The sequence below is a fragment of the Streptomyces sp. NBC_01465 genome, assembly GCF_036227325.1.
In the GTDB taxonomy this organism is placed as follows: Bacteria; Actinomycetota; Actinomycetes; order Streptomycetales; family Streptomycetaceae; genus Streptomyces.
In genome coordinates this window covers 7,827,854-7,942,006 of record NZ_CP109467.1, presented here as the reverse complement: position 1 = coordinate 7,942,006, position 114,153 = coordinate 7,827,854, and the positions used below count along the sequence as shown (strand labels likewise).

The window sequence follows — 114,153 nt, the reverse complement described above, 5'->3', positions numbered from 1 at the left end:
ATCGGCGACCACTGGTACCTCATGCTCGCCGAGGGCGGCACCGAACGCGGCCACAGCGTCTCCATCGCCCGCGGCCCCTCGCCCAGCGGCCCCTTCGAGCCGTGCCCGGCCAACCCGATCCTCACTCACCGCGGCACCAACAAGCCTGTCCAGAACACCGGCCACGCCGACCTGGTGCAGGCGCCCGACGGCAGCTGGTGGATGCTGCTGCTGGCCGTCCGGCCCCAGGGCGGCACCCCCGGCTGGCACGTACTCGGCCGCGAGACCTTCCTGGCCCCGGTCAGCTGGGAGGACGGCTGGCCCGTGATCGGCGAGGTCGGCGTGGAGCGCGCCGAGCTGCCCTGGCTGGTGGCGGCCCCCACCCCCGAGCCGGAGCGGGACGACTTCGAGCCCGGCGACCTGGCACACCACTGGATCTCCCTGCGCGACCGGCCCACCGAGCTGGTCAGCACCAAGGAGCGCGACAGCTGGCTGACCCTGCGCGCCCGCGGCGCCTCCCTGGACGAGCCCGACGTGGTCCTGCTGGGCCGCCGCCAGCAGCACCTCGCCTTCCGTGCCCGCACCCTGATCGATACGGCCGAGGGCAGCGGCGGGCTCGCCGTGCGCCTGGACGAGTTCCACCACTACAGCATCGAGGCGACCCCCGGGGGCCGACTCTCGGTCATCGCCAGGATCGGCTCGCTGCGCACCGTCACCGCCGAACACACCCTCCCGGCAGGCCCGGTGACCCTCTTCGTCCGCACCGGACCCGCCCCCGAGCCGCACGGCGCGCGCACCGGCCCCGACTCCCTGGTCTTCGGCTTCGAGTCCGCCGACGGAACGGCGACCGAGCTGGCCACCCTGGACGGCCGCTACCTCTCCACCGAGGTCGCCGGCGGCTTCACCGGACGCGTCATCAGCCTCTACGCCGCCACCGGGACAGCCCACTTCGACTGGTTCGACTACGCACCCCTGGTTCGCTAGTGCCTGCAGACACCTGTGGCGGTCCCGGTGCCTCCGGACCGCAGCCGTCGGCGCAGGGCCGCCGCGGCCGGACCGTGCGTCGGTTCACGCGGGGGTGAGGATGACGGCCTGGCCGCCTGCCGGGGCCATCGACACGTTGAGAACGGTTGCAGGGGTGACGTTTCGGGTGCTGACGGTGAGGGGGGTCGTACAGGGCCTGGTTCCCGGGGTTCCGTCGGCATAGATGGTCGCGGTGTAGGTGCCACGGGCCTCGTCGAGGAAGGACAGCGGGATGGCGAGGGTGCGGGGGTTCTCGTTGGTCATCGTGCCGAGGTACCAGGTGGCGCCCTTGCGCCGGGCGACGGCGATGTACTGGCCGATGGCGCCGGTGAGGGTTCGGCTCTCGTCCCAGCTGGTGGGGATGGCGTCGAACCAGGGCAGACCGGGCCAGTTCGCGGTGTTGGCGTACTTGGACGGTGAGTCGTACCAGTAAAGGAAGTTCAGCGGTTGGTAGTAGACCGCCGCCATCGCCATCTGGTGCGCGTTGGTGGTCTGGTCGCGGGACTGCCCGTAGCAGATGGTGTAGTCCATCGGGCCGCCGATGTTGCGGGTGTAGGGGAGGGGCAGGTTGTGGGTGGCCGTGGGGAAGTGCTCGTTGCCGCGTACCCCTTCCATGCTGATCCAGTTGGGGTAGGTGCGCTCGAAGCCGAACGGCCGGACGTCGTCGTGCGAGTCGACCAGGAGGTGGTTGGCCGCGGCGGTCCGCACCCAGGAGATGATCTGCTGGGTCATGGCCTGGGTTCCGTCGTTGATGAAGCCGAGTTTGACGCCGGCCACTCCCCAGCTCCGGTAGAGGGCGAAGAGGGCGTCGGAATCGCTCATCGCCAGGGGGTTGATGTAGAGGAGGACACCGATGTCCTTTTGCGCCGCGTGGGAGATCACCGCGGGCAGGTCGAGGGCGGGGATCGGTGCGGTGGCGTCGGTGCTGCTGTGCTCGGGCCCGTACCAGCCGGAGTCGAACTCGATGAACTGCATGCCGTGCGAGGCGGCGAAGTCCACGCCGGCCAGGCCCGCGCCGGTGGTCAGGGTGACGATGCGCAGCACCTTGCCAGTTCCCGGTCACGCTCGGATGCTCGTGCCAACTCGCCCCCCTGTTTGCGATGTTCGCACTCTCGCGCGGGCGTTCGTCCTTGATACCCATGGTGATCCTTCCCGACAGAGACGACGTCTCATTTCAGACGGGTCGCCCCGGGGCATACACGAAGTTCAGGACAGCCTCCGCTTATCAGTTAAGGGGGTTCCCGCCAGTCAAACGACCAACGGCCGGTTCGAGTAACCTCGAACCGGCCGTTGACCTGCATGTTTTACCGACTAAAACTGTCGAGACGACAGGATTTGAACCTGCGACCGCAGGACTACTTCCGGCGGCGCACGGCGGTGGTGAGGAGGGTGCCGGCAGTGAGGGCGAGGGCGGCGGCCAGGACCGTGTACCCGATGAGGGGGCCGTTGCCGGTGTCGGCCAGCGAGTCCGGGCCCGGTTTCGGGCTCGGGCTCGGTTTCGGGCTCGGGCTCGGGCTCGGGCTCGGTTTCGGGCTCGGGCCCGCGCTGGGGGGGACTCTCCCGTGGGTGGAGCAGCCGGGGTCGGTGGAGCCGGCGGCGCAGTTGGAGACGGTGGGGCCCACGATGGTGTTGTCGAGCCGGTGGTTGCCGGTGTCGGGGTTGTTGACGGTGACCGAGTAGGTGATCGTCACGGTTCCGCCCGCGGACACGTCGCCGGTCCAGGTGAGTACCGGGGCCGCGTAGGTGGCGGTGCCGGAGGTCGCGGTGGCGTCGTTGTTCCAGGTGGCGTCGTCAAGCACCTTCGTCAGGTCGTCGGTCAGCGTGGCCCCTGAGTAGGTATTTCCGTTGGGGTTCGTGACCTTGAAGGTGTAGGTGACCCGCTGGCCGGGGTCGGCCTTCGAGACATCGGCGGTCTTCGCCACGACCAGGCTTCGGACGGTGAGGTCGCTGGTGCAGCCGGCCTCGGTGCCCGTGCGGCAGTTCGAGTGGCGGTCGCCGGTGACGTGGTTGTCCAGCTTTCCGTCCCCGGTGTCCGTGGAGTTCACCGTCACCGCGTAGGTGATCGTCGCGCTGTGCCCGGGTTGCAGCGTCCCCGACCAGGACAGCTTCGGGGCCGCATAGGTGACGGTGCCGGAGGTGGCGTGGGCGTCGTCTTGATAGGCCGCGTCGTCGAGCACGCTGCTGAGGTCGTCGACCGCTGTGGCATCCACCGGCACCGTGCCGGTGTTCTGCACGACCACCGTGTAGGTGGCCTTGGTGCCCGGCGCGATGCTGCTGCCCCGGGCCGGGTCCGCGGTCTTGGTGATCTTGTACTGGGGGATGGCGAAGACCACGCTGGCGCAGGCCGGCGGCAGGACCCCGATCAGGTCCGAGGTGTTGGCGGCGCAGTTCTGGTAGGTCCCGGCCGTGCCGGAGGTCACGTCCACGCTCAGGGTGCAGGACGTCTGGCCGGCGTCGAGGTCGCCCGCCAAGCCGACCGAACCGCCCCCGGCGGTCGCGGTGACCTTGCCGTTTGTGCAGCTGGTGGCGGATTTCGACGGGTCGGCCACGGTCAGGCCCGGCGGCAGGTGGTCGGTGAACGACCAGCCCTGCTTCGTGAGCAGGTCCGAGGTGTTGGTCACGGTGAACGTCAGCGTTGAGGTCGCGCCCACCGCCACCGGCGACGGCGAGAATGCCTTCTCCACCTGGGGAGTCACATCGAGCACCTGGATGTCGTCGAACGCCCCGTCGTTGCCGCTCGACGTCGTCTCGGCGTTGCGCATGATCACGCCGACCGAGTTCCCCGGAAAGATCTTCGGCTTGTCGGCGGCCTTGTGCACCACGAAGACGGGACTCTGGATCCCCGGGTACTCCTTCCGGTCGGCGTCGGTGCAGGGGTTGATCGGATCGACGGTCACCGGGTACTCGGTGACACCGTTGACCAGGTCGAACTCCAGCTTGGGGCCGGCGAGGTCACAGTTTCCGGCGCCGGAGGTCACCGCTGCCGTGAGGAACCGGTTGGCGGAGCCCAGGGGGATCGGACTGACGGTCTGGAACTCCACAGCGCCCACCGGGACGAAAAGGTTCTTGGTGAACCCGGCCACGGCGTGGTTGGTGTCGGGGACCGGGCGCCCCTGGTAGGACCCGATCCCCGCGGTGATGTCACGCAGCTCGGTCCAGAAGAACGAGTTCTCGCACTCCCTCAGTCCCGGCGCGAAGGTCTCCGAGTCCGCCTTGTTCAGCACCCATCCGTTGCAGTCCTGGAGCCAGGCGGGGTCGGCGGTGTACTTCATGCCCGACGTGCCCTGGTAGGAGGTCAGCAGCACCGGTTCCGAGCCTGCGGCGACGTTCTCGAAGTCCTCGGCGTACACCGTGACCGGTGCCGACGGAACGTCGGCCCTGCGTGCAGCCCGCGAGCCTCCGGCCTTTCCGGCGGCGGCGGTGGTCACGGCAGACTTCGCCCTCGGTCCACGGTCGTTCGGCTTGAGCGCGGAAGCGGAGGGCACCACGCCCGCAGAGGCGACTGCGACGCCGAGTGCCAGCGCTACCGCTGACGCCCATCTGGGGATTCCGTATCGACGCCTGCTCGACGCTTTTTGGCGCATAACCTGCATTACCTCCGCATACCGGACAATAGGCGAAAGCTCTCATGTGTCCGTAATTAGGCGTGCGCGAACACGCTCGCTATTCCCGGAGCCGCCTGATTGCCCCATGCTCGGCACGCTGGACCCCACTCGAACGGCGGCCGGATGCTGCGCGAGCCTGCCGAGCTCGCCCTTCTTATGATCTTGGTGTTCGGTTAGCCGTTGGTCGCGTCGTCTCATCGGAGCTCGACTGCCGCAGTTGATCGAGCCGGTCGGCTCCCTGCCTTCCCCTCGCCTGGAAGAATTGCTCCACGGCCGAACGACTGGCGAAGCGGTCCCTGTACTACAGGGGAGTTTCGAGAGCTCGTTGTCGTCGCTGCCGGCAGTGGATGCGTTTTGCGATGGTTTGGTGGGTTCTGCGCCAAGCGACTGGGCGGCGATCACGGCGGGGTGCTGGTGGACGTGCCGTACGGTCTGGTGGAGCAGTCGGCGGATCTCCTCAGCCGTGTAGTCGATCAGGCGTTCAACGGGGGGTGCGGGGTCAGCGGCAGCCAGGCTATGGCCTCGAACACGCTCAGCACGGGATGCTGTGCCGCTCGAAAATGCGATTCAGTGGTGCGCGCTGCGGCGATGCCGTTCCATCAGGCGGCGTGGTGGTACTCGTTGATCAAGCCCCCCAGGACGGACCGTCGCCGGATCCCGTGGGTCTGGAGGTCGGTCACGGTGACCGGGGCGGGTGATTCGGGCCTGTCCGGGGGCAGTTGCTGCCGGGATTGGTGGGGGCGGTGCCGGTTGTAGTGCCGGATGTACTGGGTCATTACTGCCACGGCGTGGGCCTCGTTGTAGATCAGGATCCGGTCGAGTACCTCGCGGCGGAGGGTACCCACGACTCTCTCGCAGATCGCGTTGGCCCTCGGCGCCCGGGGCGGACTGAGCAGGATCTCCACGTCGTCGGCCTTGAAGACGGCGTCGAAGGTGCGGGTGTACTTCGTATCCCGATCCCGAAGCAGGAAGCGCAGCGAGTCCATGCGGCACCCCAACGTCATGGTGAGGTTCCTGGCCTGCTGGGCGGTCCACTGGGCGGTGGGGTGGGCGGTGACGCCGGCGAGGTGGGCGCGGCGGGTGCCGTGCTCGATGAAGACCAAGGCGTACAGGCGCTGGAGCGAGATGGTGTCGAGGTGCAGGAAGTCAGCGGCGAGGATGCCGTGGGCCTGGGCCTTCAGGAACTGGCGCCAGGTCGGGCCGGAGCGCTGCGGGGCCGGGTCAATGCCGGCGTCCTGCAGGATCTGCCAGACCGTGGACGGGGCGATCGGGTGGCCCAGGCGCGCGAGTTCGCCCTGGATCCGGCGGTGGCCCCAGCTGCTGTTCTCTTGGGCCAACCGCAGGATCAATTGCCTGATGGTGGGCGCCGTGCGGGGTCGGCCCGGACGGCGACGAGAGGTGAACGTCCACTTCCCGGCGACGAGTTGGCGGTGCCAGGCCAGCAACGTGGTCGGGGTGACCGCGAAGACCTGGCGCCAGCGCTCCCGCGGGACCAGCCCGGACAGGACCGCCAGCCAGATCCGGTCGGCGGGCTCGTAGCGGACCCGGGCGATCTGACGGCGCAGCACCGCGTTCTCGTGGCGCAATGCCAGCACTTCCGCGTCCTTGGCCATGTGGCTGCGCAGCACCGCAGCAGGCACCGTGATCAGATTCCGGACCAGCGCGGTGACAACCGACATCGACATCCGCAGATCGTCCCAGAGCAGTCGAGCCCGCTTCGCCGGGATCAGCAAACGTGCAGGCCACAGCCGCGAATCGTATTTTCGAGCGGGACAGGCCCCACGTAGACCGCTATCGCTCCATGCCCACGTCCGGCCCCGGCGCTTGGGTCACGCGTCCGTTGGCCCGCCTGATGGGCTGCCAATTCCCCTCAACCGCGCAGTATCTCCTGCAGCAGCCGGCGCCTAACGCCCAACCGCCCCCGCAATACCCCATCGTCGCCGCAGGTCGCCGAACCGCTCCCACCCGCGTTCAACCTCTCGATGCATCCCGCAATGGCCGACCCTGAAAACCGGCATACCGCCCAGACGAAATCAGAACTGGGGTCAAGGATTCGCATGGCCCCATAACTCGGATTCCAGCCATGGGGTCGTCGCTCCCGACCCCACTCCCACTGGGAGCGAGTGCGACCTGCCGGAAGAGCGGAAGCCCTTAACCAGAAAGCCACCCGGACGGGTGGGACCCTCGGTCACAAAACGGGCACGGATGTGAACGTCCGTGCAGGGAAACGAATATGGGTGCAGCGGGGTGAGTGGGAGTGAATCGGTATGGGGGCGGTGGGAGCGTGCTCCCAGTCCGTCCGCTCCCAGTGGGAGCGTGGGAGCAACAGGAAAAGGGCCGTTCGAAAACGGCCCTTCAGCTGCGACGTTCGATAGTTCGAACTAGTCGGGACGACAGGATTTGAACCTGCGACCCCTTGACCCCCAGTCAAGTGCGCTACCAAGCTGCGCCACGTCCCGGTGCCTGTCTGACCTGGGGTTTCCCCTGGCCTGACCTGCATGAGAACCATACATCAATCGAGGCGTGCGACGGACTTCGCGGGGGACACGCGACAATCGGTGGATGAACGACGAGCGCGACAGGGACGAAGAGGGGCGGGCGCGCAGCGCGCGTCCCCGGGACGGGCTCGGGCGGCCGTTGCCGTACGGGGCGGCCGGTGTCGAGCGGCAGCCCGAAGGGGGCGTGCGCGGGCCCGGCGAGACGGTGCGTGAGGCTCAGCGGTTGTTGGACGCCGGGATGCCGTTCCATGCGCACGAGGTGTTCGAGGACGCCTGGAAGTCGGGGCCCGAGGTGGAACGCGACCTGTGGCGTGGGCTGGCGCAGCTCGCCGTCGGGCTCACGCATGCCGCTCGGGGCAATTCCTCGGGCGGGGCGCGACTCCTGCGGAGAGGTGCGGCGTGGATCGACGGGTACGAGGATCGTCTGCCGTACGGGATCGGACTCGAAGAGCTCTCCGTGTGGGCACGGGAGCTCTCCGCGCGCCTCGACGCGCCGGACGGCGTGCGAGTCGATGCCGCGCAGGAGGCTCCTCGGCTGCTGGGCGGGTAATCTGCGGGCAGTACAGGGAGGGGGCCAGCTGGTGCTCAACTCACTGACATCTGGCGGGACTTCGGGACTTCCCGGGTTACGTGCTGCCTAGTTCGCGCATCTCGACGCCGAGCGGCACGTCTATCTCGATCACACGGGTGCCGGCATTGCACCGCGGTCCCTACTGCTGGGGCACACCGAGCGCCTGACCCGTGGCTGCTACGGCAATCCACACTCGGAGAATCCCTCGTCCCGCGCCTCCGGCGAGCTGGTCGCGCGGGCGCGTGCCGCCGTGCTGCAGCACTTCCGCGCCGATCCCGCCGAGTACGCGGTGATCTTCGCCCCCAATGCCACCGGGGCCATGAAGCTGGTCGGCGAGTCCTATCCCTTCGGGCGTGGCAGCCGGCTCGTGCTCCCGATCGACAACCACAACTCGGTGAACGGGCTGCGCGAGTACGCCCGGACGCGGCATGCGCGGACCGTGTACGTGCCGCTCGCCGGGCCCGATCTCCGCGTCGACGAAGCGGCTCTGCGCGGTGCACTTCCGCGCGGCGGCCGGGGTCTGTTCGCCTATCCGGCGCAGAGCAACTTCACCGGAGTGCAGCATCCGCTGGGGTGGATCGGCGCCGCACAGTCACGCGGGTACGACGTGCTGCTGGACGCTGCGGCATTCGTACCGGCCCATCCGCTCGATCTGAGCCGGGTGCACCCGGACTTCACCGCCGTCAGCTGGTACAAGGTCTTCGGGTATCCGACAGGGATCGGAACCCTGATCGCCCGGCGCGAGGCCCTCGCCCGGCTGCGGCGGCCGTGGTTCGCCGGTGGGACCATCCAGGCAGCCAGTGCACAGGTCGCGTGGCATGTCATGGCCGGCGGCGAGGCCGCATTCGAGGACGGCACCGTCAATTTCCTCTCGATCCCGGATGTGACCGCCGGGCTGGAGTGGATCGGCTCTGTTGGCATCGAGGCCGTTCGCGGCCATGTCACTTCGCTCACCGGGCAACTCCTTGCGGGGCCGGGCGCGTTGCGGCATTCGGGCGGGCAGCCGATGGTGCGGCTGTACGGGCCGAGGACCACGCAGGGGCGCGGGGCCACCGTCGCCCTCAATCTGCTGCGGCCCGACGGCGGGATCATCGACGAGCGAATCGTGACGCGCGACAGCGGGCGGCGCGGGATTTCGCTGCGTACGGGCTGCTTCTCAATCCCGGGGCCGGCGAGGCCGCGTTCGCCCTGACGGGGCGGCGGATGCGCGCTGCCATACGGCGCGGGCCCCGGTCGATCGACGGCTATCTGGAACAGCTGGGGTTGCCTACGGCAGGGGCGATCCGGGTGTCCCTGGGCGTCTCGTCCAACGCTGCCGACGTCGCCGCTTTCCTTGCCTCCGCCGACGAGACCTACCGCGACAGGAACCCGGATCCTGCCGGACTCAGTCCCCGGACCGGCTGCTGAGGAGGATGACTTCGAGGGTGCGGGGGCCGTGGACGCCTTCGACGCGGTCGAGTTCGATGTCGCTGGTGGCGGAGGGGCCTGAGATCCAGGTGAGGGGGCGGGTGGGGTCGAGGCGGGGCATGGCCTGGGGGAGGGAGGCGACGATCTGGTCGGGGGCGCGGACGATGCAGATGTGGTGGTCGGGGATGAGGGTGATGCGGCGTCTTCCTTGGTCGGGGCTTGCGTCCAGGACGAGGGTGCCGGTCTCGGCGATCGCCAGCGCGCAGCCCGTCACCACACTGTCGACCGTATCCAGGTCGTGGGGGGTGTGCGTTGAACTGTCCTCGATTTGTTGGGCGTTGGATGCCTGCAGCCAGTGTTCCGGGAGCCCGGGCGGGACCAACACCGACTGTGTTCCGTGGGCGGACAGGAGTTGGTTGAGGAGGTCCGGGAGGGTGTCTTCGTAGGTGTGGTGGACGATCGCCCGGTAGTCGGTGAGGTTCTCCGCCAACAGGTTCACGAGGGTTTGCGGGTCGTTGGGGGTGTGGCTGGGCAGGTAGTCGCGGGCCGGTTCGGGCACCTCCGGTGCCTGGGCTACCGCTTCACGGATGCGGGTGAGGATGGTCTCGCGGGTGTTCATGTGCGGTTCTTCTTCCACCAGTCGCGGAACGGTTGCTCGGGCAGGGCGGGCAGGTCACGGCTGTCCGTCCACGCGGAGGCACCCGGAACGGTTTTGGGGTGCAGGGCCCGGGTCTTGGAGGCAATGCGTTCGCCCGCGGTGAGGGCGGCGGGGTGGTTGAGGATCCACCCGGCTGCTTTCATTGCGGTCTTCTCCAGGCGGTGGCCCTTGCCGCCCTTCTCCGCGACCTGTTCCCGCAAGTGGACCAGGACCTCGGGAATGTCGATCGCGACCGGGCACACCTCGTAACACGCCCCGCACAACGACGACGCATACGGCAGGGAGGCATCGATGTCGCTCTGGGTGCCGCGCAGTTGAGGGGAGAGGATCGCGCCGATCGGGCCCGGATAGACCGAGCCGTAGGCGTGTCCGCCGGCCCGCTCGTAGACCGGGCACACATTCAGACACGCCGAGCAGCGGATGCACCGCAATGCCTGGCGCCCCACCTCGTCCGCCAGCGTCGCCGTGCGCCCGTTGTCCAGGAGCACCAGGTGGAAGGCCTTGGGGCCGTCGGAGTCGGTGGTGCCGGTCCAGGTGCTGGTGTAGGGGTTCATCCGCTCGGCTGTGGAGGAGCGGGGCAGGGTCTGCAGGAACACCTCCAGATCCCGCCAGCTGGGGATGACCTTCTCGATCCCCACCACCGAGATCAGGGTCTCCGGCAGGGTCAGGCACATCCGTCCGTTGCCCTCCGATTCCAGGACCACCAGCGTCCCGGTCTCGGCGACCATGAAGTTCGCCCCCGAGATGCCGACCTTCGCGCGCAGGAACTTCTCCCGCAGATGCAACCGCGCCGCCTCCGCCAACGCAGCGGGGCTGTCGGTGAGATCGTCGGGGGCCGGGCGCCCCCACTCGCCCATCGTGGTCGCGAAGATGTCGCGGATCTCGCCCCGGTTGCGGTGGATCGCGGGCACCAGGATGTGCGAAGGGCGGTCCTCGCCCAGTTGCACGATCAGCTCCGCCAGATCCGTCTCGTAGGCGGCGATCCCGGCAGCTTCCAGGGCTTCGTTGAGGCCGATCTCCTGGGTCGCCATCGACTTGACCTTCACCACCTCCCGCTCCCCGGTCTCCACCACCAGCTCGGTGACGATCCGATTCGCCTCCTCCGCATCCGCCGCCCAATGCACCACCCCACCCGCCGCGGTGACCTTCTCCTCCAGCTCCACCAGCAGCGTGTCCAGATGCCGCAGGGTGCGGTCCTTGATCTGCTTCCCGGCCTCCCGCAACAACGCCCAGTCCGCGAGCTCCGCCACCGCCACCGCCCGCTTCGCGCGGATCGTGTGCGTGGCATGGCGCAGATTCGCCCGCAGCGTCGGGTTGTTCACCGCCTCACGCGCCGCCACCGGAAACGACGGCATCCCCAGATACGTCCCACTCATCCCAGCGGCTCCTCTTCCGTACTCGCCAAAATCTCCGCCAGATGCAGTGCGCGCTGGGGTGCACCCTGGCGGTGCAGCAGGCCATCGAGGTGCATCAGGCAGGAGTTGTCCGCTCCGCACAGCACTTCGGCTCCCGTCGAAGCCGCGTTGCGCACTTTGTCCTCGCCCATCGCCGCCGAAACATCGGAGTTCTTCATCGCGAAGGTCCCTCCGAAACCGCAGCACTCCTCCGCCCCCGGCAGATCCCTCAGCTCCAGCCCCTTGACCGCTTCGAGCAGTTTGCGCGGCCGCTCCCCCAGGCCCAGCATCCGCAGCCCGTGGCAGGAGGGGTGGTAGGTGACGGTGTGCGGGAAGTACGCACCGACGTCCGTCACCCCCAGCACGTCCACCAGGAACTCCGTCAGCTCGTACATCCGTGGCACCAGCGTGTCCGCGACCTGCTGAAGCTGCGGGTCAGAGCCCTTGTGGGCGATCCGCGGGTAGTTGTCGCGCACCATGGCCGCGCATGACCCCGAGGGCGTCACCACGTGGTCGTAACCCTCGAAGACGCGGCCCATGCGCCGCACCAGCGGTTCGGTCTCCCGCCGGTAGCCGGTGTTGAACTGGGGCTGTCCGCAACAGGTCTGGCCGGGTGGGAAGTCCACCTCCACGCCGAGCCGTTCCAGGAGTTTGACGACGGCGATGCCCGTGGACGGGTACACCGCGTCATTGACGCAGGTGACGAAGAGTGCGACACGCATAGGTCGGAGGATATGCCGATGGCAGCGGCCTCCGTAAGAGGTCAGATGACCATGGTGCAGACTCGGTGCGGTGAGAAAGATCTATGTCATCGGCATCGGGGCGGGCGACCCCGACCATCTGACCATCCAGGCGGTCAAGGCACTGAACCGCACGGATGTCTTCTTCCTGCTCGACAAGGGGGAGGAGAAGTCCGATCTGATCCGGTTGCGCCACGACATCCTGGAACAACACATCCAGGACCGTGAGTACCGTCTCGTCGAGGCCCGCGACCCGGACCGCGACCGCAAGGCCGGTGGTACGGGGTACTCCCCCGCCGTCGACGACTGGCGGCGTGCCCGTGCCGACATCTACGAGCGGATGATCACCGATGAGCTCGGCGACGCGGAGTGCGGCGCCTTCCTCGTCTGGGGCGATCCCGCGCTGTACGACTCCACGCTCGGCATCCTCGAGGAGATCCTGGAGCGCGGTGGCGTCGCCTTCGACTACGAGGTGATTCCCGGGATCAGCAGCGTCTCCGCTCTCGTCGCCAAGCACCGCACCGGCCTCAACCGGGTCGCCCGCCCCGTCCAGATCACCACCGGCCGGCGGCTGGCGGAGGGCTGGCCCGAGGGGGTGGACGACGTGGTCGTCATGCTCGACGCCCATCAGTCCTTCCGGCACCACATCGAGCAGGACCCGGTCATCTACTGGGGCGCCTATGTGGGGACCGCGGACGAGATCCTGGTCTCCGGGCGGCTGTCGGAGGTCGCCGAGCGGATCGAGGAGGTGCGGGCCGAGGCGCGGGCCCGCAAGGGGTGGATCATGGACACGTATCTGCTGCGCCGGGACTGAGATGGCGCAGTACCTCTGACACGTCCTGCGCTACCAACACCCCTTGAGGCGCGGGCGGGCGGCGTACGACCACGACGGGCAGGCCGAGTTGACGGGCCGCCGTGAGCTTGGCGGAGGTCGCCGGGCCGCCGCTGTCCTTGGTGACCAGGACATCGACAGTGCGGGCAAGGAGCAGGTCCCGCTCCCCCTCTACCGTGTACGGGCCTCGGTCCAGCAGGATCTCGGAGTCGCGCGGCAGCGGCGGGTCCGGGGGCTCCACCGACCGTACGAGGAAGTGGAGTTGGTCCAGCTCCGCGAAGGCGGCCAGGCCCAGGCGGCCCGTGGTGAGGAAGATCCGGCGGCCCAGCGCGGGCAGGAGCGACGCCGCGTCCGCGAGGTCCGCCGCCGGGTGCCAGCGGTCGCCGGGGGTCGCCTCCCAGCCAGCGCGGCGCAGGGCGATCAGCGGAATGCCCGTGGAGCGTGCCGCCGTGGCCGCGTTGGCGCTGATGATGGTGGCGAAGGGGTGCGTGGCATCCACCAGGGCGTCCGCCCCGTGCTCGTACAGCCAGGCCGCGAGGCCTTCTGCGCCGCCGAAGCCGCCGATCCGCACCTCGCCCGCGGGGAGTCGGGGCTGTGCGACCCGGCCGGCGAGTGAGGTGGTCACGCGCAGGCCGGGGCGGCGGTCGAGCTCGGCTGCCAGCTGCCGGGCCTCCGCCGTTCCGCCGAGGATCAGGACGTGCATGGGGCGAGGTTACGTCCAGGTGAGGTGCAGGGCTGTCGGCGCCCGGTGGATCAGCGTCGGGCGGAACTCCGCGGGGGGCTCGTCCGCGAGCCGCAGGCCGGGCAGGCGGCGGGTGAACAGGCCTACGGTGATGCGGAGTTGCTCGCGGGCGAGCTGTGCGCCGGGGCAGCCGTGGACGCCGTGACCGAAGGCGAGGTGGCGGGAGCCGCGGCGCGTGATGTCGAACACGTCGGGACGGTCGTAGCGCAGGGCGTCGCGGTTGGCGGAACCGTACGCGACGAACACGGATGTGCCGGGCGGCAGCTCGGTGCCGGCGAGGGTGACCGCGCGCGTGGTGATGCGGCGGAAGCCCTGCAGGGCCGTGTCGTAGCGCGCCGCCTCCTCGACTGCTTGCGGGATCAACTCCGGCTCTGCGCAGAGGCGTTCCCACTGCTCGCGGTGGGAGAGCAGATGCAGGAGGGTCGTTCCGGTGAGGGCGGTGGTGGTGAGGTGGCCCGCCAGGAGGAAGTTCTGCAGGTGCGCGACCATCGCGTGGCGCTCTTCGAGGGTGAGGTCGCCGGATCCGGGGGCGAGGGCTTCGAGCAGGCCGGAGGCGAGGTCGTCGCGGGGGTGGGCGCGGCGGTCGCGGAGGTGGCCGTCGAGGAGTTGCTGCATGGCGACGACGTCGCGGGCGGCGGCGATCTGCTCGTCGGGGTCGAGCGGGCGGAAGAGGAGCTCCTCCGCCCGGAGTCCGCCGTGCACGGCCACGGGGACGTCTGCGGGGTCGAGGCCGATCAGTCGGCCGATGACCCGGCCCGGGAGCTTTGTCGCGTATGTCCTCATTAGCTCGACGGTCGCGCCGTCCTGTTGGATCAGTTCGTCGATGAGGAGTTCTGCCTGTTCCGTCGCGTACGGGACGATCCCGGCGACCCTCGCGGGCGAGAGACCCTGGACGACGGGAGCCCGTAATCGCTGGTGCGCGCTCCCGTCGGAGGTGACGACGACCGGCCGGCCGCCGAAGCCCTTGCCGAACTCCGCCAGTGCGGCGGGTGTGGGGAGCACGTCGGGCCGCAGTGCGTTGGCCGAGGAGAACTCGTCCTGTCTGCGCAGCACTTCCCGTACGTCGGCGTCCCTGGCGATCAGCCAGGCGTCGAGTTCGGGCACGAAGACCAGGCCTTCGGTGGTGCGGGCGCGTGCGTAGAGCGGGTAGGGGTCGCGCATCAGCGCGTCGAGCCTGTCGTGCTCATGCCTCTCCACCAAACCATCGTGGCACGGCTGTCAATGTGCCCGGTCTCATGTGTTTTTCACGCAGCGCGTCTACCGTGACGCCGTGACCCAGACAAGCCCGCCCGGCTGGCACGCAGACCCCGGGCACACAGGTGCAGGACCCCTCCAGGAGCGCTGGTGGGACGGCGAGCAGTGGACCGACGCGCTCCGCCCGATGGAACTCTCCCCCTCCCAGCTGACCCGCCGGCGGGTGCGCGCGGGAATCGCCGTCGTCGCGGGAGTCGCGGTGGTCGCCGCCATCGCAGGCGGTGTCTTCCTGCTGACGAAGGACTCCGGGAACGACAACACCGCGTCGGACAGGGCGGGCTCCGCGCCCTCGACCGCCCCGACGCAACCCGGCGGCCCCGGCGGACAAGAGGGGCAGGGCGGACAGGGCGGTTCGAGCGGCGGTGACAACCAGGCACCCGAGCAGCAGCAGCCTCAGACCGAGGACGGTTACGCCACCGACCTCGCCAGCGGGATCAGCATCCCGGTGCCCGACGGGTGGACGGGCGAGTCCGGCCAGGTCGGCGCCGGAGTGTCCACGGGGACGTACAAGTGCCCCGGGGACACCACCGCGAAGTGCTCGCGCGGCGGGGTCTTCTCGGCCCCGGCGCTCGCCTGGAAGATCCAGGCCACCACGGCCAAGGCGGCCGCGGAGAAGGACATCTCCCCCAACGCCACGGCTTCGTACGGCGGGAAGAGCTACGGCGCGATCACCTCGCACCAGCAGCTCAAGTCCGAGGCCGTCACGGTCGCCGGACAGCAGGGCTATCTGGTCCGCTGGAAGGTGGTGACGAAGACCGGCGAGGACGGGTACGTCCAGTCGCTGGCCTTCCCCTCCCCCGGCAACTCGGGAACGCTCGTCGTCGTACGTTCCGGATTCGACGTCAGCAGCAAGGCGCCCTCGCTGTCCGTCATGGACACCATCACCAAGGGCATCAAGGCCGCGTCCGTGGACGGATCCGGTTCGGGCGAGACGACCTGAGTCAGGGCAGTACGAGCCAGTCGGCGGCCACCGCAGCGACCAGCCCGGCACCGAGCAGCCAGCTCGCGAGCCGGGTGCGGCCGCTGCGGCTGAGCTCGATCACGAATCCGCAGAGGATCAGGGCGAGTCCGTAGTCGGCGACGACCAGCAGCGAGGCACGGCTGGCGAGGCGCACCCACAGCACCACGGCCATCGCGACCATCAGCACGGACGCCACGGCGATCCGCACCCGCCGCGCCTGACGCGGTGTCAGCCCCTGACGCTCGGGCTCCGCCTCTGCCTCTGCCTTGAATTCGGGCTCGGGCTCGACCTCGGGCTCAACCTCGTTCTCCGGCTCCCGGTCGGATATGGCTGCGTCCACGGCCTGGCTCTGGTCAGATGCGCTCATGGGGCGGAATCGTACCGGCGTTCCAGTGATCGCTCAGCCCCGTCCCCGGTTTGCGTACGTCCCTGTCGACTCGGGCGGCCGCGAGGTTGCCGAGGACGGCAGAAACGGTCTCGTCCGGCGTCTGCTCCGTGGAGTCGAGCCAGAGTCCGATGCGGGGAGTCTCGGCGCGCAGGTCGCGATCGAGCGATTCCACCGTCCACGCGCCGTACCCGTTCTTCTGGCGGCCCGACTCCCTGGTGTGCACCGCGGCGGCGGACGGGGCCAGGACGACGACGTACAGCGGGCGGGTGCGCAGCCGGGCGACGTACGAGGAGAGGTCGGGCCCCAGGATGATGTCCTGCACGATCGCGGTCCAGCCGTGCGACGCGTACTCGTCCGCGACCAGTGCGGACATGCGGTAGCGCAGGTCCAACTGGGCGCGGGCTTCTGCCGTTTGCTCGGGCAGCAGCTGCTCCTGGCCGGAGACCATCATCCTGCGGAAGGCGTCGCCGCGGACATGGGCGGCTCGGGGCAGCCGTCTGGCGAGCAGGTCGGCCACGGTCGACTTTCCTGCCGCCATCACCCCCGTGACCAGGACGACCGCGGAATCCAGTTCCTTCATCACCTTGTCCTCTCGCTCACGGCGGCGCCGCGAAACGGCATGCGCTGGACGGCGCGGCTGACGATCGCCGTTTCGACCTGGGTGATCCCCAGACCGATCAGGTCGCGGGAGAGGAAACCGTACAGGGCGGCCAAGTCGGGGAAGTACGCGGCCGCGTGGAGGTTCGAGGGGCCCGAGGTCGCGAAAGCGCCGTGGACCGAGGGGTGGTCGGCCATGGCCTGCCCGGCAGTGGCCAGGTGGTCCGGGGCCACGTGCAGCATGAGTTTGGCCTCGATGGGGAGGCCGAGGCGGTGCGGGTCGACCAGGACCTGGGTGATCAGACGGCTCTGGGCGGCCAGTTGGGCGATGCGGCGTCGCACGGTGGTCTCCGCGTGTCCGGTGCTCGCGGCCAGGGCGGCGGCGGGCAGGCGCGCGTCGGGGGTGAGGGCGTCGATGAGCGACTGTTCCAGGGGATCGGTGTCGATGCCGTACGGGCCCGGGGAGCCAGGCGCTCCGGCAGAAGGGTCCGGCGGGCTCAGGGCCTCGCGTTCCGGTGCGGTCAGTACGTCGTGTCGCCACTCGGAGGTCAGCCGGAAGACGTGCAGGACGGTGGCGCTCTCCAGCGATGTGACCGCCTGCGTGGACGGCAGTTGACGGAAGACCAGCGGGTCGCGCGAACCCGGCTCGGTGCGGGCGACCGCGAAGATCTCGTCTCCTGCAGTGGAGACGTCGATGAACGGGATGTCCTCGCGCGCCGCGAGTGCGGCCACGATCGTGTCGAGCTTCCCCCGCAGGACGCGGATGCGCAGGAACAGGGCCCCGGCGGAGCCCCCGTTGCGCGGGCGGGCGACCGGTGAGATCACCACGCGCACGGTCCCGTCGGCGCCGAGCGCGTGCAGACGGCGGCGCACGGTGGCGGCGCTGAGGCCCAGGATCCGGGCCGCCCTCTCCGCGGTGACGCGGCCGTCGCACTGCAGCGCGGCGACCAGCCGCTGGTCCTGGAGGCTCAGTACGGAATCCGCCGATGCGCGTGCCATGGGCGCAAGTTTCGCCCATTTCGGGGCCGCGCGATGCCTGTTCCGGTGGACGCGCGCCAAGGATGGAAGTCGTCCGCCCGTCCCGTCCCTGACGTTCGTCAGCGGACCCGAGGCACGAAAGGAGCAGCCATGATCCTCGACCCGCGCATCTGGTTCCCCACCCTGGTCGGGTGACCGCCACCGCATCCGGCAACGGGGGCTTGCGGGACGCCACGAGCCCCCCTCACCGCCCCGCACGCTCGACTACGGAGGCCCTCGTGCCCGTCATCAAGGAACGCGAAAAAGTACGCTTCGCCAGCGGAGACACCTCGTGCGTCGCCTGGCACTATCCGGGGTCCAACGGCGGCTGCGTGATCATGGCCGGCGGGACCTCGGTGACGAAGGAACCGGCCTCGGACCTCTTCGCCGCACGCTTCAACGCCGCCGGCTTCGCCGTCCTGGCCTTCGACCACCGGCGGTTCGGGGAGAGCGGCGGCACACCGCGCCAGGTCGTGCGCTTCGGTGAGCAACTCGCGGACTGGCAGGCCGCGATCGGCTTCGCGGCCGGTCTGCCCGACGTCGACCCGGACTCCCTCTCCGTCTGGGGCTTCTCGCTGGCGGGCGGCCACGTCTTCCCCGTCGCCGCCGGGAATCCGCGGCTGGCCTGCGCGATCGCGCAGACGCCGCTCGTCGACGGCCGCGCGGTCGCTCCGCACGCGCTGCGCGCCATGACGCCCGCTGCCCTGTTGCGGCTCTTCGGCCGGGGCGTCGCGGACGCGCTCGGGAGTCTCGTCGGACGGCCGCCGTTGCTGGTCCCGACCTCCGGAGCACGCGGCGACGTCGCCTCGCTCACCACGCCCGACGCCATGGACGCCCAGCGGGCCCTGGATCCCGGACACCGCTTTCCGGGCTGGGACCAGACGGTCGCCGCGCGGATCGTGCTCAAGCTCGGCGGCTACCGGCCCGGCCGCCATGCGTCGCGGATCCGGTGCCCGCTGCTGGTGGTCGTGTGCGACCAGGATCAGAGCGTGCTCCCCGGCCCCGCCGTGCAGGCGGCGCACAACGCACCGGATGCCGAGGTGCTCCACCTGACGGGACGTCACTACGCGCCCTTCCTCGAGTCGCACGAAGAGGCCGTCGCGGCGGAGATCTCCTTCCTGGAGAAACATCTCGCGCACCGGTGAGCAGACACCTTGTGGGAGCGCTCCCAACTCCCGCAAGGTGTACGGCATGACCACGTCCCCCTTCATCAGGCCCTACCGCCCCGACGACCGCCCCGAGCTGTACGACATCTGTGTGCGCACGGGCCACGAGGGCGGCGACGCCCGCCCCCTGTACGACGACCACGACCTGCTGCCCAGCCTCTTCGCGGCGCCCTACGCCGAGTTGGAGCCCGGCCTCGCCTTCGTCGCCGACGACGGCGGGGGCCGGGCCGTCGGGTACATCGTCGGGACCGCCGACACCGCCGCCTTCGTCGAGCGCTTCCGTACGCAGTGGCTGCCCCCGCTCGCCGGACGCTATCCCGACCCCGCCAGCCCCCTCCTGACCCCAGACGACCAGATGGCCGCCCTGCTGCACCGGCCGGAGCACATGCTGGTCCCCGCGCTCGACGGCCACCCCGCCCATCTCCACATCGACCTCCTCCCCGGCCACCAACGCAGGGGCCTGGGGCGGGCGTTGATGACCAGGTTCCTCGCCGCACTCGCCGCGCAGGGCGTGCCCGCGGTCCACCTCGGGATGGTCACGGCCAACACCAAGGCACGTGCCTTCTACGACCGGGTCGGCTTCCGCGTAATCCCGGTGCCCGATGCGGGTGAGCTGACCTATCTTGGCCGCACCACAGGAGGTGTCGTGTGAAGGTGCTCACCGTCAATGTCGGCAGGCCCCGGCCCAATCCCTGGAAGGGAATCTCCGCCACAGGAATCGACAAACAGCCCGTCGAAGGGCCCGTCGCCGTCACGGCCCCCGGCCCGAAGGGCGACGGCGCGGTCGGGCTCGCCGGGGACCGGGTCTACGACGTCAAGCACCACGGCGGCACCGACCAGGCCGTCTATGCGTACGCACGGGAGGATCTCGACGGCTGGGAGGCCGAGCTCGGCCGGGAGCTGCCGAACGGGTCCTTCGGGGAGAACCTCACCACCCTCGGCATGGACCTCAACTCCGCGCTGATCGGCGAGCGTTGGCGCATCGGAAGCGATGTCGTGCTGGAGGTGGCGGTCCCCCGGATTCCGTGTGTGACCTTCCAGGGGTGGCTGGAGCAGGAGGGCTGGCTGAAGCGGTTCACGCAGGCTGCCGTTCCCGGGCCGTATCTGCGGGTGATCGAGCCCGGTGAGATCAGCGCCGGTGATCCGGTCGAGATCGTCCACCGGCCCGACCACGACGTGACCGTTGCCCTCACCTTCCGCGCGTTCACCCTCGAACCGGAGCTGCTGCCCAGGCTGCTCGTCGCGGACGCGCTGCCCGAGGAGGACAGGGAGATGGTCCGTCGCCGTACCGCGGACCGATCTCAGGGCTGACCCTGATGACCTGCGGTCCCGCCCCGCCTAGCGTGGGGCGGACCGGCACCGTTCCGTGGACGCCGTACGGGGGACACTCGGGGGAGGTCGCTGTTCACGGAGCGGTGCGTCGGCATGCCAGGGGTGCGCCGTTCAGGCCCGCAGGTACGCCAGGACCGCCATCACGCGTCGGTGGTCGAGCAGGTCCGCCGCAAGACCCAGCTTGGTGAAGATGTTCCGTACGTGCGTCTCCACCGTCTTGCCGCCGATGACCAGCCGCTGGGCGATGGCCTCGTTGGAGCGGCCCTCCGCCATCAGGGCCAGCACTTCCCTCTCGCGCGCGGTGAGTTCGTCGAGCGGTCCCGCGGTGCGCGGAGCCCGCAACAGCCTCTCGACCACCAGCGGGTCCACGACCGTCTCCCCCGCCGCGACCCGCTTCAGCGCACCGGCCAGTTCGCCGATGTCGGCGACGCGCTCCTTGAGGAGATAGCCGAAGCCTCGCGCGTCCTCGGCCAGTGCTCGTACGGTGTCGGTCGTCTCGACGTACTGCGACAGCAGCAGGACGCCCGTCCCCAGGTGCGCGGCGCGGATCGCGGCCGCCGCGACCAGTCCCTCGTCGGTGTGGGTCGGAGGCATACGGATGTCCAGCAGGACGGCGTCGGGACGGTGTGCGGCCACCAGACCGAGCAGCGGCGCACCCGCCTCGCCGCACTCGGCCGGCACCTCGAACCCCTCGTCCAGGAGGAGCCGTACGATGCCCTGCCGCAGCAGCGCCGAGTCCTCGGCCACGATCACCCGCACGGCAGCTCCGCCCTGATCCTTGTCCCGCCACCGGCGGGCGAGTGCACCTGCAGCACACCGTCGACGGCGGCGAGCCGGTCGGCGATGCCGCGCAGTCCGCTGCCGCGCCCGGTGTCGGCCCCGCCTATGCCGTCGTCGACCGTCTCCACGACCAGCGTTCCGCCGCTGTGGTGCGCGGAGACGCTGACGGCCCTGGCCCGGGCGTGCTTGGCGGCGTTCGCGAGCGCCTCGCAGACGGTGAAGTACGCGGTGGACTCGACGACGGGGTCGTAGCGTCTGGGGTCGGCCGCCACCACGACGGGCAGTGCGGCCTGCTGGGCGAGCGCGGCCAGTGCGGGGCCGAGTCCCTCGCGGGTGAGGACCGCCGGGTGGATGCCGTGGGCGATGCCGCGCAGTTCCTCCAGGGCGAGCTTCAGGCTGGTCTCGACCTCGGCGACCGACCGGCGCAGCGACGGGTCGGGGTGGTCGGCGAGCCCCTTGTCGACGCGGCGCAGCGCCATCAGCGCGAAGACCAGGCGCGCCTGCGCGCCGTCGTGCAAGTCCCTTTCCAGGCGGCCGCGTTCGGCCTCGGCGGCCTGCACGATCCGGCTGGTGACCTCCTTGGCGCGGTTGCGCAGCCAGAGGTTCTCCAGCGCCAGCCGCAGCGCCGCCCCGACCGCGTCGAGGAGCTCGGGGTCCTGGGCGAGTACGGGGTCGTGGACCAGCAGGGCGAGGGGTGTGCCGCGCGAGGAGTCGACGCGGGTGGCGCCGCCGTGGTCTTCGCGTACGGGGCGGTCGTCCGCATCGGTGTAGCGGCTCCGCTCCTCCTGCCACAGGCCGAGCCGCAGCCCGGGGTCGCCGAGCACCCGCGCCAGGGCCTGGCGCAGCCGGGCCGGGTCGGGGTCCGCGCCCACCTCGATGACGAGGCCGCCGACTTCGGCCCGCTGCAACTGCATGCGCAGCAGTCCGGCGAGGAACGCGAGCGGGACGGCGGCCTGGGAAAGGTCGGAGAGGAGGAGGACGGCGGACTCGGCCGTACCGTTCAGCGCAGGCAGCGCGTAGTGGATCAGGTCCCAGAGGAGGAACGTGGTGGTGATCGCGACGGCGATCCAGGCCGGCAGGAGCGCCCTGCGGCGTGCGACGGAGGCGTGCTGCCAGCGTCGTACGAGCGCCACCAGCATCACCACCGTGATCGCCCAGCCGATGGCACGGTAGCCGCCGTCGACCGCGTCGAAGAGGTGCGTGGCGCCGGGCACGAGCAGCGGGTTGGGGCCGCAGCCGTGGCAGGCCAGATAGGTGGCGTCGGTGGCGACGCGGGGGTCGAAGGCCAGCGTCCGCAGCAGACCGCCGACGGCGACGAGTCCGTACGAGAAGCCGACGAGGCGCCGTGCGGCCGTGCTCCCCAGGCGCCCCTCGGGGAAGGCCAGCACCAGGTGGACGAGGACCGCCATGTTGAGCGCCTCCCACCAGGCGCCGACGGCGAACAGCGCGGGGACGGACGTGCCCTGGAGGTTGCCGAGGAACCAGGTGACGCCCTCGGCGACCATGAGGAGTCCGGTGCGGTTGCCGGGCCTGCGCCACCAGGCGACCAGACCTGCACCCGCGTACGCCCAGCCCACGGCGAGGTCGCGTGCGATGTCCGTACCGGATCCGCCCGCCTGTGCGTACGCCCAACTGCCCGCCGCCCCCGAGACGACGGCCGCCGCGGCGGCCGCGCTCCACTGGATGCGTAGGGACCGCTTCCCCTGCCTGTTCACGCGCCACACCGTAAGCCATGGCGGCGAGGGGCGGCAGCGGCCCTCTATCGGCAGGCGACGAGCTCGGTGGTGCCCGGCCACCGTTCGATGCCGTCAGGTGTACGGACATAGGCGCTGGTGCCGTCGGCGGCGAGCCAGAGTGCGCGGTCGCCTTGGCGGTACCCGGTGTCGGTGGCACCGGAAGGCATGGTCACGTCACCCGCGTAGGCGGAGCGAAGCAGTTCGCGTGGGATCGCGCCCGCTGCGTCCCGTACGTACTGCCGCTTGCCGAGCGACAGGAACTCGACGTCCTGCCAGTCGCAGTGCTCGGGACCCAAGTTGCTCTGCACCTTGGTGACCGGCACCGGGCCGCCCGCCCTGTCCTCCCAGATCCGGATGGGCAGCTTGTCGCGTACGGGCTTCGGGAGCTCGGAGGGGTCGCATTGCGCGTACGTCTCCCAGCCCCATCCGGGACGGTGCGGCAGATCCTTGGCGACGATCACCGCGACCCGTGTGCGGCCGCCGGTGTCGAAGGAGTACAGCACGCGCGTCGCGTCGTGGTGCTCGACGCGGTAGCCGGACTCCGGGAGCGTTCCGAAGTCGTCGCGGAGGAACAATTGCAGTGCCTGGGCTGCTGTTTCGCCCCCGTCTCCCTCGCCCCACTCGCCCTCGCCGGGGCCTCCGAGGTAGGGCTTGCCCGTGCACTCCAGCGCCTGCAGGGCGGCGCCCGCTCCCCCGAACGGGTCGTCGTCGCGCTGCGCCGTGGCCTTCAGCCGCAGCGGACCGGCGTACGGGGACGGCGGCGCGCTGCCCTTCACCACCAGACCGTCGGTCACCGGGAGGGAGTTCCCGCCGCCGCATCCCGCTGTGGCGGCAACGCCTGCCATCAGCACGCCCCATATCCGTCTCTGCACGTCCCCACCCCTGTCACTCGCGCGGTGTCGGCGCTCCGACGTGCGACGTCGGTCTGTGGTTCCACGGGCGGACGGCTCCGGTTACGCGGTCCAGTCGGGGCGGCGGCCCAGGTAGCGCAGCAGTTGGGCCGTGGCGTCGTCGCCCTCCTGCGGCTCCAGCGCGGGCGCGAAGGCGAACGCCCGCAGCGGCTCGACGAGTTGGCGGGCAGCACCGAGGAGCTCCGCGGCGAGTTCCGGTGCCAGCGGGGAGGGCTGTCCGGCGGCGCGGGCGATGTCCCAGGCGTGCACGGCGGCATCCAGGGCGCAGGCGCGGACGCCGAGTGCGGCCGTCACCTTGCCGGGCGGGATCGGGACCGACACCTCGCCGGTGTCGGGGGCGACCGACGCCCAGGCCAGCGTGGTGGCGGTCAGGGCCACCTCGGTCAGCGCCTCGGGGTCGTCGCTCAGTTTCCCCGACGGTTCGAACGGGTTCTCCGACGGGCCCGGGCCTCCCGTGAGGGCCGCGGCGTAGGCGAGCTGGTCGCCCGTGGCGTGCTGGAGCACCTGGGTGACGTTCCACTCCGCACAGGGGGTCGGCGCTCCCCAGCTGTCTGCGGGAACCCCACGTACGGCGGTGCGCAGCGCCTCATGCGCCTCGGTCAGTACGGCCCATTCGGTTGCGCCTGTGCCCGTCATCGCTTCCCCGTCCCTGGTTAACTCGCCGTCGTTCACGCCTGCTTGGCGCCGATCCTAGGCACGGGTGCCTGCCGTGCGCGGGCGATCCCGTGTTCCCAGAGCGCCAAAGCACCCACCATTGCGGCGAGTCCCCGGACGGCCAGGCGCTCGCACTGTTCGGGGGCTCGCAGGCGTGGACGCCGACCGCGAGGAGTGCGTCAGTGGCGTCGCGTACGCTGCCGATGTGAGCGCTGAACTGCAGGAACGCCAACCGGACATACGCCCCTACGCGGCCATCGACCTGCCCGGAATGTACCGGGTGTGCCTGCGGACCGGGGCCTCCGGCCAGGATGCGACCGACCAGTACCGCGATCCGGATCTGCTGGGCCACATCTACGCGGGCCCCTATCCGGCGGCCGACCCGGGCCTGAGTTTTGTAGCGGCCGACGAGCAGGGCGTGCTCGGCTACGTCGTCGCGACGGCCGACAGTCACGGCTTCGACGCCTGGCTGGAGAAGAACTGGTGGCCCCCGCTGCGCCACCGCTATCCGCACTCCTTCGCTGCAGATCCGGGTGACGGGACCCTGGACTGGCAGCGAGTGGATCAGATCCACACCGTCAAGGAGCCGGGACCCGACCCGCTCTACGACCGCTACCCGGCCCATCTGCACATCGACATCCTCCCGCGCGGCCAGGGCACGGGCCTCGGCCGCAGGCTGATGGGCGCACTGCTCGACGCCCTGCGCGAGCGCGGGGTCCGCGGTCTGCACCTGAGTGTCGGCGCGGGCAATCCGGGGGCGCGCGCTTTCTACCTGCGGCTCGGGTTCACCGAGGAGGAGCGGCAGGACTGGGGTTCGGTCATGGTGATGGACCTCTAGCGCAGCAGGAGCTGGACGCCGCCCAGTACGGTCGCGCCGATCACGAGCCGCTCGAAGAGCTTCTGGTTGATCCGGTCCACGCAGTAGCGGCCGATGAGCGCTCCGGGCACGACGAAGGCGACCAGGATCGCGTCGAGGAGCAGGGACTTCGCGTCAATGAGACCGAGGCCCACGCTGAAGGGGACCTTGGCGGTGTTGACGATGAGGAAGAACCACGCCGAGGTACCCAGGAAGCCGAGCTTCCGGAAGCCGGCGGAGAGCAGATAGAGCGACATGACCGGGCCACCGGCGTTCGCGACCATGGTGGTGAAGCCGCCGAGGATCCCGTACGAACGTGCCTTGACGCGTCCCGCGCGGGTCGCCCCGTCGTCCTCCGCCTCCTCCCCCGCCCCGCGCCGCCGCCACAGCGTGACGCCGGCCATCAGCAGCAGGATCGCCCCGATCGAGGTCCGTACGGCACCGTCGTCGGCCCAGAAGAGGAAGACCGTGCCGATCACGACGCCCACGGCGACGGCGGGGAACAGCCGCCACAGGGTGGGCCAGTGGGCGTGTCTGCGGTAGGTGAGGACGGCCAGCACGTCGCCTGCGATCAGGATCGGCAGCAGTACCCCGGTCGATTCACGGGCGGGCAGTACGGCGGCGAAGACCGCGAGGCTGACGGTGTTGGCGCCGCTGACGGCGGTCTTCGAGAAACCGACGAGTGCGGCTGCCGCGGCGAGTGCGATCAGTCCCCAGATGCTGGGTGAGCCTATGAGCGTGTCCATGTCGGTTGCACATACTAGGGGGCCGCCCGGAGGCGGCCCCCCGCTGAGGTGCTGTTATCGGAGTTCGACGGAGAGGGCGTGGCCCGTGGAGAGGGACCGCGTCTTGATGTGCGTCACTCCGGTCGCGTCCGTGTACCAGCCGGATCCGGCCGACGCGAACGCCGTCGCGTCGGCGAGGTGCACCAGCTTGCCGCCCGCCGCGACGACCTGGTGCGGCGCGGTCGCCCCGTGCACGGTGAAGCCGTACGACCGGGAGGCCGCCTTGCCGTCGTAACTCCCCACGCTCGCCCCGACCTTGATGGAGGTCGGCCGGCCGTGGCCCGGTGCGCGCACCTCAACCTGCTGGGTGGCGGAGGAGCCCTTGGTGTACTTCCGGGTCACGCCGTCGTCCTCGTACAGCGTGTACTTGGTCGTGCCCTGCGGGTAGATGTCGTAGTCCAGCTCGCCCTTGTCGCGGGTCTGCCAGGACGTCGTGCCCTTGGGCCACATCGGCACGATCGCACCGCTCCTGACGAACAGCGGGAGGGTGTCGAGGGGCGCCGCGTAGTTGTTGACCGTGGTCGGGCCCTGGTACGTCTTGCCCGTCCAGTAGTCGGTCCAGGTGCCCTTGGGCAGGTAGATGCCGTTGCGGACCGAGGTGTCGCTGTAGACGGGCGCGACCAGGAAGTCCGGGCCCGACATGAACTCGTACTTGGCGTCGGGGCCGAGCGTCGCCGGGTCGTCCGGGAACTCCAGGGAGAGCGGGCGGACCGCGCCGACGCCGGTCTTCGTGGCGTCCTTGGAGAGCGTGTACATGTACGGCAGCAGCCGCTCCTTGAGCTGCAGGTACTTGCGGTTGATCGAGGTGTACGGCTCCCCGTCCAGCCAGGGCTGCTGGTCGATGGGCTTCTTGGTGGTGATGTCGCTCGACCAGCCGTCCATCGTCATGATGGCCGGGAGGAAGGCCTTCCACTGCAGGTCACGGGCGTACATCTTGGCATCGTGGCGGTAGATGGAGCCGACGTCACCGGTGTTGTACGCGATGCCCGACAGGGTCGCCCCCGCGTAGGTCGGGATCTGCCAGCGGATGTAGTCCCACGACAGGGACTGGTCGCCGCTCCACAGGACGCTGCAGCGCTGGGCGCCCGCCCAGGAGACGGGCATCCAGACGAATCCGCGGGCATCGCTGTTGTCCTCGATTCCGGCCTTGGCCTGGTCGCAGGCGTCGAGCGCCATGCCGTAGCCGCTGCCGACCCAGGCGACGTCGAGCTTGCGTACGCGGACGCCCGCCTTGGCCTCCTCGGCCTGGTTGGGCAGGCCGTTCTGGGTCCAGAGGCCGAGCTGGGCGTTGTTCTTGTTGAGGCCCGTGCCGGTCTCGGGGAGGTTCTCGTAGCCGCAGCCGTAGCCGTCGTTGACGAGCATCCAGCCGAGCGGCATCTGGTTCGCCACGTAGCCGTCGGAGACCTTCAGGGCGTCCAGGGTGTGGCGCTCGCCGCGGTTGGCGTTGTGGAGGTAGCAGTCGGAGTCGCCGGGCTCGAGGCCGTAGACCGGGGGCATGAAGGGCTTGCCGACGAGGGAGGTGTACTTGCCGATGACCTTCTTGGTGTCACCGGTGAAGTAGTACGCGTCCAGGCGGCGTTCCTGCTGGCCGGTGCGGACGTGCGGTCCGAAGTCGTAGACGCCGGGGGTCATGGTGTTGCGGAAGACGCCGTAGCCGGCGGTGGAGATGTAGAACGGCTGCGAGTTGTTGTAGCCGCCCTCGTTCCAGTTGGTGTTGTTGCCGACGTTCATGACCTGGTCGCGGTGGGAGAACGACCCGTTCTGCTCGCCGCCGCCGAAGAACTGCTCGCTCGCGCCGCGGTCCAGGCTCTGGCGCATGCCGCCCGACGTCCAGCGCAGAGGTGCGTCCTCCTGCCAGATCGGGGTGCGGTTGTCGGCCTTGTAGAGGCCGAAGCGCAGGGGCTTCTTGTAGACGCGCAGCACGCTGCTCTTGGAGCGGATGCCGTAGTAGGTGCCCGCGTCGAAGGAGGTGGTGTGCCGCTGGGCAGCGGGCTGCTTCTGGATCATGTGGCTGCCGGCCGGGTCGGCGAAGACGCCGTCCGGGGAGGCCTGGAGGCGCAGGGTGTCGTCGGCGAGGAAGTCGGCGCGCGCCTTGAGGGCACCGGCCGCGATCTCGTACGTACCGTGCGAGCCGCCGAAGCTCGTGAGGTTGCCGGCGTCGGTGGCCTCGGGGAGATAGGCCTTGCCGGTGAAGGAGTTGTTGTGGACGTCGTAGGGGACGACGACCACGTGGTACGTGCCCGATGCCTTGGGGATGACCGTGGCTTCGGGGTCGGCGGTGCCCGCGCTGGAGGCGACTTCCTTGCCCGCCGCGTCGTAGATGTACATGTCGAAGTCGTCGGTGGGCGTCTCCCACTGGATCGAGACCGGGACGCCGCCCTCCGGGTTGTCGTCCCACTGTCCGGCCGGCGGGTTCACCGTCAGGTCGAAGCGGTCGCAGACGGCGTTGTCCGGGTCGTCCGCTGCGGCGGGGCACTTGTCCGGGGAGCCGACGGTGCCCTTGGGGTAGACCGGGCTCTGCCAGCTGACGCTCTTGCTCGCGCTGTCCAGGGTGCCGGACGGCGGGGTCGCGGCCTGGGCCGAGGAGACAGGGACGGTCAGGAGGGTGAGGGCGAGAACGGTCGCGGCCGCAGCCGCGGTCGCCGCTCGTCTGGGCCGGTTTCGGAAGATCCGCAAGGAGTGTTCTCCGTTCGTACCGCACAGCAGAGTGGACGAGATGTGCTCAAAGGTGCTTGGAACGCTGGGATTTCGAGCATCACGATTCACCTCGCGGTCAGTACATGTCAAGGGAACTTCGCTTCGCAGGACTGCCACACAGCCTTAACTCGCCGCCGTTGACCACCCGTTGTCCGGATTGCCAGCATCACCCCATGCCGCCCGCCTTCGACATCGCCTCGCATCCGCCTCCCCTCCTCCGCGCCCTGCCCACCCCACTGGAAGGTCCTGGCCGGACCGACGGCACCGGGCCGTCCGCCGTGCTGCGTACGGTGCTGCGCGAGGGCCCTCTCGCCCGTACGTCGCTCTCACGGACCACCGGCCTCAGCCCGGCCGCCGTCTCCCGGCACACCGCGGACCTGATCGGACTCGGCCTCCTCCGTGAACTCGACCCGCCCGCAGGGCCACCACGCGCGGGCCGTCCACAGATCCCCGTCGGCATCGACACGGCCCACCACGCGGTCTGCGGGGTGCACATCGCGCTCACCCACACCACGTTCGCGGTCCTGGACCTGCTCGGCCGGGTCACCGCCTTTCAGCGGATCCCGCACAGCGGCGACGCCCCCGGAGTGCTCGACCAGATCCTGCACCACCTGCCCGCCTTCCTCGCACGCCGGGCCGCCGGCCGCTCCGTCCTGGGCATCGGGGTGGTGACGGGAGGCTGGGTGGACAGCGCCCAGGGTGTCGTCGTCGAGCACGATCCACTGGGCTGGCGGAACATTCCCGTACGGGAAACCCTCGTGGCAGGCACCCGGCTCCCCGTCCATGTCGACGGCCACGCACGCGCCCTGGCCCAGGCCGAGCTGCTGTTCGGAGCGGCGACCCGCCACACCGAGACGGTGCAGCTCTTCGTCGCCAACGTGGTGGACGCGGCGATCGCCACCGGCGGGTCCGTACTGCGCGGCCGCAGGTCGGGGGCGGGCGATGTGGCCCATCTGCCGCTCGGCGACCCGGAGTTGAGGTGCGGCTGCGGGCGGCGCGGATGTCTGCAGGCCGCGGTCTCCGACCGTGCCGTCGCCGGGCGGGCGTTCGAGGCCGGGATCATCCCGGCCCCCCTGTTCCCGCTGCTGCTGGAGCGGGCCGGGGACGGCGACCCGGCGGCGCTGCACATCCTGCGCGAGCGGCTCCGCACCACCGGCCGCGCCTGCGCGCTCCTGCTCGACGTCATCAACCCCGAGGTGCTGGTGCTCACCGACACGACCGCCATCCACCTGCCGCAGCTGCTTCCCGCCCTGTACGAGGAGATAGCCGCGCACTCCCATCTGTGCACCGACCCGGAACGGGCCGTCGTCCCGACCCCGTTCGGCACCCAGGTGCTCGGGATCGCCGCCGGGGCGGTGGTCCTGGACGCGGTCTACCGCCGGCCGATGGAGCTGCGCACCGCTCGCTCCGCCTGAGACCCCTCAGGGGTTTCTTCCACGGCGTCGCCAATCATTGCCGACCGCCTTCCCGAGAGCCGAGAATCAGGACATGGACGCAACAGTGAGGGCCGCGGCGCGAGACGCCGCAGGGCGGGAGACGGTCAACGCCTTCCGCGCCCATCACTTCGCCGGTCTCGGCTGTCGTCGCAGCGCCGTGCGCTGATCACTGACCGCTGACGCGCGCACACTCCTCGGTATCCCCCAACAGCCCCTTTCCCTGGGCCTGTTCACCCCTGCCTTCTTCCCCTGGAGCTGAGCTCTGCCATGCCCCGATCCGTCATGCGCCACCGTCTGCTCGCCACCGCACTCGCCCTCGCGCTCCTGCCGCTGGCCGCCGCCTGCGGGGGTGATTCCAGCGCCGCCGAATCCACGGGCCACGGGAAGGTGACCTTGCGCATCGGCGACCAGGGACAGAACATCCTCACCACGCTCAAGGTCTCGGGACAGCTCAAGAACCTCCCCTACGACCTCAAGATCAACCAGTTCGACAGCGGCCCGCTGGTGAACCAGGGACTGCAGGCGGGCGCCATCGACTTCGGGGTCCTGGGCGACACCCCCACGGTGCTCGCGAAGGCGAGCGGCATCCCCGCCAAGGTCGTTGCGGTCGCCCGGACCGTCGGCCCCGGCTACACGCTGGTCGCCCGCCCCGGCAGCGGCATCACCTCGATCGCCGACCTCAAGGGCAAGAAGATCGCCTTCTCCAAGAACACCGCCAACCACGGGTTCCTGCTGCGGGTGCTCGACAAGGCCGGGCTGAAGCAGAAGGACATCACGCCCGTCGACGTACCGCTGCAGAACGTGGGCAACGTACTGGAATCGGGGACCGTCGACGCCGCGACGGTCAGCGAGGAGACCCGCGCCAAGTACCTCCAGGAGCACCCGGACGCCGTCCAGGTCATCAACGGCCGCACCGTGACGCCCGGTTACTCCTTCCGGATCGCCACCGAGAAGGCCCTCGCCGACCCGGCCAAGCGCAAGGCGCTCCTCGACTTCGCCCAGCGGCTGGTGGCCGCCAACACATGGATCGCCGGCCATCCCGACGCCTGGGTCCAGGCGTACTACGTCAAGATCCGCAAGCAGACTCCCGCCCTCGGCCGACAGGTCTTCGAGGCCGTCGGCCGCACCTCCTACGTGCCCATCGACGACGCGGTGATCCAGGCCCAGCAGAAGCAGGCCGATCTCTTCACCGCCAATGACCAGCTGCCCGGAAAGGTCGACATGTCCGGTCAGTTCGATCCATCCGTATCCAGGGATTTCAACTCCCGCACCGTACAGAAGGGTTCCTCCTCATGACCGCCTCCGCACGCCCCGCATCCGGCCGCACCGGCGCCGACATCTCCGGCGTCGACCTCTCCAAGCCGCTCTCCGCGGACGACTTCACCACCATTCAGCAGGCGCTGGACCGCTGGAAGGTCGTCTTCTTCCGGGAGCAGGACCTCGACCACGCCTCCCAGATCGACTTCGCCCGGCAGTTCGGCGAGCTCACCTACGCCCACCCGCACGACGACGCCCCGCCGGCCGACCACCCGGAGATCTTCACGATCGACCCGCGGCGCTACGAGGAGCGGTACGGCAAGGGCTTCCGCGACGCCGTCAAGAAGCGCCAGTACAGCTACTTCTCCGGCTGGCACACCGATGTGACGGCCGCCGTGAACCCGCCCGCCGGGTCCATCCTGCGGGCCGAGACGGTCCCGGAGTTCGGCGGGGACACACAGTGGACCAACCTGGTCGCGGCGTACGAAGGCCTCTCCGAGCCGGTCCGCGCCTTCGTCGACACCCTGCGCGCCGAGCACCGCTACGGCGGCTCGGAGAAGACCGACGGCAACAGCGAGTACGCCAAGCGCATCAACGACAACCTGCTGGTCGCCGTCCACCCGGTCGTCCGCGTCCACCCGCGCACCGGCGAACGCGCCCTGTTCGTCAACCCGGGCTTCACGAGCCACATCGTGGGCGTCTCGGCGCGCGAGAGCAAGGCCGTACTGGACCTGCTGTACGGGGAGATCACGCGCCCCGAGTACACGGTCCGCTTCCGCTGGGAGCCGGGCAGCGTCGCGTTCTGGGACAACCGCGCCACCGCGCACCTGGCCCCGCGCGACATCGAGCACCTGGACGTGCAGCGCACGCTGCACCGCGTCACGCTGATCGGCGAGGTGCCGGTCGGCCCCGACGGAACGGAGTCGGAGCTGGTGTCCGGCAAGCCCTTCACCGCCGATCACAAGGTGGTCGTCGGTGCCTGACGCACTGACCGTCCCCGCGGCGCCGTCGTCCCTCACCGGGGACGGCGGCGCCGCGGGCCCTCCCGGCCCCGGTCCCGGGAACGCACTGGTCGACGCCACGTCCCTCAACACCCCGCGCCGCACCCGCATCCCGCTCCCCCGGCCGGTGCGCCGGCTGGCGGGCCCGCTGCTGCTGGTCCTGGTCTGGCAGCTGCTCGGTACGTTCGGCGTGGTCGGCGAGCGGGTCCTCGCCACACCCAGCTCGGTGTTCTCCGCGGGCTGGGAGCTGACGAAGACCGGCGAACTCACCGACCATCTGCTGGCCTCGCTCACCCGGGTCGCCTCCGGTCTGGCGCTCGGTGTGACCGCCGGGCTGGTCATCGCCGTGGTGGCCGGACTGTTCCGGCTGGGCGACGAACTCCTCGACTCGACGATGCAGGTACTTCGCGCGCTGCCCGTCCTGGGTCTGCTGCCGCTGGTCATCATCTGGTTCGGGGTCGGCGAGACCCCGAAGATCGCACTGGTCGCCTTCGGCACGGCCTTCCCGGTGTACGTGAACACCTATGCGGCGATCCGCGGTGTCGACCACCGGCTTGTCGAGTCGGGGCACACGGTGGGGCTCGGCCGGCTCGGTCTCGTACGCCATGTGATCCTGCCCGGCGCGGTCCCCGGCTTCCTCGTCGGGCTGCGCTTCGCCCTCACCGGCGCCTGGCTCATCATGATCATCGCTGAGCAGCTCAACGCCACCAACGGCATCGGCTACCTCATGAACCAGGCCCAGAGCTGGTACCGGACCGACATCATCGTCCTCGGTCTGCTGATCTACGGGCTGCTCGGGCTCGGGGCGGACGGCCTCGTCCGGCTGTTGGAGCGGCGGCTGCTGTCGTGGCGGCGCGGATTCGACGGGGGTGCGTGATGGCGACGGCCACAGCTGAACTGGCAGTGTCCGCGCAGAAGGTGACCCGCACCTTCGCGGGCCGCGAAGTCCTCTCCGGCATCGAACTCGACATCTTCCGGGGCGAGTTCGTCGCACTCCTCGGACGCAGCGGCTCCGGCAAGTCGACGCTGCTGCGCGCGATGGCGGGACTCGACCCGGAGACCGGCGGGCGGCTGCTCGTACCGCGGCGCAGGGCCGTCGTCTTCCAGGACCACCGGCTGCAGCCCTGGAAGCGGGTCCTGGAGAACGTCATCCTCGGGCTGCCCCGCCAAGGGGCGCGCGAACGCGGCCGGTCCGCTCTCGCCGAGGTCGGTCTCACGGACCACGAGCGCGCCTGGCCGGGGACGCTCTCGGGCGGCGAGGCACAGCGGGCCGCGCTGGCGCGGGCGCTGGTGCGCGAACCCGAACTGCTCCTGCTCGACGAGCCGTTCGGGGCGCTGGACGCGCTCACCCGGCTGCGGATGCACACCCTGCTCCGCGAGCTGTGCGCGGTGCACCGCCCCGCCGTGCTGCTGGTCACCCATGACGTGGACGAGGCGATCCTGCTGGCCGACCGGGTCCTCGTACTGACCGACGGCAGGCTCGGAACACCGAGGACGGTGGACCTCCCGGAGGGCCGGCGGCGTACGGATCCGGACTTCGCGCGGCTGCGCGGTGATCTCCTCGCAGAGCTGGGGGTGGCCGACGACTGACAACAACGCGGTGGTGGGCCGGGGTCTCCAGGGCGGCAACACCTGCGCCCCGGTCGGCACTTGACCGTGGCCTTGCCACCTATTTTGCGCCTGTTCATCAACAGCCCCTTTCACCCCTCCCGCCTTCCCGGAAGAGTCTCGACGGGTCCACGACAACGGACTCGTTCACGGCTCTCGAAGGGATGTTCATGGCTGAGTTGACACGACGCAGACTCCTCGGTTCCGCGGCCGGGGCAGTCGGCGGCGCAGCAGCGCTCAACCTCCTGCCGCCCAGCGTGCAGAAGGCCGTGGCTGCCGGACCGCCCCGTCACGGTTCGATGCGCGACATCGAGCACGTCGTCATGCTGATGCAGGAGAACCGGTCCTTCGACCACTACTTCGGCACTCTCTCCGGGGTGCGCGGCTTCCGTGACCCCGACGCGCTGCGACTCGCGGACGGCCGGTCTGTGTTCTACCAGCCCGACACCGTCAACCCGGACGGCTATCTGCTGCCGTTCCACCTGGACACCCACAGCTCCAGCGCCCAGGCCATCCCGTCGACGAGCCATGCCTGGTCGGTGCAGCACCAGGCGTGGAACAACGGCAAGATGGATCAGTGGCTACCCGCGCACCGCAAGGCGGACGGCGTCAACGGCCCCTATGTGATGGGGTATTACACCCGCAAGGACATACCCTTCCAGTTCGCCCTCGCGGAGACCTTCACCATCTGCGACAACTACTTCTGCTCCGTCTTCGGGCCCACCTGGCCGAACCGGCTGTACTGGATGACCGGCACCATCGACCCGGGCGGCACGCAGGGCGGACCCATCCTCAACAACACCGCGCCCAAGCCGTACCGGTGGACGACGTACGCCGAGCGACTGCAGGCCGCAGGCGTCAGCTGGAAGGTCTACCAGCAGGACGACGACTACGGCTGCAACCTCCTGGAGCAGTTCCAGACGTTCAAGGACGCCAAGCCGGGCGACGAGCTCTACGAGCGCGGGGTGCGCCCCCAGCCCGAGGGCACCTTCGAGGACGACGCCCGCAACGACCGGCTGCCGGCCGTCTCCTGGATCATGCCGACGAGCTACCAGTCCGAGCACCCGGACTATCTCCCGGCGGCCGGCGCGGACTTCGTGGCGCAGAAGATCGAGGCGATCGCGTCCAACCCGAAGGTCTGGGCGAAGACGGCCTTCATCCTCAACTACGACGAGAACGACGGCCTGTTCGACCACGTGCCCCCGCCCACCCCGAAGGCCGGCACGGTGGACGAGTTCGTCCAGGGGCTGCCCATCGGCGGCGGGTTCCGGGTCCCTGCCATCATCATCTCGCCCTGGACCGTGGGCGGTTGGGTGGCGGGCGAGGCCTTCGACCACACGTCGGCGCTGCAGTTCCTGGAGCGGTTCACCGGCGTCGAGGAACCCAACATCACCGAGTGGCGCCGCCGTACCTTCGGTGATCTGACGTCCGCGTTCCGCTTCTCCCACAGCAGGCCGCGCCCGCCGCGTCTGCCGCACAACACGGCGGAGCAGCTGGCGCAGGCCAAGGAGGACGTGGCGACCCTGCCGAAGCCGACCCTGCCGGGCGCCGACCAGACGTTCCCGAAGCAGGAGAAGGGCCACAGGCCGCACACGTAACAGCGGCACCGCCCGACCGGCTCCGTCCCGGCGTCAGCCGAAGAGACGGAGCCGGTGGGCGAGGGCGGCGGCTTCCGTACGGGAGGTCACGTCCAGTTTGGCGAGGATGTTGGAGACATGGACGCCCGCCGTCTTGGCGGAGATGAACAGCTCCTGTGCGATACGGCGGTTGCTGTGCCCCTCGGCGACGAGGCGCAGCACTTCCGTCTCGCGGGGTGTGAGGCCCAGGCCGTCGGGCCGTCCCTCGGCCGGTACGTCGAGGGCGAGGCGGCCGCGGGCGGCGAGGAGTCCGATTTCGCGAGCGAGCGGGGCGGCGCCGAGAGCGGCCGCGAGCGTCTCGGCCTCGCGGAGGCGGTCGGCGGCCGTGGCGCGGTCGCCCGCGGCGAGCGCCGACTCCGCCGCCCCGAGCAGAACGAAGGCGAGCTGACCCCGGTGGCCCAGGGTGCGCCAGGCCTCGGCCGCGGAGTCCCAGGCCGCCTGTTCATTGCCGTACCAGGCTTCGAAGGTGGTCCGGTGGGCGGCCTCGACGGGTCTGTCCGACGGGAACGCCTTTGCGTGCACGGCCAGTTGGGCGCGGAGTGCGTCCGCGCGTACTCGGTCGTGCGCGCCGAGCAGGTCGCAGATCTGACGTCCGGTACGGAGCAGCGGCCAGGCGAGCGCCGCATGGGCGGGCAGTTCCGGGTCGGCGAGAACCGTGCCGAAGACGCGGTTCGCCTCTTCGTGAAGTCCGTCGGCGAGCGCCACTTGGCACTGCAGATCGTGCAGCGGAAGGAGGAACTCCCGCCCGCTGTACTCGCCCCCGATGAGCCGGGCCGCCTCGGTCGCCGCCGTCCGTGCCGCACCGGTCTCGCCCTGTGCGACGTCGACCGTTCCGAGGTTGGTCAGCAGCACCGCGCGGTAGAGCGGCGGCGGATCCTGGGCCAGTGCGTCGCGTACCGTCGCGCGCGCCTCGGTCCAGTCGCCCAGGGCTATCAGGGCGTCCGCGTAGACGGCGGACAGGACCGCGCCCCGGTTGCCCGCGATGCCGGTGCGGCGCGCGCGTCCGAGTTCGCTCCTGGCGACGGCTGCCGCATCCGCGTACGCCCCCGCCGCCTTGAACGCGATGGACTCCATGACGGCGGCGAGCACCACCGTCTCGTGCCGCCCCGCGAGCAGGGCGAGCCGCGAGCCTTCGCGGCAGAGGTCCACGGCGCCCGCCGGGTCTCCGTTGCGGGCCGCGTGCGCGCCCAGCGTGACCAGCGCGAGGCCCTGGGTTCCCGGGTCCCCGACGGCACGCCCCAGCCGCAGCGCCTCGGTCGCGTGCTCGGCGGCCTCGTCGGTGCGCGACAGTCCGGCGAGCCTGCTGGCGAGTGTGGCGTGCAGTCGGCCGCGTACGGTCTCCGCGTGCTGCGGCAGCAGGGCGAGCGCCGCCCGGAGGTCGTCGAGACCGTCCCGGCCGCGGAGATGGCCGAGCAGGCTGCGGGTCTCCAGGAGCAGGGCCGAGGTCTCGGGGTCCCCGCTCTCGTCGAGTGCGGCGGTGGCCAGTGCGGTGCCGCGTTCCGCCTCGCCCGCGCAGAGGGCGGCTTCGGCCGCCGCGCCCAGCACGTCGCCGAGCTCCGGCAGTTTCGGGGTGAACTCGCCCAGTTCCAGGACGCGTTCGAGGAGTCGGAGCGCCTCGGCGTACGCATAGCGGTGGCGGGCGCTCTCGGCCGCGTACCAGGCGGCCTCCGCGGCCCGGACGCGGTCGCCCGCCGCGTACCAGTGGGCGGCCAGTGCGGCCGGGGCCCGGCCCGGCGGCAACAGGCCGGGGTCCGCCTCCAGGGTTCTGGCATATCGCGTGTGCAGACGGATCCGTTCGCCGGGGAGCAGGTCTTCGTAGACGGCGGACCGGATCAGCGCGTGCCGGAACGTGTAGCCGTCGTCGGCCGGTACGAGCAGCCGCCGCTCCACCGCGGGCCGCAGCGCGTCCTCCAGCTCTCTGTCCGGCAGCCCGGTGACGGCCACGAGCAGCTCCTGGCCGACAACGTCGTCGACGGCGGAGGCGGCACGGACGCAGCGACGTCCGGCGTCGGACAGCTCGTGGAGCCCGGCGAGCAGCAGGTCCCGGAGCGGCGCCGGGGTCGCCTCCCCGGCTCCGGTGTCGGCCAGCGCCTCGACGAAGAGCGGATTTCCCTCGCTGCGCCGGTACACTCTCTCGGCCAACTCGACATCCACAGATGTCTTCTGACGTACGGTCAAGAGCTGCTCGACGTCCGCCCTGCCCAGCGGCGCCGGGTCGACGCGCCGGACGGGGCCGAGCCGTCCGAGTGCGCCGAGCAGGGACCGTACGGGATGCGTCGCGTCGAGCCCGGTCGACCGGTGGGTCACCAGGAGCAGCACTCCGGGGTGCGTGAGATTGCGGACCAGGTAGAGCAGCAGCTCCTGGCTCGACGCGTCGGCCCAGTGCAGGTCCTCGACGACCAGCACCAGCGGCCCCTCTCCCGCCGCCGACTCGACGAGCGTGAGCACCTCGCCGAAGAGACGGGCCCGGCCGTACGAGGGATCGGGGACGCCGTCCGCTTCACCCAACTCCGGCAGCCAGTGCGCCAGTCCACGCCGTCCGCCGCCCGGCAGCAGCTGCGCGGCGACGGACACGCCCAGGCCCCGTACGAGCCCGCGCATGAGGGCGACGAAGGGTGCGTACGGCAGCCCGTCCGCACCCAGCGGCAGACAGCCGCCCGTCACCACCCGCGCGGTGAGTGACGCGGTGAACTCGTTCACGAGCCGGGTCTTCCCGATGCCCGCCTCGCCGCCGATGAGCACCGTCACGGGACCGTCCGACCGCGCACGTTCGTACGCGTCGGTGAGCCGGGCCATCTCCTCCGCCCTCGCGACGAAGACGGCCGACGGTATCGCGCTGGTCACGGCCCCGATCCTACGCAGCCCAGGAATCTGAAGAGGCAGCTAGGGATTCTGCCCCATGTGCGGTACCGGGGCGCGAGGCGAACCTCTCCGTACACACCCCGCACGAGAGGCCGCCCACATGAGCGCCGTGTCCACGCACCCCTCCGACCGCCGCCGCTGGCTGACGCTTCCGGTGATCCTGCTCGCCACCTTCATGGCCTCCTTCGACTACATGGTGGTCAATGTGGCCGCCCCGTCCCTCTCGCACGATCTGCACGCCGGGCCCTCCGCCCTCGAACTCGTCGTCGGGGGCTACGGGTTCACGTACGCCGCCGCGATGGTCACCGGCGGCAAGCTCGGTGATCTCTACGGCCACCGGCGGCTGTTCACGCTCGGCATGACCGGCTTCGCGCTGGCCTCGCTGCTCTGCGGTCTCGCCCAGTCCCCCGCGCAGCTCGTCGGCGCCCGCCTGCTGCAGGGGCTGACCGCGGCCGCGATGGCGCCGCAGGTGCTGGCCCTGATCACCGCGCTGTTCCCGGTGCAGAGCCGGCCGCGCGCGATGTCCTGGTTCGGGGTCGCCATCGGCACCGGCGGCATCGCGGGGCAGGTGCTCGGCGGGCTGCTGCTGCAGGCGGATCTGCTCGGGCTCGGCTGGCGGGTGATCTTCCTGGTCAACGTCCCGGTGGGCACCGTGGCCGTGGCCGCTGCCCTGCGGCTGCTCCCGGCCGGCGAACCCGGGCGTCGCTCGCGCCTCGACCCGCTCGGCGCCCTCGGCGTCTGCGGGTCCCTGGCGCTGGCCCTGGCACCGCTGGTGCTCGGCCGGGACCGGGGCTGGCCGCTGTGGTGCTGGGTCTCCCTGGCCGCGGCCGTCCCGGCGCTGTACGCAACGCTGCGGTGGGAGCGGGGTCTTGCGCGTCGCGGCGGTGAACCTCTGCTGGACCCGGCCCTGTTCCGCTCGCGTTCCTTCTCGGCGGGGCTGACGGTCAATGTGGCGCTGATGGCGAGTTTCGGCGGCCTGATGTTCGTACAGACCCTGTTGCTCCAGTCGGGGCTCGGGCTCGGTGCGCGATCGGCGGGGCTGGTGTTCCTGCCGATGGGCGCGGCGTCGATGGCCGCCTCGCTGCTCGGGCGGGGACTGGTCGCGCGGTTCGGCACGCGGGTGCTGTACGCGGGGACGGGGATCTGCGCCCTCGGCATGGCGGTCCTCGCCGTCTCGCTCCACCTCACCGGCGGCGGGCTCCACGCCTCCCTGCTGATTGCCCCGCTCGGGCTGTTCGGCCTGGGGAGCGGCCTGGCCGTGCCCTCCCTGATGGGGACCGTCCTCTCGGGGGTCCGCCCCGCGCAGGCGGGCTCCGCGGCCGGCGTGCTGACCACCGCCCAGCAGTTCGCGAGCGCGACCGGGGTCGCCGCCCTCGGCGCGGTCTTCTTCGCCTCGCTGGGCGCGCATCCGGGCCGGAATGCGTACGCTTCGGCCGCCGAACTCACCACCTGGATCGGTGTGTTCCTGCTCGTCGTCGCCACCGCGCTGATCGCCCTGCTCCCCCGCCCGTCCGCCACGACCGCACCCGCCCGTCCCGCGCCGGCGAAGTCCCCGGCCTCCGCCTGATTCGCCCGAACCTCTCTTTTCGTCGTCTTGACGATATTGAAGCGAACCAATATCGTCTTACTGACGAGAAGAGAGGTCTTCCCATGGCAGACATCACCCGGCGCCTCGGCTGGCGCCACCTCCGCTCCGCACCCACCTCCCACATCCGCCACCACAAGCAGGGCAAGGTCGCCCACGACGGCACCGGGCTGAGCTTCTGGTTCCGCCCACTGTCCGCCGCACTCTCCGAAGTACCGGTCAACGACCGCGAGTTGGCGATGGCCTTCCACGCCCGCACCTCCGACTTCCAGGACGTCACCCTCCAGGCCACGGTGACCTACCGGATCAGCGAACCGGCCACCGCCGCCGCCCGGCTCGACTTCTCCGTCGACCCGGACACCGGCGCCTGGCGCGGCGCCCCTCTGGAGCAGCTCGCCACCCTCCTCACCGAGACCGCGCAGCAGCACGCGCTGGACGTACTGGCGCGAACCACCCTGGCCGCAGCCCTGGTTGACGGAGTGTCAGCCGTACGCGACCGGATCACGACCGGGCTCACGGACGAGCCCAGACTCCCCGCCACCGGCATCGAGGTCGTCGCCGTCCGGGTGGTCGCCGTGCGGCCCGAGGCCGAGGTGGAGCGCGCGCTCCGTACCCCCGCACGGGAGCAGATCCAGCAGGAGGCCGACCGGGCCACGTACGAACGCCGCGCCGTGGCGGTCCAGCGCGAGCGCGCCATCGCCGAGAACGAGCTCGCCAGCAAGATCGAACTGGCCCGCCAGGAAGAGCAGTTGGTCGACCAGAACGGCATCAACGCCCGCCGCAAGGCCGAGGAGAACGCGGCCGCCGACGCGGTTCGGGCCACGGCCGAGGCAGCACGTACCGTACGGCTCGCCAAGGCCGAGGCCGAGGCCGCCCGCGAGGTCGGCGAGGCGCGCGCCCAGGCGCAGGCGGCCTGGCTGCGCGTCCACACCGAGGTGGATGCGGCGACCCTGAACGCACTGACCGCGGGCCGTCTCGCCGAGAACCTCCCGCGCATCGACAGCCTCACCCTCTCCCCCGACGTCCTGACCGGGCTCCTCGCCAAGCTGGGCCGTCCCGCCGCCGACGCGTCATGAGCCTGGCCCCGCGCGCGGTGCTGGTCCACCGCACCACCGAGTACGAGGAGTTGCTCGCCCGGCACGGTACGCACGGGCAGGCCGCGTTCTTCCTCAGCGGGCGCGGCCGGTCGATCGACGAGGTCGCCGAACGCCACCACCGCACGCAGCGAGCCCTGGTCAATGTGGCGGCGGCCGTACCACTGCAGTGGCGGCAGACGACCGTGGAACGGGCCGACCTCGACCGGTTCCTCTTCGGCCCGGAGGACGTGGTGGTCGTCGTCGGCCAGGACGGGCTCGTCGCCAACGCGGCCAAGTACCTCTCGGGTCAGCCGGTCGTGGGCATCGACACCGACCCCGGGCGCAATCCCGGAGTGCTCGTACGGCACAGCCCCGTCGACACCGCGAAGCTCCTCGCCCACGCCGTCACCCCCGGAGCCGCCGCCGACGAACTCACCATGGTGGAGGCCGTCGCCGACGACACCCAGCGGCTCCTCGCACTCAACGAGATCTACCTCGGCCCGCCCGGACACCAGACCGCCCGCTACCGCCTGGGCCCTGACGACGGCACGACCCCCGCCGAACCCCAGGCCTCCTCAGGGGTCCTGGTGGGCACCGGGACCGGCGCCACGGGCTGGCTCCGCTCCCTGTGGCTCCAGCGCGCGAGCGCCCTCGCCGTGCCCGGCCCCACCGACCGCCGGCTGCTGTGGTTCGTACGGGAGGCGTGGCCCTCCCCCGTGACCGGGACGACGTACGTGGAAGGGCTGCTCACGCGGACGGACCGGCTGCGGCTGACCGTCGAGTCCGACCGGCTGATCGCCTTCGGCGACGGGATCGAGACCGACGCGCTGCAGCTCACCTGGGGCCAGACCGTCCGCGTGGGCGTGTGCGCCGACGCGCTCAGACTGCTGTGAGCTTCTCGAAGAAGAACTCGTGCTTGAGGAAGGACGTGTCGTACTCGTGGCCCGCCTGCGGCGGGAGCAGCTGCGAGGCCTGGAAGAGCCGCCAGCCGTCCTCCAGCGCGGCCACTCCCGTCGGATACGGCGGCTCGTCGCTGTCGCCGGTCGTCGGGCGGGTGCGGCCGGTGCCGTCGTAGTTCGCCCAGCCCACCACCTCCGCGTCCAGGGCCGACGTGGCCAGGTACAGCACCAGGACCTGCTGACGTGTGCTCATGCGTTGCTCCCGAGAGCCGGGCGGTTGGCCACCCGGGTGGTCCACTGGTCGAGGTCGAAGGAAGGGTCGCCGGTGAGAGCGCGCCAGAGATGGATGCGGTTGTAGATCTCCAGGCGCCCCGTGGCGTGCTCGTACCACGGGAACTGGGTGCGCAGTTCGGCCGCCACCGCCGGATCGTCGAGATCGGCGGTGTCCCAGAGGCGCACCTGCGGCACGGTCGGATTGAAGCGGATCTTGAACATGTAGCGGCGTACGGCGCTGTCGTTGCGGCGCCCGCCGTGCCACAGCCCGTGGTGCAGAAGCACCACGGTGCCGGCCGGGCAGACGAGCCGTGTCTGGCCGCGCAGATTCTGGTAGCGGCCGGTGTCGCTCTCGTTGGTACGGCGCAGATGGCTGCCCGGGACGCTCAGGGTGCCGCCCATGTCGGCGGTCACCTCGTGCGGGTAGTACATGAGCTGCACGTCGAAGGCGTCGGGCCGTACGTCGATGATCGCGTCCCCGTGCAGCGGCTGGGCGGTGCCGTTGAGGGGCTCGCGGATGTGCACGGCGTGGTGGTCCACGGTCGGGTCGGGACCGACGAGGCTGGTCAACGCCCCGGAGACGGCGGGGAGTTCGAGCAGTTCGCGGACGAAGGAGCCCTCGGGGAACGCTGTGTCGACCGGTGTCCGGTGGGGTACCGCCGGGATCCCCGCATCGAGGATCGGGATCGCACGGTCGTTCATCTCCCGGGGTACGACCGCATCCAGGCGCAGGGAGCCGTGCGCGACGAAGCGCGCCATCTGGACCGAGGACAGTGGCTCGGTGCTGGTTGTCATGGACCGACCGTAGAAAATCAACTGGCGTGCTGTCGTGGGCTGCAATCCTCCACTGCTGGTCAATTTTCACCCCGCCCTGCACACGGACGGAGTCCGTCACGCACGCCCCATGGACAACTCCCCTTCCTCATCGCTACGTTCACTGGCTGTTGACAACGATGTCACGCCTTCCCAGAGGAGCAGTGATCGTTGATGGTGTCCCGACGAAGCTTCCTGATGGCCCCTGGCGCGACCCTGGCCGCCGCCGGTCTGGGGATCTCCCTGCCCGCGTCGTCCGCAGCGGCGGAATCCCGGTCCGCCGCCCGGCTGCTGCCGTCCTTCGGCAGCCCCGTCCACCTCGATGTCGCCGACGCCGGCGCACTGGGCGGCGACGACCAACTGCTCCTCACCACCCTGCAGGGGGTCGTCAACCGCAAGAGGCCACGCCTGTACTTCACGTACGACACCTCGGGCCTCGATCAGCGCTGGCTCGCCTCCACCGGCGTCCCGGTCACCCACCACGATCACGCCGTCGACCTCATCGACCGCTACCGCGGCGAGATACGCGGCGCCGTACTGCACGACCCCGCGGTCCCGGACTCGGTGAACGTGGCCACGACTCTGGCCGGCCTGGAGAACGCGGTGGCCGCCACGGCCGAGCAGGCCCGCACGTACGGGCTGAGAACCGTCGCCGACCTGCGCGGCCGCTTCGACGACGACCCCGCAGCCGTCTACCGGTGGCAGCTGGACAACCTCTTCCCGCGCTGCTCGCACACCTTCCTGACCGGGCTGCCGCCGACCAGGACCGTGAAGGCCGACGGGGTGCAGTGGCGTGAGGTCGCGCGGGAGAGCGTGCGGGTCCGCGACTCCTCCAACCGTGCGGTCCGCACCTTCGACCTCAGCGCCGAACTCCCGGGCGCGGACGGCGTGTTCCTCCGGTTCCAGGACTCCTTCGGGGACGACGGCTGGGGTGCGTCGGTCCACCAGGTCACGGTGAAGGCCGACGGCCAGGTCATCGCGTCCTTCACCGCGGGCACGGACGGCGAGGCCCCGTACCTCTTCGACGGCCTCAACTCCGCCCTCGGCGGGGACGCCAACCGCTTCGGCGACGGCGGCGGCTACTTCATCTACCGCTTCGCCCCGCCGGCCGGCACCGGGCAGCTCGTCGCCGAGGTCGACGTGTGGAACCAGTACCTGGTCACCGCGACCACCACCCCACCCACCCGCGTCGAGCCCTTCCCGTACTTCCGCGACTACGCGGTGGCCGGACGGGCGATGGTCCTGTGGCTGCCACCGGCGGGCGCGACCGGGGAACTGCTCGACGAGGTCTTCTCCCGGGTCACGCCGACGACCCCGTACTGCGGCTGGTTCTCCAACGACGTGGCGGGCGAATGGGGCGGCGTCGACCGGGCCTCGCGGCACGGCATCGAGGTGATCGCCACGGACTTCTACATGAACGGCACCGTGCACGCGGGAGTCCCGGCGAAGATCTCCTCCACGGTCCGCCCCCGGCCCAAGGCCTCCCTCCGCAACCGCGTCTACCTCACCCTCACCGTCGGCGAGGGCGACAACGCGCAGTACTGCCAGCGCCGTATGCGCGACCTGTGGGACAACCCGGCGCGCGGCCGCGTCCCCGTCAACTGGACGGTCAGCCCGCTCCTGGCCGACCTGGGGCCGGCTCTCCTCGCGTACTACCAGCAGACCGCGACGGCCAACGACCTGCTGATCGCGGGCCCTTCCGGGGCGGGCTACACCTACCCCGGTTCCTGGCCGGCGGAGGCCCTGGACTCCTACACGGAGCTCTCGGGCCGGTTCCTCCGCCGTACCGGAATGGACCTCGTCTACGCGTACAACCAGCGCAGGCCGGACGGCGAAGGGTGGGTGCCCCTCGACGAGCGGGTGGTCTCCTCGTACCGCAGGAACACCCCGCTGCGCGGCATCGTGCAGTCCTGGGAGACGGGCGACCTGCAGACGCGTCCCGCGGGTCTGCAGGTGATCGGCAACTTCTCGCCGCAGGGTGATGCCGCCGAGTACCACGCCGCGCTGGTGCGGCACATCGAGGGCTGGGACGGCGCCGGTCCGCTGTTCGTCGCCGGGGCCGTCAACGCCTGGAACTGGACGCCGGACGACATCGCCGAGCTGGGTGAACTGCTCGGCGACCCCTTCGAGCTCGTACGGGGGGACACCTTCTTCGAGTTGCTCGGCCGGACCGTCTGACGGCGCATCTCTACCAGTTGGTGAAGGCACCGTCCGCCGTGCGCAGATGGGGGCGCTCGGCGGCGGTGGCCTGGTACTTGCGGGCCTCGTCGCGGTCGATGACGACGCCGATGCCCGGCAGGTCGCTGTACTCGACGCGTCCGGGCACGACCGTGGGCCGCTGCGTGAAGAGGGCGGCGATCGCCGGCTCGGGGTCGGTCTGGTGCTCCTGGATCGCCACGTTGGGGCAGGCCAGGTTGAGCTGCAGGGACGAGGCCGCGGTGACGGGGCCCAGCGGATTGTGGGTGGCGAGCTTGATGTGGTGGGTCTCCGCCATCGCCGCGATCTTCTTCGCCTCGGTGAGGCCGGCGGCGACGCCGATGTCCACGCGGGCGTAGTCGATGAGGTCGCCCTCGATCAGGGACCTGAACTCCCATTTGGATCCGTACTGTTCGCCCGCGGCCAGCGGTACGCCGGTGCGCGTCCGCAGCATCCGGTAGCTCTCCGGGTTCTCGCAGCGCAGCGGATCCTCGACGAAGTACGGGCGTGCCGCCTCGATTTCACGGCAGAGCGTCAGCGCCTCCGGCGGGTCGAGCCGCGTGTGCACGTCGAGGATCAGCTCCACCTCGTCCCCGACGGTCTCGCGCACCTGGTGGAAGAGGGCGACGGAGTCACGCAGACAACGCCGGGCGTCCAGTACGTCGTTGGCGTCGTGGGGCGCCGCGAAGCGCAGATGCCCCCAGCCCTCGGCGACGAGGTCGCGGCAGCGGGCGAGGAACCCCTCGCGGTCGTGGTAGCCGTCGCCGACGTGCACATAGGCGGGCACGTGGTCGCGCACCCGGCCGCCGAGCAGTTCGTGCACCGGCACACCCAGAGCCTTGCCGCGGATGTCCCAAAGTGCCACGTCCACCGCGGCGATGGCGGCTCCGAGGATGCGGTCCGCAGGGAAGAAGCCGCGCCGGAACATGACCTGCCAGAGGTGCTCGATGCGCGTCGGGTCCTCCCCGACGATCAGCTCCGCAAGGTGCTCGATCCCGCCCGCCACCGCCTTCTGACGGGACCTGATACCGACCTCCCCCAGTCCGTGGATGCCCTCGTCCGTGTCCACGGCGACCAGCATCATGCTGTCGCCGTGGTCGGGGAGAGTCAGCACTTCCAGGCCGGTGATCTTCATGCCACTCCTCTATGAAAACGTTCCCGCAATTTCAGAGATGTTGCCGAGAAGGAATCATTGGCGGGGACACGCGTCTCGCGCAAGTCCCCTGTACCCAGAGGATTTTCCTTGTGGAAACACTCTTGACACGTCCGGGAACGTTCGCAAGGATCCACCGCATCCAGCAGGTGTACGACGACGAGGAGGCCGTCCGTGGCAGTCACGATCCGGGAGGTGGCGAGCGCAGCAGGCGTCTCGGTCTCGACGGTGTCCCGCGCCTTCACCGCCCCCGACCAGGTGCAGCCGAGGACGAGGCAGCGCATTCTGGACGCGGCGGCCAAGCTCGGCTACGCCCCCAACCCGGCGGCCCGCAGCCTGCGCGGCGGCTCCACCGGCACCCTGGGGATGATCATCCCGGACATCGCCAACCCCTTCTTCCCGCCGATCGTCAAGGCGATCCAGGCCCGCGCCCGGCGCCAGGGCTTCACGGTCCTGGTCGCCGACAGCGACGAGCACGAGACGGACGAACTGGCCACCATCGCGGCCGTGTCCAAGCGGGTCGACGGTCTGGTCCTCTGGGCCTCCACGCTCAGCGAGGACCGGCTGCTCGAACTGGCGGGCCAGATGCCCCTGGTGATCGTCAACCGCCACGTGCCCGGCATCCCCGAGGTCCGCATCGACCTGTCCGCCGGGATCACCCAGGCGGTCGAGCACCTGCGGGCGTACGGGCACCGGCGCTGCGTCTTCATCAACGCCTCGCGCGACGAGCTCACCCGCGGCAAGTCCATCCACGAGTCGTTCGAGGCCCTGGACCTTTCCGTCGTCGAACTCGGCCCCTACGAACCGCGGTTCGAGACCGGCGTGCACGCCGCCACCCTCGTCGCCGCACACGGGGCGACGGCCGTGATCGCCCACAACGACCTGGTCGCCCTCGGCGTACTGCACCAGATGAACTCACTCGGAGTGAGCGTGCCCGGCGACGTCAGCGTCATCGGCATCGACGACACGCTGCTCGCCTCCGTCTCCACCCCCAGCCTCACCACCATCAGGATCGATCCGGAGGAGATCGCCGCCAAGGCCGGAGACCTCCTCATCGAGACGATCGCCGGCCGGGCGAACGGCGCCGGCGGGACCCCGGTCGTGGAGATCGGCTCCCGGCTCGTCCCGCGCGCCTCCACGGGCCCCGCGCCCACCCGCTGACCCCTCGTACGACCTTCAGGCACGCCCTCCCTAGGTACCCCCTGCTCTTCTTGGAGTCGAGATGTCCCCAATATCCCGTCGTGCAGCCGTACTCGGCTGCGTGGCCGTCACCGTCGCCCTCTCGGGCTGTGCCGCCGTCACGCCCAGCAAGTCCGGTTCCAACGGCGATGTCGTGCTCCGCGTCCAGGGCATGCCGCCGGCCACCGACAAGCCGGGTCTGGCCCTGTTCAAGAAGCAGGTCTCCGACTTCGAGAAGGCCAACCCGGGCATCAAGGTGCAGGGTTCGACCACCGTCTTCGACCCGCTGACCTTCTCCGCCAAGCTCGCGGGCGGCAGCGTCGAGGACGTCATCAAGGTCCCGCTCACCGAGCCGCAGCGCCTCATCCAGCAGAAGCAGGTCCAGCCCATCACCGGCCAGCTCAAGGCCTGGGACCACTTCAAGGAGTTCAACCCGCAGATCCTCAAGCCCCTGAGCGACACCGCGGGCGACGTCTACGGCGTACCGCAGAACCCGTACGCACAGGGCCTGGTCTACAACCGTGACCTCTTCAAGAAGGCCGGCCTCGACCCCGACAAGCCGCCGGCCACCTGGGACGAGGTCCGCGCCGCCGCCAAGGCGATCAGCGAGAAGACCGGCAAGGCGGGCTACGTCCAGGAGTCCAAGGAGAACCAGGGCGGCTGGCAGCTGACGATGCTCAGCTACGCGTTCGGGGGCGACCTGGAGACGCAGCAGGGCGGCAAGTACAGCGCCACGTTCACCGGTGAGGCCACCCAGAAGGCGCTCGGTCTGCTCAAGGACATGCGCTGGAAGGACGACTCGCTCGGCAAGAACCTGCTCAACAACCAGACCGACGTCATCAAGAACTTCGCGGCCGGCCAGATCGGCATGTACATGGGCAGCCCCGGCACCTACCGGCTCGCCAAGATGCAGTTCTCCATGGAGAACACCGACGCGTTCGGGGTCGCCCCGCTGCCCCAGGCGGGCGGCAACGCCACCCTCACCGGCGGCGACATCTACATGGTCCCCAAGTCCGCCGACACCAAGCACGCCGCAGCCGCCGTCAAGTGGCTGACCTTCGCCTACGCCGAACCGCAGTACAGCACCGACGCGGCCGCCACCCAGGCCAAGGCCCTCTCCGCCGACCCCAAGTCCGCGGTGGGCGTGCCGACCCTGCCGGTCTTCGACGCCGCCCGGCAGACCGCGATCAACGCCGCGATCAAGCCGTACGTCAATGTGAAGCTGGACCACTTCAAGCCGTACATCGACGGCCTGTCGAAGCTGGAGCTCAAGCCGGAGCCCTCCTACCAGGCGCAGCAGCTCTACACCGCGCTCGACACGGTCGTCCAGGCAGTGCTCACCAAGCGCGACGCCGACATCCCCTCGCTGCTCGCCGCAGCGGAGAAGGACGTCAACGCCAAGCTCGCCGCGGCCCAGAAGTAGCCGGTCATGACCCTGCTCACCCACCCCCGGCGCGCCGAAGCCGTGTCCAAGGAGCCCGCGGAGCGGGCCGTGGACCGCAGGCGCACAGGCGGACTGCGCAAGCAGCTGACGGCCTGGCTCTTCCTCGTGCCCACGCTCATCGTCTTCGGGCTCTTCGCCTGGTGGCCGATCGTGCGCAGCCTGCTGATGAGCTTCCAGAAGACCAACCTCGTCGAGCCCGCCACCTGGGTCGGCCTGGACAACTTCCGGGCGCTCTTCGACGATCCGCTGCTCTCCACCGCCGTCGGCAACACCCTGTTCTTCGTCGGCCTCGGCCTGCTCATCGGCTTCCCCGCCCCGCTGATCCTGGCCGCCGTCATGTCGACGGTGAGGCGCGGCGCCGGGGTGTACCGCTTCCTGGTCTATCTGCCGGTCGTCATCCCGCCGGTGGTCGCGATCCTGCTGTGGAAGTGGTTCTACGATCCGGGCACCGGCCTCTTCAACAGCGCGCTCGGCACGATCGGCCTCGGCCCGTACCCCTGGCTGGAGTCCTCGGACTCCGCGATGCTCTCGCTGGTCCTGGAGTCCACCTGGGCCGGCATGGGCGGCGCCGTACTGATCTACCTCGCCGCGATGGTCTCCATCCCGGGCGAGCTGTACGAGGCGGCCGAGGTCGACGGCGCCGGGATCTGGCGGCGCATCTGGCACATCATGCTGCCCCAACTGCGGTCGGTCATCGGCCTGTTGCTCCTGGTGCAGCTCCTCTCCACCGTGCAGGTCTTCACCGAGCCGTACGTCTTCACCGGCGGCGGCCCGGAGAACTCGACCCTCACCGTGCTGCTGCTGATCTTCCGTTACGCCTTCCAGGACGGCCAGTACGGCCAGGCCGCCGCCCTCTCCTTCCTGATGGTGCTCACCCTCGCCCTGCTCTCCGCGGTCTATCTGCGGGCCACCCGCAGCTGGAGCAAGTCATGACCTCGCTGACCACCTTCGTCTCCACCAACGACCGCCAGCGGCCCGGCGTACGGGCAGCCGTGCGCTCCATCCAGGGGCTCACCCTGGTCCTGCTGCTGCTCATCGGCATCGGACCGCTGTACTGGATGGTCAAGGGCGCGGTCACCCCGCCCACCGAGCTGAGCAACCACCCCCTGGCCCTGTGGCCGGACCGCCCGCTCCTGGGCAACTTCTCGACGGCGTACACCGATCTGAGCATCGGCCACTACCTCATGAACACCTTCCTGGTGGTCGGCGGATCGTGGTTCGTGCAGCTCTTCATCTCCGCGACGGCGGGCTTCGCCCTGTCCGTGCTGCGGCCGAAGTTCGGGAAGGTGATCTACGGGGCGATCCTGGCCACGATGTTCGTGCCGTACTCGGTGAACATGGTCAGCCTCTTCATGACCGTCATCGACGTGCCCTTCCTGCACCTCAACCTCGGCGACACCTACTGGGCGATCTGGCTGCCGGCCGGAACCAACGCCTTCACCGTGCTGCTCGCCAAGCAGTTCTTCGACGCACTGCCCAAGGAGCTCTTCGACGCGGCCAGGGTCGACGGCGCCAACACCTGGCAGCTGCTCACCAAGATCGTGCTGCCGATGAGCCGTCCGGTGCTCGCCGTGATCAGCCTGCTGGCCGTCATGCACAGCTGGAAGGACTTCATCTGGCCGCTGGTCGCGATCACCGATCCGGAGAAACAGCCGATCAGTGTCGCCCTCGCCCAGCTCGCCACCCAGGCGCCGCAGGACCAGCTCATCGCCGCGATGGTGCTCGCCGTCGCGCCGCCGGTCCTCGTGTTCGTCGTCTGCCAGAAGTACATCGTCGCCGGACTCGGCTTCACCGGCGTCAAGGGCTGACGCCCGCACCACAGCGCAACTCCCCCATCGCAGCTTCCTCTTCGGGACAAGAGAAAGGCACTGCCATGTCTGTCGCACGCCGCAGATTCCTCCAGGGCACCGTCGTCGCCACGGGCGCCGCCCTCCTTCCGGCGGGTGTCGCGCACGCCGCGGACCCCGTCACGCTCACCGCCGAGGGCATCACGCTCGTCGGCGGAACCGACGGGAGTGTGCTGCTCAAGGACGCCGCCGGCACCAGCCGTCTGCTGCTCACCCACTTCATGATCAAGGACAGTGTGCTGGGCCAGCAGCGCACCTTCGGCGGCACTCCGTCGCAGATCACGCTGGACGACGGCCGCCCCGCGCTGAAGATCACGTACATCCTGGGCGGCGGCGCCCCCGGCATCACGGTGACCGGCACGTTCGACGTCACCGCGCACAAGGCGCACCTGAAGTGGGAGGTCGCAGGCTCCACCACGCTGACGCCCACCGGGTTCCTGTTCGCCCGCGCCGCGCAGGGCACCGGCGCGACCGAGTCGTACGAGGCGCTGACGGTCTGGGAGAAGGACGCCCGAGGCGGCATTCCGTACGAGGTCAACGCGGGCGCCGTCTACACCGACACCTGGCCGGACGCCACCACCTTCACCTGCCTGTCCGCCACCACCCCCTCGTACACCAACGCCACCTGGGTCCACGCCCCCGGTACGTCGACGGGCACGACCTCCGCCGTCACCGAGGCCGACATCGTGCTCGGCACCATGCGGCCGCGCGGCGCGGGCGCCCTCGCGAAGGGCCGGCCGCTGGGCGTGGAGGTGTGGACCGACCAGCCGTTCAACCTGTACAAGGCCGCCGGGCAGACCATGACGCTCAAGGCGCAGGTGGTCAACGGGGCGGCCGCGGACCGGCCGGTGACCCTGAACTGGTGGGCGCGCGACTTCGCCGGCACGCAGATCGGCGGCGGCACGGTCTCCCGTACGGTGGCCGCCGGTACGGCGTGGGACGCCGCCTTCACGGTCACCTCGCCGTCCCAGGGCATTGTCTTCACCGAGGTGGAGGCAGTCGCGGGCAGCGACACCGCGTTCGCCCGGACCAACCTCACGGTCCTGCCGGACTTCGCGTACCAGGCGGGCGACGAGTCGATGTTCGGCATCGCCAACTACCCGTGGCTGCTGAAGCCGAACCAGGACGCGGTCCTCGGGCTGATGAAGACGCTGGGCATCAAGCGTGTCCGTAACGCCTACGCCGGAGCACCCGGCATCGACATCGCGACCCTCGACGCCCACGGCATCGGGCACAACGTCGAGCTCAGCTCCATCCCGCTGGGCGGCACGGCCGAGCAGATCGCCGCCTGGGCCGACACGAACGTCGCCAAGGCGATCGACTCGAAGGCCCCGTACTTCGAGGTCGCCAACGAGGTCAACACCCCCTGGATGTCCGGCCGGGGCGCCGATGTGTACGTCAGGGACGGACTGCGCCAGGTCACCGACCGGCTGGCCGCCGCGGGCTCGACGATGAAGGTCATGAACGCGGGCCTCGGCGGCATGGACTACGTCTGGACGGAGAACTTCCACGCCGCGGGCGGCTGGGACCTCATCGACGCCTTCGCCATCCACCCGGGCCGCGGCAACTTCACCGCCGACTACGCCCCGCCCGTGGAGGAGTGGAGCCAGGGGACGAACGGTTCGTACTGGAACTTCCTCGGGGCGGTGCGCAAGGCCAGGGAGACCGTCGACACGTACGGCGGCAACAAGGAGCTCTGGCTCAGCGAGGCGTACGCCCCCACCAAGCCCAACTCCTGGTGGCACGACACCTACCGGCACGCCGCCGAGAACGTCCTGCTCTCCCTCGCGCTGGCCAAGTCCGAGGGGGTGCGCGGCGTCAACTGGTACCAGCTGCACGATTCGGTCATCAGCCACCCGCAGTCGGCCGACCCGACCAACGTCGAGTACCACACGGGCCTGATGAACCGCGACACGAGTGCCAAGCCCTCGCTGCTCGCGTACGCGACGGCCGCCCGCGTCCTCGACCGGGCCACCTACGTCCGCCCGCTCGTCTTCGCAGACCCCGACGTCAAGGGCCTCCTCTTCACGACGCCGGACCGCGGCCCGGTGTCGATCCTGTGGAGCCGCAAGGACGGCTACGTCCTCAACGCCGACCACGGCGACGACGCCTGGTACGCGTCCCCCGAGCCCTGGACCGACACCTGGGCGACGAAGACGGCCGTCGTCGCCCACTCCGGCGCGGTCGCGGGCACGGTCACCGTACTCAACTGCATCGGCCAGGAGAGCACGCTCACCGCCGCCGGCGGCAAGGTCACCCTCACCCTCGACGGCGCACCGCGCATCTTCTACGGTCTCGCCGCCAACCCCGACTGGAAGTAAGCCATGAGGAACGAAACCGCACGACACGACATCACCGTCGTCGGCGGCGGCCTGGCCGGGGTCTGTGCCGCCATCGCGGCCGCCCGGCTGGGCCGGACGGTCGCGCTCATCAACAACAGGCCGGTGCTCGGCGGCAATTCGAGCAGCGAGGTACGGGTCTGGGTGTGCGGCGCGACCGGGCACGGCAAGAACCACCACGCCCGCGAGGGCGGCATCATGGGCGAGCTGCTGGTGGAGAACCAGTTCCGCAACCCCGACGGCAACCCGTACTACTGGGACACCGTGGTCCTTGACGCCGTACGCGCCGAGCCGAACCTCACCCTCTACCTCAACACCGATGTGCGCGAGGTCGACGCCGAAGGCCCCGACGACGCACGGCGGATCACCGCCGTCACCGGCTGGACCATGGGGTCCGAGCGCCGTATCCGCTTCGAGAGCGAGGTGTTCCTCGACTGCACGGGCGACGGCCTGATCGGGCATCTCGCGGGGGCGCACCACCGCATCGGCCGCGAGGCGTTCGCCGAGTACGGCGAGGCGTGGGCGCCCGAGACCGCCGACGACATCACGCTCGGCTCGACGCTCCTCTTCTACACGAAGGACGCAGGGCGGCCGGTGAAGTACGTACCGCCGAACTTCGCCAAGGACATCACGAAGACGTCCATCCCGCAGCGCCGCATCATCAAGGCGGGCGACAACGGCTGCGCGTACTGGTGGATCGAGTTCGGCGGCGAGCTCGACACGGTGCACGACAACGAGAAGATCCGCGACGAGCTGTGGGCGGTCATCTACGGCATCTGGGACCACATCAAGAATTCGGGCGAGTTCGACGCGGAGACGATGACCCTGGAGTGGGTCGGCTCGGTGCCCGGCAAGCGCGAGTACCGCCGCTTCCTCGGCGACTACGTCCTCCACCAGGGCGACATCCTCGGCCAGAGCGAGTTCGCCGACCGCGTCGCTTTCGGCGGCTGGTCGATCGATCTGCATCCGCCGCAGGGCGTGTACGCGGCCGAGGACGGCGCCAAGCAGCGCTACGCGGACGGGATTTACCACATCCCGTACCGCAGCCTTTACTCGGTGAACACCACGAATCTCCTCTTCGCGGGCCGCAACATCTCCGCGAGCCATGTCGCCTTCGGCTCGACCCGGGTGATGGCGACCTGCGCCACGATCGGGCAGGCGGCGGGGACGGCGGCCGCGCTCTGCGCCGAGCAGGGCCTGACCCCGCGTGCACTCGACGTCCCCGCTCTGCAGCGGACGCTGCTGCGCGAGGACGCGTCGGTGATCGGCCTGGCCTGCGCGGACACCGCGGACCTGGCGCGGCACGCCACGGTGACGGCGTCCTCGACCCTCACGGGTATCGCGGCCGAAACACCCGACGAGCAGTGGCAGTTGACCGCCGACGCGGGCATCGTGCTGCCCGTGGACCCGCAACTCACCGGCGTGGAACTCCTCCTGGACGCGGAGCGCGACACCGACTTGGTCGTCGAGCTGTACGACCCGGAGCTCGGCCAGAACTACGTCCCGCGCCGCCTGATCTCCACCGCCACCGTGCCCGTGTCCGCCGGCGCACAGCAATGGGTCAAGACGGGTCTGGAGTGGTCCCCCGACACTCCGCGCAACGCCTTCCTCCTCGTACGCGCCAACGAAGCACTCACCCTGCGCCTCGCGGACCGCCCGACCCCCGGCGTCCTGTGCTTCACCCGCATCCCCCTCCGCCCCCAGGACGAGACGCCGCAGCCGCTGCGCGAGTGGACCGACGCCGGACTGCTGCGCCGCACGTTCTGTCTCCGTACGGGAGAGACGTCCGCCTTCGCCCCGGCCAAGGCTGTCGACGGATATCTGCGCCCGTACGCAGGACCGCACCAGTGGGTATCGGAGCCGCAGGACACCGGCGCCTGGCTGGAGTTGGCCTGGCCGGAGCCCGTCACCCTGGGCAGGATCGACGTCATCGCCGACGACGACGTCAACGAGGACCTGATCAATCTGCACCACCACAGGACCCCGTTCGACGTACTGCCCACCCTGCTGCGCGACTTCCGCATCGAGGCGCGCGATCCGGACGGCTCCTGGCGGACGCTCTCCCGTACGCAGGACAACCGTCGCCGCCGCACATCCCTCACCCTGGAGGAGTCGGTGACGACGGACGCGCTGCGGGTCGTCGTCGAGGCCACCAACGGTTCCGCGTCGGCGCACATCGTCGCCGTACGCGCCTACGCACAGGAGTAGTCGGAATGGTCAGCAGAGTCATGGTCACCGGGGCGGCGGGCAGGATCGGCCGCGCCGTGCTCGCCCTGCTGGCCGAGCACGGCATCGAGGCGAACGCCCTGGTCCTGGACGACCCGGGCGACCTCGCCGCACGGCTGGTGGTGACGGGGGACGCCGCCGAGGAGAAGAGCGTCCGGGCCGCGCTGGAGGGCGCGGACGCGGTGATTCATCTGGCGGCGATCCCGACTCCGGAGCGCAACACTCCGCTCGAGGTCTTCGGCGGCAACACCAAGGCCACTTTCGTGGTCCTCGAGGAGGCGGGCCTGGCGGGGGTCCGGCAGGTGGCGCTGGCCAGTTCATGGGGTGTGACGGGCCTGCCCTGGACGTCGGTCGAGGACCCGCACCCCGCGTACGTACCCGTCGACGAGGCCATGGAGTCGCAGGTCGAGGACGCGTACGGCCTCTCCAAGCAGGCCGACGAGCTGACCGCGCGGATGATGGCGCGGCGGCACGGGATGAGTGTGGTCGCCCTGCGCTACCCGTTCGTCGGCGGCTTCGACGAACGCCTGCGCGCGCACGCGGCCCGCGTCACGGCCGAACCGGCGCTCGGGGCGCGGGACTTGTGGACGTACCTGGAGGTCAGGGACGCGGCCCGCGCCGCCCTCCTGGCACTGGACGTCACCGAGCCCGGCGCCCACACCGTGCACCTCTGCGCCCCCGAGACCCTCGTCCCGTACGACACAGAGGACCTCCTCCGCCGCTACCACCCCACCACCAGACGGCTGCGCCCGCTTCCCGGGCGTACCGCCCCGGTGGATCTCACGGCTGCCGAACGGCTGCTCGGCTTCCGTGCGCAGCACCTGCTCGACTGAGACGGGTTGTAGGTGGACTTGCCGTCGATGTGCTCCGACCAGTTGGCGATGGCACTGCTGGTGGACGGCTGGCGCGAGGGCGCCGTGGCGTTCGGGGAGTCGCGGTCCGGGAGATCTGTGCGGAGCCAGCCGGCGGTCGACTTGCGGTTGATGTCGATCAGCCGGCGATCACCGGCCGCAGTGTCGATGGTGCGACGGGTCGCCACGGCTGCGGCATTGAGCCGACAACACCGCCGCCCGCCACGACCACCTCCTGGCCCACCTGCGCGCCGCCGGCCTCGGAGCCCTGCCGGACCTGGGCTTCCGCGGCCTGGACAACGACGTACTCGACCTCAAGAAGGCAGTCGCCCACGGCGAATTGGAGTGTCCCGGTAACCGTGCGTACTGGCCCATCGCCTGTGACCCATTGAGCCGGCCCCGTCCGGTCCCCTGGAACCGGCGTGCGTCAGGGCTGAATGTTTTCCAGGTCCTCGAGGAGGCTGGAGTGGGTCGGCTGCCACCCGAGGGCGTTGCGGGTGTGGGCGCTGGACGCCAGCTGGTCCATGGCGAAGATCGGGCCGAACGGGCCGAAGGTCTCCTCCGACACCGCCTCGACCGGCAGACCCAGTCGCCGGCCGATGACTGTGGCGATGTCCCGCACCGCGTCGCCCTCGTCGCCGACGGCGTGCCAGGCTGTCCCGGCCGGTGCGGACTCAAGGGCCAGACGGAACAGGACGGCTGCGTCGAGTGCGTGTACGGCCGGCCAGCGCTGGGTGCCGTCGCCCGGGTAGCCGGCCACCCCGGTGCGGCGCGCTTGATCGGACAACAGGCCGGCAAAACCGCCCTTGCCCTCGTTGTGGACCGTGCGCGGCATGCGGACAGCCGTGCTGCGCACACGACTTGAGGCGAGGTCCAGCAGTGCATTGACCGAACGGCCCCGACCGCCCACCGGTCCGTCGGTCGGCAGCGGATCGGCCTCGGTGGAGGCGCGTCCCGGCACCCAGGGCGTCCCGGAGACCGTGACAATCGGGCGGTCGCTTCCGATGAGTTCCTGCCCCAGCGTGGCGAGAGCAGCGCTCTCCTCGGCGATGGCCTGCGCGAGAGCGTCCGGACTGCTGTAGTCGCGTCCGAACGCCAGACTGATCACGCCGTCGCACTGCGCTGCGCCGGACCGCAGGACGTCGAGGTCCGCCAGGTCTCCTCGCAGCACCTTGGCACCAGCACTTTCAAGGGTCTGCGCGGAGCCGTCCGAGCGGGCCAGTGCGAGAACGGTGTGGCCGTTGCCGAGGAGTTCGGCGACGACGGCGGAGCCGATGGTGCCGGTACCGCCGGTGACGAAGACATGCATGAGCTCTCCCTGAAAGTGATGGGACTGTTGTCCCATCACTGACCCTACATGGTGACGGGACAGGTGTCCCATCACCTATCCTGGTCGCATGACCAGATGGCAACCGGGGGCGACCCAGCGACTCGTCGTTGCGGCCGTCGACCTCTTCACCGAGCAGGGTTACGACGCCACCACGGTGACGCAGATCGCCGAGCGCGCCGGTGTCACCAAGAGCACCTTCTTCCGGCACTTCTCCGACAAGCGCGAGCTACTGGTCGCCGGCCAGGAGACGCTCAGCAGGCTGCTCGCCGATGGCATTACCGAGGCCCCTACGAGCGCCAGCCCGCTCCAGGCGGTAGCAGCCGGTCTCGAGCGCGCATCGAGCGCCATGGGGCCGGCGAACCGCGAACTCGGCCCCCGCCTCAAAGCAGCCGTGGCAGCCAGCACCGAACTACAAGAGCGCGACGCCCTCAAGAGCGTCGGTCTCGCGGCCGCCATGACAGCCGCGCTCATCGCCCGTGGCGTCGCCGACCCGACCGCGCACCTCGCGGGCGAGCTGGGGGTCCTCGCGTTCAAGCGGGGATACGCCCAGTGGTCCGAAAGCGATCGCGATGACACAGAAGGGCTCGCGCCACATGCACTGGCAGCCCTGGAAGACCTGCGTGCGGCAACGGCATCGCTGGGCTGATCCATGCCGCCCGGCTGCCGGCGCCATGGGCGCTGCGGCGCCCGTCGACTGCCTCCGAGACACCGAGCTCTTCCTGACAGACCTCCAAGCCAATTGCTGACAGATGACCTACTGCGCAGACAGCCCCCCAGGACCAGCGTGAGCACAGCTTCTGGGGCTGGACCAAGCTGAGCACGGTCACATGGGCGGAGGGGCGGCCGTCACCGCGGACGGCGCTCGGCCGGGGACGCCGGCCGAGCGGGTTCTCAGACCGTGAACTCCCTGATCACCGTGTTCCTGAAGACCGCGCCGCCGTCGACGCTGAACAGTGCGAGCCCCGTGTCGACGAGGTAGGGGAACGCCTCCATCGAGTGCACATAGCGGCCGTCGTCGAAGAACACCTCGACCGTGGTGCGGTCGACCAGTATGCGCATCGTGACCTTCCGAAGCGACGGGTCGAAGGGCGTGTGGCTCTCCTGCCAGTTGCCCGAGGTGTCGGGGTTGGCGGCGCCGCGCCGGTTGACGAAGGCGTAGTCGTTGTAGACGCCCGCGTCGATGTGGCGGCTTCCGTCGCCGGATCTGCGCAACTGGACTCCTGCGCCCCTCCGGCCTGGATCGGCACGTCTCGCGCACCGTGGACCTCGGCGACCTCGCCGTCGACGGCCAGCTGCTGCTCGACTAACCCGACCAGATGTCACCGTTCGCGCGTGTCTCCTGGCCCTCAACTCGACCCTGGTGGCCGCACTGACCGCCACCGGCCAGATGATCACAGCCGGTCTTGCCGGCTAAGCCTTCGCCCGCCTCGAATTCTGCTTCAAGAAGCCGCTGTTCGGCCTGGTCCTGGCGACCATGACGGTGCCGCTGCAGGTCACGATCGCGCCGGTCTTCCTCGTTCTCAAGTCGATGGGCCTCACCGACACCCTGCTCGGACTGATCGTCCCGGCGTTCCCGACCGCTTTCGGCACGTTCCAGATGTGCCAGTACTTCCTCGGCATGCCCAAGGACCTCGGGGAGGTCGCGATGATCGACGGCGCGGGTCCTTGGCTGGTCTTCCGCTCGGTGTACGCACCGCTCGCCGCCCCGGCCTGTCCAGCATCGGCGTACTCGCCTTCAACTACCACTGGAACGAGTTCTTCCGGCCGTTGGTCTTGGAGACCTCGCCCCAGAACTTCACGCTGCCGCTCGGCCTGGTCTCCCTCCAGGGCAATCTCGGCACGTGTTCCATCTCCGTGGTCCTTGCCGGAGTCGTGCTCTCCATGATCCCCGCCATCGCCGTCTTCGCCATCGGCCAGCGCCCTCTCCGTGAGGGCATCACTTCCGCAGGAGTCAACAGGTCACCTTCTTGGCCGTGAACGGACCGGGCTTGGGATCTCGGTGGTTCACGCCTTGTCGCGCTCCCGACTGCCCGCTACGAGGGGGCGGTCACGGGTCGCATCTCCCCGACCTTGCGTGGCTACGCTGTGCTGGGGACGGGCATGGTGACGAATGCCCACGCCGAGCGTGCGCGGTTGCGCACGTTGACCCCGGCGACGACGTCGGCTGGTCCAGCGAGACCGCACCGACGACAACGGAACTCATCCCGGGTCGGCCGGTTGGCCTTCTCGGTATGTCCGCAGCGCGGACAGCGCTGCGAGGTGTAGGCCGGATCCACTTCCACAAACGCGACCCCGGCCTGGCGTGCCTTGTAGGCGAGGTGTTGTTCAAGCTGGTGGAAGGGCCAGGAGGAGAGCGTGCCGCGCTGGTCACGTCGAAGCCGTACCCGGTCCCGGAAGCCGTCCAACTGCTCGACGGCAATCCCGCGACCGGTGCGTTGGGCGACCGACACGATCTCCTTGGCTATTTTGTGGTTCAGGTGGGTGGCATGGCGCTGCTCCTTCTTCGCCCGCCGGGCGAGGCGGCGTTTGGCCGAGCGGGTCTGCTTCTTCTGCAGCTCGGCCCGCTTGCGAGCGCACCAGTTGCGGTAGCGGCGCAGGCCTCGGCCCTGGTAATTGGTGCCGTCGGAGGTGGTGGCCAGGTTCACGATCCCGCGATCCACTCCGATGAAGTCCACCGGCTCAGACACCTCGGGGTCGGAGACATCGCAGGTCGCGATCAGGAACCACTTCCCGCCCTCGTACACCAGGTCAGACTCGCCCTTACGGTACTGGTCCAGCACCTTCAACTGGTCGGCGGAGCCGGTGTAGGCGACGCCTCTCATCCGGCCGTGCACGGTCCAGATCGAGACCGTCCGCGCGTCGTGCTGCCACGACAAACACCGATCATCAAACGGTTGCGCCGCCTCCGGACGGAAGGCAATCGGGTGGGACATGGCCGCCCTGTACCGCTGGGAGGTGGGCTTGCCCAGCAGACCATTCCTGGCCTGCGCGGTCAGGGTGGTGTAGGCGTCGGCGACCTTCTTGATCGCCCGTACCGTGGGCTGCGCGGACAACCCGAAGGTGCTCTTCACGTCCGTGTACAGGAGTCTCTGCAGACCGTTGCGGTCCTTGATACCCCGCTCGAACGCCACCCTGGAGACATGGTTCGCGGCCCGGTTGCAGGCGTGCAGGGTCGCCTCAAGTGCCGTGGCCTGTACGGGCGACGGCAGCAGCTTCACCCGCACCACCAGCTTCATCACGGCCGACGCTACGACCAACACCCCCGCGCACCACAATCTTTCCGACCTCTATACATAAACCCGAGACAACAGGGATGTAGGTCCGTATCCTCCCTCCGCAGGGAGCTGCCGCTTCGCCTCGCTCTTCTCCACCACCGCCAACGGCAACCGGATGTTCAGCGACCTCAACTCCGTCCAGCTCTTCCTGGAGGCGGGCGGCATGGCGCTCGCGCCCTTCCTGGTCAACCGGCTCGGCGCGAAGAAGTCCCTGCTCGTCTCCGGCTGCATCATGGCGACCCGGATCCTCCTCTCCGGGCTGGTCACCGACCCGGCCGCGATATCCGCGGTCAAGCTGCTGCACGCGGCAGAGCTGCCGATCATGCTGATCGCCGTCTTCAAGTACATCAACGGCCACTTCGAGTCCCGGCTGTCGTCCTCCATCTATCTGGTCGGCTTCCAGCTGGCGACGCAGATCGGCGCGGCGGTCATCTCCCCGCTGGCGGGCGTCGGTTACGACCGGATCGGCTACCCCCACACCTATGTGATCATGTCGCTTTTCGTGGCCCTCTTCACCTTCGTCTCGGTCTTCACCCTCCGCTCCGACACCAAGGTCCTGACCGGCACACTGCCCGTTCCGGACCCGCAGCCCGCCCGGGTGCCCCTGAACGTCTGACCGCGCTGGTCCACCGCGGCCGGAGCTCGTAGGCTCCGGCCGTGCCGCCGTACCTCCGAAAGGAAAACCCTGTGATCGTCGTCGCCGGTGAGGCTCTGATCGACCTGGTGCCGCAGGCCCGTGGTGACGTGCTGGCACCGCTGCTGCCCGCGCGCGGCGGCGGCCCGTACAACACCGCCGTCGCACTCGGGCGGCTCGGGGCGGACGTCTCCTTCTGTTCGCGCGTCTCCACCGATGCCTTCGGCGGGTCTCTGGTCGCACGGCTGGCGGAGGAGAAGGTCGACACGGAGCTCGTGCAGCGCGGGCCCGAGCCGACCACGCTCGCCGTCGCGTCGCTCGACGCGGGCGGCTCGGCCTCGTACGGCTTCTACGTCGAAGGCAGCGCGGACCGGCTCTTCGAGGTGCCCGGTCAACTGCCCGACCGGACAAGGGCGCTGTCGCTCGGCACCTGCTCGCTGGTGCTCGAGCCGGGGGCGAGCGCGTACGAGGAGCTGATGCGGCGGGAGGCCGCGCGCGGGGTGTTCATCGCGCTCGACCCCAACATCCGGGCCGGGCTGATCCCGGACGCGGACGCCTACCGGGCCCGGTTCCGCAGCTGGCTCCGTCACGTCTCCCTCCTCAAGCTCAGCGAGGAGGACGCCGAGTGGCTCGGGGCCGACGTCCCGGGGTGGCTGGCCGCCGGGCCCGCCGCGGTCGTGGTCACCCGGGGCGGGGACGGGCTCACCGTCTTCACCCAGGGCGGCGCCGAGATCTCCGTACCCGGCGAGAAGGTCGAGGTCGTCGACACGATCGGCGCCGGAGACACCGTCAACGCGGCCCTGCTGCACGCGCTCGACCGGCGCGGTCTGCTGGCGCCCGGCGCCCTGGCAGCCCTGGACGACGACGGCTGGTCCGAGGTGCTCGGCTTCGCCGCCCGCGCCGCCGCCGTCACCTGCTCGCGTGCCGGCGCCGAGCCGCCGTACGCGGACGAACTGCCGCCGCCGCTCGCCACGAAGGGGTAACCGTGGGGCCATATGCCCCGCCACGCCACCGCCTACCGCCGCGACCGGCCCGCCTCCAGTGAATGATCAAGGGCCGAGGGCGCGGGACGTCCGCGTCCCGCAGCCCTCTGGAGGTGACGTGCGGCATGGCCCGCCAACAGACCGTCAGTCCACGTCTTCGGTACTGGTTCGACAACACGATGTCCCGCGGCACACCGGCCCTGATCGGCTGGCTCTCGGCGATCAGTCTGGCCATCGTGATCCCCACGAGCGCCCTGCTGGTGTGGGCCGACGTCCACACACCGACCACGGTGCACAACCAGCTCCTCCAGATCTGGCGCACCGTCGGATCGACCTTCAAGCTGGGCGGCGCGGTCGGCACACCGGCCTTCGTCCTGCTGTCGGTTCTGCTGGCCCTGGTCGGGCTGTTCTTCGCCTCCACCCTGGTCGGGCTGATCGCCGCGGGCGTCAACCGCAAGATCATGGACCTGCGCCGCGGCAGATCGGTGGTCCTCGAAGAGGAGCACACCGTGCTCCTCGGCTGGTCGGAGCAGATCTTCCCGATCGTCTCCGAACTGATCGAGGCCAACTCCAACCAGCGCCGTTCGACCGTCGCGATCCTCGCCGAGAAGGACAAGATCGCCATGGAGGACGAGATCCACGCCCGGGTGGGCAGGACCGGTTCCACCCGGGTCATCTGCCGCACCGGCACCCCGACCGACCCGTCGGACATCGACCGGGTCAGCCCGCACAGCGCCCGGTCGGTGATCGTCCTGACGCCGGGCGGCGAGGACGGTGACGCGGAGATCGTCAAGACGCTGCTCGCGCTGACCAGGAGCCCCCGCACCAGGACCCGCGAGCGTCCGCACCACTTCGTCGCCGCCGTACAGGACGGGCGCAACCGGGAAGCGGCCCGGCTCGCCGCCGGATCGGGGGCCTGTGTCCTGAGCGTCGACGACACCGCGGCACGCCTGATCGTGCAGACCTGCCGTCAGCCGGGCCTCTCGCTCGTCTACATGGACCTGCTCAACTACGCGGGCGACGAGTTCTACATGCTCACCGAGCCCGCGCTGGTCGGCAGGACCTTCGGCGACGCGCTCCTCGCGTACGACACGTCGTCGGTGATCGGGCTGCTCCGCGCCGACGGCTCGCTCGCCCTCAACCCGCCCTCGGCCGCCCCCGTGCGCGAGGGCGACCGGATCATCGCCATCTCCCGCGACGACGACACCGTCGTCGTCTCCGGCCGGGACCACCCGGTCGACGAGGCCGCCATCGTCGAGCCGAAGGCGCGCGAGCAGCAGCCCGAGCGGATCCTGATGCTCGGCTGGAACCGGCGGGCGACCGCGGTCATCACCCAGTTGTACGACTACGTGGCCGACGGCTCGGTCCTGGTCGTCGTCGCCGGGGACTCGGCGATGTACGAACAGGCCGAGGCCCCGGGCACCTCGGCGGAGCGCCTCAAGGTGTCCTTCCAGGAAGGCGACGTCACCGAGCGGGAGTTGCTGCGCAGCCTGGACATCGGCGCGTACGACCACATCGTCGTGCTGAGCGAGGACGACGAGGAGTCGGGCCGCAAGGCGGACAGCCGCACGCTCGTCACCCTGCTGCACCTGCGCGACATGGAGACCGCCGTGGGACGCGACCTGCCGGTGGTCGCCGAGCTCACCGACGACCGCAATCGTGCCCTCGCCCCGGTCAGCGAGGACAACGACTTCATCGTGAGCGGCAAACTGATCAGTCTGCTGATGACGCAGGTCGCCGAGAACCGGGAACTGGCCCGGGTCTTCGACGACCTGTTCCGCGCCGACGGCAGCGAAATCCATCTCAAGCCGGCGGAGGACTATGTCGTCCTCGACCGGGAGATCGCCTTCTACACGGTCGTGGAGTCGGCCAGGCGCCAAGGCCACGCGGCGATCGGCTTCCGGCGCCAGTCCGGAGAATCCGGTACGCGCCTCAACCCCGACAAGCAGCAGCGGCTCACCCTCAGCGCGGGCGACAGCGTCATCGTCCTGGCCGCGAGCTGAACCCGCCGCGTCAGGCGTTGACGTCCACCACCGTGCGGCCGCGCACCTGCCCGGCGAGGATGCGGTCCGCGACAGCCGGCACCTCGTCGAGACCGACGACCGTCGTCATCGATTCCAGCTTCTCCAGGTCCAGGTCGCGCGCGAGACGGTCGTACGCCCTGATGCGGCGCTCCATCGGCGCGTGGACGGAGTCGATGCCCGCCAGCGTGACACCGCGCAGGATGAACGGCAGTACGGTGCCGGGCAGTTCGACCCCCTGGGCGAGACCGCAGGTGGTGACCGTGCCGCCGTAGCGGGTGGCGGCCAGCGCGTTGACCAGGGTGTGGCTGCCGACCGTGTCGACGGCCCCCGCCCAGCGCTCGGAGGCGAGCGGGCGGCGGCTCGGCTCGGAGAGGGTCGTACGGTCGATGATCTCGGCCGCGCCCAGGGCCCGCAGATAGTCGGCGGTCTCGGGGCGGCCGGTGGAGGCGAGCACCCGGTGACCGAGCTGGGCCAGGAGCGCGACGGCGACCGAGCCGACGCCGCCCGCCGCGCCGGTGACCAGGATGCCTCCGCTCTCCGGGGTCACCCCGGCGTCCTCCAGGGCGAGGACGCTGAGCATGGCGGTGTATCCGGCGGTGCCGATGGCCGCCGCCTGCCGGGTGGTGAGCCCGGCGGGCAGCGGGACCAGCCAGTCGCCGCTGACCCTGGCCTTCTGGGCGAGGCCGCCGTCGTGGCTCTCCCCGACTCCGTAGCCGTTGAGGACGACCTTGTCGCCGGGGGCGAACCGGGCGTGCGTGGAAGACTCGACGGTGCCGGCGAAGTCGATGCCGGGGACCAGCGGGTAGCTGCGCACGATGCCCTTGTCGGCGAGCGCGAGACCGTCCTTGTAGTTGACGGTGGAGTAGTCCACCGCGACGGTCACATCGCCCTCGTGCAGATCGTTCTCGTCGAGGGTCACCGTCCCGGCGCGGCGGCCGGCCTCGTCACTGACGATGCGGATGGCACGGAATGACATGGTTCGCTCTCCTCGATTCGACGTGCGGTCTCAGCCGTTGGGAAGGATCACGGCCCGGCCGTTGATCTTCCCCGCGTGCAGTCTCTCGTACGCGAGAGGCGCCTCGTCCAGCGTGTACGTCTCGACGTGGACGTCGATCGCCCCGGCCCGCGCCAGGTCGAGCACCTCGGTCAGCTCCGCCCTGGATCCCCAGTAGGGAGCGGTGACGGACACTTCGTACGGCAGGACACCGAAGCCGACGGGCAGCGTGCCTCCGCCGATGCCGACGATGGTGACATCGCCCTCGACGGCGGCGCAGGCGCCCGCGATCGCGGTGGTGGGCGGGGCTCCGACGAAGTCGAAGACCGCCTCGGCGCCGCGTCCGCCGGTCAGTTCGCGTACCTTCGCCGCGGCGTCGGCGTCGGAGATCACGGTCTCGTGCGCGCCGACCTTCCGGGCGAGGGCCAGCTTCTCCTCGGTGACGTCGAGCGCGACGACGCGCGCGGAGGTCATGGCGCGCAGCAGCTGGACGGCGACGTGGCCGAGTCCGCCGGTGCCGATGACGACGGCGGTGGAGCCGGGCACCAGCTTGGGCAGTGAGCGCTTGATCGCGTGGTACGGGGTGAGCCCGGCGTCGGTGAGCGGGACGCTCTTGACCGGGTCGAGGCCGTTCAGCGGGACGAGGTGGCGCGGGTCGTCGACGATCATGTACTCGGCGATGGCGCCGGGCGCACCGAGTCCGGGCGGGCGGATGCCCAGCTCGTCGGCGCGCAGGCAGTAGTTCTCCTTGCCCTCCGCGCACTTGGCGCAGCTGCCGCAGCCCCAGGGGCCGTAGACGGCGACCGGGTCGCCGATCTCGAAGCCCGTGACACCTGCGCCCAGGGCGGCGACGGTGCCGGCGCCCTCGTGGCCGAGGGTGAGGGGCAGCGGGAAGGGGAGCGCCTCGGCCGGCCAGGACATCACGGCGATGTCGGAGTGGCAGACGCCTGCGGCGGTGACCTTCAACAGGACCTGTCCGGGGCCCGGTTCGGGGTCGGGGACGGTGACGACCTCGGGGGCGGCGCCCACCTGACGGTATTGCAGAGCCTTCATGGTGCTTCGTACCTCCTTGTACGGGTGCGGGGCGGGGCGGCGGCCGGTCAGCGGGCCGAGTAGCCGCCGTCGACGAGGTGGTAGCTGCCCTGGATGAACGAGGCCTTCTCGGAGAGCAGGAACAGGGTCAGCTCGGCGACCTCGTCCGGGAGGCCGAGGCGGCCCTGGGGGTGGAGGGAGACGAGGTGGTCGTGGGCCACTCCGTCGGAGCCCGCGAGGAGCGGGGTCTCGATGAAGCCCGGGCCGACGGCGTTGATGCGTACGCCCTGGGCGGCGTACTCCAGCGCGGCGGTCTTCGTGAGGCCGACGACGCCGTGCTTGGCGGCGACGTAAGCGGGCGATCCCGCGAAGCCGTTGGTGCCGAGGATGGAGGCCATGTTGACGACCGAGCCGCCGCCGGAGGCGACGATCGCGGGCAGTTCGTGGCGCAGCGAGTAGAAGACGCCGCTGAGGTTGGTGGCGACGACGCGGTCCCAGTCGGCGATGTCGTACTCGCCGGTCGGCCGCGAAGGGCCGCCGATCCCGGCGTTGTTGACGGCGAGGTGGAGGGCGCCGAAGGTCTCGACGGTGAAGCGGACGGCGGCCTCGACGGAGGCGGCGTCGGTGACGTCGAGGGCGACGGCGGCGGTACGGGCGCCGGAGGCCGCGAGACGGTCGGCGGTGTCCTTCGCGCCGGTCTCGTTGTAGTCGGCGATGACGACGGCGGCTCCGCGCGCGGCGAGCTTCTCCGCGATGGAAAGACCGATGCCGGAAGCGGCGCCGGTGACGAGGGCGACCTTGCCGTCGAATTCGGGGGTGGTGCTCATGTTCTTCACGACCTTCTGGAATTACTGGTGTTACTCGTGTTGCGAGTGGTGCTGATCGGCGCTCCCGACGGGCAGCAGCCCGGCGAGCGCTCCGAAGTACTGCTCCGCCAGGGCGGAGAGGGCATCGGGGTCGGTCCCGCGCGACCAGGCGCGCAGCACGGCGGTGAGGGTGCCGGCCCCGGTGCCCACGGTCACCGCGGGACGGGGGTCGGTGGCCGGGTCGACGCCGAGGCGGTCGGCGATGATCCGTACGGACTCGGCCTCCGCGTCGATGCGCAGGTGCTGGAAGGCGGCGAAGAGCGCGGGCTCCCTGTCGATCCTGCGGAACAGCTCGAGACGGTCAGGCAGAGCGGCCGCACCCTCACCGCCGAAGTCGTCCGCGAGCCAGGTGCAGACCGCCTGCCAGTACGCCATGAGCGGCGACTCGTCGGCCGGCCGGCCGCGGAGCGCGTCGTTGATGCGGTGTCCGGTCTCGGCCACCTCGCCGAGGATCGCCTCCTCCTTGCCGGGGAAGTGCCGGCTGAAGGTGCGTCGGGTGACTCCGGCGCGCTCCGCGATCCCCTCGACGGTCACACCGTCGAGGCCGCGTTCGAGCAGCAGGTCGGTGGCCGCGGCCACCATGGCCTCACGGCTGCGCTGCGTGCGCTGCCTCCGGCCGTCCGGGCCGGTCTTTTCGATGCCCATGCCATGGACTGTAACACTAATGTCCCAGTGGGACATAACTGTGCCGATCGCGTACGGCAGGATGACTGATCGTTTCGCCCCCGAGAATCGAGCAGGTAAAAGGTGACGACACATCACATACCGTCCGCCCAGGCGTCGTCGTCGGCGGGAGGAGGCCGGTGAACCGGGCTCTGACGCTGCACGATCTGATCGTCGCCGGGATCGCCGTGGCAGCCGGGCTCGTGGCGGGGCTGCTGCTCCGGGCCGCCATGCGCTGGCTGGGCGAACGGGCGCGCAGGACCCGGTGGAGCGGTGACGACGTCATCGTCGACGCGGTACGGACCCTGGCGCCGTGGGCGGCCTTCGCCGCCGGAGTGGCCGTGGCCGCCGCCGCACTGCCGCTGACCTCGCGGGTCAGCCACAACGTCAGCCGGACCCTGACCGTGCTGCTCATCCTGGTGGCGACGCTCACCGCGGCCCGGGTGATCACCGGCCTGGTGAAGTCCCTGGCCCAGTCCAGATCGGGGGTGGCCGGATCGGCGACCATCTTCGTCAACATCACCCGCGTCGTGGTCCTGGCGATGGGTTTCCTCGTCGTACTGCAGACCCTCGGGATCTCCGTCGCCCCGCTCCTGACCGCCCTCGGCGTGGGCGGCCTCGCGGTCGCGCTGGCCCTTCAGGACACCCTCGCCAACCTCTTCGCCGGGGTGCACATCCTGGCCTCCAAGACGGTGCAGCCCGGTGACTACATCAAGCTCAGCAGCGGGGAGGAGGGCTATGTCGTCGACATCAACTGGCGCAACACCGTGGTGGAGCAGCTGTCGAACAACCTCGTGATCATCCCCAACAACCGGCTCGCGGGCACCAACATGACCAACTTCAACCGGCCCGAGCAGCAGATGTCGGTGCTCGTCCAGGTCGGTGTCGGCTACGACAGCGACCTGGAGCACGTCGAGCGGGTGACCTCCGAGGTCGTGGAGAGCGTGATGCGCGACATCGACGGCGGCGTCCCCGACCACGAACCGGCCGTCCGCTTCCACACGTTCGGGGACTCCCGGATCAACTTCACGGTGATCCTGCGGGCCGGCGAGTTCAGCGACCAGTACCGGATCAAGCACGAGTTCATCAAGCGCCTCCACCAGCGGTACCGCGCCGAGGGGATCAAGATCCCCGCCCCGACGCGCACCGTGGCGGTGCAGCAGGCCGAGACCGAGGCCGTGCTGCCGATCCCGCATCAGCGCACCGTCACACCCAGCCGTCCAGCGACGCCATGAACCCGTCGAAGTCATCGCGGTGCACCGTGTGTCCGGCGCCCTTGACCGTACGGACCTCGAACCCGCGGCCCGCCAGGTCCTCCTTGAGGTCCTCGGAGATCAGGAAGCTGGGGTCGGCGGCCTGTACGAGCGAGGGCACGACGGGCCGCTCCGGGATCCGGTCGATCGCGTTCTCCCCCGCGAGGGAGAGCGCGGTCTGCGGGTCCCAGGCCGCCAGCGTGGCGAGTTCGACGTCGATGTCGGCCTCCTCCCAGCGGGGGTTGAGGCCCGCGATCATCTCGCGCGTCGCATGGCGGAACTCGACGAAGACGGCCGGATCCACCGACATCCCCTGACCGAGCGCCCAGGCCGGGTCGGAGTAGACGGCACGCACCGGGGCGAGCCGCTCGACTGCGAGGGAGAGCGCCATACCGCCCAGCGAGTGCCCGATCGCGAGCTCCGCACCGGCCGGCAGCGTCTCGACGAGGTCGTCCGCGAAGATCTCCGCGCTGTACGCGCCCCGGCCGCTCTCCCCGTGACCGCGCAGGTCGACGCCGATCACCCGGTATCCCAGGTCCGCGAGAGCGGGTCCCACCCGGCGCCAGGTGCGGTGGTCGGACATGATCCCGTGGACCAGCAGGGCGGTCCGGTCGCCGGAGCCCCATACGTGGGTGTTCAGCTTCATGGTCGTGCCTTTCTCATTGCGTACGGCTGTGGGCGGATGCGTGCGCCGGTCAGCGCACGCCACGAATGGGCCGCACCGACAGTGCGCCGGACACGGCGAGCACCGCGCCGGCGACGAACAGGGTGGTGTAGCCGTCGGAGACCGAGACGATCACCGAGGCGACGAAGGGAGCAAGGATCTGCGGGCCCGCGCTGGCCATGTTGAGTACGCCCAGATCGCGGGCGGCGTCCTCGGTGCTCGGCAGGATCATCGAGACGAGCGCGTTGTCGACGGCCATGTAGCAGCCGAAGCCGAAGCCGTTGAGCACGGCGAAGGCGATCATCGCGGGCCAGGTCGGCGAGAGCGCGGGCAGCAGCAGAGAGACCGCGGAGATCAGCGCGGAGGCTCCGACGAAGACCTTGCGCCGGTCCATCCGGTCGGAGAGCAGACCTCCGACGACCGTCGACACGGCCATCGCGACCGACGAGAGCGGCGTGAGGACGGCGACGGCCCCGGTGGGCGAGAGACCGGACGGCAGATCGATGTGGTCCTGAAGGATGTAGAGCTGGTACCCGAAGACGCAGAAGTAGCCGAGGACGAGCAGCGCCCGGCCGATGAACGCCCAGCGGAAGTCGTGGTGGCGCAGCGCCCCGAGGAACGCCGCGAACTGCGCCCGGAACGGCACGGCGGGACGCGCCGGGCGCCTCTCCTCGCGGGTGCAGGCGGTGAAGAGCACGGCGGCGACGGCGACGATGAGTCCGAAGACCAGATATCCGGTGGCGATCCGGTCCTCGAAGGCCGATCCGAGAACGGCGCCCAGCGTGGAGCCGAGCGGGATGCCGAGGCCGACCGCTGCCGAGGCCTTGCCACGCGCTCCGAGCGGGACCCGGTCGGGGACGACCGAGGTGAGCGCGGCCTGGAAGACGTTCATCACGGCCTGCCCGATGCACCAGGCGATGCCCACGAGCAGCGCCGTCTTCACCCCTCCCAGCAGCGCCATCGCCCCGACGGCGGCGATGCCGCCGCCCAGGATCCAGGGGTTGCGGCGGCCGGTGCGGTCCGAGAGGGCGCCGGCGACCGGGTTGAACAGCGTGGCGAAGACCGCGCTGGCGCCGCTGACGATGCCGAGCAGGGCGACCTTGTGGGCCTTGTCGATGTGCTCGATCTGCAGCGGCAGCAGTACGCCGCCGACACCGATGTAGAGCGAGTACATCGCGGTGTTGCCGACGGCGAGCAGCGGCAGCAGGCCGCGCGGAGTGCGCTGCTGCTTCTGGTGGTCCTGATGGTCCGGCTGCTGGACCTGCGGGGCGGAAAGGGCCACGGTGCCCTCCTCCTCGGACGGTCGGTCGACGGTGACCGAGAGCGAGTGGTTACACGTGTCAGTTGACACGTGTAACGGATGTTTAGCACCCACCCCTCCCCCTCCACCAGACCTCCGGGAGAAAAGATCGCTGTGAAAGAATGCACAGCACGATGAACGACAGCAGCGGCGCAGGCCCGGCCCCCCACCCGGGCACCGCAACCGCCCCCACCAGCGCGGCAGTCGCACAGCTCGCCGGCGTGTCCAGGGCGACGGTCAGCTACGTGCTCAACGGCCAGGCCGCAGGACGCGTCAGCGAGGCGACCCAGGCCAGGGTTCACGCCGCCGCCCAGGCGCTCGGTTACGTACCGCATGCGGCGGCCCGCTCCCTGCGCTCCGGGAGCAGCAATCTGGTCCTGATCACGGCGCCCGCCGACACGGTGCCCGCCTTCGGGCCGCTGTTCGCGGCGTTCGTCGCCGACTTCCAGACCGCACTGCAGGGGTACGGGTACACCGGCGTCCTGCACGGCGCGAGCATCGGCCAGGCCCCCGAGGAGGCCGCGCGCGCCTGGGCCGCGCTGCGCCCGGCCGCGGTCATCGCCACCCTCGGCACCCCGCTCACCGAGCGCTCGGTCGAGATCCTCAAGCGCTCCGGCACGTCGGCGGTCGTCTCGCACGGCCCGCCGCCCGTGCCCGGCTCGCACGGCATCCCGCTGGACCAGGAGTCGGTGGGCGCGGCCGCGGCCGAGCACCTCCTGGCCGGCGGGCGGCGGAGCATCGGCGTCGTCGTGCCCCAGGAACACGGGCTGCAGATGTTCAGCGCGCCGCGTCTCGCCGGTGCCGAGGCCGCCGCCGCAGGGGTTCCCGGCGCCCGGGTCGTACCGCTGGAGCTCTCCTGCACCGAGGAGTCGGCGGCCGAACTCGTCGCGCGCTGGCCGCAGTTGGGGCTGGACGCTGTCTTCGCGTACAACGACGAGTACGCGATGCTGCTGATGCGCGCGCTCCAGGACGCCGGGGTCGACATCCCCGGCGCGACCGCGGTGGTGGGCGCGGACGATCTGCTGCTGGCCCGGCTGCTGCGGCCGCGGCTGACGAGCGTACGGATCGAGCTGCCGGGCGCTCAGGAGATCGCCGCCCTGGTGGACCGGCTGATCCGCGAGCCGCAGACGCCGCCCGGCGTCCACTTCAAGTCGTCCGTGCACGTCGAGGCGAGGGACTCCAGCCGCACCGCGTGAGGACCGACGGCCCGGTCAGCACTGCCTCCTTCTACCCAAAAGATCACAGATCGATAACAACACCTACCATTCACTCGGCATTCGGGAGCAGGATGGAGGAGCCCGCACGCACCGACCAGCGCACCACCAGGAGCTCCTCATGACCACCCCCAGCACCAGCGCCGCCTGTGAGGCCGCTGTCGAGACCGCGCTCGGCGCGCTCGGCCTGGACGACAAGGCCCGCCTCCTCGCCGGGCAGGACATGTGGTCGCTGCCCGCGCTCCCCTCGATCGGGCTGAAGTCGCTCGTCATGTCCGACGGCCCGATCGGGGTGCGCGGGGTGCGCTGGACCGCGGACGACCCGTCGGTCGCCCTGCCGTCCCCGACGGCTCTCGCCGCGACCTGGGACCCCGAACTGGCCCGCCGCGCAGGGGTGTTGCTCGCGCAGGAAGCGCGCCGCAAGGGGGTCCACGTACTGCTCGCGCCGACCGTGAATCTGCACCGGTCGCCGCTGGGCGGCCGCCACTTCGAGGCGTACAGCGAAGACCCGTACCTGACGGGCGAGATCGCGACCGGCTATGTCACGGGCGTCCAGTCCGGGGGCGTGGGCACCACCGTCAAGCACTTCGTCGCCAACGACGCGGAGACCGACCGCTTCACGGTGAACAACCTCGTGGGCGCGCGGGCGCTGCGCGAGCTCTACCTCGCGCCGTTCGAAGCGATCGTCAGGAACGCCCACCCCTGGGGCATCATGTGCGCCTACAACTCGGTCAACGGAACCACCATGTCCGAGCACCGCTACCTGCAGAACGAGGTGCTGCGCGGCGAGTGGGGCTTCGACGGGTACATCGTCTCGGACTGGATGGCCGCCCGGTCGACGAACGGCACCATCACCGGCGGCCTCGACGTCGCCATGCCGGGACCGCGGACCGTCTACGGCCCGGCGCTCGCCGCCGCCGTCCGGGCAGGCGAGGTCGAGGAGTCCGTCGTCGACGGTGCCGTACGCAATGTGCTGCACCTCGCCGCCCGCGTCGGCGTCCTCGACGGCGCCGAGCCCGCCGTCACCGAGCTGCCCGCCCCCGTCGACGGCGAGGCGCTGGCCCGCGAGATCGCCCGCCGCTCCTTCGTTCTCGTACGCAATGAGCGCCGCACCCTCCCGCTGGACGCGTCCTCGGTCCGCCGCGTCGCCGTCGTCGGCGCCGCCGCCCGTGACGCGCGGGTGCTGGGCGGCGGCTCCGCCCAGGTCTTCCCCGACCATGTCGTCTCCCCGCTCGACGGGCTGACGGCCGCCCTCCCCGAGAACGCCGTGCACTACGTCGTCGGCGCCGACCCCAACGACGAACTGACCGTCGCAGGGCAGGGGTTCACACTGCGCGCCGTCTGCCGAGACGCGGCCGGCGAGGTGATCGGCTCCTCCAGTGCCCCGAACGGGCAGATCCAGTGGATCGGCAACGATCTCCCCGAAGGGGTCACCCACGAGACGCTGCACAGCGTGGAGCTGACCGGCACCTTCACCCCGCGCGAGTCCGGCACGCACCACTTCGGCACCCGGGGCCTGGGCGGATTCGCCCAGCGCGTCGACGGCCGGGTGCTCTTCGACGGGGAGAACCTCCCCAAGGCGGGCATCGACCCCTTCGAGGCGTTCTTCGGGGCGCCCGTCGAGCGCGGCCGGGTCGCACTGGAGGCGGGGAAGCCGGTCGAGGTCAGCCTGCGGTACACCGTCCTCAAGGACGCCGGGTCGCCCATCCAGGCCGTCGGATTCGCCCTCGCCCACCTCGGCCCGCAGCGCGACGCCGACGAGCTGATCGCCGAGGCGGCCGAGGCCGCGCGCGGGGCGGACGCGGCGGTCGTCGTGGTCGCCACCACCGAGCGCGTCGAGTCGGAGGGCTTCGACCGCAAGGATCTGCGGCTCCCGGGCCGCCAGGACGATCTGGTGCGCGCGGTGGCGGCGGCCAACCCGAACACGGTGGTCGTCGTGAACGCGGGCTCCCCGGTGGAGCTGCCGTGGCGCGAGGAGGTCGCGGCGGTGCTGCTGAGCTGGTTCCCCGGCCAGGAGGGCGGGGCCGCGCTCGCGGACGTGCTGCTGGGCGCCGAGGAGCCGGGCGGGCGGCTGCCCACGACCTGGCCCGCGGCGTTCGAGGACGTCCCGGTGACCCAGGTGACCCCGGCGGACGGTGAACTCCCGTACACGGAGGGCGTGTTCATCGGCTACCGCGCCTGGGAGAAGAGCGGCAGGACGCCTGCGTACGCCTTCGGTCACGGACTCGGATACACCGACTGGGCATACGAGTCGATCACCCTCGAAGGGACCACGGCCGTAGTCCGCGTCCGCAACACCGGAGAGCGCACCGGCCGCGAGACCGTCCAGGTCTATCTGGCCCCGGCCGAGCCCGACACCGAGCGCCCCGCCCGCTGGCTCGCCGGTTACGCGGGCGCCGAGGCGGCCCCCGGCGAGAGCGTCGAGGTCCGGATCGCGCTGCCCCGGCGCGCCTTCGAGATCTGGGACGAGGCGTCCGGCTCCTGGGCGTACATCAAGGGTGCGTACGAGGTCCAGGCCGGCCGGTCCGTCGCCGACCGCAGGCTGACGGCGGTCCTGGAGGCCTGACTTTCAGGAGAATCTCACCTGGCCCACCGGCCTCTCACAGAACGCCCACATCTGCGCGGAGCACGCTGAACCGGCAGCAGTCGGACGTACGAAAGGCGCGATGTGGGCACGAATGAGACCGCTGGTTCCTCGCGGACGGCGGCCCCGGACCGGAACTGGAGCCGGCGCGGCGTCCTTGCGGCGCTCGGCGTCGTCCCGCTCGCCTCACTGGCGGGATGCGCCGGGTCCGCCGGAGCGGCCGGCCAGGACGGGGCCGCGGCGTCGAAGTCCGCGGCAGCGGCGGCGACCGTCACCGTCACCCCGGCCGACGGGTCGGGCAAGGCCGACTTCGGCGTGCCGGTGACGGTCGCGGTGGCGGGCGGCACCCTCGCATCCGTGAAGGTCGCCGACGCGAGCGGCACCGCCCTGGCCGGGAAGCTGAACGCGGCGCGGACCCTGTGGACGTCCTCCGCGCACCCGTACTCCGGTACGAAGTACACGGTGACGGCGCAGGTCGACGGTGCGGGCGCGCACACGTCGACCTTCACCACCCGCTCCCCCGGCTCCACCTTCGTCGGCTACTTCACACCCGAGGCGGACTCGACCTCGGGCGTCGGCATGCCGGTGTCGCTCAACTTCACGCACGCCGTCACCGACCGCGCCGCCGTCGAGAAAGCGATCACCGTCACCGCCGACCCCCCGGTCGAGGTGGTCGGGCACTGGTTCAGCGACACCCGGCTCGACTTCCGGCCCGAGGAGTACTGGGCCGCGGGCACGAAGGTCACCCTGGGGCTGCGGCTCAAGGACGTCGAGGGTGCGGACGGGGTGTACGGCAAGCAGTCGAAGGACGTCGTCTTCCACATCGGCCGCAACCAGGTGAGCACGGTCGACCTCAAGGCGAAGACCATGACGGTCAAGCGCGAGGGAAAGACCACCGCCACCTACAAGGTCAGCGGCGGCGACTCCGAGCACGCCACCTGGTCGGGCAAGATGGTGATCAGCGAGCGGTTCAAGCAGACGAAGATGGACTCCTCGACCGTCGGCCTGGGCGACGAGTACTCGATATCCGACGTCCCGCACGCACAGCGCCTGACCACCTCGGGCACCTTCGTCCACGGCAACTACTGGGCCTCGACCTCGGTCTTCGGCTCCAGCAACACCAGCCACGGCTGTGTGGGCCTGCACGATGCGAAGGGTGCGAACGACAAGTCGGTACCGGGCGCCGAGTTCTACAACAGCTCGATGCTCGGCGACGTGGTGGAGGTCGTCAACTCGACCGAGGACACGGTGGATCCGGCCAACGGCCTCAATGGCTGGAACCTCTCCTGGGACAAGTGGAAGGCGGGCAGCGCCCTTTAGCATGACGGGGTGGCCCTACGCGTCCGCTGGTTCCTCGCCGTTGTCGTCGCCGCGCTGGTGCTGACCGGCTGCGGCGGCAGCGCCGCGTCCGGTTCCGCATCCTCGGCGCCGTCCTCCGCTGCCTCTGCCTCTGCCGCTGACGCGGGCGTCGTGAGCCTCAACGTCAGCGGCGGTTTCGCCGGCGTGCGGCGCGGCATCGAGATCCGTCCCGGTGGGAAGGTCCTCGTCACCGACCGCAAGGGCGGCCACACGTCCCGCGACCTGTCGGACGCCGAACGGACCCGGCTCGGATCGCTCCTGGACGCCGTCGACTTCGCCGCCCTGCCCGCCCGCAGCATCGACGAGCGGTCCCGGGACCGCTTCGAGTACCGACTGGTGCACAACGGCCGCACCCTGGTCACCGACGGCAGCCGGGACCTGGGTGCGGCCGACGATCTCATCGCCCAACTGGAGCGCTGGATCAGCGCGCGGACCTGACCGTGGTTCAGGGGCGCAGGGTCACCTTCTTGCCCGGCCTCAGACGGACCGTCCGGTTCCATGCGCCTGTCCGTACCTCGGTGGTCGCCCCACCGACGCTGTGCAGCGTCGCCTCGGTGACCTTCCCGTCCCGCCAGGCGAGGTCGACGGTGATGCCGCCGCGGGCGCCGATGCCGGTGACACGCCCTGACGCCGCCCAGGCCGCGGGCAGGGCGGGGAGCAGTTCGACGACGCCCGGGCGGGAGTAGACCAGCATCTCCAGCATCGCGGTCGGGGTGCCGAAGTTGGCGTCGATCTGCAGGGTGGCGCGGGACCCGAGGTCGTACATGTCGAAGAGGTTGGGCGAGGTGCCGTTGCTCGTGTTGACCGACGGCTTCAGGTTGGTGCGGATCAGCTGGTACGCCTTCTCGCCGTCCTTGAGCCGCGCCCAGCAGGCGGCCCGCCAGGCGCAGGCCCAGCCGTAACTCTCCATGCCGCGCGCGGTGAGCAAGTTCCTTACGCCCGTGACCAGTTCGGCGGGGCTGTCCGCGGGGGTGATCCTGTCCCCGGGGAACAGGCCGACGAGCGGCGAGAGGTGGCGGTGCGTGGTCTCGCCCAGGTTGTCGGGGCTCATCCACTCCTCCAGCCAGCCGGTCGTGGGGCTGACCTGCGGGAGGTAGAGGCGGGACTGGAGTCCGGCGATCGTCTTCGCGTAGGCGGAGTCGCGGGAGAGTGCGGCGGCGGCCGCGCGGTAGCTCACGAAGAGGTCGCGGACCAGTTCCTGCGCGTACGTGATGCCCTTGGCGTCGGTGGGGCCCTGCTCGGGCGACCAGTCGCTGTCGTCGATCAGGACCTCGCGGCTCGCGCCGGTGCCCGGGTCGGTGACGGTGGTGGTGATGAGCCGGGCCTCCCAGAACTCGCAGGCGCCCTTCAGCAGCGGGTAGATCTTCTTCAGGACGGCGCGGTCCTGGGTGAACTCGTAGTGCTGCCAGAGCGAGTTGCACAGCCAGGCGTTCCCGGCCGGGTGCCACCACCAGCCCATGCCGCCGTAGATGTTGGTGGAGATCGCCGTCGTCCAGCCGGCCACCTTGCCGCTGGAGTTGCGGAAGCCGTTGCGGGGGTCGTTGAACACCTTCTGTGTGGTGCGGGTCCAGGAGGGTATCTGGGCGACGCAGTAGTCGAGGAAGGCGTCGAAGCAGTCGGGCAGACCGGCGCGTTCGGCGAGCCAGTAGTTCATCTGGACGTTGATGTCCGTGTGGTAGTCGCCCATCCAGTCCGGGTCGGTGCGGTCGATCCACAGGCCCTGGAGGTTCAGGGGGACGCTGTCGCGCGAGCCGCTGATCATGAGATAGCGGCCGAACTGGAGGTAGGCGGCCTCGAATTCGGGGTCGGCCGGGGCGCCCGCCGCGCCGAGTGCGGTGAGGCGCGCGGCGGTGTCGAGGGCTCGCTGTGCGTCGCTGGAGGTGCCGAGGTCGACCGTCATCCGGCCGAAGAGGGCCTGGTAGTCGGCGAGATGCGCGCTCAGGAGGCCGGCCGCGCCTGCTGCTGCGGCGGCCCGGATGCGGCCGGTGGCGACGGTACGCGGGTCGAGCGCCGCGTCCTTGAAGGCGGTGGTGTCGTCGGGGGTGTAGTTGGTGCCGCCGGTGAGGAGGAGCGTGACGTCCTCGCAGTCGGTGAAGGTGACCTTGTTGCCGGCCGCCGTGATGCTTCCGGTGGTGCTGACGGCGGTGACCGCGGCCGCGTACTTCAGCTGGTTGGGGAGCGCGGCGGCGAACGAGACCGTGGCGCCGTCGGCCGCGGCCGTCTCGCCGTGCCATCCGGCGAGGGTGAGGGAGCCGGTGTACCGGCCGCCGCCGCTCTGCGTGAGGCGGACGACGACGACTTCGTCGGGGTGGCTCGCGTACGTCTCGCGGTGGTGGGTCACGCCCTCGTGTTCGTACGAGACCGTGCTGAGGCCGTTGCTCAGGTCGAGGCCCCGGGTGTAGCCGGTGACGGCCGCGGGGGTGTGGCCGGGGAGGTCAAGGGTGGCCTTCGCGAGCAGGGTGAAGGAGCCGAACTGTGTGGTGTCGTAGGGGAATTGACCGTCGCTCTGCAGGGCGTCGTTCAGCCCGCCGGTCCACAGGGTGGCGTCGGTGAGGTAGAGGACGTCGCTCGCGGGGCCGCCGGTCGTCAGCGCTCCGATGCGGCCGTTGCCGACCGGCAGCCCCTGCTCGATGATCTTCGCCTCGTCGGCGGGGGCGGGGTAGCGCAGCGCCACGGCGCCCGCTGCGGACACCTTGTGCGCCTTGGCCGCCTCCGGGCGGCGGGTGGCGGCGGCCGCCGTGAAGGGCCGCATCCCCCCGCCGAACGCGAGCCCCGCTCCCAGGGCTCCTCCTGCCGCACGCAGAACGGTGCGGCGCGAGGTCGAGGACTGCTCGGCGGGGCTCGTCATCTTCCGGTCCCTTCGACATGGGGTGCCGCAGCGCTGCGGCGGGCGTCGGAAACGTACGAGCTCTGTGGGGCCACGTCAACGTTCTGCACCGAATAAGCCGCCGTGAGGCGGCAATTGAGCAAGATAGCTCCGATGTCTTGACGTGCTATCCGTGCTGCCGCTCATACACGGCGGCCGCCACCGCCAGGTCCTCCCACGCCATTCCGGCGGACTTGAAGAACCGCGGACGGTCCTCGGGGACAGCCGTTTCGCCGCGTACGAGAGCGTCCAGCGTGTGCAGCCGTGCGGGATCGAAGGCGCCCGCCGCCACGGCCAGGACGATGTCCCCGCACTCGCGCAGCGCCACCGAGCGCGACTCCACCACCACGGTGGCCCGCGCGACCAGTTGCTCGTCCACCTCGCGCGCATCGGGTTCGTGCGACCCGACCGCGGCGACCGCGGTGTGCGGGGCGAGCAGAGCGCTGTCGAACAGCGGCTCGCGTGCGGTGGTGCAGCAGCAGACGATGTCCGCGCGCGCCACGTCCTGCGGGCCGGCCGCATCCGCCGAGAGCCCGGCTTCGCGGCAGCGCGCCACGAAGGCCGCGACCCGGACCGGGTCGCGGCCGACCACGTCCACGTGCTCCAGCATCGGCCGGACCGCCCGTACCGCCTCGACATGCCCCCACGCCTGCGGCCCGGTCCCGAACACCAGCATCCGCCGGGCGTCCGCCACGGCGAGCCGGCGCAGCGCCGCCGCGGACACCGCGGGGGTCCGCAGCGAAGTCAGGGCGATGCCGTCGAGGAGCGCGACCGGGGTGTGCGTCACCCCGTCCAGGAGGAGATAGAGCCCCTGGACGCGCGGCACGCCACGCCCGGGGTTCTCCGGAGTGACTGTGGCGATCTTCACTCCGGTGTACGCGACGGTGGACGACGGCATCAGCAGCAACTGCCCACCGGGTACGCCGAGAACGGATCGGTCCGGTTCGCCTTCGGGGTCGAGGCCTGCCGCCAGTACGGCCTCGACAGCCTCCACGGCGGCGGACATCGGGACATCGGTCAGCGGCAACGACTGCGGCTGGTGCACGGGACTTACCTCACTCAACTGGCGAACGGGACAGTACGTCCCTCATGTATCCGACTGCTTGCCGATGTTCACGCCCGCCACACAGGTACATCGTCCATAATGCGCACCGTGGAACAGCGTATAAGCCCCGACAGTCCGACCGTTCACGCCGCCGCGATCGACCCGGCGTTCGTCCCCGGTCTCATGCCCGCGCGCGCCGCCGCGCCCGACGATGCCGAGGCCGTCGCGCCCGAACCGGAGGAAGCGGCGACCGAGTCCGTGGTCACCGAGCCGGAGAAGGCCGAACCGCAGGACGTGGCTCCCGCCGAGGATGCTGCCGACAGCGACGCCTCAGACAGCGACGCCTCCGACGACGAAGGCCCCTCCTGCGACGCCTCCGACCGCCGGGCCTCGGCCGTCGCGGACCGCACCGGTGTCCGCCTGCGCCAGGACGATCTGGAGGTCGACTTCGACTGGAAGGAGATCGGCGCGGTCGAGTACAACACGTCCCGCAACGGCCGCCGCCTCACGGTCACCGTGCACATGCCGAACCGGCACCAGTACTGGGTCGAGATCACGGCGAGCGGCAAGGACGTCGTCCAGGAGTGGACGGCACAGCTCGACGCGGTCCTGGACGCCTACTTCGAGGAGTGACCCCGCCGGGGGGGCTACGGCTTCCCCGGCGGAGTGAGGTCCTGCGCCAGTACGAAGTCCACGCGGTCGCGCAGGGTCGCCAGGCCGTGCCCGGTGAGCTCCTCGATCCGCTGGACGCGGTAGCGCAGGGTGTTGACGTGGATGTGCAGCCGCTCGGCGCACGCCTGCCAGGATCCCGAGGCGTCCAGGAAGGCGGCCAGGGTCCCGACGAGGTCGCTGCGGTGCCCGGCGTCGTACTCCTCCAGCACGCCGATCAGCCGCTGCCGGAAGAGAGTGCGCACCTCGTCGGGCACGGAGGCGAGCAGCAGATGGTACGAGGAGAGGTCGGTGCTGCCCGCGCTGCGCACGGTGCCGGTGCGGGCGGCGGCGACCCCGTGGGCGAGCCGGGCCTCCTCCAGTGACCGGCGTACCCCCGCGGCGGGTGCGCCGTGGCCGATCGCGGCCCGGCCCTGGCCGAGCAGCGGGGTGAGCAGTGTGGCGGCCTCCTCCGCGCGGGCCGCGGCCGAGGCCGCTTCCGGGCCCGGGACCAGGATCAGGTACGTACCGTCGGCAGCGATCGGCACGGAGCAGCCGGGCAGTTGGCCGGCGACCTCTTCGAGGACGACGCCCGCCAGTTCGGCCCCGTAGGCGCTGCCCGTCGTGGAGACGACGAGGGCCGACAGCGGGAGCTGGAGGCCCAGGCTGCGCAGTCTGCCCTCGGCCGCCGCGTCCTGGCCCGCCGTGAGCAGGTCGAGGGCCTCGCGCAGGAAGCGCTCCTCGACCCGGCGGCGCTCCGCTCCGGCGATCCGGTCGAGGGCGAGGAGGGCGCAGACCTCGTCGGCGCCGTCGGCGGTGCCGGGGGTCCAGTCGCGGTAGTCGCCGCGGGCGACGAGGTAGGCGGCGGGCGGGCGCCGGGCGACGGGTGACTGGACGGGGAAGAAGGTGAGGCTGCCGCCGCCGGGAACCGGGCGTACGGCGGGGAAGGCGCCGGCAGCGAGCGCTTCGCGGTGCACCAGGGCGAGTTGATGGTCCGTCACATCGGGCAGGTGCCCTGCGGTGGGCCTGCCGGTCGCGGAGAGCACCGCACACCACACCCCCGAGGCGCGGGCGAACACCTCCACCAGGCCTTCGGGCCCCTCCCCCGCCGCCATGCTGGCGACCAGCGAACGGTGCAGCCCGGCGCCCGGGGAGCGGCGGTGCGGGCCTGCGAGCGCGGCCAGGACGGTCTCGGTGACGGTGGCGAAGGACACCTCGTCGCCGACTGTGAAGAGGGCGAGCCCGTGCCGCGTACAGGCCTCGACGACCGGCTCCGGCAGCTCCCCCACGCCCGCCGTCCCCGCCACCAGGGCGGTCGCGCCCGCGCCCTTGAGCGCGGCGACGAACACTTCGGCGTCGTGGGCGCCGCGGTACCAGGTGGTGGAGGTGAGGACGAGTTCGCCACCGCCCAGATAGCGCCCGGGGTCGGGCAGATCGGTGGTGTAGACGCCGCGCACCACTCCGTCGCCGTGCCCGTCCACGAGACGGACGAGACCGATCCGGGGATTGTCGAGCAGTTCGGCGAGCAGCACCGGGCGTCCTCCTTGTGTTACAGGCATGCACGCCGGTGTGCACTTCGTTCGGAGGATAGTACGGGTCCGGAGCCCGCCGCACGGCGCGGTGTCCGGAGGTTCGTGCGGGTCCCGGGGCCGGGCCCGCGGAGGTTCAATCTGCGTACCCCGCAAGAGCCGCACGCCCCACGTCCTCGGACGCCCCCGCAACACACCGCCCCGCGAGGAGACCGCCATGCGTGCCGAACCGCCCCGTCCCCAGCCGCCGTCCGCCGTACACGCCCTGCGCATCGAGCAGGCGGGGGCGGAGCCCGTCCCCGCCTCCGAGCGGCACGGCCGCCCCTGGTCGCTCTTCACCCTCTGGTTCGGAGCGAACGTACAGTTCGCCACCCTGTCGGTGGGTGCGCTCTCCACCGCCGTCTTCGGCCTGGACCTGCTGCCCGCCGCGCTGGCGATCACCCTGGGCGCGCTGCTGGGCTCGGCACTCATCGGCCTGCTGTCCACGCGCGGCCCTGGCACCGGCGTGCTTCAACTCATCCAGTCGCGCGGCCCGTTCGGGCGCCTCGGCAATCTGCCGTCGGCCGCTTTCACCGTGGTCAACGGTGTCGGCTGGTGCGTGGTCGACACCGTCCTGGGCGTGTTCATCCTGCGCCGTCTCTTCTCGCTGGACTTCACCCCTGCGCTGCTGGTGATGGTCGTCGTACAGATGGCGATCGCCGTCGTGGGCCACCGGATGATCCATTACGTGGAGCGGGTGCTGGCCGCCGTCCTCGTCGTGGTCTTCGCGGTCGTCTCCGTCTACGGCTTCGGCGACGCGGCCTCCTCCCCCGCCGCGACTCCCTTCGCGGGCGCGGCCGGTGCGTTCGTCCTGACCGTCTCGGTGACCTCGGCCCGCTGTCTGGGCTGGGCGTCGTACGCCTCCGACTACAGCCGCTACTTCCCCGAAGCAACCTCCAAGAAGCGGGTCTTCGGCGCCGCGTTCGGCGGGGCCGCACTCGCAGGGGTGTGGATCGGGGTGCTGGGTGCGGCGCTCGGCACGCTCTCCGTGGTCTCCGACCCGTCGGCCATGGTCAGCGGGGTCCTCCCGGCCTCGCTGGGCAACATCACCCTGTTCTGTCTGCTGCTCTCCACCCTCGCCTCCACCGTCATCGACCTCTACTCCGGCTCCATGGCGGCCCTGGTCGCCGGGGTACGGGTGGAGCGCTGGGTGTCCGTGGTCTGCGTGGGATCACTCGGTGCGGTGCTCGCCTGGTTCGCCGGCCGCCACGACTGGGCGGGCCAGTTCCAGGACTTCCTGCTCCTCACCGGCTACTGGCTCGCCCCCTGGGCGGCCGTGATCATCGTGGCGTACTGGTGGCGCGAGCGCTCCACGCCCGTCGCCCGGCTGTACGACCCGGCGCACCGCTACGGCTGGGGGCTGCCCGCCGTCCTCGTCGGCGTGCTGACCTCGCTGCCCTTCATGAGCCAGTCCCTCTACACCGGCCCCATTGCCGCCGCCCATCCAGGACTTGGCGACATCGGCCACTTCGTCGGCTTCGCCGTCGCGGGCCTCGTCTTCGCCGCGCTCACCGCCTGGAAGCCCGCCCCGGTGTCCGCTCAGGCCACCGCCCCGCTCATCAACGTATAAGGAGAACCCCCTGATGCCGTCGCCGTACGCACCCACTCCCGAGGACAAGAAGCACCTCGTCGCTGCCGTCGAACTCGCGGCCCTGGCAAGGAAGGGCGGCAACCACCCCTTCGGCGCGCTGCTGGTCCTCGACGGCGAGGCGGTCCTGACCGCCGGGAACACCGTGGTCACCGAGCAGGACGCCACCGGGCACGCCGAGACCAATCTGGTCCGCCTCGCCACCCGTGCGTACACCCGTGAGCAGCTCGCCGGCGCGACGCTCTACACCTCCACCGAACCCTGTGCGATGTGCGCCGGGGCCGTGTACTGGAGCGGCATCGGCCGGGTCGTGTACGCGCTCGGTGAGGACGAACTCCTCGCCCTCACCGGAGCCAGCGAGGAGAACCCGACCATGGCGCTGCCCTGCCGCGAGGTCTTCGCGGCAGGCCAGCGGGCTGTCCGGGTCTCGGGCCCCTGTCTGTACGAGGAGGCCGTCGCCGTCCACGAGGGCTTCTGGAACTGAACACCCGTACCGCACAAGGAGAGCCGCACCATGACCCACTCCCCCCGCACCCTCGTCCGCAACGGCATCGTTATCCCCTGCGAGGGCAGGCAGACGGTGTACGACCCGGGCTCGGTCCTCATCGAGAACGGCCGGATCACCGCCGTGGGCACCGTCGCCGAACTGGACGCTGCGGCCGCCGACGCGGTCGTCGTGGACGCGACCGGGCACGCGGTCCTGCCCGGTCTGCACAACACCCATCTGCACTCGGGGCTGCTGCGCGGCACCGCGGAGTCCAAGTCGCTCTGGGACTGGCTGCGCGACTACGTCGACCCGGCACACAAGGCGCTCACCCCCGAGATCGCCGAGACCGCCTCGCTGCTCTGCTACACCGAGTCCCTGGCCGCGGGCACCACTTCGGTCATGGACATGTGGCGCCACATGGAGGGGTCCGCGCACGCCGCCGAGCAGGTCGGCATACGGGCCACGCTCGTCCCGTACGTCGCGGACCTGCCGGGGTACGACTACTTCGAGACCCTGGAGACCAACCGCCGCCTCCTGGAGAAGTACCGCACCTTCGCGGACGGCAGGGTGCGCTCCTGGGTGGGGCTCGAGCACCTCTTCTACTGCAGCGCCGAGGCGTTCAGGGCAGCGGCCGCTCTCGCCGACGAGTTCGACACCGGTCTGCACACCCACTCCTCCGAGACCACCTGGGAAGTGGAGGAGTCCCTGCGGCAGTTCGGCCGCCGTCCGATCGAGGAGTTCCACCACCGGGGCATCCTCGGGCCCCGTACGGTCGTCGCCCACTGCGTCTGGCTGGACGACCACGAGATCGATCTCCTCGCGCAGACAGGGACGTCAGTCGCGCACTGCCCCTGCTCCAACATGAAGCTCTCCTCGGGGCCCGCCCGGGTCATCGACATGCGGGCCAAGGGCATCGCGGTGGGTCTGGGCAGCGACGGCGAGAAGGAGAACAACAACCTCGACCTGCTGGAGGAGATGAAGTTCGCCTCGCTCCTCCAGAAGGTCTCCACGCTCGACCCGACCACCGGCGACCCCTGGGACATCCTCACCATGGCGACCCTGGAGGGCGCCCGCGCGCTGGGTCTGGACGGCGAGACGGGGTCGCTGGAGGCGGGCAAGAAGGCCGACCTGGTGACCGTGGACCTCCGTAAGCTCCACACCACCCCGCTGCTGCACGGGGCGGACTTCAACGCCGTGGCCCACCTGGTGTTCTCGTCCGCGGCGGCCGACGTCGACCAGGTCTATGTGGACGGCCGGCTGCTGGTCGACGGCGGCCGCGTGCTGTCCGTTGACACCGAGCGTGTACGCGTCCGGGCCCAGTCCGCGGCGGAGGAACTCTTCGCACGGCGTGCCGCGCTCACGGCGGCCCGTTAGAGGGCGATGCGGAAGCCGATGTTCCCAGCCGAGCTGTCGGGAGTGTTGGAGCTGCGGGCCGCGACCCGGTAGCGGTTGCAGTACGAGTCGTGGCACATGTGGGAGCCGCCCCGCATCACGCGGGTCTCGCCCGATCCCGGTCCCCTGGGGTCGGTGCGTTCCCCCGTCACGTGGTGGTCGCGGCTGAACCAGTCCGCGGTCCATTCCCAGACGTTGCCGACCGTGTTGTGGAGCCCGAAGCCGTTGGGCCTGAAGGAGTTGGCGGGTGCCGTCGCGCGGAAGCCGTCCGCCGCGGTGTTGACCGTGGGGAAGGTTCCGCGCCAGATGTTGCACTGGTGGCGGCCCCCGGGGGCGAGTTCGTCGCCCCACGGGTAGCGCTTCTGGACCAGTCCGCCACGGGCCGCGTACTCCCACTCGGCCTCGGTGGGCAGCCGGGTGCCCGACCAGTCGCAGTAGGCGAGCGCGTCGTGGTGGCTGATGTGGGTGGCCGGGTGGTTCTGGCGTGCGTCGACGGAGGAGCCCGGGCCCTCGGGCCGCCGCCAGGTCGCGCCCTGTACGCCGCGCCACCACGGGGTGGCGGGGACGCGGGGTGCGCGGGCGGCCAGTTCGCGGCTGAGGAAGCCCTCGAAGACGTAGCTGAAGTCGAACTTCTCGGCGTCCGTCACATGCCCGGTGGCCTTCACGAAGGTGGCGAACTGTGCGGTGGTCACCGTGGTCGGCGCGATCCGGAAGGGGCTCAGGGTGATCTCCCTGACCGGGCCTTCGCCGTCCGCGCGATAGCCGATCTCGTCGTCCGTGCCCATCAGGAAGCTCCCGCCGGGCAGTTCGACCAGACGCCTGGCGATCCGGGCCGCCGCCTGGGACGGCGCGGACACCCCGGCGGGAGGCATGGCGAGCTGCACCGTGGCGGGGCCTCGGCCCGGGGCGCAGCAGGCCTTCTGCTCGTGGCTCATGCACGGACCGTACATCGGCGTCCCGGAACGCCCGCACGAGGGACCGGGACCGCGTAAATCCCGTGGAACGGGGGCGGGCGCCTGTGCCAGGCTTGCGTTCACGAGGGGGTGTAGCTCAGCCCGGCCAGAGCAGCGGACTCCAAACCCGCACGCCGCAGGTTCAAATCCTGCCGCCCCTGCCACGACCTGGCGTCCGCCGTGTCACCAGGTGTTGTTCGGATTGACCTTCATACAGGCCGTCTCGTCCGATGCGTTGACCGCGGCGGCCTCGGTGAGCGTCTGTTTCGTGTCGCTGCTGCTGGTCTTCGGGTACGTGGTGCCGGTGGTCCAGTCGGCGCCGACGACCAGCGTGATCCCCTGGGCGGACGACGACTTCTTCACCGCGCTCGCGGGCAGCCCGAGCGAGCCGGCGACGGCCTGGGCGTTGCCCTTCTGGTCGTCCGACGGGTAGCTGACCGTCGTACCCGACCGGGAGACCAGGGAGTCGTCGACCTCGGTCTTCGCGTAGCCGAGCGAGGTCAGTTTGCCTGCGACCTGGGCTGCCCGTCCGCTGACCGGACTCTGGGTGTCGGTGGAGGTGCCGTTCTGCACGGTGACGGCGATGTCGGCCTTCGGTGCAGCACTCGCGGACGGCGCGGGGGTCGCCGTGCCGCTCTTCTTTCCGTCCACCGACTGGTCGTTGCGCAACATGGTGAACAGCTGCGTCGCCGCCGCGGTCGGCACCACATGGGCCGTCGGGTTCTCGGGATCGGCGCCCCACGGCATGGTCGTCATCGTGATGCCGGAGGTCGGCACCTTCTTCAGGTCCGCCGCCAGGTCGTACAGCTTCTTGACCGAGCCGAGCCCGTTGTCGACGGTGAGCGCCTTGGTCGCCGCCTCGGCGAGGTCCATGAGCTTTCCGGGGTCGGTGAGGCTGGTGCCCGCCTTGAGGCGGCGCACCATCGAGTTCATGTAGAGGTGCTGGGCGTGGGTGCGGCCGATGTCGCTGCCGTCCTCGAAGCCGTGGCGGGTACGGAGCCACTGCAGCGCCTGCTCGCCCTTGATGGTGTGCGTGCCCTTGGTGAGCTTCAGGCCCGACAGCTTGTCGGAGACGTTGCTCTTCACACAGACCGGTACGCCGCCGACGGCATCGGCCATCGACACCACTCCCGAGAAGTCGATCATCATGAAGTGGTCGACGGATATCCCGGTGAGCTTCTCCCAGGTGGCCACGGTGCAGCCGGGACCGCCGTGCTGGAGGCTGGTGTTGATGGTCTGGGTGCTGGTCGCGGGGTAGACCGTGCCGTCGGTGCCGGTGCACTTCGGGATGGTCACGCGGGTGTCGCGCGGCACGCTCACCACGGTCATGTTCTTCCGGTCGGCCGAGACGTGCAGCAGCATCTGTACGTCGGCGAGCGGCTTGCGGGTCGCGTCGCCCTTCGCCCCGCCCAGCTTCTGGTTCTCCTTCGAGGCGCGGCTGTCGGAGCCGAGGAGGAGGATGTTGAGCGGGGTCTGTCCTGCCGCGTTGGCCTTGGTCTTCTCGGCCTTGGTGGCGGAGAGGTTGAGGGTGTCCTTCTTCAGGTTGCTGTTCAGGTGCGCGTAGTACGCCCAGCCCGCTCCGGCCGCGCCGACGACGCACAGCGACGTACCGGTGGCGATCCAGCGCCCGACGTGCCGCTTGCGCTTCTTGCGCCGGCCGCCCTTCGTCCGTTTCGTCCGCGATTCACCGCTCGGCCGCATCGGCCCTCCCGCTTCTCACTGCCTGTCCGCGGGGAAGTCTTGGTCACTTCCCTGTCGATGGGCTGTGAAAACGGACTGCGGTTGCGGTGTCAGCGTTCGTCGAAGACCAGGTCCTCCGGCGGGTGGAGCATCCGTACGGTCTGGTCGGTGATCTCGACGACCGTCGACAGCCCGGTGAACTGCCCCTTGGAGATGATGAGTACGCGGTCGGCGCGCTGTTCCAGGAAGGCGCCGAACCCGGCGAGCGACGGGTCGCCGTCGCCGAGCGCCAGGTAGTCGGCGAGGCGGCGGAAGAGTTTCGGGAGCAGTACGACGCTCTCCGTGAGGGATGCGAGTCCGTCGATCTTCGCGCCGGTAGTCGTGGTGTCGACGGGCCACACGCCCTTCGCAGTGGTCCTGGCCTCCTGCACGGCGGTGGTCAGCGCCGCGCGCAGCCCGACGTAGAGCTTGGTGTAGTACGTCGGGTAGGCGAGCCCCTCGGCGACCTGGCTGTGGTTCGCGGTCTGCCGCAGGAGTGCGGTGTCGACGTGCAGCGGCTCTCCGTCCGGTCCGGGCGCCGAGCCTCGGCCCACGAGGGCGACGCAGCGGCCGTACATGTCCGCGCCGCGGGTCAGGATGAAGCCGGGAGCCTGTGCGGGCTCCGCCGCGGTGATCGTGCCGCGGCCGTCACGGGCGACGGCGGTGAAGCCGAGCCATGCGATCAGGGCGTCCGCGGCGCGCCCGGCGTACGGGGGCGGCTGGTGCAGTTCATGGCCGTGCGCCGGTATGTAGTGCGTCTCCAGGGCGTCGATCGCGTCCAGCCGCAGCTGCGCACCGCCGGCCTTGTTCCGCTGCACCTTGTGGGGTCCGGGCACCAGGTCCCAGTGGCTGGGGTCGGTGGGGTAGAAGCGGACGGAGTCGCCGTCCGGCCGGGCACCGATCACCCGGTACGTGCCCTCGATCACGAGCATCGGCATGACGGCCTCCGTCAGTTGATGTGCGCTGCTGGTGTGCCCTGCCCACCAGGGCTTTCCAGCATCCTCGGCACGGGCCGCCACGAGAACCCGGCGGCAACAGATCCTTCTGCGGTGCACTGCTACGCGGCGCCCGGCCGATGCGCGGCGGCCGGCTGAGCCGCGCCGGGGCCGAACTTGCTGCGGGCGCGGTCGGTGGCCGCCTCGATGAGGCGGGCCTTCTCGTCGTCCGGGTCGAAGAGCAGTTGGCGTGAGGCCAGTTCGGCGGTGATCAGGTTCTCCGCCCGCAGGGAGAAGACGCGGACCCTGGCGCGCTGCAGGGCGAGCTGGTCGTGGAACGCGTAGGCGAGCGCCGTCAGGGACGGTGTGTGGGCGGTGGGTTCGCGCAGCTTCCGGGTGCGGGTCGTCGTCGACCGGTCCGCGTAACGGACGGTGAGGGTGAGGGCCTGGGCGGCCTGGGCCTCGGTCCGCAGCTGCAGGCCGAGGCGGTCGGTGAGCGCGAGCAGGGCGGCGCGCTGGCGGCCCGGGTCCAACTCGTCCTGCTCGAAGCGGTGTTCGGCGCTCATCGAGCGGGGCGGGGCCGCGGGGATCACCGGCGTCGGATCGAGGCCGCGGGCCGCGTCGTACAGCCGGCGGCCCGCGGTGACGCCCAGGATGCGCTGGAGCGTGCCGAGCGGCGCGGAGGCGATCCGGCTGACGCTGTCCAGACCGTACGAGGAGAGCGTGCGGGAGGTCGCCGGGCCCACGCCGTGCAGGGCGGCGGCGGGCTTGTCCGCGAGGAAGGCGGCGACGGCGTCGAGGTCGTCGGGCAGGGTACGGACGGCCGAGGGCGGCCCGTCGGCGGCGACCATGCGCGCGAGCAGCGGGTTGGCGGCGACACCGACCGTGGAGTGGAGCCCGTACAACCCCCCGGTGCGCGCCCGGATGCGCTGGGCCAGCCCGGCGGCGTCCGTGCCGAAGTAACGCAGACTGCCGGAGACGTCGGCCAGCGCGGCGTCGGGCGGCAGCGCCTGCACGAGGGGGGTGTACTCGGCCAGCAGGCCGAGGAGATGACGGTAGAGCCGCTCGTCGAGCAGGTCGTGGAAGTGGATGTAGAGGATGTTCATCCCGCACTCCCCGGGATGCGGGACGAACAGGCCGGGTAGCGTGTGGCGCGTGGAGTGCTTTGCTTCCCGGCGTACTCGCCGCTGAGGACAGGCCCGCCGCCGCGACGCGGCGTGAGCGGGCCAGAGGCGTCCGTTTCCTCCTTCGGTTCCGAGAGGCACACTCCATGATCGTTCGCGCATTCGTCCCCGCCGACCTGACGCAGCTGATCGAGCTGACCGTCGAGACGTTCCGTCCGTCCTTCGAGGAGTCCTTCCGCCCGCTGATGGGCGAAGTCGTCTTCGGCATCCAGCACGGCAACTGGCGCGACGACTACCGCCGCGAAGTCCCCGAACTGCACGATCCGGGGCAGCACAAGTACGTGGCGGTCGCCGAGTCCAACGGCCGGATCACCGGGTACGTCGGGTGGCGCGTCGAGCCGGCACGCGCGTACGGCAGCATCACCCTGCTCGCCGTCGCGGCGGATCACCGCAGGGGTCGCGCGGGGGCCGCGCTGTGCGAGCACGCCTTCGGGGAGATGCGCGGGCTCGGCGCGAGGATGGTCGAGATCGGGACCGGTGGCGATGCCTTCCATGCCCCGGCACGAGCCCTGTACGAGAGTCTCGGGTGCGTGAAAGTCCCGACGGCGGTCTACTTCCGGGAGCTCTGAGAGGTGGGTCATCCCGCGCTCCCCGGGCTCTGGTGCCACAGCTTACGGCCCTGTTTGACGGACTCGCCGGGCGGCTGCAGGTCCGCCCAGGGGTGCAGTGCGTAACCGGTCTCCAGCGTGATGCTTCGGCTGTCCGGGGCGGTCCTGGCCGGGGGCGGGCCGTTCTCGGTGAGGCGGTCCGTCACCGCCGACAGGCCGCCCTCGCGGCGCAGTTCGGCCAGTTCGGTGAGGTCCCAGGCCGCTGAGCCCGTCACCGACAGGGCCTTGCCGCTGCCCTCGCCGCGGCGCTGCACCACTCCGCGGACCAGCAGCAGCCAGGAGTGGAAGACCGTGTGCGCGCTGGCGTCGTGGCTGTCCTCGAAGAACGCGCAGTCCACCAGACCCGTCGTGTCGTCGAGCGTCGTGAAGATGACGCGCTTGCCGGAGCGGACCGGCGGGGTCTGGACCGCGCCCTTCGCTCCGGCGACGAGCACCACCTGCCCGTGCGGCAGGTCCTTCAGCCGCTTCGCGGTGATCACGCCGAGCTCGTCCAGCAACTCCCGCTGGTCGTCCATCAGATGGCGCGAGGTGTCCATGCCGAGCACCCCGAGCTCGGCGCCGAGCCGTTCGGGTCCGTCCAGGTCCGGCAGGTGCGCGGGGGCCACCTCGCTCCGGGTTCCGTCGCTCTCGCCGAGCGTCAACTGTCCGCCGGATGCGCTGCGTTGGCCGCGGTGCAGTTCGGCCAGGTGCAGCAGCAGGTCGCGGCGGTTGCGGCCGAAGGTGTCCAGCGCGCCGACCTGGGCGAGGCGTTCGGCGACCGGACGGGAGGGGCGGGCCCGGGAGACGAAGTCCTGGAGCGTGGCGTACGGCCGTCCCGCGACGATCCGTTCCGCCTCGCTCCCGCTCATTCCGCGTACGTCGCACAGGGCCAGCCGGACCCCGTGCAGAGGCCGGCCACCCCCCACATCAGACACCAGTTCGATTTTATAGGCGGAGTCCGACGCATTCACATCCAGCGCAAGGATCGGTACGCCCCACCTCCGCGCGTCCGACAGCAGCAGCCGTTTCGGGTACATCCCCGGGTCATGGGTGAGCAGCCCGGCGTAGAAGGCCGCCGGGTGGTGCGCCTTCAGCCAGGCCGACTGGTACGAGGGCACGGCGAAGGCGACGGCGTGCGCCTTGCAGAAGCCGTACGCCCCGAACGCCTCGATGATCTCCCACGTCCGCCCGACGACCTCCTCCTCGTATCCCCGCTTCCGCGCCTCCTCCCTGAACCACGCCCGCACCCGCCCGATCTGGTCGCCGCGCGACAGCGCCCGCCGCGTGTAGTCGCCGAAGGCGAGGCTGCAGCCGGTCATCACATGCAGGATCTGGATGATCTGCTCGTGGAAGACCACCACCCCGTGCGTGTCGCGCAGCGCGTCCTCCAGGTCCTTGTGCGGATAGTCGGGCGCCTGCCGTCCGTGCCGGGCCTTGATGAACGGCTCGACCATGTTGGCCGCGACCGGCCCCGGCCGGAACAGCGAGATGTCGACGACGAGGTCGTGGAAGGTCTCGGGCTGCAGCCGGGCGATGAGGTCGCGCTGGCCCGGCGACTCGGTCTGGAAGCAGCCCAACGTCTGCGAGGACTTGATGAGTTGGTACGTCTTCGGGTCGTCGGGCGGCACCTGCGCGGCGTCGTCCAGGTCGATACGGCGCCCGGTGGCCCGTTCGATCTCGGTGACGGCGTGCGCCATCGCGGACTGCATCCGCACCCCCAGCACGTCGAGCTTGAGCAGCCCGAGGTCCTCCACGTCCTCCTTGTCGAACTGGGACATGGGGAAACCCTCGCCGCTGGTCGGCACGGTGGGGGTACGGCGCAGCAGCGTCGTGTCGGAGAGCAGGACACCGCACGGGTGCATGGCGATGCCGCGCGGGAGGGCGTCCAGGGCCTCGACGAGGTCCCACAGCTGCGGGTCGTACGCCTCGGGGTCGATGCCCCGCAGTTCCGGCAGCTCCCGCAGGGCTGCGCGGGCGTCGCGGGCCCGGATGTGCGGGAACGACTTCGCGAGCCGGTCGACCTCGGCCGGGTCGAGGCCGAGCGCGAGGCCGGTGTCGCGCACCGCGTGCCGTACGCGATAGGTCTCGGGCATGGACACGGTGGCCACCCGCTCCGGGCCGAAGCGGTCGATGATCGCCCGGTAGACCTCCAGGCGGCGCGCGGACTCCACGTCGATGTCGATGTCGGGCAGCTCCGCGCGCCGGCCGGAGAGGAAGCGCTCCATGAGCAGGCCGTGTTCGACCGGGTCGGCGGTGGCGATGCCCAGGAGGTGGTTGACCAGGGAGCCGGCGCCGGAGCCGCGGGCGGCGACCCGGATGCCGAGTTCGCGGGTGTCGTCGACGACCTGCGCGATGGTGAGGAAGTACGAGGCGTACCCCTCGCCCTCGATGAGGCGCAGTTCGTCTTCGAGGCGGTCCCAGTGGCGGCGGGACCGGTCGTAGCGGCGCAGCAGCATGGCGGCGGTGCACTTCGAACGCAGGACGCGCTCGGGGGTGCGCCGGTGGGCGCCGACGAGTTCCGGCTCGGGGAAGTGGACGCGGCCGAGCCCCAGGTCGTCGTCGGGGTCGACGCGGCAGGCGGCCGCGGTCTCCTCGGTGACTTCGAGCAGCCGGCGGGCGGTGTTCGCGCGGTAGCCGGCGGCCTCGGCCACCTGCTCGGCGATACGGGCCATGTCCGCGGCGGGCTTCAGCCACCGCTCGCCGCTGTCGCGTACGCCGCGCGGGTCGATCGGGACCAGTCGGCGCGCGGAGTCCAGGACGTCGGCGACCGGGCCCTGGCCTTCGTCGGCGTAGCGTACGGCGTTGCTCAGTACGGGGGTGATGCCCTGCTCGGCGGCGAAGCCGAGGGCGCGGGCCGCCAGGCGCAGCGAGCCGAAGCCGGTGCCGGTGCGGCCGTGGGAGACGACCTCGATGCGCAGCGCCGCGTCCCCGTACCGTTCGCGCCAGGGTGCGAGCAGCCGGGCGGCGCGGTCGGGGCGCCCGGCCGCGAGCGCGCGGCCGACGTCGGAGGAGGGGCCGAGCAGCACGGTGAGGTGGTCCCCGCCGAGGGCGTCCCACGGCAGCAGGGGCCGCTTGCCGCCGGCCGTGTCCAGGTGTGCGGCGCTCACGAGCCGGCACAGTTCGGCCCAGCCGCGGGCCCCGTCGCGGGCGAGGAAGACCACGCGCTGCGCCGACTCGTCGACGAAGGCGCCGCCGCGGGCCGGGGTGCGCCGCCGCTCCGTGCGTCCGGCCGCTTCGGGGGGCGCCTGCAGCGCGAGGTCCACTCCGAACAGGGGTCGGATGCCGGCGCGGCTCGCGGCCTTGGCGAAGCGGACCGCGCCGCCGAGGGTGTCCCGGTCGGTCAGGGCGAGGGCGTCCATCCCCCGTGCGACCGCCCGCTCCGCGAGCTGCCCGGGATGCGAGGCGCCGTACCGCAGGGAGAACCCTGAGACGGCATGCAGATGCGTAAATCCGCGCATCCCAACCACCTCGCCACTTACGGCCCCCTGCCTGTCCCTTGCCACTCCCGTCTCTCCGGGACGGTGACACCACCATAGACGGTTTCGAACATGTATGCGATTCGAACGGAACGCCGTTTCCCCCGGTCACAGGGCGTCGGGTGGGCAATCACACACCCGCCGCCGGATCTCGGTACGTCGTACCCATGGACCCTTCTCGCGAACTGGTGCATTCTCCGCCCACCCGCAAGGCGTGACGTGCACCGAATTGAACTTGGAGGCCTCCTCATGGAGTTCGGACTCTTCCTCAATGGATTCATTCCCGGCAGGGCGGCGCACGACCGCCCCTCCGAACACCTCGCCCTGAAGCGGGAGATGGACCTCGCCATCAAGGCGGACAAGCACAACTGGAAGTACGTGTGGTTCGGCGAGCACCACTCGCTGACCGAGTACAGCCATATGTCGGCGCCCGAGGTCGTGATGGGCTACGTCGCCGCGAAGACCGAGCGGATCCACCTCGGCACCGGCATCAACAGCCTCTCGCCGCGCAAGGAGCACCCGGTCCGCTACGCCGAGCGCGCCGCGATGCTGGACCACATCACCGAGGGCCGCTTCGAATGGGGCACGGGGCGGGGCGCGGGCAGCCACGAGGTCGCCTCGTTCAACATCATGGACACCGCTTCGACCAAGGCCGAGTGGGACGAGGTGGCGCCCGAGATCGTGCGCATGTGGGAGCAGTACGACTACTCCTTCCACGGCGAGCACTTCACGGTGCCGACCCCGCACAACATCCTGCCGAAGCCGTACGGGCACTCGCACCCGCCGATCTGGATGGCGTGCGGCAACCCGTCGTCGTTCGCGAAGGCCGGGTCGCTGGGCATCGGGGCGATCGCCTTCAACTTCGAGCCGATCTTCGAGCTCAAGGGGCGGATCGACGCGTACAAGGAGGCGGCCGCGAACCCGGTCCAGATCCTCGGCGACTACCAGAACAACAACGTCATGATGACCAACACGGTCATCTGCCTCAACGACCGCAAGCGCGCACGCGAGATAGCCATGCACGCGGGCCTCGGCTACCTGGTCACGCTGGTGAACCTGTACCACGACACCATGCCCAAATCGATGGACGAGAGGACGTGGCCGACGCCGCCGATCGCCTTCAGCGAGCTGGGCGGGGAAGAGATCCTCGACGAGATCATCAAGGCGGGGCTGCTGCTGTGCGGCACGCCCGACGAGGTCAGCGAGCAGGTCGCCGCGTACCAGACCGTCGGCTGCGACCAGCTGGTCTTCGGCATGACCGGCGGCATGACCTTCGACGAGCACCTGGAGATGATCGAGCTGTTCGGCGACAAGGTCGTCCCCCAGTTCGACACGAACCCGGAGCACTCGACGGCGATCTACCGGCGGGGCGCGCAGGGGCCCAAGTACCCCTCGCACAACAACCCCGTCCCCGCGGACCTCAAGCACACCGTGCTGCCGCCGAGCGCGATCCTGCCGCTGGAGGACTGACCCCGCACCACACCACCTACGGGCAGTGCGCGACCGGTCTGCGGATCAGTTGCGCGCTGCCCGTACGCCGTCCAGGGCGATGCCCACGACACGGTCGCGCTGCTCCGTGGTGGGGAAGACGGTGGCGGCGATGCCGGAGATCATCCGGAGCAGGTCGTCGAAGTCCACGTCCCTACGGGCCTCGCCGGACTCCTGCGCGCGGCGGAGCAGCGGGGCGCCCGCGGCCATCATCGAGACGCGGCAGGAGACGAAAATGCCGGACTCGCCGTTGAGGCCCTCGCGGACGGCCCGCTTGGTGACGGTGTACTCGACGAAGCGGTCGATCCACGTGGTGAGGGCTTCCCACGCGGGCCTGTCGGCGAGTTCGTCGGCGAGGACGCAGAGCGCGTCGACCTCCTCGGCGTAGACCGTCTCGAAGAGGTGCCTGCGGGTGGGGAAGTTCCGGTAGAGGGTGCCGATCCCCACGCCGGCGCGGCGGGCGATGTCCTCCAGGGAGGCGTCCGCCCCCTGTTCCGCGAAGGCCTCGCGCGCGGCCGCCAGGAGGGCGTCGAAGTTGCGCCGGGCATCCGCGCGGCGCGGGCGCTGGGCCGCCACGAACTCCTCGACAGAAGCCCTGTCCTTGACTGCTTCTTCTCCCACTGCATCCTCCCTCGGGGATCCGGGGTTGAACCGGAGGCATGCCTCCGCTAAGGTGGAGGTATGCCTCCACTTTAACAGTCGAGCCATCTCCGCGTACCGGCCCGTACGGCCGGACCCACCACTTCCGCACCTCCCTGTTGCCCGGCCTGCGGCGTTCCCGCACGGCCCGGCGACGGATCCGTACTGCCTCAAAGCCCTCAAAAGGCCTCACAGAGCTGACAGAGAGTCCTGAAATGAACCGGAACTCCAACCGCCTCACCTTCGCGGTCCTCGCGACCGGTGCGGGCGTGTTCTCGATGATGCAGTCGCTGATAGCGCCCGCCCTGCCCACCGTCCAGCAGGCGCTGGGCACTTCGCAGGCCACCGTCACCTGGGTGATGACCGCCTATCTGCTCTCCGCGTCGATCTTCACCCCGATCCTCGGCAGGGTCGGCGACCTCATCGGCAAGAAGCGCACCCTGGTCGGCGCGCTGTTCGCACTCATCGTGGGATGCGTACTGGCCGCCCTGGCCCCCAACATCGCCACACTGATCGTCGCCCGCGCGATCCAGGGCATCGGCGGGGCCCTGTTCCCGCTGTCGTTCGGGATCATCCGCGACGAATTCCCCGCCTCCCGGGTCAGCCCCAGCATCAGCAACCTCTCGGCCGTCATCGCGGCCGGCGGCGGCTTCGGCATGGTGCTCGCCGGTCCTGTCGTCGGGGCGCTCGACTACCGGTGGCTCTTCTGGCTGCCGACGGCGGTCGTCGCCGTGACCGCGCTGCTCGCACTGCGGTACGTCCCCGAGTCCCCGAGCCGTTCCGCCGGAAAGGTCAACTGGCTTGCGGCCGTGCTGCTTTCGGGCTGGCTGGTCGCGCTGCTGCTGCCCATCAGCCAGGCCACCGTCTGGGGCTGGGCCTCCACCAAGGTGATCGGCCTGCTCGTCGTGGCCGTCGTGCTCTTCGCCCTGTGGGCGCTGGCCGAGGCCCGGTCCGCGAGCCCGCTCATCGATCTGCGCATCATGCGGCTGCCCGCCGTCTGGACGACCAACACCGCCGCGCTCCTCTTCGGCGCCGGGATGTACGCGGTCTGGTCCTTCCTCCCCGCCTTCGCCCAGACGCCCACGGTCGCGGGCTACGGCTTCGGGGCGACCGTGACCGGCGCCGGGCTGCTGATGCTGCCGATGCTGGTGGCCATGTTCCTCTCGGGCATCGTCAGCGGGCGCCTCGAGCCGGTCTTCGGCGCCAAGCCGCTGCTGGCACTCGGCGCCGCGCTGGGCACCGTGTCCTGCACGATGCTCGCCCTCTGGCACGGACAGCAGTGGCAAGTCGCCCTCGCCGCAGGTGTGTTCGGCCTCGGCATCGGGCTCGCCTTCGCCTCCATGGCCAACCTCATCGTGCAGAGCGTCCCCGCCGCGCAGACCGGCGCCGCCACCGGCATGAACGCCAACATCCGCACCATCGGCGGTTCGCTCGGCGCGGCCGTGATGAGCTCCATGGTCACCGGGCACGTCCAGGCGTCCGGGCTGCCGTACGCCTCCGGCTACACCCACGGCTTCACCCTGCTGGCCGTGCTCTGCCTGGCCGCCACCGGAGCGGCACTCCTCGTCCCCGCCGTGAAGCGCGGGCAGCGGAGCCAGGGCGCCGTCGCGGCGGGCCGTCCCGCAGCGGCGAGCGACGAGCAGCGGCTGGAGTCGGCCCGCGGCTGACCCGCGTACGGCATGGTGAAGGATCGGACACGCCAGGCCGCCCGACCCTGAAGGAGTACGACGCATGCCTCCACTCTTCCCCGCCCTCACCGCGGGCTCGGCCGACCAGGCGCTGGCCTTCGGCGACCGGTCGCTCAGCCACGCCGAACTGGCGTCAGCGGCAGGGGCGTTGGCCGCCCGGCTCCACGGAGCCGGGCGGGTGGCCGTCTGGGCCACGCCCACCCTGGAGACCGCGGTGGGCGTGGTCGCCGCGCTGCTGGCCGGAGTGCCCGCCGTACCGCTCAACCCGAAGGTCGGCGGGCGCGAGCTGGAGCACATCCTGACCGACAGCGCGCCGTCGCTGGTGCTCGCGGCGCCCGGCGACGAACTGCCGTCGGCACTGCGCGCGTTGACCCGTCTGGACGTCGACGTACGCCCGCCCGCCGAACCCCTGGCGCTCCCCGACGAGCCGTCGCCCGAATCCCCGGCCCTGGTCGTCTACACCTCCGGGACCACGGGCCCGCCCAAGGGCGCCGTCCTGCCGCGCCGGGCGATCGCCGTCACCCTGGACGCGCTGGCCGACGCCTGGCAGTGGACCGGCGACGACGTACTGGTCCACGCCCTGCCCCTCTTCCATGTGCACGGGCTGATCCTGGGCATCCTCGGCCCGCTGCGCAGGGGCGGCACCGTGCACCATCTGGGCCGCTTCGAGACGGCCGCGGTCGCCCGCGAACTGGCCGCCCACGGAACGATGTTCTTCGGCGTCCCCACCATGTACCACCGCATCGCCGAGGCCCTCCCCGACGACCCGGCACTCGCCAAGGCCCTCGCCGGCGCACGGCTCCTGGTCTCCGGGTCGGCCGCCCTGCCGGTCCACGACCACGAGCGCATCGCCGCCGCGACGGGACGGCGGGTCGTCGAGCGGTACGGGATGACCGAGACCCTGATGAACACGAGCGTCCGCGCGGACGGCGACCCCCGGCCGGGCACGGTCGGGGTGCCGCTGCCCGGGGTCGAGCTGCGGCTGGTCGAGGAGTCGGGTGAGGAGATCACCGCGTACGACGGCGAGAGCATCGGCGAGATCCAGGTACGCGGCCCGAACCTCTTCACCGCGTACCTGAACCGCCCGGACGCCACCGCCGAGGCCTTCGACGGCGACTGGTTCCGTACGGGCGACATGGCGACCCGGGACCCGGACGGCTATGTCAGGATCGTCGGCCGGAAGGCCACCGACCTCATCAAGAGCGGCGGCTACAAGATCGGCGCGGGCGAGATCGAGAACGCCCTCCTCGACCATCCGGCGGTGCGCGAGGCGGCGGTCACCGGGGAACCGGACGCGGACCTGGGCGAGCGGATCGTCGCCTGGATCGTGCCCGCCGACGCCCAACAGCCGCCCACAGCAGAGGAGTTGGCGACTCATGTCGCCCAGCAGCTGGCCCCGCACAAGCGCCCCCGCGAGGTGCGGCTCCTCGACGCGCTGCCCCGCAACGACATGGGCAAGATCATGAAGCGCTCCCTGAAGAGCTGAGACCCGGCCTGGTGCGGCGGTGGCCCGGGCGGCCGCCGCACGAGGCGCGCACGACCAGCTTCGGCCGCAACTGCACCTGGTGCACCGGGGACGCGTCGCCGTCCGCGAGCCGGCTCAGCAGGATCTGCGCGGCGAGGCGGCCCATGTGGAACTTGGGCGGCGCCACGGCGGTCAGCGGGATCTCCGCGACGTCCGCGAACTCATTGTCGTAGCTGACCAGCGCCAGGTCCTGCGGTACGCGCAGACCCGCCCGGCGCGCGGCGGACTGCAGCAGGGTCGCCTCCCGGTCGCCGAAGCAGAGTGCGCCCGTGACGGCGCCGTCGAGGAGGGTGCGGACCGCGTCGTCGGCCCGGTCCGCGTCCCAGCCCTCCATCGGCTCCCGTACGTACACGGGCCGGGGCAGCCCCAACTCCTGGGCCGCGCAGGCGAATCCGTCGGCGATGAGCGCGGCGGGCGGGCCGTCCGAGCGCAGCACGAGCGCCTGCCGCTCGTGGCCCAGGGCGTGCAGATGGCGTACGGCGTCGTAGGCGCCGCCCGCGTGGTCCGTGCAGACGTGCTCGGTGGGATCGCCCGGCCCCGCCGCCGTCAGCCGCCGCTCCACCAGCACGACCGGCACCGGCAGCTCCATCAACTGCCGGGTGCGCAGCGCCGGATCGTCCGCCGTGTGCAGTCCGGGCACCAGCAGCAGCCCGTCGGCGCCGGCCGACTGGAGCTCGGCGATGGCGGTCTCCTCCACGGCGCGGTCGTAGTACGAACAGGCCAGCACCAGCCGCGCCCCGGCCCCCGCGAGTTCCTTCTCGATGCCCTGCAGAACCCGCGGGTAGTAGAGCGCGGTGTCCGGTACGAGGACGCCCACGACCCGGCGCCCGGCCGGCTCAGGAGGGCCGCCGCGCGCGGCGAAGGTGCCCGCGCCCTGGCGCCGCTCCACCAGCCCCTCGGTGACGAGTTCCTCGTACGCCCGGCGGACCGTGGTCAGGGAGAGACCCGTCTCGGCGGCGAGCGCGCGCTCGGTGGGCAGTTTGCTGCCGGGCGGCCAGGTGCCGTCGTGGATGCCGCGCCGCAGATCGGCGGTGAGTCTGCGGAACTTCAGCTCCGGTGCGGTCACGGTCCCCCCAGATGATCCGGCCGGGCGGTCCGCCCGTGAGCGCATCATGCCGGACCGGCGGGTGCGCTTTGAAGGTGCATTCGGCAAGCAGGCGGTGATTGCTCATTGATTGCTCCGCTGCGACCTCCCTAACGTCCGTGCGCAATCACCTACTGAGCCCGAGGTTCTCCATGAGCGCGCACCCCTCCACTCCCCCGCTGAACCGCCGCAGACTCCTCGCCTACGGTGCGGCCGCCACCGGCGCCGTGACCCTGCCCTTCCTGCCCGCGGCCACCGGGACGCAGCGTGCCGCCGCCGCGGAGGCGGACGGCGCGCAGGACGCGACGTACACGGAGCTGGAGGCGCGCGCCCTGGCCCTCACCCCGCCCGCCTTCCTCCTCGAGTCCGCCGTGCCGCCGCAGTTCAGCACGGGAGACGGCGCCGGGCTCGCTCTCAGCGACGCCCGTTCCGTCTGCGGCAGGCACTCGCTGCGCTGGGACCACGGCCCGCGCTCGACGGTGAGCGTCCGGGCCGACGTGGGCTGGGCCCCCGACCCGTACTGCACCCGGCCGCTCGCCGACCAGGCCTGGCAGGGCGCGGTCGACACCTTCTCCATGTGGATCTACAACGAGAAGGCCACCGACGACGTGGTCCGCTTCGAGTTCGGCCGCGGCGAACGCACCGACTGCTGGTTCGAGTTCCGGCTCGACTTCACCGGCTGGCGCACCACCTGGGTCCGCTACGACTACGACATGCACGGCCGCCCCCGCCCCGGCATGGACACCCTGCGCATCGTCGCACCGCGCCGCCCCGGCACCCTCTGGATCGACCAGCTGCTGCTCAATGTCGCGCTGCGCCCCGACGCACCCACCCGTGACGTCCAGGTCCCCGAGATCGGCATCGAGGGCGACGACTGGGACCAGCAGCACTGGCAGGCGCTCTACCTCTACGACCGTCTCCTGACCCGCGCCAGGATCCCCGCCCCGTCCCCCTCGCAGGACGAACTCACCGATCTCGACGCCCTGTTGACCCGCTACCACGCCGACTACCTGGCCGCGTCCCCGACCGTCAACGACGCCTATGTCGCCTCGCTCACCGCGACGGCCGCACCGATGCTCGACGGGCGCCCCGTCTTCTCGTACCAGTCGCAGATCTATCCCCCCGCGATCAGTACGGACCTCAAGGCGTTCGTCGGCGCGAGCACCCTGCGCGCGGTCACCGACCATCTGCAGAAGATCGCCCAGGCCTACGACCGGGCCAGCGCCGCCGCCCACCGCGAGGCCCTGGCCGCCCTGTACGTGCGCCTCGTCGAGCTGCTGCGCGAGCAGGGCTGGACGTACGGCAGCAGCCAGGGCACCATCCACCACCTCGGCTACGACATCCGCGGCTACTACGACTCCGTGCACCTCATGCGGGACGTCCTGCACGACGCCGGGCTCCTGGAGGCCGTACGCACCGACCTCACCTGGCTCACCGGCTTCGGCCGGATCTTCCGCGGCTTCGACTACCGCAACGCCCACGGCTCCACCGCCGACATCCTCAACACCACCGTGCGCGGCATGCTCGCGGTCGCGCTCCTGCAGGACGGCGACGGCCGCCGGGTCGCGTACCTGAAGGTGCTGCGCGACTGGCTGAGCCGCTATCTGCTGCCCACGCCCGGCATCCAGGACGGCCTCAAGCCCGACGGTCTGACCTTCCACCACGTCGGCTGCTACCCCGACTACGCGCGCGACGGTTTCATCGGCCTCACGCCCATCGTGTACGTGATGAGCGGCGGCCTCTTCCGCATCGAAGCGCGGGCCCACGCGGCGCTCAAGCGCGCGGTCCTGACGATGCGCGTGATCACCGGCGGCCTCCAGTGGCCGATCTCGCTCAGCGGCCGCAACCCGGCGGGCACCTCCGCGATGACCGTCGCCCCCTTCCAGTGGCTGACGATCGCCGGGACCCCCGACGGCAGCAGCGCCCTCGACCCGGAGCTGGGCGCCGCGTTCCTGCGCCTGCTGCCCGCCGCGCCGACGACCGCACAGAAGGCGATCACCGCCCGGCTGGCGGCCGCGGGCGTCACCGCGGAGGCGGCGCCGGCCGGGGCGTGGGCGTACAACTACGCGGCGCTCGCCGTGCAGCGCAGGGACAACTGGCAGATCACGGTGCGCGGCCACAACCGCTACCTCTGGTCGACGGAGGTCTACGACGGCTCCAACTGGTACGGCCGCTACAACACCTACGGCCAGATCCAGGTACAGCACCGCGGCGCCCCGGTGACCAACCTCGACAGCGGCTACAGCGCCGACGGCTACGACTGGAACCGCCGCCCCGGGACCACCACGATCCACAAACCGTGGGAGCTGCTGAAGGCGGATCTGACGGGGACCATCGAGGAGATGCTGCTCACCGAGGAGCGCTTCGGCGGCGGCCACACCCTCGACGGGCGCAACGGCATGTTCGCGATGCGACTGCGCGAGCACCCGAAGTACGACGGCACCCACCGCGCCCGGAAGTCGGTGTTCCTCTTCGACAACCGCGTCGTCGCGCTCGGCACCGGCATCCAGAACCGCGACCGGGACCACGAGACGGAGACCACGCTCTTCCAGACCCGGCTGGCGGCCCCGACCGACCCGACGTGGCTCGGCGGACCGGAGGCGCTGACGGCCTTCCCGTACGAGAGCGGGGCGGGTCAACTCACCGGCTCCACCTGGCTGTTGGACGACAAGGGGCTCGGCTACCACGTGCCCGCAGGGCAGCGCCTCTCACTCACCCGCACACAGCAGACCTCCCGCAGCCACGCCACGGACGCGGAGACCACGGGCGCCTTCGCCACCGCCTGGCTGCGGCACGGCACCGCGCCGAAGGGGGGTTCGTACGAGTACGCCATGGTGGTCGGCGCCACCGCGGACTCGATGGCGGAGTTCACCAGGGCGATGCGGGACGCGGATCTGGCCCCGTACACCGTGCTGCGCGCCGACGACACCGCGCACATCGTGACGGACCGGGCGACGGGCATCACCGGTTACGCGGTCTTCGAGGAGACCGGCGCGCTCGCCACGGGCCCGGTACGCGGCACCGACACGCCCGCGCTCCTGCTGACCCGCACCGACGGCGCCGACGGCCTGGTCCTTTCGGTCTGCGACCCGGACCTCCGGTTCCACGAGAGCCCCGACCGGGACCAGTACGAGAAGGGCGAGTACACCGGCCACTGGAGCCCGTTCTCCCGCTCCTGGCTCACCACCCCGAGCGCCGCGCACACCGTGCACATCACGCTGGCCGGCCACTGGCGCGCGGAGAAGGACGGCGCGTGCACGGCCAGGATCCGGGGTGGCAGCACCGTCGTCGCGTTCACGACGTCGGACGGCAGGCCCGTACAGGCACGACTCACCCAACTCGCCCGAACCAACGAGGAGTTCTGATGCGACGACGCACCTTCACCACCGCACTGCTGTCCACGGCCCTGGCCGGCGCGGCCGGCACGGCCCCCGCGCACGCCGCGTCCCTCGTCGACCCGGCGACCCCCGCCGGTGCGCAGCCGCTGGCGGGACCGGCCGGAACCCTGGTGTTCAGCGACGAGTTCACCGGCTCGGCGCTGGACACGGCGAAGTGGAACGTACGCGACCAGGAGCGCACCGAGACCGACCGCACCGACGGAATCCGCTGGTGGTACAAGCCCGCCAACGTCCGCGTGCTCCCCACCAACGGCGGCAACCTCGCCATCGACCTCAGGAAACTCGCCGACGGCCAGTACGCGGGCGGCCGCGTCGACACGGACACAATCTTCGACTACACGCACGGCACGATCGAGGTGAACGTCCATGTCCCGCCCACCCAGGGCCACTTGGGCGCGGTCTGGCTGCAGACGCACTCCTTCGGCTCCACCCTCGGCACGGCGGCCGACGGTGCGGAGATCGATCTGCTGGAGAGCGCGTACGCGGACGGCAGGTACGCGATCACCATCCACTACGACGGTTACGGTGCCGATCACAAGCAATCGGCGCAGGTCGTCTCGGCACCCGGGCTCCATTCGACGTACCGCCACACCATCGGGCTCAACTGGACAGCGTCGAAAATGGAGTTCACCTACGACGGCACCGTGGTGCGCACCGTCACCGACCCGACGCTGATCAGCCAGGTTGCGGAGTACCCGATCCTGTCGCACGAGGTGCTCCAGTGGGCCCAGGGCGATGTGACCCAGGCCCCGCTCGACTACAACTCCACGATGTACGTCGACTACATCCGCGTCTGGCAGTGATCCTCGGGCCAATACTGCGAACTGCTGACATGTCGCGCCGTAAGCCCCATTATGGGTGAGTGATGGGGGAAACATCGCGCACGTCCGATGTACGCCGCCGGGGCCATGTGCCGCCGGTGGCGACGGTTGCCGCTGTCCGCGCGGGGTTGTTCTCCGTGCTGGGGACCTTCGTCACGGTGATCGTTCAGGATCTGGCCTTCGAGTCGAGCCCGTCCGCGGCTCTCGCCGGATGGCGCGTGGTGGTCGGGCACATCGTGCTGGCCCTGCTGTGCGCGGTCCTGCTGCACGGGCTCGACAACAGTTGGCGCCGCGTGCTGTACGCGGCCGGGCAGGAGTGGTGCGCGTTGCGCGCGCTGCTGCGCCGGCTCCTGTCTCCCTGCTGCACCTCGTATGAGGTAACGGAGTTCGGCGCTGCCTGGCGCGTGAGCTCCGGGCCGACGAGAGCGCCCCCGACGTCGGTTCTGTTGGCCGGCGCGGTGGTGCGAAGAGGCCCGCCGCAGCTTTCCCCGCCGTACACCGCCGCCTGATCTGTCGCCGCGGCACCCGTACGGCTTCCGGCGTGTTCACCCGTCCCCGTCGAGGACGGTTCTGTTCGCCATTTCCGGTACGCGGGCTCCGCGCGAGACCCGCGTCAGGAGGGAAGTCTCTTGACCCGCAAGACAAGGACAGTGGTGAAGTCCGGCGTGAAGCAGCTCCTGGAGCGCGCCGGGTTCGACATCGTACGCAGCACCACCCCCCAGGGAGGGGTCGACGACTTCATCCCGTTCGAGGCGACGACGAGAGCCGCACGGGCGGCCGGACTGTCGGTCGGTGACTACATCGACGAGGTCATGAACGGGACACCCGGCGCCACCCGGTCCACCGTCGACGAACTCCGCGCACTCGGCGTCTTCGCCGTGAAGCCGGACACGATCCTGGAGATCGGCCCCGGATCCGGGCGGTATCTGGAGAGGACGCTGGAGGAGTGCTCACCGGGCCGCTACGAGATCTATGAGACGGCAGCCCCCTGGGCCGACTACCTGGTGGACGCTTTCGGTGTGGTCGCCCAGCCGGTGACCGGATTCAGTCTCGACGCGACGCCGGACAACAGTGTTGACCTCGTCCAGGCCCACAAGGTCTTCAACACCCTGACCTTCCTCGGTACCTGCCGCTACTTCTTCGAGATGGCGCGGGTGACACGGCCGGGTGGCCGGATCGTCTTCGACGTCATGACGGAGACATGCCTGGACCCGGCCGCGATGCGCACCTGGGCGACGGAGGGCGGCGCGGGACACGACTCCTTCCCCGCGGCCATGCCCCGCCGTACCTGCGTGGACCTCTTCGCCGACCTCGGCTGCAGTCTGGAGGCCAGTTTCCTGGCGCCCCTGGGCGTCGCCTCCACGGAGGTACTCGTCTTCAGACGGACGGCCTGACCGTCGGCAAGCCCCGCGCGGCCCGCGAGAATCCACGAACTTCGTCATGGAGGTACCCATGTCCGCACTGGCTGCAGCGCGCGGCGGAATGAACCGCGTGCTGCGCCCCTTCGGGGTGCAGATGGTCCGTGGGCGCAGCGATGATCCAGCGATCCAGCCGTTCCTGTCCGCTCGCAGGACCTTGACCGCGGCCCGTCGGGCGGACCTGTCGATCGAGGACTACATCGACCGCCGCAGCGCCGTTCCCGGCGCGACCGTGGAGACCGTGAACGCCCTGTTCAGGCTGGCGGATTCCCGCGAGAAGATGCAGCGCATATGCGAGATCGGTGCGGGGTCGGGCCGGTACGCGGCCCGGGTGATCGTCTCCGAGCACCCGGACACCTACGAGATCTACGAGACCGCAGGGGACTGGCTGCCCCGTCTGAGGTCGCTGCCGAACGTCGTCCTGCAACCCGCCGACGGGCACACGCTGAGCGCCACTCCCACCGGGTCGGTGGATCTCGTGCACGCCCACAAGGTCTTCGTCTACCTCCCGTTGGTCGTGACCATCGGCTATCTCGACGAAATGGCCCGGGTCGTGCGCCCGGGTGGGATCGTCGCGTTCGACGTGGTGAACGAGGACTGCCTCGACGACGAGATGACGAGGAACTGGGTCTCCAGCCGGGCGACGCTCTACTGCATGATCTCGCGCTCATGGCTTCTCGGGCATCTGGCGCAGCGGGGCCTGTCCTTGCTGGGTGGCCACTTCGTGCCGCTCAGCGGCGGTCGGACCGAACTACTCGTTTTCCGGAAGGCGTAAGCACATGAGCATGGCCTACCTCGCCCAGTCCGCTCAGCAGCAGCAACTCGAATGGCTCGACGGCGGAACGCTCGCCGTACTCCTCGACAGCGCGGCCACCGACGGACAGCTCACCGTCGGCAGGTTCTCCCTCGCCAGGGGCGCGGCCTCGCCGTACCACCTGCACACCCGGGAGGACGAGGTCTTCGTACTGCTCAAGGGCAGCGCGGTCGTCTGGGCCGGCGACCGGGAAACGGAGCTGTCCGAGGGCGGTGTCGTCTTCCTCCCCAAGAAGCTCCCGCACAGCTACCGGATCACCTCCGACACCGCCGACATGCTGATGATCTGCACCCCGGCCGGCATCGAGGGCATGTTCCGCCATGCCGGCCGGGACCGTGCGACGCCCCGCCCCGACGGGTTCCGGATCGATCCGGAACTCCTGGCCGAGGCCGCCGGCACGTACGGGCAGATCGTCGTGGGACCGCCCCGCTGACGACCCCACCGGCTGGACATACGCGCAGGCCGGGCTATTCTTTCGGCCGAACCGGACACGGGGTGCCCCGCACGGGGGCTGAGAACACACCCGTCGAACCTGAACCAGTTAGAACTGGCGGAGGGATGTCTTCATGTCGTTGCCGTATGCCCAGGGTGAGCTCGCAGTCGCCGACCCCCAGACCGCTTTCGGCGGGCGTATGCCCACCGCTCCGGGAGATCTCCGTGTCGAGGCGCACGGCATAGCCCCCGTTCCGGAGGACCGCCGCTACGGCGGCCCCGGCCGGCTGTTCACGGTCTGGTTCGCCCCGAACCTGACCATGACCGGCGTCTTCACCGGCACCGTCGGCATCGCGCTCGGCCTGGACTTCGCGACCGCGCTCGCCGCCGTCGTGCTCGGCACCCTCCTGGGCGCCGTGCCCGCCGCGTACCTCGGCACCTGGGGCAGTCAGACGGGGGCCGGTCAACTGCCGCTCGCCCGGCTCGCGTTCGGCCGGGGCGTCGTCCTGCCGGGCGCGCTGCAGTGGCTGTCGTCCATCGCCTGGGACGCGCTGATCGGGCTGTTCGGCGGGGACGCCCTCGCCCAGCTGTGCGGCTGGCCGTTCTGGGTGGGCGTGCTGGTCATGATGGGCGCCCAGGGTGCGCTCGGTGTGCTGGGGTACGAGGCGATCCACCGGCTCCAGACCGTGATGACCTTCGGTCTCGCGGCCGCCTTCCTGGTGCTCGCCACCAAGCTCCTGCACGGCGTCCACCCGGCCGCGACAGGTGCCGCGCACGGCGCCGACCGGGCGGGCGCGTTCGTCCTGACCTGCACGATCGCCCTGAGCCTGGCGTTGTCCTGGGCCCCGTACGCCAGTGACTTCAGCCGCTATCTGCCGCGCACCACCTCCCGGCCGCGCATGTTCCTCTTCACGCTGCTCGGCATCAGCGTGTCGTTCGTCGCGGTCCAGACCCTCGGCCTGTGGGGTGCGTCCGTCTTCACCGACCAGACGGCCCGCGGCATCGACACCCTCCTGGGCGGCGGCGCGCTCGGCGCGCTCGGACTGCTCGCCGTGGCCCTCGCCGCGCTGTGCAGCAACGCCATGAACGACTACAGCGGATCCCTCGCCCTGCAGACCATGGGCGTCCGCATCCCGCGCCCCCTCGCCGCGGCGCTCGCCGCAGCCCTCGGCTTCCCGCTGGTGCTGTGGATGCACGCGGCGGACACCACGACCCGCTTCCAGAACGTGCTGCTGCTCGTCGGCTACTGGATCCCCGGCTTCGTCGCGATCGTGGCGGTCGACTGGCTCGTCCGCGCCAGGACGCGCGGCGGCGCCCCGGTCGACCTGGCCGCCGAGAGCGCCCGCCGTCAGCCCTGGTGGCCGGCGGTCACCGCCTTCGCCGTCGCGTTCGCCGCAGCGGTCCCGTTCATGAGCACGAGCCTGTACGTGGGCCCGGTCGCCGAGGCGCTGCACGGCGCCGACCTCGCCTACGGCGTGGCGTTCCTGGTGGCGCTCGTGGTGTACGCCCCGCTGCGGCTGCGCCTGCGACACTGACCCGCCCGCCTCCCCCTCGTACCGTACGGAGTGAGACCGCATGCCCCCCACCGCGTCCGACCACGCCGCCTTCACGCCGCACGCCCTGGACCGGGTGCGTGCGGACGCGCCGCTGGTGCAGTGCCTGACCAACGCGGTCGTGACCGGGTTCACCGCGAACGTGCTCCTCGCCCTGGGCGCCGCCCCCGCGATGGTCGACATCCCCGACGAGGCGGGCCCGTTCGCACAGCTCGCCTCCGGCGTCCTGGTCAACCTCGGGACCCCGCACGCCGATCAGCGCACGGCGATGCTCGAAGCGGCGCGGGCCGCCTCCGACGCCGGGACCCCGTGGGTGCTGGACCCGGTGGCCGTCGGCGGCCTTCCCGTACGCACGAAGCTCGCGCATGAGCTTCTGGCGCTGCGCCCGACGGTGATCCGGGGCAATCCCTCGGAGATCATCGCCCTCGCGGGTGCGGGCGGCGGGGGCCGCGGGGTGGACTCCACCCACGGGGTCGAGGCCGCCGAGCACGCGGCCCGCACGCTGGCCGAGTCCGCCGGGTGTGTGGTCGCGGTGTCGGGGCCCGTGGACCTGGTCACCGACGGACGGCGCGATGCCCGTATCGCCAACGGGGACGTTCTGCTGACCCGGGTGACCGGCGGCGGGTGCGCGCTCGGTGCGGTGCTGGCCGCGTTCGCGGCCGTGGACGAGGATCGGTTCATGACCTCCGTCGCCGCTGTCACCGCGTACACCGTGGCCGCCGAGCTCGCCGCGCTCACGGCGGGCGGCCCCGGCAGCTTCCCCGTCGCCTTCCTCGACGCGCTCGACGCACTGGACGGATCCGCGCTGGCCGGGCTGGCGGCGGTCTCGTGACCGTGGACCTGTCGGTGTACCTGGTCACCGACGCCGGCCAGTGCGCCGCGCGCGGCCGCAGCGTCGCCGCGACGGTCGCCGATGCGGTGGCCGGCGGGGTGACGGCCGTGCAGATCCGCGAGAAGGACGCGGACGGCGGGGCATTTCTGCGGGCCGTGCTGGAAGTCGCCGAGGTCCTTCCCGAACGGGTCGCGCTGATCGTCAACGACCGGGTGGACGTCTTCCTGGCGGCCCGTGCCGCCGGGGCGAGGGTGACGGGCGTCCATGTGGGCCAGTCGGACCTTCCGCCGGGCGCCGTACGGGAGTTGATCGGCGAGGAAGCCGTCCTCGGGCTGAGCGCCGCGACCCCCGCCGAGCTGCGGGCCGCCGCGCAGGATCCGGCGCGCGTCGACCATGTGGGCATCGGCGCCCTGCACGCGACCGGCACCAAGGCGGACGCACCGCCGGCCCTCGGGCACCCGGGTTTCGCTCGTCTCGTCGCACTTAGTGCCCTGCCCGCGGTGGCCATCGGCGGCATCACCCCGGCCGACCTGCCCCTGCTCCGGTCCGCGGGCGCCGCGGGCGCGGCGGTGGTCTCCGGCATCTGCGCGGCCGACGACGCGCGCACGGCGGCCGGGGAGTACGCCCGCGCCTGGGCCACTCCCCTCCAACACCGGTGACCTGCCGGTGGGGGCGGTGCGAGCGCACCACCCCCACCGGGCGTCTCACTGCGAGGCGGCCGCCTTGCGGAGTGCGGCGATGCAGGTTTCGAGGGCCTTCTGGAGGTCCTCCAGGCGCTGGACCATGTCGTCCTCGTAGATGTCGTCGGCGTCGTCCAGGGTCAGCTCCTCGAACACCCGGGTCGCCTTCTGCAGGCTGCTGTAGAACTTCGTACGCCGTTCCTGGACGCGCAGTTCGGGGTCGGCCTCCACGGCCTGGACGACGAGGTTCTTGACGGTGTCGTACGCCTCGGTCGCCCACTCGCCGGCCTCTTCGCCCTCCTCCAGCTCGTCGATGAGCGAGAGGTGGCGCTCGGCCTCGGCACGCAGCTCGGCGGGCGCCTCGACCGTCTGACCCGCGGGGGTCTTGATCTGTCCGTTGTCGACGATCTGGCGTACGTAGCCGATGCGGTCGGCGGCCCTGGCCTCGCTGGCCACGGCCTTCTTCAGCTCGTCGGTGCGGGCGATGTCGCGGGCCAGTTCGGTCTGGAGCGCCGGGTCCTCCTTGATGCGGTCGAGGAGCGCGGACCGGGCGGCCTGGGCGGTGGAGGGGTCGGCGAGGATCGCGGCCCGCAGTGCGGTGGGGTTCTCGGCCACTTCGAGAGCCTTGGTCGGCCTGATCCCCTCGGCCTCGGCCGCCGCGGTGATCGCCGTACCGCGCACGGACGTGGCGCTGTTGCGCGAGGAGTAGTACGAGAGCCACACGTCGGCGTCGGGCAGCTCGATGTCCTCCCCGACGGCCAGCGTCTCGAACTGGGGCACCAGGCCGTCGTCGGCGGCCATGTCCCAGGCCTTGTAGTAGCGCAGGACCCGCTCGGCCGAGCAGCCGGCGAGCTCGCTGAACTCCTTCGCGGAGACCTTCGGCGACTCCCCCGACGGCTGCCCGCCGGGCCGTACGCTGCGCGCCACCTTCAGCGCGAAGGCCCAGCCGCCGGTCCGCGCGTAGGCGCCGAACTCCCGGGCGTCCCGTACCACCAGGTCCTGGCCCTCGGCGGACAGGGCGGCTGTTTCGGACGGAGCGAGGGCTACAGACACAGGGACTCTCCTGGAGCTTGCTGAGGACAAAGAGACGAAGCGCCCATCCTATATGGGGCAGTTGGTGCGGTTTGCGTACGGGGGCGACACCTCTTGACCTGGACAGCGCTCCAGCACCTACCGTCGCGCCCATGACCACACCTCAGCACAGGATCGGCTCGGGTTTCGGCGCCAGGAGCACCGTCGACGACGTTCTGTCGGGAACGGACCTTTCAGGAAAGATTGCGGTCGTGACCGGTGGCAGCTCGGGCCTCGGCCTGGAGACGACACGGGCCCTGGCCGGCGCGGGAGCGCGAGTGATCGTCCCTGCCCGGAGGCGGGCGGCAGCACAAGAAGCGGTCGCGGGCATCGACGGCGTCGAGACAGACGAACTCGACCTCGCCGACCTCGACAGCGTCCGTGCCTTCGCCGAGCGCTTCCTGGCGTCGGGCCGGGACATCGACATCATGATCAACAGCGCCGGGGTGATGGCGTGCCCCGAGACCCGGGTCGGCCCGGGCTGGGAGGCGCAGTTCGCCGTCAATCACCTCGGCCACTTCGCGCTCGTCAACCACCTCTGGCCCGCACTCGCACACGGCGGCGCGCGCGTGGTCGCCGTGTCGTCCGGCGCCCACGGGATCACCGGGATCCGCTGGGACGACGTGCACTTCGCGCAGGGATACGACCGGTGGCAGGCCTACGGCCAGGCGAAGACGGCGAACGCGCTGTTCGCCGTACAGCTGGACGCGATCGGCCGCGACCACGGCGTACGCGCCTTCTCCCTGCATCCCGGCAGCATCCTCACGCCGCTGCAGCGCCATCTGCCGGTCGAGGACATGGTCGCCGCGGGCTGGATCGACGAACAGGGCCGCCCCACCGATCCCACCTTCAAGACGCCCGCCCAGGGCGCGGCGACCCAGGTCTGGGCGGCGACCTCCCCTCAACTGGCGGGCATGGGCGGCGTGTACTGCGAGGACTGCGACATCGCGGAACCCTTCACCGAGGACGGCTCGGGCGACGGCGTACGCACCTATGCGACCGACCCCCAACAAGCCGCGCGCCTGTGGCAGTTGTCGGCGGAACTGACCGGCGTCGACGCGTTCGCGGCCGCGCCCTGACGTCTTGCGTGCCGGACGGGTGTTGACAGGTCCACGGGGGCCGCGCCACCCTTCCGGATCATGCAGCCCCTCCGTGACCGCACGGTCACCCTTGTGGAGCGCCGCCACGTCGACCTGGTCCGTGTCGCGAGCGCCATCTGTCGCTGCGCCTCCTGAATCCCGCAACTCCCCTTTCCCACCGGGCCGTTACCGGCCTTTTCCCGCATGGGCACGTGTGTGACGCCGTCACGCACGTGCCCTGCTCAGGAGCGCACGCATGTCTTTGCACGACGAACCCCAGCCCCGTCTGTCCCGGCGCGCCTTCGGCGGCGCCGTCGGAGCGGGCGCCGCCGCCGCGGCGGTCGGTCTGCCCGCCGCCGCGGCGGTCGGTCTGCCCGCCGCCGAAGCCGCCGCCAGCACCCCCGACGTACCGCAGGAGCGGCCGTTCCGGGCCGCGCACAACCGCCCGTCGCGCCGGCCGAACATCCTGTTCATCCTCGGCGACGACCTCGGCTGGGCCGATCTCTCCTCGTACGGATCGCCGCACATCAAGACCCCGAACCTGGACCGCCTGGCCCGCCAGGGCGTCCGGTTCACCCACTCCTACTCAGGGTCGGCGACGTGCTCGCCCACCCGCTTCAGCCTCTACACCGGCCGCTATCCCGGGCGTACGGCAGGCGGCCTCGCCGAGCCGATCGCCGACCGGACGGTGGGGCTCGACCCGACCCATCCGACGCTCGCGTCGCTGCTGCGCGACACCGGGT

95 protein-coding genes, 2 tRNA genes, 3 pseudogenes and 1 riboswitch (2 of these 101 only partly in view) are annotated in these 114,153 nt (G+C 70.7%); of the genes and pseudogenes, 58 read left to right on the top strand and 42 right to left on the bottom strand.

Features of this window, described 5'->3' with window-relative positions; genetic code table 11:
* Positions 1-963, top strand: the 3' portion of a protein-coding gene (locus OG707_RS36900) for a glycoside hydrolase family 43 protein (RefSeq protein ID WP_329126239.1). The gene continues 534 nt to the left of window position 1, outside the view; the window shows 963 of its 1,497 coding nt (coding positions 535-1,497); its start codon lies off the left edge, out of view; it ends in the stop codon at positions 961-963.
* Between the two features lie 84 nt (positions 964-1,047).
* Here OG707_RS36900 and OG707_RS36895 read toward each other — a convergent pair whose 3' ends face one another.
* From OG707_RS36895 to OG707_RS36880, 4 genes are all read right to left on the bottom strand, one after another.
* Positions 1,048-2,046: a glycoside hydrolase family 97 catalytic domain-containing protein gene (locus tag OG707_RS36895; protein WP_329126238.1), complete on the bottom strand. Its 999-nt coding sequence runs from the start codon at positions 2,044-2,046 to the stop codon at positions 1,048-1,050.
* A 311-nt stretch (positions 2,047-2,357) separates the two neighbouring features.
* Complete coding sequence (locus tag OG707_RS36890; protein WP_329126237.1) at positions 2,358-4,430, bottom strand: DUF7927 domain-containing protein; 2,073 nt, start codon at positions 4,428-4,430, stop codon at positions 2,358-2,360.
* Between the two features lie 776 nt (positions 4,431-5,206).
* A complete protein-coding gene (locus OG707_RS36885) occupies positions 5,207-6,292 on the bottom strand; it encodes an integrase core domain-containing protein (protein WP_329126236.1) in 1,086 nt (361 codons plus the stop codon).
* Between the two features lie 700 nt (positions 6,293-6,992).
* Positions 6,993-7,066, bottom strand: a tRNA-Pro gene (locus OG707_RS36880).
* Positions 7,067-7,169: 103 nt separating this feature from the next.
* On the opposite strand from OG707_RS36880, the gene OG707_RS36875 reads away from it, so the two are divergent.
* The 3 genes from OG707_RS36875 to OG707_RS36865 all read left to right on the top strand — a co-directional run bounded on the left by OG707_RS36875 (position 7,170) and on the right by OG707_RS36865 (position 9,083).
* A complete protein-coding gene (locus OG707_RS36875; RefSeq protein WP_329126235.1) occupies positions 7,170-7,655 on the top strand; it encodes a DUF309 domain-containing protein in 486 nt (161 codons plus the stop codon).
* Between the two features lie 145 nt (positions 7,656-7,800).
* Positions 7,801-8,868, top strand: coding sequence for an aminotransferase class V-fold PLP-dependent enzyme (locus OG707_RS36870; RefSeq protein ID WP_329128177.1), 1,068 nt, complete (start codon positions 7,801-7,803; stop codon positions 8,866-8,868).
* Between the two features lie 11 nt (positions 8,869-8,879).
* Positions 8,880-9,083 carry a hypothetical protein gene (locus tag OG707_RS36865; protein WP_329126234.1) on the top strand — a complete coding sequence of 68 codons (204 nt, stop codon included), beginning with the start codon at positions 8,880-8,882 and terminating at the stop codon, positions 9,081-9,083.
* Here the strand turns inward: OG707_RS36865 and OG707_RS36860 are convergent.
* The 3 genes from OG707_RS36860 to OG707_RS36850 are packed head-to-tail and all read right to left on the bottom strand — an operon-like array spanning position 9,061 to position 11,857.
* The gene (locus tag OG707_RS36860) at positions 9,061-9,702 is read right to left on the bottom strand and encodes a LutC/YkgG family protein (RefSeq protein ID WP_329126233.1); all 642 of its coding nucleotides are present in this window, start codon (positions 9,700-9,702) and stop codon (positions 9,061-9,063) included. The two genes, OG707_RS36865 and OG707_RS36860, sit on opposite strands and share 23 nt — an antisense overlap.
* Positions 9,699-11,117, bottom strand: coding sequence for a LutB/LldF family L-lactate oxidation iron-sulfur protein (locus OG707_RS36855; RefSeq protein WP_329126232.1), 1,419 nt, complete (start codon positions 11,115-11,117; stop codon positions 9,699-9,701). The genes OG707_RS36860 and OG707_RS36855 overlap by 4 nt, the downstream gene beginning before the upstream one ends.
* On the bottom strand, positions 11,114-11,857 hold the full coding sequence (locus OG707_RS36850; RefSeq protein ID WP_329126231.1) for a (Fe-S)-binding protein: 744 nt from the start codon (positions 11,855-11,857) through the stop codon (positions 11,114-11,116). Before OG707_RS36850 ends, OG707_RS36855 begins: the two co-directional genes overlap by 4 nt.
* Positions 11,858-11,927: 70 nt before the next feature.
* Here OG707_RS36850 and cobF point away from each other — a divergent pair, with 70 nt between their 5' ends.
* The gene (gene cobF, locus OG707_RS36845; RefSeq protein ID WP_329126230.1) at positions 11,928-12,689 is read left to right on the top strand and encodes a precorrin-6A synthase (deacetylating); all 762 of its coding nucleotides are present in this window, start codon (positions 11,928-11,930) and stop codon (positions 12,687-12,689) included.
* Here the strand turns inward: cobF and OG707_RS36840 are convergent.
* Together OG707_RS36840 and OG707_RS36835 are read right to left on the bottom strand one after the other, a co-directional pair.
* Positions 12,658-13,410 carry a cobalt-precorrin-6A reductase gene (locus tag OG707_RS36840; RefSeq protein ID WP_329126229.1) on the bottom strand — a complete coding sequence of 251 codons (753 nt, stop codon included), beginning with the start codon at positions 13,408-13,410 and terminating at the stop codon, positions 12,658-12,660. The genes cobF and OG707_RS36840 overlap by 32 nt on opposite strands.
* 9 nt (positions 13,411-13,419) lie before the next feature.
* Entirely contained in the window at positions 13,420-14,646 is a 1,227-nt protein-coding gene (locus OG707_RS36835) for a cytochrome P450 (RefSeq protein WP_329126228.1), read from the bottom strand.
* Positions 14,647-14,719: 73 nt separating this feature from the next.
* On the opposite strand from OG707_RS36835, the gene OG707_RS36830 reads away from it, so the two are divergent.
* Positions 14,720-15,643: a DUF2510 domain-containing protein gene (locus OG707_RS36830; protein WP_329126227.1), complete on the top strand. Its 924-nt coding sequence runs from the start codon at positions 14,720-14,722 to the stop codon at positions 15,641-15,643.
* 1 nt (position 15,644) lies between these two features.
* On the opposite strand, the gene OG707_RS36825 is transcribed toward OG707_RS36830, so the two are convergent.
* The 3 genes from OG707_RS36825 to OG707_RS36815 are packed head-to-tail and all read right to left on the bottom strand — an operon-like array spanning position 15,645 to position 17,648.
* Complete coding sequence (locus OG707_RS36825) at positions 15,645-16,031, bottom strand: hypothetical protein (RefSeq protein ID WP_329126226.1); 387 nt, start codon at positions 16,029-16,031, stop codon at positions 15,645-15,647.
* The gene (locus tag OG707_RS36820) at positions 16,018-16,632 is read right to left on the bottom strand and encodes an AAA family ATPase (protein ID WP_329126225.1); all 615 of its coding nucleotides are present in this window, start codon (positions 16,630-16,632) and stop codon (positions 16,018-16,020) included. Before OG707_RS36820 ends, OG707_RS36825 begins: the two co-directional genes overlap by 14 nt.
* Positions 16,632-17,648, bottom strand: coding sequence for an Lrp/AsnC family transcriptional regulator (locus OG707_RS36815; RefSeq protein WP_329126224.1), 1,017 nt, complete (start codon positions 17,646-17,648; stop codon positions 16,632-16,634). Before OG707_RS36815 ends, OG707_RS36820 begins: the two co-directional genes overlap by 1 nt.
* A gap of 257 nt (positions 17,649-17,905) precedes the next feature.
* On the opposite strand from OG707_RS36815, the gene OG707_RS36810 reads away from it, so the two are divergent.
* The 3 genes from OG707_RS36810 to OG707_RS36800 are packed head-to-tail and all read left to right on the top strand — an operon-like array spanning position 17,906 to position 20,143.
* The gene (locus OG707_RS36810; protein WP_329126223.1) at positions 17,906-18,811 is read left to right on the top strand and encodes an alpha/beta hydrolase; all 906 of its coding nucleotides are present in this window, start codon (positions 17,906-17,908) and stop codon (positions 18,809-18,811) included.
* 46 nt (positions 18,812-18,857) lie between these two features.
* Positions 18,858-19,484 carry a GNAT family N-acetyltransferase gene (locus tag OG707_RS36805; RefSeq protein WP_329126222.1) on the top strand — a complete coding sequence of 209 codons (627 nt, stop codon included), beginning with the start codon at positions 18,858-18,860 and terminating at the stop codon, positions 19,482-19,484.
* Positions 19,481-20,143: an MOSC domain-containing protein gene (locus tag OG707_RS36800; protein WP_329126221.1), complete on the top strand. Its 663-nt coding sequence runs from the start codon at positions 19,481-19,483 to the stop codon at positions 20,141-20,143. Before OG707_RS36805 ends, OG707_RS36800 begins: the two co-directional genes overlap by 4 nt.
* Before the next feature lie 132 nt (positions 20,144-20,275).
* On the opposite strand, the gene OG707_RS36795 is transcribed toward OG707_RS36800, so the two are convergent.
* The 4 genes from OG707_RS36795 to OG707_RS36780 form a co-directional block, all read right to left on the bottom strand.
* Positions 20,276-20,917 carry a response regulator transcription factor gene (locus tag OG707_RS36795; protein WP_329128175.1) on the bottom strand — a complete coding sequence of 214 codons (642 nt, stop codon included), beginning with the start codon at positions 20,915-20,917 and terminating at the stop codon, positions 20,276-20,278.
* Positions 20,914-22,659, bottom strand: a complete 1,746-nt coding sequence (locus OG707_RS36790; protein ID WP_329126220.1) for a sensor histidine kinase — start codon at positions 22,657-22,659, stop codon at positions 20,914-20,916. The genes OG707_RS36795 and OG707_RS36790 overlap by 4 nt, the downstream gene beginning before the upstream one ends.
* 44 nt (positions 22,660-22,703) lie before the next feature.
* Positions 22,704-23,552 (bottom strand): hypothetical protein, encoded by an 849-nt coding sequence (locus OG707_RS36785; RefSeq protein ID WP_329126219.1) that lies wholly within the window; start codon positions 23,550-23,552, stop codon positions 22,704-22,706.
* 81 nt (positions 23,553-23,633) lie between these two features.
* Positions 23,634-24,227 carry a TIGR03086 family metal-binding protein gene (locus tag OG707_RS36780; RefSeq protein ID WP_329126218.1) on the bottom strand — a complete coding sequence of 198 codons (594 nt, stop codon included), beginning with the start codon at positions 24,225-24,227 and terminating at the stop codon, positions 23,634-23,636.
* Between the two features lie 223 nt (positions 24,228-24,450).
* Here OG707_RS36780 and OG707_RS36775 point away from each other — a divergent pair, with 223 nt between their 5' ends.
* Positions 24,451-25,083, top strand: a complete 633-nt coding sequence (locus OG707_RS36775) for a GNAT family N-acetyltransferase (protein WP_329126216.1) — start codon at positions 24,451-24,453, stop codon at positions 25,081-25,083.
* Here the strand turns inward: OG707_RS36775 and OG707_RS36770 are convergent.
* Both OG707_RS36770 and OG707_RS36765 read right to left on the bottom strand, forming a co-directional pair.
* On the bottom strand, positions 25,080-25,847 hold the full coding sequence (locus OG707_RS36770) for a sulfite exporter TauE/SafE family protein (protein WP_329126213.1): 768 nt from the start codon (positions 25,845-25,847) through the stop codon (positions 25,080-25,082). The two genes, OG707_RS36775 and OG707_RS36770, sit on opposite strands and share 4 nt — an antisense overlap.
* A gap of 54 nt (positions 25,848-25,901) precedes the next feature.
* Complete coding sequence (locus OG707_RS36765) at positions 25,902-28,562, bottom strand: glycoside hydrolase family 31 protein (protein WP_329126211.1); 2,661 nt, start codon at positions 28,560-28,562, stop codon at positions 25,902-25,904.
* Positions 28,563-28,756: 194 nt separating this feature from the next.
* On the opposite strand from OG707_RS36765, the gene OG707_RS36760 reads away from it, so the two are divergent.
* The 6 genes from OG707_RS36760 (at position 28,757) to OG707_RS36735 (ending at position 35,483) form a co-directional block, all read left to right on the top strand.
* Positions 28,757-29,998, top strand: a complete 1,242-nt coding sequence (locus OG707_RS36760; RefSeq protein ID WP_329126209.1) for an ROK family transcriptional regulator — start codon at positions 28,757-28,759, stop codon at positions 29,996-29,998.
* 288 nt (positions 29,999-30,286) lie between these two features.
* Positions 30,287-31,315, top strand: a complete 1,029-nt coding sequence (locus OG707_RS36755) for a MetQ/NlpA family ABC transporter substrate-binding protein (RefSeq protein ID WP_329126207.1) — start codon at positions 30,287-30,289, stop codon at positions 31,313-31,315.
* Positions 31,312-32,259: a TauD/TfdA dioxygenase family protein gene (locus OG707_RS36750; protein ID WP_329126205.1), complete on the top strand. Its 948-nt coding sequence runs from the start codon at positions 31,312-31,314 to the stop codon at positions 32,257-32,259. The genes OG707_RS36755 and OG707_RS36750 overlap by 4 nt, the downstream gene beginning before the upstream one ends.
* A complete protein-coding gene (locus OG707_RS36745; protein WP_329126203.1) occupies positions 32,252-33,154 on the top strand; it encodes an ABC transporter permease in 903 nt (300 codons plus the stop codon). The genes OG707_RS36750 and OG707_RS36745 overlap by 8 nt, the downstream gene beginning before the upstream one ends.
* Positions 33,154-33,867 (top strand): ABC transporter ATP-binding protein, encoded by a 714-nt coding sequence (locus OG707_RS36740; protein ID WP_329126201.1) that lies wholly within the window; start codon positions 33,154-33,156, stop codon positions 33,865-33,867. Before OG707_RS36745 ends, OG707_RS36740 begins: the two co-directional genes overlap by 1 nt.
* 188 nt (positions 33,868-34,055) lie before the next feature.
* A complete protein-coding gene (locus OG707_RS36735; protein ID WP_329126199.1) occupies positions 34,056-35,483 on the top strand; it encodes an alkaline phosphatase family protein in 1,428 nt (475 codons plus the stop codon).
* A gap of 33 nt (positions 35,484-35,516) precedes the next feature.
* On the opposite strand, the gene OG707_RS36730 is transcribed toward OG707_RS36735, so the two are convergent.
* On the bottom strand, positions 35,517-38,366 hold the full coding sequence (locus tag OG707_RS36730; protein ID WP_329126196.1) for an AAA family ATPase: 2,850 nt from the start codon (positions 38,364-38,366) through the stop codon (positions 35,517-35,519).
* A gap of 118 nt (positions 38,367-38,484) precedes the next feature.
* Here OG707_RS36730 and OG707_RS36725 point away from each other — a divergent pair, with 118 nt between their 5' ends.
* From OG707_RS36725 to OG707_RS36715, 3 genes are all read left to right on the top strand, one after another.
* Positions 38,485-39,951, top strand: a complete 1,467-nt coding sequence (locus OG707_RS36725) for an MFS transporter (protein ID WP_329126194.1) — start codon at positions 38,485-38,487, stop codon at positions 39,949-39,951.
* Between the two features lie 83 nt (positions 39,952-40,034).
* Positions 40,035-41,045: an SPFH domain-containing protein gene (locus OG707_RS36720; RefSeq protein WP_329126192.1), complete on the top strand. Its 1,011-nt coding sequence runs from the start codon at positions 40,035-40,037 to the stop codon at positions 41,043-41,045.
* A complete protein-coding gene (locus OG707_RS36715) occupies positions 41,042-41,938 on the top strand; it encodes a hypothetical protein (RefSeq protein ID WP_329126190.1) in 897 nt (298 codons plus the stop codon). The genes OG707_RS36720 and OG707_RS36715 overlap by 4 nt, the downstream gene beginning before the upstream one ends.
* Here OG707_RS36715 and OG707_RS36710 read toward each other — a convergent pair.
* Positions 41,925-42,197, bottom strand: a complete 273-nt coding sequence (locus OG707_RS36710; RefSeq protein WP_329126188.1) for a hypothetical protein — start codon at positions 42,195-42,197, stop codon at positions 41,925-41,927. The genes OG707_RS36715 and OG707_RS36710 overlap by 14 nt on opposite strands.
* A complete protein-coding gene (locus tag OG707_RS36705; protein WP_329126186.1) occupies positions 42,194-43,012 on the bottom strand; it encodes a phytanoyl-CoA dioxygenase family protein in 819 nt (272 codons plus the stop codon). Before OG707_RS36705 ends, OG707_RS36710 begins: the two co-directional genes overlap by 4 nt.
* Before the next feature lie 192 nt (positions 43,013-43,204).
* On the opposite strand from OG707_RS36705, the gene OG707_RS36700 reads away from it, so the two are divergent.
* The gene (locus tag OG707_RS36700; RefSeq protein WP_329126184.1) at positions 43,205-45,208 is read left to right on the top strand and encodes a GxGYxYP domain-containing protein; all 2,004 of its coding nucleotides are present in this window, start codon (positions 43,205-43,207) and stop codon (positions 45,206-45,208) included.
* 10 nt (positions 45,209-45,218) lie between these two features.
* On the opposite strand, the gene OG707_RS36695 is transcribed toward OG707_RS36700, so the two are convergent.
* The gene (locus tag OG707_RS36695) at positions 45,219-46,361 is read right to left on the bottom strand and encodes a mandelate racemase/muconate lactonizing enzyme family protein (protein ID WP_329126183.1); all 1,143 of its coding nucleotides are present in this window, start codon (positions 46,359-46,361) and stop codon (positions 45,219-45,221) included.
* A gap of 192 nt (positions 46,362-46,553) precedes the next feature.
* On the opposite strand from OG707_RS36695, the gene OG707_RS36690 reads away from it, so the two are divergent.
* The 7 genes from OG707_RS36690 (at position 46,554) to OG707_RS36660 (ending at position 56,247) form a co-directional block, all read left to right on the top strand.
* Positions 46,554-47,540 (top strand): LacI family DNA-binding transcriptional regulator, encoded by a 987-nt coding sequence (locus OG707_RS36690; RefSeq protein ID WP_329126181.1) that lies wholly within the window; start codon positions 46,554-46,556, stop codon positions 47,538-47,540.
* 61 nt (positions 47,541-47,601) lie between these two features.
* The gene (locus OG707_RS36685; protein WP_329126178.1) at positions 47,602-48,981 is read left to right on the top strand and encodes an ABC transporter substrate-binding protein; all 1,380 of its coding nucleotides are present in this window, start codon (positions 47,602-47,604) and stop codon (positions 48,979-48,981) included.
* Positions 48,982-48,987: 6 nt separating this feature from the next.
* Positions 48,988-49,935 carry a carbohydrate ABC transporter permease gene (locus OG707_RS36680; RefSeq protein WP_329126176.1) on the top strand — a complete coding sequence of 316 codons (948 nt, stop codon included), beginning with the start codon at positions 48,988-48,990 and terminating at the stop codon, positions 49,933-49,935.
* Positions 49,932-50,810 carry a carbohydrate ABC transporter permease gene (locus OG707_RS36675; protein WP_329126174.1) on the top strand — a complete coding sequence of 293 codons (879 nt, stop codon included), beginning with the start codon at positions 49,932-49,934 and terminating at the stop codon, positions 50,808-50,810. The genes OG707_RS36680 and OG707_RS36675 overlap by 4 nt, the downstream gene beginning before the upstream one ends.
* A 65-nt stretch (positions 50,811-50,875) precedes the next feature.
* Positions 50,876-53,170, top strand: a complete 2,295-nt coding sequence (locus tag OG707_RS36670) for a hypothetical protein (protein WP_329126172.1) — start codon at positions 50,876-50,878, stop codon at positions 53,168-53,170.
* A 3-nt stretch (positions 53,171-53,173) separates the two neighbouring features.
* Positions 53,174-55,396, top strand: coding sequence for an FAD-dependent oxidoreductase (locus OG707_RS36665; RefSeq protein ID WP_329126170.1), 2,223 nt, complete (start codon positions 53,174-53,176; stop codon positions 55,394-55,396).
* Between the two features lie 5 nt (positions 55,397-55,401).
* Positions 55,402-56,247, top strand: a complete 846-nt coding sequence (locus OG707_RS36660) for an NAD-dependent epimerase/dehydratase family protein (RefSeq protein WP_329126168.1) — start codon at positions 55,402-55,404, stop codon at positions 56,245-56,247.
* A gap of 445 nt (positions 56,248-56,692) precedes the next feature.
* Here the strand turns inward: OG707_RS36660 and OG707_RS36655 are convergent, their stop codons facing one another.
* On the bottom strand, positions 56,693-57,574 hold the full coding sequence (locus OG707_RS36655) for an SDR family oxidoreductase (protein ID WP_329126166.1): 882 nt from the start codon (positions 57,572-57,574) through the stop codon (positions 56,693-56,695).
* An 88-nt stretch (positions 57,575-57,662) separates the two neighbouring features.
* Here OG707_RS36655 and OG707_RS36650 point away from each other — a divergent pair, with 88 nt between their 5' ends.
* Positions 57,663-58,241, top strand: a complete 579-nt coding sequence (locus OG707_RS36650) for a TetR/AcrR family transcriptional regulator (protein ID WP_329126165.1) — start codon at positions 57,663-57,665, stop codon at positions 58,239-58,241.
* Positions 58,242-58,486: 245 nt separating this feature from the next.
* On the opposite strand, the pseudogene OG707_RS36645 reads toward OG707_RS36650, so the two are convergent.
* Positions 58,487-58,822, bottom strand: a pseudogene (locus OG707_RS36645) (GH32 C-terminal domain-containing protein); the annotation flags it as partial.
* A gap of 109 nt (positions 58,823-58,931) precedes the next feature.
* On the opposite strand from OG707_RS36645, the pseudogene OG707_RS36640 reads away from it, so the two are divergent.
* Positions 58,932-59,572 (top strand): annotated as a pseudogene (locus tag OG707_RS36640) (carbohydrate ABC transporter permease); the annotation flags it as partial.
* 101 nt (positions 59,573-59,673) lie between these two features.
* Here OG707_RS36640 and OG707_RS36635 read toward each other — a convergent pair.
* Positions 59,674-60,831, bottom strand: a complete 1,158-nt coding sequence (locus OG707_RS36635) for an RNA-guided endonuclease InsQ/TnpB family protein (protein WP_329126163.1) — start codon at positions 60,829-60,831, stop codon at positions 59,674-59,676.
* Positions 60,832-60,958: 127 nt separating this feature from the next.
* On the opposite strand from OG707_RS36635, the pseudogene OG707_RS36630 reads away from it, so the two are divergent.
* From OG707_RS36630 to OG707_RS36620, 3 genes and pseudogenes are all read left to right on the top strand, one after another.
* A pseudogene (locus OG707_RS36630) lies at positions 60,959-61,486 on the top strand (MFS transporter); the annotation flags it as partial.
* Between the two features lie 71 nt (positions 61,487-61,557).
* A complete protein-coding gene (locus tag OG707_RS36625; RefSeq protein WP_329126161.1) occupies positions 61,558-62,487 on the top strand; it encodes a carbohydrate kinase family protein in 930 nt (309 codons plus the stop codon).
* A gap of 125 nt (positions 62,488-62,612) precedes the next feature.
* Positions 62,613-64,490 (top strand): CASTOR/POLLUX-related putative ion channel, encoded by a 1,878-nt coding sequence (locus OG707_RS36620; RefSeq protein WP_329126159.1) that lies wholly within the window; start codon positions 62,613-62,615, stop codon positions 64,488-64,490.
* A gap of 10 nt (positions 64,491-64,500) precedes the next feature.
* Here OG707_RS36620 and acuI read toward each other — a convergent pair whose 3' ends face one another.
* From acuI to OG707_RS36600, 4 genes are read right to left on the bottom strand one after another with little or no spacing between them, the layout of a single operon-like run.
* Complete coding sequence (gene acuI / locus OG707_RS36615) at positions 64,501-65,487, bottom strand: acrylyl-CoA reductase (NADPH) (RefSeq protein WP_329126157.1); 987 nt, start codon at positions 65,485-65,487, stop codon at positions 64,501-64,503.
* Positions 65,488-65,517: 30 nt separating this feature from the next.
* Entirely contained in the window at positions 65,518-66,558 is a 1,041-nt protein-coding gene (locus tag OG707_RS36610; protein ID WP_329126155.1) for an NAD(P)-dependent alcohol dehydrogenase, read from the bottom strand.
* 47 nt (positions 66,559-66,605) lie between these two features.
* Complete coding sequence (locus OG707_RS36605) at positions 66,606-67,364, bottom strand: SDR family NAD(P)-dependent oxidoreductase (RefSeq protein ID WP_329126153.1); 759 nt, start codon at positions 67,362-67,364, stop codon at positions 66,606-66,608.
* 30 nt (positions 67,365-67,394) lie between these two features.
* Positions 67,395-68,048, bottom strand: a complete 654-nt coding sequence (locus OG707_RS36600; RefSeq protein WP_329126151.1) for a TetR/AcrR family transcriptional regulator — start codon at positions 68,046-68,048, stop codon at positions 67,395-67,397.
* A 158-nt stretch (positions 68,049-68,206) separates the two neighbouring features.
* On the opposite strand from OG707_RS36600, the gene OG707_RS36595 reads away from it, so the two are divergent.
* Complete coding sequence (locus OG707_RS36595; protein WP_329126149.1) at positions 68,207-69,301, top strand: mechanosensitive ion channel family protein; 1,095 nt, start codon at positions 68,207-68,209, stop codon at positions 69,299-69,301.
* Here the strand turns inward: OG707_RS36595 and OG707_RS36590 are convergent.
* Together OG707_RS36590 and OG707_RS36585 are read right to left on the bottom strand one after the other, a co-directional pair.
* Complete coding sequence (locus OG707_RS36590; protein ID WP_329126148.1) at positions 69,273-69,965, bottom strand: alpha/beta fold hydrolase; 693 nt, start codon at positions 69,963-69,965, stop codon at positions 69,273-69,275. The two genes, OG707_RS36595 and OG707_RS36590, sit on opposite strands and share 29 nt — an antisense overlap.
* 49 nt (positions 69,966-70,014) lie before the next feature.
* Complete coding sequence (locus OG707_RS36585; RefSeq protein WP_329126146.1) at positions 70,015-71,265, bottom strand: MFS transporter; 1,251 nt, start codon at positions 71,263-71,265, stop codon at positions 70,015-70,017.
* Positions 71,266-71,417: 152 nt separating this feature from the next.
* Here OG707_RS36585 and OG707_RS36580 point away from each other — a divergent pair, with 152 nt between their 5' ends.
* The 4 genes from OG707_RS36580 (at position 71,418) to OG707_RS36565 (ending at position 76,878) form a co-directional block, all read left to right on the top strand.
* A complete protein-coding gene (locus OG707_RS36580; protein ID WP_329126144.1) occupies positions 71,418-72,479 on the top strand; it encodes a LacI family DNA-binding transcriptional regulator in 1,062 nt (353 codons plus the stop codon).
* 139 nt (positions 72,480-72,618) lie between these two features.
* Positions 72,619-75,063 (top strand): beta-glucosidase, encoded by a 2,445-nt coding sequence (locus OG707_RS36575; RefSeq protein WP_329126142.1) that lies wholly within the window; start codon positions 72,619-72,621, stop codon positions 75,061-75,063.
* 102 nt (positions 75,064-75,165) lie between these two features.
* A complete protein-coding gene (locus OG707_RS36570) occupies positions 75,166-76,401 on the top strand; it encodes a L,D-transpeptidase (protein WP_329126140.1) in 1,236 nt (411 codons plus the stop codon).
* A 9-nt stretch (positions 76,402-76,410) separates the two neighbouring features.
* On the top strand, positions 76,411-76,878 hold the full coding sequence (locus OG707_RS36565) for a hypothetical protein (RefSeq protein ID WP_329126138.1): 468 nt from the start codon (positions 76,411-76,413) through the stop codon (positions 76,876-76,878).
* A 7-nt stretch (positions 76,879-76,885) separates the two neighbouring features.
* Here OG707_RS36565 and OG707_RS36560 read toward each other — a convergent pair whose 3' ends face one another.
* On the bottom strand, positions 76,886-79,288 hold the full coding sequence (locus OG707_RS36560) for a glycosyl hydrolase family 95 catalytic domain-containing protein (RefSeq protein ID WP_329126136.1): 2,403 nt from the start codon (positions 79,286-79,288) through the stop codon (positions 76,886-76,888).
* 145 nt (positions 79,289-79,433) lie between these two features.
* Complete coding sequence (locus OG707_RS36555) at positions 79,434-80,351, bottom strand: ornithine cyclodeaminase family protein (protein WP_329126134.1); 918 nt, start codon at positions 80,349-80,351, stop codon at positions 79,434-79,436.
* Between the two features lie 99 nt (positions 80,352-80,450).
* Here OG707_RS36555 and OG707_RS36550 point away from each other — a divergent pair, with 99 nt between their 5' ends.
* Complete coding sequence (locus OG707_RS36550) at positions 80,451-80,984, top strand: hypothetical protein (protein ID WP_329126132.1); 534 nt, start codon at positions 80,451-80,453, stop codon at positions 80,982-80,984.
* A gap of 14 nt (positions 80,985-80,998) precedes the next feature.
* On the opposite strand, the gene OG707_RS36545 is transcribed toward OG707_RS36550, so the two are convergent.
* On the bottom strand, positions 80,999-82,558 hold the full coding sequence (locus OG707_RS36545) for a PucR family transcriptional regulator (protein ID WP_329126129.1): 1,560 nt from the start codon (positions 82,556-82,558) through the stop codon (positions 80,999-81,001).
* 187 nt (positions 82,559-82,745) lie between these two features.
* On the opposite strand from OG707_RS36545, the gene OG707_RS36540 reads away from it, so the two are divergent.
* Genes OG707_RS36540 through OG707_RS36530 form a run of 3 tightly spaced genes read left to right on the top strand, consistent with a single transcriptional unit; the run spans position 82,746 to position 86,016 of the window.
* Complete coding sequence (locus OG707_RS36540) at positions 82,746-84,137, top strand: purine-cytosine permease family protein (protein WP_329126127.1); 1,392 nt, start codon at positions 82,746-82,748, stop codon at positions 84,135-84,137.
* A gap of 13 nt (positions 84,138-84,150) precedes the next feature.
* Entirely contained in the window at positions 84,151-84,639 is a 489-nt protein-coding gene (locus OG707_RS36535; RefSeq protein WP_329126125.1) for a nucleoside deaminase, read from the top strand.
* Between the two features lie 30 nt (positions 84,640-84,669).
* Positions 84,670-86,016, top strand: a complete 1,347-nt coding sequence (locus OG707_RS36530) for an amidohydrolase family protein (RefSeq protein WP_329126123.1) — start codon at positions 84,670-84,672, stop codon at positions 86,014-86,016.
* Here OG707_RS36530 and OG707_RS36525 read toward each other — a convergent pair.
* The gene (locus OG707_RS36525; RefSeq protein ID WP_329128172.1) at positions 86,013-86,906 is read right to left on the bottom strand and encodes a formylglycine-generating enzyme family protein; all 894 of its coding nucleotides are present in this window, start codon (positions 86,904-86,906) and stop codon (positions 86,013-86,015) included. The two genes, OG707_RS36530 and OG707_RS36525, sit on opposite strands and share 4 nt — an antisense overlap.
* A 167-nt stretch (positions 86,907-87,073) precedes the next feature.
* Here OG707_RS36525 and OG707_RS36520 point away from each other — a divergent pair.
* Positions 87,074-87,151, top strand: a tRNA-Trp gene (locus tag OG707_RS36520).
* Between the two features lie 19 nt (positions 87,152-87,170).
* On the opposite strand, the gene OG707_RS36515 is transcribed toward OG707_RS36520, so the two are convergent.
* The 3 genes from OG707_RS36515 to OG707_RS36505 all read right to left on the bottom strand — a co-directional run bounded on the left by OG707_RS36515 (position 87,171) and on the right by OG707_RS36505 (position 90,747).
* Positions 87,171-88,688: an LCP family protein gene (locus OG707_RS36515; RefSeq protein WP_329126122.1), complete on the bottom strand. Its 1,518-nt coding sequence runs from the start codon at positions 88,686-88,688 to the stop codon at positions 87,171-87,173.
* A gap of 89 nt (positions 88,689-88,777) precedes the next feature.
* Positions 88,778-89,644 carry a nuclease gene (locus OG707_RS36510; protein ID WP_329126120.1) on the bottom strand — a complete coding sequence of 289 codons (867 nt, stop codon included), beginning with the start codon at positions 89,642-89,644 and terminating at the stop codon, positions 88,778-88,780.
* Between the two features lie 119 nt (positions 89,645-89,763).
* Positions 89,764-90,747: a DNA polymerase Y family protein gene (locus OG707_RS36505; RefSeq protein ID WP_329126118.1), complete on the bottom strand. Its 984-nt coding sequence runs from the start codon at positions 90,745-90,747 to the stop codon at positions 89,764-89,766.
* A gap of 164 nt (positions 90,748-90,911) precedes the next feature.
* Here OG707_RS36505 and OG707_RS36500 point away from each other — a divergent pair, with 164 nt between their 5' ends.
* The gene (locus OG707_RS36500; RefSeq protein WP_329126116.1) at positions 90,912-91,394 is read left to right on the top strand and encodes a GNAT family N-acetyltransferase; all 483 of its coding nucleotides are present in this window, start codon (positions 90,912-90,914) and stop codon (positions 91,392-91,394) included.
* Between the two features lie 8 nt (positions 91,395-91,402).
* Here the strand turns inward: OG707_RS36500 and OG707_RS36495 are convergent, their stop codons facing one another.
* Positions 91,403-94,870, bottom strand: a complete 3,468-nt coding sequence (locus OG707_RS36495) for a DNA polymerase III subunit alpha (RefSeq protein ID WP_329126114.1) — start codon at positions 94,868-94,870, stop codon at positions 91,403-91,405.
* Between the two features lie 267 nt (positions 94,871-95,137).
* Between OG707_RS36495 and OG707_RS36490 the strand changes: the two genes are divergently transcribed.
* The gene (locus OG707_RS36490; protein WP_329126113.1) at positions 95,138-96,358 is read left to right on the top strand and encodes an LLM class flavin-dependent oxidoreductase; all 1,221 of its coding nucleotides are present in this window, start codon (positions 95,138-95,140) and stop codon (positions 96,356-96,358) included.
* Between the two features lie 45 nt (positions 96,359-96,403).
* On the opposite strand, the gene OG707_RS36485 is transcribed toward OG707_RS36490, so the two are convergent.
* Positions 96,404-96,997, bottom strand: a complete 594-nt coding sequence (locus OG707_RS36485; RefSeq protein ID WP_329126112.1) for a TetR/AcrR family transcriptional regulator — start codon at positions 96,995-96,997, stop codon at positions 96,404-96,406.
* Positions 96,998-97,230: 233 nt separating this feature from the next.
* On the opposite strand from OG707_RS36485, the gene OG707_RS36480 reads away from it, so the two are divergent.
* The gene (locus OG707_RS36480) at positions 97,231-98,682 is read left to right on the top strand and encodes an MFS transporter (RefSeq protein WP_329126110.1); all 1,452 of its coding nucleotides are present in this window, start codon (positions 97,231-97,233) and stop codon (positions 98,680-98,682) included.
* A gap of 64 nt (positions 98,683-98,746) precedes the next feature.
* The gene (locus tag OG707_RS36475) at positions 98,747-100,189 is read left to right on the top strand and encodes an acyl-CoA synthetase (RefSeq protein ID WP_329126108.1); all 1,443 of its coding nucleotides are present in this window, start codon (positions 98,747-98,749) and stop codon (positions 100,187-100,189) included.
* Here the strand turns inward: OG707_RS36475 and OG707_RS36470 are convergent.
* Positions 100,164-101,294, bottom strand: a complete 1,131-nt coding sequence (locus tag OG707_RS36470; protein ID WP_329126106.1) for a GntR family transcriptional regulator — start codon at positions 101,292-101,294, stop codon at positions 100,164-100,166. The two genes, OG707_RS36475 and OG707_RS36470, sit on opposite strands and share 26 nt — an antisense overlap.
* A 170-nt stretch (positions 101,295-101,464) precedes the next feature.
* Between OG707_RS36470 and OG707_RS36465 the strand changes: the two genes are divergently transcribed.
* The 9 genes from OG707_RS36465 to thiE all read left to right on the top strand — a co-directional run bounded on the left by OG707_RS36465 (position 101,465) and on the right by thiE (position 111,239).
* Positions 101,465-104,677 carry a chondroitinase family polysaccharide lyase gene (locus tag OG707_RS36465; RefSeq protein ID WP_329126105.1) on the top strand — a complete coding sequence of 1,071 codons (3,213 nt, stop codon included), beginning with the start codon at positions 101,465-101,467 and terminating at the stop codon, positions 104,675-104,677.
* Complete coding sequence (locus OG707_RS36460; protein ID WP_329126103.1) at positions 104,677-105,513, top strand: glycoside hydrolase family 16 protein; 837 nt, start codon at positions 104,677-104,679, stop codon at positions 105,511-105,513. The genes OG707_RS36465 and OG707_RS36460 overlap by 1 nt, the downstream gene beginning before the upstream one ends.
* Before the next feature lie 62 nt (positions 105,514-105,575).
* Complete coding sequence (locus tag OG707_RS36455; protein ID WP_329126101.1) at positions 105,576-106,040, top strand: hypothetical protein; 465 nt, start codon at positions 105,576-105,578, stop codon at positions 106,038-106,040.
* Between the two features lie 168 nt (positions 106,041-106,208).
* Positions 106,209-106,925, top strand: a complete 717-nt coding sequence (locus tag OG707_RS36450; RefSeq protein ID WP_329128170.1) for a class I SAM-dependent methyltransferase — start codon at positions 106,209-106,211, stop codon at positions 106,923-106,925.
* A 58-nt stretch (positions 106,926-106,983) separates the two neighbouring features.
* Positions 106,984-107,724 carry a class I SAM-dependent methyltransferase gene (locus tag OG707_RS36445; protein ID WP_329126099.1) on the top strand — a complete coding sequence of 247 codons (741 nt, stop codon included), beginning with the start codon at positions 106,984-106,986 and terminating at the stop codon, positions 107,722-107,724.
* Positions 107,725-107,728: 4 nt separating this feature from the next.
* Positions 107,729-108,196 carry a cupin domain-containing protein gene (locus OG707_RS36440; protein ID WP_329126097.1) on the top strand — a complete coding sequence of 156 codons (468 nt, stop codon included), beginning with the start codon at positions 107,729-107,731 and terminating at the stop codon, positions 108,194-108,196.
* Positions 108,197-108,244: 48 nt separating this feature from the next.
* A riboswitch (TPP riboswitch) is annotated at positions 108,245-108,339 on the top strand.
* Complete coding sequence (locus tag OG707_RS36435; protein ID WP_329126095.1) at positions 108,330-109,730, top strand: purine-cytosine permease family protein; 1,401 nt, start codon at positions 108,330-108,332, stop codon at positions 109,728-109,730. It overlaps the preceding riboswitch by 10 nt.
* 40 nt (positions 109,731-109,770) lie before the next feature.
* A complete protein-coding gene (gene thiM, locus OG707_RS36430) occupies positions 109,771-110,580 on the top strand; it encodes a hydroxyethylthiazole kinase (protein ID WP_329126093.1) in 810 nt (269 codons plus the stop codon).
* Positions 110,577-111,239, top strand: coding sequence for a thiamine phosphate synthase (gene thiE, locus OG707_RS36425; RefSeq protein ID WP_329126091.1), 663 nt, complete (start codon positions 110,577-110,579; stop codon positions 111,237-111,239). The genes thiM and thiE overlap by 4 nt, the downstream gene beginning before the upstream one ends.
* 45 nt (positions 111,240-111,284) lie before the next feature.
* Here the strand turns inward: thiE and OG707_RS36420 are convergent, their stop codons facing one another.
* Complete coding sequence (locus OG707_RS36420) at positions 111,285-112,313, bottom strand: hypothetical protein (RefSeq protein WP_329126088.1); 1,029 nt, start codon at positions 112,311-112,313, stop codon at positions 111,285-111,287.
* A 131-nt stretch (positions 112,314-112,444) separates the two neighbouring features.
* On the opposite strand from OG707_RS36420, the gene OG707_RS36415 reads away from it, so the two are divergent.
* The 3 genes from OG707_RS36415 to OG707_RS36405 all read left to right on the top strand — a co-directional run.
* Positions 112,445-113,410, top strand: a complete 966-nt coding sequence (locus OG707_RS36415) for an SDR family NAD(P)-dependent oxidoreductase (RefSeq protein WP_329126086.1) — start codon at positions 112,445-112,447, stop codon at positions 113,408-113,410.
* A 60-nt stretch (positions 113,411-113,470) separates the two neighbouring features.
* A complete protein-coding gene (locus tag OG707_RS36410) occupies positions 113,471-113,566 on the top strand; it encodes a putative leader peptide (protein ID WP_329126083.1) in 96 nt (31 codons plus the stop codon).
* A gap of 100 nt (positions 113,567-113,666) precedes the next feature.
* Positions 113,667-114,153: the 5' end (the start) of a sulfatase family protein gene (locus OG707_RS36405; RefSeq protein ID WP_329126081.1), read on the top strand. It continues 962 nt past the right edge of the window; 487 of the gene's 1,449 nt are visible here — the first part of the coding sequence; it begins with the start codon at positions 113,667-113,669; its stop codon lies off the right edge, out of view.

Bases quoted from the DNA above. Each gene is read 5' to 3' on its own strand.
- OG707_RS36885 (WP_329126236.1), bottom strand. From the start codon at position 6,292: ATGTCGATGTCGGTTGTCACCGCGCTGGTCCGGAATCTGATCACGGTG.
- OG707_RS36875 (WP_329126235.1), top strand. From the start codon at position 7,170: ATGAACGACGAGCGCGACAGGGACGAAGAGGGGCGGGCGCGCAGCGCG.
- OG707_RS36865 (WP_329126234.1), top strand. From the start codon at position 8,880: ATGCGCGCTGCCATACGGCGCGGGCCCCGGTCGATCGACGGCTATCTG.
- OG707_RS36860 (WP_329126233.1), bottom strand. From the start codon at position 9,702: ATGAACACCCGCGAGACCATCCTCACCCGCATCCGTGAAGCGGTAGCC.
- OG707_RS36855 (WP_329126232.1), bottom strand. From the start codon at position 11,117: ATGAGTGGGACGTATCTGGGGATGCCGTCGTTTCCGGTGGCGGCGCGT.
- OG707_RS36850 (WP_329126231.1), bottom strand. From the start codon at position 11,857: ATGCGTGTCGCACTCTTCGTCACCTGCGTCAATGACGCGGTGTACCCG.
- OG707_RS36840 (WP_329126229.1), bottom strand. From the start codon at position 13,410: ATGCACGTCCTGATCCTCGGCGGAACGGCGGAGGCCCGGCAGCTGGCA.
- OG707_RS36825 (WP_329126226.1), bottom strand. From the start codon at position 16,031: ATGAGCGCATCTGACCAGAGCCAGGCCGTGGACGCAGCCATATCCGAC.
- OG707_RS36820 (WP_329126225.1), bottom strand. From the start codon at position 16,632: ATGAAGGAACTGGATTCCGCGGTCGTCCTGGTCACGGGGGTGATGGCG.
- OG707_RS36815 (WP_329126224.1), bottom strand. From the start codon at position 17,648: ATGGCACGCGCATCGGCGGATTCCGTACTGAGCCTCCAGGACCAGCGG.
- OG707_RS36805 (WP_329126222.1), top strand. From the start codon at position 18,858: ATGACCACGTCCCCCTTCATCAGGCCCTACCGCCCCGACGACCGCCCC.
- OG707_RS36780 (WP_329126218.1), bottom strand. From the start codon at position 24,227: ATGACGGGCACAGGCGCAACCGAATGGGCCGTACTGACCGAGGCGCAT.
- OG707_RS36770 (WP_329126213.1), bottom strand. From the start codon at position 25,847: ATGGACACGCTCATAGGCTCACCCAGCATCTGGGGACTGATCGCACTC.
- OG707_RS36760 (WP_329126209.1), top strand. From the start codon at position 28,757: ATGCCGCCCGCCTTCGACATCGCCTCGCATCCGCCTCCCCTCCTCCGC.
- OG707_RS36755 (WP_329126207.1), top strand. From the start codon at position 30,287: ATGCCCCGATCCGTCATGCGCCACCGTCTGCTCGCCACCGCACTCGCC.
- OG707_RS36750 (WP_329126205.1), top strand. From the start codon at position 31,312: ATGACCGCCTCCGCACGCCCCGCATCCGGCCGCACCGGCGCCGACATC.
- OG707_RS36740 (WP_329126201.1), top strand. From the start codon at position 33,154: ATGGCGACGGCCACAGCTGAACTGGCAGTGTCCGCGCAGAAGGTGACC.
- OG707_RS36735 (WP_329126199.1), top strand. From the start codon at position 34,056: ATGGCTGAGTTGACACGACGCAGACTCCTCGGTTCCGCGGCCGGGGCA.
- OG707_RS36725 (WP_329126194.1), top strand. From the start codon at position 38,485: ATGAGCGCCGTGTCCACGCACCCCTCCGACCGCCGCCGCTGGCTGACG.
- OG707_RS36720 (WP_329126192.1), top strand. From the start codon at position 40,035: ATGGCAGACATCACCCGGCGCCTCGGCTGGCGCCACCTCCGCTCCGCA.
- OG707_RS36715 (WP_329126190.1), top strand. From the start codon at position 41,042: ATGAGCCTGGCCCCGCGCGCGGTGCTGGTCCACCGCACCACCGAGTAC.
- OG707_RS36710 (WP_329126188.1), bottom strand. From the start codon at position 42,197: ATGAGCACACGTCAGCAGGTCCTGGTGCTGTACCTGGCCACGTCGGCC.
- OG707_RS36705 (WP_329126186.1), bottom strand. From the start codon at position 43,012: ATGACAACCAGCACCGAGCCACTGTCCTCGGTCCAGATGGCGCGCTTC.
- OG707_RS36700 (WP_329126184.1), top strand. From the start codon at position 43,205: ATGGTGTCCCGACGAAGCTTCCTGATGGCCCCTGGCGCGACCCTGGCC.
- OG707_RS36695 (WP_329126183.1), bottom strand. From the start codon at position 46,361: ATGAAGATCACCGGCCTGGAAGTGCTGACTCTCCCCGACCACGGCGAC.
- OG707_RS36685 (WP_329126178.1), top strand. From the start codon at position 47,602: ATGTCCCCAATATCCCGTCGTGCAGCCGTACTCGGCTGCGTGGCCGTC.
- OG707_RS36680 (WP_329126176.1), top strand. From the start codon at position 48,988: ATGACCCTGCTCACCCACCCCCGGCGCGCCGAAGCCGTGTCCAAGGAG.
- OG707_RS36675 (WP_329126174.1), top strand. From the start codon at position 49,932: ATGACCTCGCTGACCACCTTCGTCTCCACCAACGACCGCCAGCGGCCC.
- OG707_RS36670 (WP_329126172.1), top strand. From the start codon at position 50,876: ATGTCTGTCGCACGCCGCAGATTCCTCCAGGGCACCGTCGTCGCCACG.
- OG707_RS36665 (WP_329126170.1), top strand. From the start codon at position 53,174: ATGAGGAACGAAACCGCACGACACGACATCACCGTCGTCGGCGGCGGC.
- OG707_RS36660 (WP_329126168.1), top strand. From the start codon at position 55,402: ATGGTCAGCAGAGTCATGGTCACCGGGGCGGCGGGCAGGATCGGCCGC.
- OG707_RS36655 (WP_329126166.1), bottom strand. From the start codon at position 57,574: ATGCATGTCTTCGTCACCGGCGGTACCGGCACCATCGGCTCCGCCGTC.
- OG707_RS36650 (WP_329126165.1), top strand. From the start codon at position 57,663: ATGACCAGATGGCAACCGGGGGCGACCCAGCGACTCGTCGTTGCGGCC.
- OG707_RS36635 (WP_329126163.1), bottom strand. From the start codon at position 60,831: ATGAAGCTGGTGGTGCGGGTGAAGCTGCTGCCGTCGCCCGTACAGGCC.
- OG707_RS36620 (WP_329126159.1), top strand. From the start codon at position 62,613: ATGGCCCGCCAACAGACCGTCAGTCCACGTCTTCGGTACTGGTTCGAC.
- acuI (WP_329126157.1), bottom strand. From the start codon at position 65,487: ATGTCATTCCGTGCCATCCGCATCGTCAGTGACGAGGCCGGCCGCCGC.
- OG707_RS36610 (WP_329126155.1), bottom strand. From the start codon at position 66,558: ATGAAGGCTCTGCAATACCGTCAGGTGGGCGCCGCCCCCGAGGTCGTC.
- OG707_RS36605 (WP_329126153.1), bottom strand. From the start codon at position 67,364: ATGAGCACCACCCCCGAATTCGACGGCAAGGTCGCCCTCGTCACCGGC.
- OG707_RS36600 (WP_329126151.1), bottom strand. From the start codon at position 68,048: ATGGGCATCGAAAAGACCGGCCCGGACGGCCGGAGGCAGCGCACGCAG.
- OG707_RS36590 (WP_329126148.1), bottom strand. From the start codon at position 69,965: ATGAAGCTGAACACCCACGTATGGGGCTCCGGCGACCGGACCGCCCTG.
- OG707_RS36580 (WP_329126144.1), top strand. From the start codon at position 71,418: ATGAACGACAGCAGCGGCGCAGGCCCGGCCCCCCACCCGGGCACCGCA.
- OG707_RS36575 (WP_329126142.1), top strand. From the start codon at position 72,619: ATGACCACCCCCAGCACCAGCGCCGCCTGTGAGGCCGCTGTCGAGACC.
- OG707_RS36560 (WP_329126136.1), bottom strand. From the start codon at position 79,288: ATGACGAGCCCCGCCGAGCAGTCCTCGACCTCGCGCCGCACCGTTCTG.
- OG707_RS36550 (WP_329126132.1), top strand. From the start codon at position 80,451: ATGCGCACCGTGGAACAGCGTATAAGCCCCGACAGTCCGACCGTTCAC.
- OG707_RS36545 (WP_329126129.1), bottom strand. From the start codon at position 82,558: ATGCCTGTAACACAAGGAGGACGCCCGGTGCTGCTCGCCGAACTGCTC.
- OG707_RS36540 (WP_329126127.1), top strand. From the start codon at position 82,746: ATGCGTGCCGAACCGCCCCGTCCCCAGCCGCCGTCCGCCGTACACGCC.
- OG707_RS36535 (WP_329126125.1), top strand. From the start codon at position 84,151: ATGCCGTCGCCGTACGCACCCACTCCCGAGGACAAGAAGCACCTCGTC.
- OG707_RS36530 (WP_329126123.1), top strand. From the start codon at position 84,670: ATGACCCACTCCCCCCGCACCCTCGTCCGCAACGGCATCGTTATCCCC.
- OG707_RS36525 (WP_329128172.1), bottom strand. From the start codon at position 86,906: ATGCCTCCCGCCGGGGTGTCCGCGCCGTCCCAGGCGGCGGCCCGGATC.
- OG707_RS36515 (WP_329126122.1), bottom strand. From the start codon at position 88,688: ATGCGGCCGAGCGGTGAATCGCGGACGAAACGGACGAAGGGCGGCCGG.
- OG707_RS36510 (WP_329126120.1), bottom strand. From the start codon at position 89,644: ATGCCGATGCTCGTGATCGAGGGCACGTACCGGGTGATCGGTGCCCGG.
- OG707_RS36505 (WP_329126118.1), bottom strand. From the start codon at position 90,747: ATGAACATCCTCTACATCCACTTCCACGACCTGCTCGACGAGCGGCTC.
- OG707_RS36500 (WP_329126116.1), top strand. From the start codon at position 90,912: ATGATCGTTCGCGCATTCGTCCCCGCCGACCTGACGCAGCTGATCGAG.
- OG707_RS36495 (WP_329126114.1), bottom strand. From the start codon at position 94,870: ATGCGCGGATTTACGCATCTGCATGCCGTCTCAGGGTTCTCCCTGCGG.
- OG707_RS36490 (WP_329126113.1), top strand. From the start codon at position 95,138: ATGGAGTTCGGACTCTTCCTCAATGGATTCATTCCCGGCAGGGCGGCG.
- OG707_RS36480 (WP_329126110.1), top strand. From the start codon at position 97,231: ATGAACCGGAACTCCAACCGCCTCACCTTCGCGGTCCTCGCGACCGGT.
- OG707_RS36475 (WP_329126108.1), top strand. From the start codon at position 98,747: ATGCCTCCACTCTTCCCCGCCCTCACCGCGGGCTCGGCCGACCAGGCG.
- OG707_RS36465 (WP_329126105.1), top strand. From the start codon at position 101,465: ATGAGCGCGCACCCCTCCACTCCCCCGCTGAACCGCCGCAGACTCCTC.
- OG707_RS36460 (WP_329126103.1), top strand. From the start codon at position 104,677: ATGCGACGACGCACCTTCACCACCGCACTGCTGTCCACGGCCCTGGCC.
- OG707_RS36455 (WP_329126101.1), top strand. From the start codon at position 105,576: ATGGGGGAAACATCGCGCACGTCCGATGTACGCCGCCGGGGCCATGTG.
- OG707_RS36445 (WP_329126099.1), top strand. From the start codon at position 106,984: ATGTCCGCACTGGCTGCAGCGCGCGGCGGAATGAACCGCGTGCTGCGC.
- OG707_RS36440 (WP_329126097.1), top strand. From the start codon at position 107,729: ATGAGCATGGCCTACCTCGCCCAGTCCGCTCAGCAGCAGCAACTCGAA.
- OG707_RS36435 (WP_329126095.1), top strand. From the start codon at position 108,330: ATGTCGTTGCCGTATGCCCAGGGTGAGCTCGCAGTCGCCGACCCCCAG.
- thiM (WP_329126093.1), top strand. From the start codon at position 109,771: ATGCCCCCCACCGCGTCCGACCACGCCGCCTTCACGCCGCACGCCCTG.
- OG707_RS36415 (WP_329126086.1), top strand. From the start codon at position 112,445: ATGACCACACCTCAGCACAGGATCGGCTCGGGTTTCGGCGCCAGGAGC.
- OG707_RS36410 (WP_329126083.1), top strand. From the start codon at position 113,471: ATGCAGCCCCTCCGTGACCGCACGGTCACCCTTGTGGAGCGCCGCCAC.